We start from the raw sequence: 82,736 nt of genomic DNA on the forward strand, positions 1-82,736 counted from the left end.
ACATCTTAATGTCAATTGATATTATTTATTTTTTGATCAATTGGTTAAGGTTTGATCTCCCCCTGAATTTAACGTAGGATATGAATAGCCCACATAACAACAATTTGAAGTTAAGAATAAAACATGCAGAACAGGTAAAACAGTGGTTGGCATCTTAGTTAATAATCTGTTTTGCCTTAACGCATTTCTTAAAGGAACAGTCAATTTTTTGCAAAAAGGACTAAGATTTTTTCCGGCATTGGTATCAGGTACTTCCACTCTTAAATCACCAGCTCTTTCAACCATTCCAGTAAACATTCCAACAATAGGAGTTACTCTATCATCTGTGGGAAGATCATTAATTACAACTGAACCATGAAAACATTGTCTTGCGAAGATGAGGTCTTTAACTGAAATTTCAAAAATAAGGCGCGCTGCATCAGCTGATTCATAGCACTCAAAAATTACAAATGCACTGTTTTCTATCACGCGAGCAAAACCATAAATTTCTAATGCTAGGGCTTTTTCAGTAATTTCTGCAGCACACTCTTTTTCAAATCCAGCACGACAGTATAAAATAATATTTTTCATGAATTTCCAATAAGTAATGAATAGTAACGGCATCTATCCAAAATCTAAAAAAATGAGGTAATGGACCTTGACCAATAATTGCATAATGCTAGGACATTAAATGCATAAAAGTACCCTCTATATAGGAGAGGTTATTTTGTGATATTAACATAATTTTAATGTTAACTCACATTATTATATAAGTTTAGTTGGCAAATTTTTACGAGCGTAACTCAGAATAATGAGTGAAAATAATTATATATTCTATTTGTAGTCTTCATGTAAACTTTATATTATTCTCTGCATTAAAAAGGATTATTTCCTTCATATAAAGTTACGACAATTTACGGAAAATAGTAAAAAAATATTTTTTCAGCAGGTTGCTAATCTGCTACGTAAGTATATAATCCTAAAAAATGATTCTAAATAAGGATGTTTCAATGAAAAGATTATCTCAAGCCTCCCTTGCTCGGCTTAAACAAACAGATCGTCTAGCAGACACACTTATGTTCTATGTGCTTATTGTTTATGCCACAGTCACTATTGCCATTTCTTTGGTTATAACACACCACAATATGCAGATAGTAGAAGCCTCAATAGCAACCTTAATGGTACTTTTATTCGGTTTTTATGGATATTTTGCCTATAGAGGAAGAGCTCCATGTAGGTATTTTATGGCTGTTAGTCTTATGCTTATGGTTGCATTACATATTCATTTTGCAATGGGTATGTTGGAGTTTCATTTTGGGGTATTTTTAACACTTGCTTTGTTATTAATGTATAGGGATTGGAAACCCATAGTTGTTGCGGCAATTGTAATTGCACTACATCATGTCGTTGTTGATAGGTTACAAGCTGCTGGCTTTGATGTATTTTGTTTAGAAGAAGCTAATTTTGGCCAGATAATGATCCATGCAGCTTATGTAGTCGTGCAAACAGGCTTTCAAATAAAAATAGCAACGATGTTAAGACAAACGGAATTTAGATCTTATTTATTGACTGACAAATTAAGTATAGCAATGGAAAATCTGTCAGAGGCAGTAAATGAGGTGGAAACAAGAAGTATAAATGTACTCAATTCTGCTAATACTATAGCCCAAACAGGAGATTCTTTGAGTGAAAAAAGTAACTCAGCAGCAAGTCGCTTGATACAAACCTCAGCCGCAGTTAACCAACTGAATGTTTCGATTAAGAGTAATGCAGAGATGAGTTCTCAAGCCGATAGCCTCATTACTGAAGCATCAAGGGAAGCAACAGAAGGAAAAGAAATTGTGGCTGAAATAGTGGGTGTGATGCAAGGGATAGAAACCTCGGCAACAAAAATTTCCGCGATTACTGAAGTTATAAACGGTATCTCTTTTCAAACGAACATTCTTGCATTAAATGCTGCAGTAGAAGCCGCTAGAGCAGGGGAGCATGGGCGTGGGTTTGCTGTTGTTGCCTCTGAAGTGAGAACACTTGCTCAAAGGGCTGGACAAGCCGCTAAAGAAATTGGAGAGTTAATTGATAATAGTGTTACCCAAATGAAAAAAGGCGTTACTTTTGTTGATAGCGCGAATACTAAGATAACTGGAATGGCTCATTCAGTATCCGAAGTGACGGGGCTAGTAAATCATATTTCAAGTAACACTGATGAACAAACTAGACAGATATCTGAAGTCAGTAGTTCAATTAATATTCTTGAAGATGTTGTTATGCAAAATATAAGCGCCGCAGAACAAAGCGTTACAATTGCCCAAATTTTACAAAATAATGCTAATGCACTCGATGTTACGGTGGCTAAAATGTCGCAAATAAACCAAACTGATGTGGAAAATATAGAAGATATTGAGTCTAAGTCTAATCTGAGTAAGTAAATAGATTAGCATCTCTTATCTTACATGGCCTTTATATTAACGTGCTACATCTTATTTATTTAAAATTATGAAATTTAGAAAAATGACAAATCAAAATTTAGTCTTTGGTCTTCATAAAGCATTTTATTAATTAGTCTTAATCACTTTTAATTTGAAAGATTTATGAACAAAAATATTTGTTGTATTAAGGGAAAAAGAATGCGCCAATTATTTGTGTTGTGTTTTAAAAGTTTGTTATTTTTCAATATTTTTACTATTTTTATTGCAAGCCAGCAATTAATAGCCAAAGAACCCGAAACGAACAAAAAAAAACTGGTTATCTCTACCACGTTCACAATATTGCAAGACATTGCTCAGAATATAGTTGGCGATAAAGGAACAGTTGTTTCCATTACTAAGCCTGGTGCTGAAATACATGATTATGAACCTACCCCAAAAGACATCCAAAAAATTCAAAATTCAGATCTCATTATTTATAACGGTATGAATCTCGAGGCTTGGTTTGATAAGTTTTATCAAGACATCGCTACTACGCCTAAATTAATAGCGACTGACTCCATAAAACCAATCTACGTAAAGGATGAAAAAGGAAATTTAACCCAAATCCCTAATCCTCATGCGTGGATGTCACCTAAGAATGCGCTCATTTATGTAACTAATATTAAAAATGCTTTAATTACGATAGATCCCTCTAATAAAGAGTACTATGAGTCTAATGCTGCTGCTTATGCAAATCAAATCGTTGAATTATCTCAGCGATTCGAAAAACGGCTTGCCCGTGTATCAAACGATTCGCAATCAAAATGGCTTGTTACTTCAGAGGGCGCGTTTAGCTATCTTGCAAGCGATTATAATCTAAACGAAGCCTATATTTATCCCATTAATACTGAGGGGCAAGTTAAGCCTAAACAATTAAGTGCATTGATTGATTTAGTAAACGCCTATAAAATCCCAGTCATATTTTCTGAAACTACAACATCAGATAGACCTGCAAAAACGATTGTTGAGGAAACAAATGCTCATTATGGAGGTCAACTTTATGTCGATTCCTTATCAGAGAGTGATGGTGAAGTACCTACCTATTTAAGTTTATTAGAAACTACACTTAGCCGTATTGCTTTGGGCTATGAAACAATCAGAGATGAAGATTAAATGCTGGAACAAATAAATTTATGACAAAGAGAACTATAGAGATATTAGTCGATTCTATTAATTATAAATACAGTAATGGAAATCAGGCAATCGTTGATGCCTCTTTTAAATTAAAAGAAGGAATTATTTGTGCGCTTGTTGGACCTAATGGAGGAGGTAAATCAACCCTATTTAAAAGTCTTATGGGGTTTGTCACTCCTTATTCTGGAAATATATCTTTTAATGGATTGTCAGTCCAGCAAGCTTTGAAACAAAATTACATCGCCTATGTTCCGCAAACAGAAGAAGTTGATTGGGATTTTCCTATTTTGGTAAAAGATGTCGTGATGATGGGTCGATATTGCAAAATGAATTTTTTGAGAATTCCTTCAAAACATGATATTGAAATTGTTGAGCAAGCATTAGATCTTGTTGGATTATCCCAATATAAAACACGTCAAATCGGTGAATTATCTGGTGGCCAAAAAAAACGAGTTTTCTTAGCAAGGGCATTAGCCCAAGAAGGCCAGGTTTTGATGCTTGATGAACCTTTTACTGGAGTTGATGTACAAACTGAAAACGCAATAATTGAGCTCTTGCAACAGTTAAAAAAACAAGGGGCATTGATCCTTATAGCGACACATAATTTGGGTAGTGTACCTGAATTTTGTGATGAGGTTGTACTTTTTAATCGAACAGTCATTTCTTTTGGCACAATTGGAACTACATTTACTGAAGAAAATCTTAAAAAAACGTTTGGTGGAGTATTACGGCATATTCGACTTGGGCAAGAACACTTGCATGATGATGACGATCCTAGGGTAGTTACAGTGCTCACAGATGATGAAAGACCTGCCGTTTTTTACGGTAATACTGAGCAAGATCCTCCTACCTCAAATCATATTAAGGGGGAGTGATGCTAGACGTATTAATGGTTCCATTTGATTATCAATTTATGCAAAAAGCCATTATAGTGTGTACGCTTATAGGTATTATTTGTGCATTATTATCCTCTTTTCTTATTTTGAACCATTGGTCATTAATAGGTGATGCGCTTTCTCATTCGGTGGTTCCTGGTGTTGTTATTGCTTATTGGTTAAGTTTACCATTTGTTTTAGGTGCTTTTTTCAGTGGACTCATCGCAGCGTTTGCTATGCTATTTATTAATAAGATATCCAAATTTAAACAAGATGTTGTTATTGGATTTGTTTTCTCCGGTTTTTTTGCCTTAGGCTTGTTGATGATTTCAATAAAACCAATCGCTATAAGTGTACAGACAATCATTATGGGAACAATCTATTCAATTTCACATGCTGAATTTTGGCAAATTATCATTGTTTTTGTTGCTGCTGCACTAATAATATATCTTATTTTCCCTACGCTCGTTTTGATTTTATTTGACAAAAAATTCGCGCAATCGCTCGGTATTAAAGAATTTATTTATAAATCACTATTTTTCTCGGTGTTGAGTGGCGTTATAGTCATCTCTTTACAAGCGGTTGGTTCAATATTAGTAATTGCATTATTAATTATCCCTGGCGCTTGCGGGTTTTTAATAACGAAGCAAATCAATAGATTGGTTATCTATTCGATGTTGGTAGGAGGAATTACTGCTTTTGTTGGCGCATATTTGAGCTATTTTATGAATATACCCGCAGGACCCTTAATTGTTCTGCTTCAGGGGGCGATGTTCTTTATAATATTTATTTGCAAAAATGGACTCTATAGAGATAAATTAAAATCAAAGTTAGCCAATCAATAGCAAAAAAAAATTGTAATAAAATAAAAATAAAGATAAACGTTTAGTCGATTATTCTATTGGCATTGCGACTCATTAAACGCGTTGATATCCTCCCTTTAAAAATAGAAGGGGGTTTACGACCTACCGGATAAAATTTACTATGTACGATTTCATTATTTATTTAATAGAACCCTTTTACTTGCCTTTTATTCAAAGGGCACTCTTATTAGGCATAACAATAGGAATTGTCTGTGCTGTTTTATCCTGTTATTTAGTATTAAAAGGGTGGGCTCTCATAGGAGATGCGCTTTCTCACTCTTTATTACCAGGAGTTTTGCTTAGTCATATGTTTGGACTTTCAATTTTTATAGGTGCATTATGTGCAGCGATATTAAGTACCACCTTGATGGGGGTGATTAAGCGAAAGACTAAATTAAAAGAAGATACGATTGTTGGAATTGTTTTCTCCGTTATGTTTGCGATGGGATTATTTTTATTTAGTGTTATAGATACAGAATTACATATTACACATTTATTATTTGGTAATATACTCGGAATAGATAGAAACTCACTGCTTACCCATTTGATCATATTAGTATGCATTCTTGCCATAATTTGTTTAAAAGCTAGGGATTTAATGTTGTTTTGCTTTGATGAAAAACAACTTACCATGCAAGGAATGTCTATAAAATTTCATCATTATTTATTACTGTTTTTATTATCTGTAGTACTTGTTGTTTCCATACAAGCGATAGGGGTTTTATTTGTGATTGGCTTATTAATTATTCCGGGAATGTTTGGCTATTCAATGACTAAGCAATTTCACTTTATGATGATGTATGCTTCTTTTTTTTCAGCACTCACTATCTTTATCGGTATATTAGTTAGCTTTTACTTAGATGTCGCTAGTGCACCATTAATTATTGTGATTCAAACACTGTTTTTGCTTCTAACCTTTGCCTTAACTTCTAGAATAACAAAAAATAAGCAAATTTGACAGAGAAGCTGCCTTGAGTACATCTTAGTGATTTCAAGAAAATAGTTTGATATAATTGCTGTTTAGCTCTTTAAAAGAGTTCATTAAAAACAATCTAAAGCTCAATCCAATGTATTTTAAGCTAATAGAGTTACTTTAAATTATTGCTTGTAAGATTGGTTAAGTTAAGACTTGTTTCCAAGTTACAACAAATTAAAACTTATTAAATTAGAAGATAAACAATGACGACACACTCTGTACACACAAAGAAAAAAATTCTCCGTACTCAATGCCCGGATGCAACGGGCTTGATTTCCAAAATAACTAATATTTGTTATAAGCATCAATTAAATATTCTGCAGAATAATGAATTTGTGGATCATCGTTCGGGGCATTTTTTCATGCGTACTGAACTTGAAGGTATTTTTAATGATGAAATGCTTCTAGCTGATTTAAACTATGCTTTGCCAGAAGGATCTTTTTATGAGCTAAAATCAATAGAAAAACAAAAAATAGTGATTTTAGTTACTAAAGAAGCACATTGTTTGGGTGATTTACTGATGAAACAAGCTTATGGTGATATGGATGTAGAAATTACAGCGGTAATTGGTAATCATGAATTACTTAAGCCTCTTGTAGAACGTTTTGATATTCCCTTCCACTTAGTGTCTCATGAAGGTTTATCACGAGAAGAACATGATAAATTGATGTCTGAAAAAATAAAAGAATTTTCTCCTGATTATGTTGTCTTAGCTAAGTACATGAGAATTTTAACGCCACAGTTTGTAAGTCAATTTGATAAAAAGATTATTAATATACATCACTCTTTCCTACCTGCATTTATTGGGGCTAAACCATATCATCAAGCCTATGAAAGGGGAGTAAAAATAATTGGTGCAACGGCGCATTTTGTGAATAACGATCTTGATGAAGGTCCGATTATCATGCAGGATGTAATCCATGTAGATCATACTTATACTGCTGAAGCAATGATGAAAGCTGGTCGTGATGTTGAAAAAAATGTTTTAAGTCGTTCCCTAGAAAAGGTATTAGCACAAAGAGTATTTGTTCAAGGTAACCATACAATCATACTGTAAAGCTTTTGCTTTTTGTTTGGCTATGGTATTGAAAGTTTCACTTTCGCAGTGTAGTGCATCTAATGTAATTAGACACTCCTTTAAATTCAGCGTATTTAAAACATTTCTCACCACTTAAATTTCTTGGCCTTTCCCAAGCCCCATCTCAGTCCCAATTGTGATGCCAAGGCCAAGATTATATACTAATACAACATTAAGAACTTCACCCGAGTCAGCTTGTAAACCTCTCACAACTTTACCATCAATGACTATAATTTTTCTCAACTTAACGAAAGCATTTTCTGGTGACTGATTTTCCTCTTCTTTATTATCAATTGATTACAGCTGATTTTTCATTGATTCAGATTGATAACTTCTAGTCCAATTAATTAATAACTCGTTCAGTAATTTAGGCTTTATCAGCCTGATGATTCTAGCAATGTTATGCCGGGTAGGCAGTCCATTAGTATAGGGGAAAAAATTTCTAAGCCAGTCTATATTTGCTTCACAAAAACGCGCTATTGCATGCCAATTGCTATAGCCACATATAAATGAGGCAACTACTAAAAAATTAATTTCTGCCACAGGGTATTTTTGGTTAATAGTAGACCTTGTTTCTTCTATACCATTAAAAATATGTGTGATTTTCAGATCAAATAAGTAAAATAGATTTACTTATTTGATCTGAAAAATATCATGATGGCAATTGATATTAATTAATTTTTGATAAATTGGTCAAGGTTTGCCCCCATGTCTAAAAGCTCTTTAAATGCTTGGCTTAGAAGTCATAGAGAACAATTAAATCAACTCTCTTTTGATAGTAAACACAGATCAGCTCAAGAAAAATTATTAGTCATAGCAGAATCCCATGCTTTAACTTGCGAAGAACTCAGTCAATGGTGTCGTATGAAAGGTATTTTTGAACATCAATTAAAGTCTTGGAAAAGAGAGTTTATTAAGGGTTCTGAAAAGAAAACAAATCGTACCAAGACTCATGGATGATAAAGGTATTTATATTGCTTCTGAATCTACATTCTATCGCTTTATGAGATTAACTGGACAAAATACTCATCGTGGTAGCACGAGAAAGCCAAGAGCGTCAGATAAACCCAATGAGCTTGTGGCAACAGCGAGTAATCAAGTCTATTGTTGGGGTATTACTTATTTGAGTTCCAATGTGAAAGGAGACTACTTTTAACTCTATGTGTACATTGATATATTTGATAAATATATTACGGGTTGGTAAGTCTTTGATTCAGGAAGTGCAGAGAATGCTTCTTTATTAATACAAGATATTTATGAAAAAGAAAATATCCAACCTAAGCAGTTAGTTATTCATTCGGATAATGCCTCTCCTATGAAAGGAAAGAGTATGAAGGTGATGCTAGCTCAACTCGGCGTCTCAAGTTCACATAGTAGACCTAGGTTAAGTAATGATAATCCCATGTCAGAATCGTTATTTAAAACCTTAAAATATAACGCATTATTGCCATTAAAACCCATTGGCAATTTACAAGAAGCTAGATTGCAGGTGTATCAGTTTGTTCAGTGGTATAACCATGAACACTTGCACAGCAGTAATCAATTTATCACCCCTTCAGATAAACGCACAGGTAAGGATGTGGCTAAATTACAGAAGAGACAAGAGGTAATAAATCGCAAGAAAGAAAGTCATCCTAACAGATGGGCTAAAGGGCGTATACGTGATTGGAGTCCAATAACTAAATTTATATTGAGTATAATTAAAAACCTAGTGTTTTTTGACGAAAAAGATTTAATGAATAGTAACCAGTAACAATTAATTTGCTATAGAATGCTTTTAATTATATTAAAAAAAAATTTTTTTATGTTTAATTTTCAAAGGGGTAATTAAAAAAAATCGGTAACGTAACTTAGCCTTTTTCAGGTAAAAAAGAGATATCTACATAATATTTTTTCGGGTTATTTCTCATTATATAAATAGTAATTTCATTATTTTCAATATAGGGTGAAGGATCGTACCAAATAAATTCGCTATCAAAGATATGAACGGTATTATTTAATTTATCTAACCATTGCGCAGTGATTCTATATGGGGTTCTGTGATTGATTGATATTAAGGTATAAGGACCAATTTCAGTTATTAGGGCTTTAACAGGAAAACCTTCCCGTTTAAATTTATCTGCATTAGGCTTTTTAAAAATAACAAAAAATATTGCTACAAAGAATAAAAAACCAACGCCAATAATACACAGAATAATAACCCCAATCCACATTTGTGAAATATTATTAATAATGGCTTCATTAGGTGAGTTCTGATCATAGTAAATTTCAACAGTACTGCCTATAGGATCGAGCAAAGTCTTAGTAAGAGTGCTACCGATCACATTATGTTCTTTACCAGAGCTATCTATAAAAGTAATAACTGGTGCATAAAGTATTTCACCGGATGAACTTTTTTGGGGTATCGAGCTGCTTACAATCCCTGTTGTTAATTGGCTAGTTTGAATAAAATCATAGTTCTTTTTAGCCAAGATTGCTGCGCTGATTAAAAGTATCATTGCAACAGAAAAGAAAATAATTTTAAATAGAAGAATAACTCCACGCATAGGGTATGATCTTAACTTAATTTGTTAACAGAAAAATTATGTAAAAAAATATTTGTAATTAGTTAATTATAAAGAACATGTCATGTGAAAACAATGCTAACTAATTGTTGAAATAACTACCTAAATCAATTTAAAACTCCCTTTTGAACATTGTAAAAATGTGATTTTAAAAAAAATGAGACCAGTTTGATTGTAAAAAAGATTTAATAAAATTAAATATGATTTATTTAAATTTTCTGGGAAAACCTACTTAAATACTTTGATTGAGCAAATTTAGTGCGGTTTCTGATTGTCACTAAACGTGATTTAAGCACGTAAGTCTTACTTAATTCAAAAGGACTAAGTTATAACGCAAAATACATACTCTTTAAAAGAAAAAGAGCGTGCTTTTGTTCTCGAAAAATGTCTCAGAAAAGAAATCACTTAAGTCACATCTGCTAGACAATTTGGAGTTACTTACAGGCATTTTAAAAGACTTTTCATCAAGTATAAAGAAAATGGAATTGATGGTATTGTATCACAAAGACGAGGCAAACCATCTACTAAAAAAACTCCTGCTGATATAGACGTAGAGGAGCTAGTAGCACTAAAAGTAATACTGTGTTCACGGGTTTCTTGCCAGCGGTAGGGGATAAAAAGAAGGTAGTAATCAAACAGAAAATAAAATCTTTCAATTGGCAAGCGATGCTTCCAAAAGGTTTAAACATAGTGGCTAAAATGATTAATCCTTATTTACATGGGATAATAAATTATTATAGCAAGTTCTATCCATCAGAATTAAGAGGCATATGGCAGACACTTGATACACGTCTTGTAGTCTGGCTGATGAAAAAGAGCAAGAAACTCAAAGGCAAGAAGATGAAAACATACCAATTACTTTCTGAGATAAAATCACATCTTGCACGAAGAAGACTTTTTGCCCTTTGGTCATTAGAATTAATGATAAAAGCACAAAAGGAAACATAGCACAAGTGAGGTTGAGCTAGACGAGCCACATGACGCGAGAGTGTCACGTGTGGTTCTGTGAGAGGGGGCAGGGGCAGTTCCTGTGCTCTACTCGATTAATGATAAAAAAGTTTGCTCGCCCCCTGACTCATTAAATACAATAAATTTTAGGATCTTAATCATTAAACATCTATAGCATCTATGCAAATTCTATCTTATTAAAAATTTTTAGAAAGATGGCTAATCCCTATTAATTCAATAAATATAAAATGATTTAGTGGGTGCAATGCATCATTCTATTTAGTATGCTGGTGATACTTTTACGTTAAACTTCCATCTTTAAGGTGAGATACCCCATTGAATCAATATGATATGTATATACCACTAGGAATTTTAACAAGCCAATTAGAATTTTAGGGGGTTTATAGTATTATCTATTTATGAAAACTCATGACTATAGGAACTAACTAAAACTAGCCCCCCAAATTGGGGGAATGTTTTTTAATAAATGATTTCTAACAGATGATTTTTAACAAAAGGATTTTAAAAAATTATCTACATGAGCATAAATGAATCACGTAACGAGAAACAAACACATGCTGACTTATGAACGCTTCGCTAAAACATTCAATATAACACATGAACGCCATCTGCTTTTAAAAGATAAAAACGTTTCTATTCCTAAGCACTATCTTAATTTTTTTATTTTTTTAGCTGACGTATCCCTTGATGAATTTTTAGCTTGGGAGAAAACGCATGCAATTGATGACACTTACTTGATTAATTTTAGTGACAATATTTCTGATGATGGTTGGTTTAACGCTGATATCTTACAAGAATTGTTTGATTTACTTATTAACCATACACAGCTATCTGAGTGTCTTGCCTTAGCAGTAATTAACAGTCAACATCAATTTGCCAGCAAACCATTGTTGTGTAAAAGAAATACAACTTCTAGATATCAGTTTTTTCGTCAAGCTTGGGTGCTAAAAAATTTAATTGATAATATAGCTCAGTATTCAGCATGGAATGATGTAGCTCAAAGGGAATTACAGAGTATTCATCTAAGTGCTTATTTGGCAAAGTCAGTCAGTTATGTCAGTAGAATGCCGGAACATTGGTTTTGGCATACATGGCTATCCTTAGATAAAAAAAATTTAAAACACTTTTTAAATAATCTTAAGTCGAAGGACTCAAAGCCAGATATACTTTGCCGAGCAACTCTATTTCTTTTATTAGGTGCGGATGATAAACAAGCTGAAGAAAATTTGAAATGCACTTTAGAACAAAACAAACAAAACATGACTCTATTGCAAAATTTTGTTAGTGCGTTTGAGAGTTGTGCCCCCCATACTCTATCTTTTTTTCTCTCTCAATGTGTCTCATTAAATTTAGTCAAAAAAAGCCACTGTAGGCGTTCAATACAAACATTTTTAGGACTGACTCCATTTTCTGAAGAAACACTGAACATTAAATTGAAAGAAATTATTTATCTTTTAAGCCAATACGCGGATGGTATCGTATTTGAGGAGGCATTTTTTGCTAAAACTGCTGATGAATTATATCTCAATTTAATTGTATTTGGCCTAATCAACTTAGATGAGATGTGTCACTTATTGATTAAAAATATCGATAGATTTTCATTAGATAGGCTTGAAATCATAGTGATTTACCTTTTTAATACAGGGATGTTTGAACACTTCAATCAATTTAGTATTGAAATATTTAAACGTCATTTTAAAGTGTGTATCCAGCCATTGAACCCCGGCGCACTTAAACTCTTAGCTTTAATAAGTTCACTACAAATCTCTTGTCTCTCTGAACCCAAAAATCTAATCAAAAATGACGTGATGTTTTGGCAAATAACTACTTATTTTTCTGAATTAGAGCCAATTTTAATAAACTACCCTAATCTAAAAACAATAGATTTTGATCATCAGTTAATAGATAGAAAAATTGATTTAGATAACCGTTACTCAATCCTATTAAGTCTATTTGATCATTCAGAAAAAATGACAGTTTATTTTATGGATAATTTAGCGCTTTTACCGGCTCAGTTAAAAAAAATATTATTACATACTGTCTTTAGTCCATGTTCAATGCATAGCCATAGTATTAAAGTCGATAACACAAAAATGTTCACGGTGAATTCTGCTAACCTTGGGTTATTATCAAAATTCCTTTTAGATAAAGATACTAATATCAATATGAAATCTATTGCACTTTGCCACGTCATTAAAGAAGAGTTGCCCATAGAAATACTAGAACAACTGTTCCTTTATTTAAAAAGAAATAAACGAATATTGAATCAAATGATTATCGATCTACTTTCAAGTCTTAGTGATAATCAATTTGCAAAGCTCATTAATAGCCAATATAAAACAAAAATCTATGCACTTCAAAAAGCGCTTATTAATCTGCTTGTGATCAGAAAATCGATTAACACTAGTTTAATTAACGAAGATTGGTATCCCTATTTATCAACGATGAATAAGTTAAAACCGCAAGACGTCAGTCAATTAAACATAATATTTGAAAAATCCGATGAGCATATCGATTTACTATTAAAACATTTGCCTCATTCTTAGGACAACACTGTCCTACGAATTGTTCTAAAAGGATCTATCATAATTATATGAGAGGCGACTAGAATCAATTCAAAAAACACTCGCATACCTTATGGATTAAATCAATCGGAATAAACTACCCTATTGGCATTTTTGATTCCGCAAATTTTAGCTTTGATTCACTGGGAGTGGCAAATAGATAAATAAATGTTAAAGGTCCAACCCTAACTCAGGGGGCGATCAAACTTTGATCAAACAGATTGAATTTATTGAAACTTATCAGTAATTAAAAAATACAGTCGGTGAAGAACCGATTCTATTTATTGATGCATTACACCCAACTCAAGCCACTAAGTTGGGATATGGGTGGATTAAGAAAGGAACTGATAAAGTCGTCAATACAACAGGCAGTCGTACACGAATCAATTTAATTGGTGCTTTGAATATTAATGCCATTGAGAAAACTGTTGTACAAGAGTTTGAAACGATTAACGGTTAAAGTATTATCGAATTTTTTACTAAGCTGAGAGAAAATTACCCTCTTACAGAAAATAAACACATTCATATCATACTTGATGGTGCAGGTTACCATAGGTCGGAGGTTGTGGTTGAAAAAGCGTTAGAAATGAGCATCGTACTACATTATTTGCCTCCATATAGCCCAAATCTAAATCCAATTGATCGGTTATGGAAGGTAATGAATGAAAAATGTAGAAATAATCAATATTTTCCGTCGAAAGATAAATTTCGGGAAGCTGTGTTGGGACTTTTCGAGAATATTTTGCCCACGATCATTCCAGAACTACGAACAAGGCTTACTGATAATTTTTAGGTGCTAAAACCTGCATCTTGATTTCCATTGAGTATAAAGCACGTACAGGTGAAATTCTAAATGCTGTGACAGCATTTGATGTCGATAATGGCATTTCATTCAGTACAGAGATAGGGGCTGGTAAAGGCCAAGAAATCCAGATGGTACTGAACGTCCTTAAAATACTCAATCTTAAAGAGTGTATTGTGACGCTTGATGCGCTTCATTGTCAAACTGAAACCGTTAATGAAATTTTTAAAGGCAAAGGGATTGCACTTATCCAAGTTAAAGGCAATCAACGTAAATTGTTTGAAGCAATAGATCGAGAATTTCAAACATTGTGGAATACTGATGAATCAGAGAAACATGCTTTAATTCAGAATGACCGTGGTCATGGAAGAATAGAACAAAGGACTGCGTATGTTATTGATGCAAAGATAAATAAAAATTTAAAAGAAAAATTGACTGCAAGTGAAGCCATACAATATACAAGGGAGCATTGCGTGTTGAACATTCACTTCATTGGCGTTTAGATGTGGTAATGAAAGAGGACTCATCAGAGGTGCATGATAGAATAAGTGCAAAAAATTTATCGATAATTAGGCGCTTTTCCCTAAATTTACTAAGTACTGCAGAATACAAAAGAGAAAAAAAGGAAGCTTCAATTCCTAGCAAAATGAGAATGTGTATAAATGATTTAAATTTAAGGGATAAAATCATATTCACGATGAGATTGATTTAATAATGAAAAAGCTTGCTCGCCCCCTGATTCCATAGAGCGCTTAAAACATTAGGTATCGGCATAATTTGTGTCAATACTCCTCAAGCTAATGAGCGAATAGAAAGAGCCAATCTGACCACTATAAAGATAGATTGGTAAAGGCAATCCGTTTAGTTTGCATGAGTAGAATTGAAGAAGCCAATCAATTTGCTAAAACTTGTCAAGCATTTGTTAAAACTTACATTCAAGAGTTCAACGAAAAATTTGCTAAGGCGCCTATCGAACCGATTGATGCCCACAGTTCATTGCAATTTAATGAGGCGGAATTGAATCATATCTTAAGTCATCAGGTTCCCCGTAAAATAAGCAAGAATTTAACATTCCAATTTAACAACGCTGAATATCAACTTGAAGGCTATGGAAAAAGGTTATCGATTGCAAAATAAAACGGTTCAAGTGTGCCTACAATTAGATGGTAAAATGAGTGTGTTACTAGTCGATAAGTCGTTAAATTTTAATAAAATAAGCATCAAGAAAACAGCAGTGAAAGTGGTAGATAGTAAGTATATTAATGATGTGGTGAATGATATTAAACAGAAAGAGTCGGATAAAAGCGTTCAAGAAGAAAGTATTCATAATGATATACCACAAGCCAAGGTGACAATAGGTTGATTGCTTATACTTAATCCTGAATAAACAATCTGTTATTACCGTGTAATGATGCGTATTAAAATGATTGATATCTTAAATTTGAGGTAGGGATAGCTATGCGTAGCATATAAGCGCACAGCGCTAAACTAATCGGAATACAGAAAAAAATGGCATGAGCGACGATATTATCTTATTCAAATAGACATATGAACCTACTACGATGACCAGAACAAATAAATATTGATTGAAACCCATCAGTGTTTAGAGTAAAAAACCATCAAAACACCAAGTAGAGCTGTATTTTTTTAAATTAAAATGGGATATTTTAGCTAATGCTTTACACACACAAGAAAAAGCTTTACTTTAAATAATAAAGTTTTTATAATAGTTTGGTTATCAGGTGGGGTTCCCGAGCGGTCAAAGGGAGCAGACTGTAAATCTGCCGTCATCGACTTCGAAGGTTCGAATCCTTCTCCCACCACCATTCAAATTCTGATAACTTCTCTCGATTAATTCTTCCTATTTCCTTATACTTATAACTACTTTCTTATACCTTCTAATTTACTTGTTCGCTTGATGAACAACTCGATGTTTATATATTCCATTGCTTTTAATATAGTCATATACGGGGCTAGGCAATAATCTATCGCATGATTTTCCCGATTTTAGTAAATTTCGTATAAGAGTAGCCGAAACATCAAAGTAAGGTGTAGGAGCAAGAAAAATTTTTCCATTCGCTAATTCAAGTAAATGTTCCTTATTAGGTTCTAAATGTGACTCAATCCATAAATTAAGGTTTGAGTCAGGTATTGGCTGAATTTCATGGTTTCTTTTGCACACGATCAAATGACAATAATTTAAAAGATTTTCCCATTGGTGCCACTTATTTAATGAATAAAGAGAATCTTCACCAATAATGAAAAGAATAGGGCGTTTACTTCCAAATTCATGCCGCATCTCAATTAAAGTGTCTATCGTATAAGAGTATGTATCTCTCAATAGCTCACGTGTATCAAGCGTAAATAACGGCTCATTTTTAATTGCTAGCTCAATCATTGCGATTCGCTGATGTACGTTAGCAACAGGTTGTTGTCTATGAGGCGGAATATGATTAGGTAATATATTGATTGTTTGAAAATTAAAATAATAGGCGATGGATTTACAAATATTGAGATGACCAATGTGTATAGGATCGAATGTACCGCCATAATAAACAATCGGTTGTAATATTTCTTTATCCATTGAATCTATTTCCCTCTGCTTAAACTGGGTTATATTTATGTATTTGTATAGTTTATGAATTCATGAGTATCAAAAATCTTGGCGTTTTCCTGTTACACAATCAGGAGAAATACATATTTTTGCCTTGATTACACAATAAAAAAGTTAAAAAAAAGCCCTCCATGTTACTCACTAAAAAGATTTAGGTAAATGAGGTTTATTGGAAAGTAAAATAACTATATCTAATAAGTCTTTCCACAATGAATCAGAAACAATGGTTTTGGCCTTTATCTCTATTTCACTAAGCATCTCAATTGCTTTAGCTATATCAACGAAGTTTAATCTTTGAAGTGTTTGTGTGTATAGAGGACGTCTATTTTTCCAGATATTTAAATTATCAAATATGACTCTAAGATCAGCAGGAGGATGCTGTGATTTGATTTTGATAAGCTGCATTAATTCAGACTGAAGCTGTCTTAGTAAAATAATGATTTCAAACTCTTCATCTTGTAGCTGTTTAGCTATATGAAAAGCTCTTTTTAAAGATCCAGATAATGCAGCATCAACAAAATGAGTCGATGTAAAATGAGCAGCATCAAAAAGAATGTTCTCTAATTGCATTTTGCTTACGGGCTTTTCACCAAACAGAAGCTGTATTTGTTGTAATATTTGATTCAAGGCCAACAAATTACCTTCATAGTGATAACATAAGGACAATATGGCTTCGTGCTCTAATTTTAAACCTAGCCTGTTTTGTCTTTGTGTAACCCATTGCGGAAGTTGCTCTCGTGTAGGAGGCTGACAATTTATTATTAGACTATTATCTGCAAAAAAGTCTTTGAACCATTTTAATTTTTCAAGTGGATACGCAGAACGTGGATAAGTAAAAATTAATATAATATCTTCATGGATAAGAGTGTCTAAAATGCTTAATTTTTCTGTAATAGATGTGCCTAGTGCACTGTCAGGTAAATTTAAATAAATTATCAGTTTTTGAGAAAACAGACTCATTCCCTCACATAAAGAGAATATCTCATTCCAATCAGTTTTAGCTTCTATTGTAAATAAATGGTACTCAGTAAATTCTAATGATTTTGCTAAGGCAGTAATTTTTTGTGAACTCTCAAATATTAATAGGGGCTCATTACCATTAATTAAATATTTCTGTTTAATGATATGAGCATTATTATTTTGTGTATACTGAGTATTTAGAAACTTATCTGCATCAATCTTAATCATTTTCCGTTATCATCTCTGGTCTAAAAGAACTTAATCTTCTGACGAGTTCTTGTGCCGCTTGTACCCTGAGTTCTTCTCTAATGATTTCTTGCTCACTATTTTTTTGCATTGCGGCTAGCGGGTTATCAAAAAAGGATCGTTGCACTTTTACATTTATTGGGTAAATACCGCTGTTGGGTATAATTAAATGTGCTGTTACTTCTAAAGATAATTGGTACTCAGCACTTTTACCATTTGCAAAAATCGATACGGTATCCCTAAATTCATTTGAACTTACAACACCAAACCTTGGGTGAGCCAATGAGTTTTGCATTGTTTTATCTGCAAGTAAATTTTGCGAAGCGGTTATTACCTTAACATTATTTAATCTGAGCTCATTTCTTAGTGCTCTATTTAGCGGTCCGTTAGGATCTGAGGAAAACAATTCAATTGTTTTTAACTGAGAAGGAATAGTATAGGTTGTACCTCTCAAACTAAATCCGCAAGCACTTAATAGTAGAGTGATAGAAATTAAAAAACAGAGGGCTGAGAAGCGGTTTAATAAACTGCGTGAGTTGAATCGATGCATAGATTTTTCCAAATAAACGCCTTAGGCCAAGATAATCAGCCTAAGGGATAAGATTTAATTAGCGACAAAATTAAAAAGCTTTCCTTTTACATAGATCGCTTTTCTTAATGTTAATCCATCGAGGTGTTTAGAAACATTAGGTTCATTTAATGCAATCTCCTTGATTTCATTTTCTGACATGTCAGCTGCTACGTTAATCTTAGCTCTAACTTTGCCATTGACTTGTAGGACAATTTCTTTGGTTGTCTCGACTAAAGCCGATTCGTCAACTTTTGGCCACGCTGCGTTATCAATTGCATTAGTATGACCTAATTTTTGCCATAGTATAAAAGCAGCATGTGGCATAAATGGATTAAGCATCAAAATCATTATTGATAACGCTTCTTGCATTAATGCTCTATCTTGTAAAGACTCTTGAGGTGCTTTATACAGATGATTTAAAAGCTCCATTATAGCAGCTATTGCGGTATTAAATGCTTGTCTTCTATTAATGTCATCGGTGACTTTAGCTAACGTTTTATGAATTTCCCTTCTTAAGTTTTGCTGTTCAACTGTTAATGCAGAAACATCAAGTGGATTACAAGCGCCTTTGTTGGTATGTTCATAAACAAGCCTCCACACACGCTTTAGGAATCTATTAGCACCTTCAACCCCTGATTCTTGCCATTCAAGGGTCATTTCTGGTGGTGCTGCAAACATTACAAAGAGTCTGACTGTATCTGCGCCATATTTTTCTACCATCTCTTGTGGATCTATGCCGTTATTTTTTGATTTAGACATTTTACTCATGCCAGCATAAACTAACTCTTTACCTGATTTATCTTTAGCAGAAACAATTCGGCCTTTTTCATCTTTTGTCACTGAAACGTCTAAAGGCGATACCCATACTCTTTGACCTGAATCACCAACGTAATAAAACGCGTCAGCTAGAACCATACCCTGGCAAAGTAATTTTTTCGCCGGCTCATCTGAGCTAACAAGGCCTGCATCGCGGAGTAACTTATGGAAAAATCTAAAATAGAGTAGGTGCATTATGGCATGTTCAATACCACCAATATATTGATCAACAGGTAACCAATAGTTTGCAGCTTTCGGATCTAACATGCCTTTATCATATTGCGCTGAAGTATATCTCGCATAATACCATGAAGATTCCATGAAAGTATCAAAGGTGTCTGTTTCTTTTAAAGCCGGCATACCATTAATTGTAGTTTTAGCCCAATTAGGATCTGCTTTTATTGGGCTAACAATCCCATCCATAACAACATCTTCAGGTAAAATTACAGGGAGCATGTCTTCAGGCATCGGTACTTGAGTACCATCTTCTAAAGTAGCAATAGGAATTGGAGCGCCCCAATAACGTTGTCTAGAAACACCCCAATCACGAAGTCGGTAATTTACTTGTTTTTCTCCTTTACCTAGTTCTATTAAGCGAGTGGCAATCGCATCAAATGCTTCTTTTGAACTTAACCCATCAAAATCACCAGAGTTAAAGAGTACACCTTTATCAGTCATTGCTTTTTCACAAAGATCTGGTGGGTTATTTTCAGCATCTAAAATGACTGGGTTAATATCGAGGTTATATTTTTTTGCAAATTCAAAATCGCGCTCATCATGAGCGGGAACAGCCATTACAGCACCAGTACCATATTCCATGAGAACGAAATTTGCTACCCAAATTGGAATTTTTTTACCTGTTATTGGATGAATTACAAAAAGACCTGTCGCCATGCCCAATTTTTCCATAGTTGCCATGTCCGCTTCAGCAACTTTGGTTGTTTTACATTCATCTAAAAATTTTGCTAAAACAGGAGCAGATGCCGCGGCATATTTTGCTAATGGATGTCCTGCAGCTACAGCAACGTAAGTCACACCCATAAAGGTATCAGGTCTAGTTGTATAAACAGTTAATTGATTTAATTGTTTGTCGGTAATTCCATCAACATCGAATGTAATATTCACACCCTCTGAGCGGCCAATCCAATTTCTTTGCATTGTTTTAACTTGTTCAGGCCAATCATCAAGCTTATCAAGATCATTGAGTAATTCATCTGCATAATCAGTGATTTTAATAAACCATTGAGGAATTTCTTTTCTTTCAACCTGCGTATCACAACGCCAGCAATGACCTTCAATAACCTGTTCATTTGCTAAAACAGTTTGATCATGTGGGCACCAGTTAACAGCAGATGTCTTCTTATAGACTAAACCTTTTTCAAATAGTTTGGTAAAAAACCATTGCTCCCAACGGTAATAATCAGGATCGCAAGTGGCAAATTCTCTACTCCAATCATATCCAAAACCGAGTGCTTGAAGTTGATTTTTCATATACTCAATATTTTCATATGTCCATGGAGCTGGGGCTGTATTGTTTTTAACTGCAGCACCTTCTGCCGGTAATCCAAATGCATCCCAACCAATAGGTTGGAGTACGTTTTTTCCTTGCATCCTTTGAAATCTAGAAACTACATCACCAATGGTGTAGTTACGTACGTGCCCCATGTGCAAGCGACCTGAGGGGTAGGGTAACATTGAAAGACAATAGTATTTTTCTTTTGACTCATCTTCAACGACATTAAATGTTTTATTGTTAAGCCAATATTGCTGTATATCTTTTTCTAGATAGCGATGATGGTACTCATCATTAAGAGTTTGTGTTAAGCGGTTAAAAAGCTCATTGTGAGCAAAAGCTGAACTCGAGTTTTGAGATGATGTTTGCGTAACTGTCACAGAAAAATCCTTCTAAATAAAATATTGAGGAAACACTGAGTAAGAGTGTGTTATCGAAATAATGATAAAACAATTATACCTTATAAGATGAATTGAATCAGCTAATAATTTCGACTATTAGTTAGTAAAGATACACATTGAAAAACGTGAAATATAGGTGCATGTGGAAATTTTGAACTCGAAAATAACACCTAAAAATCGAATTAACCTATATCTGCCTTTGCGCGCTATATTTTATAATTATTTCTTAGGTTAAAAAGGGTCATTTTTGAACCTCGCTATTCCATATTACGCATTAAGAAATCTTTTGTTTTAGGTTGAAAAATCAACTTTTAGCTATTTTTTGTCATGCATACTTGAATGTTTAATTTAAAATCAATTGCCTACTGGTAGAATAGTGTAATTTGGTTCTATTATCGCAGTAAGCGATAGTGTGCTGTGAAGTTAGTTATTAGGTTGCTAGGATGCTTTACCTAAGATGGTGGTAGGCCAAACTACATCGGCTAGCAAGAGTTGGTGTTAAATCGGCTCCAACTGCGTTATGTAAGAGATATCGTTGTGAGCGTGGAGTTAAAAGGCAATGATAAATTGTCAGATGCGGAGTAATAAGCTGAATGAAAATAAACCACTGATGAAGTGTCGTTAGACATAACTGTGATGTCAAAACTGCGTTCTCTACTACAACACACTAACAAAACTAGGCGTGACTTGCAATAACGGCTTAGTTGGCTCACCGGCATAGAAGTGGCAGGAGATTAGTACAGGCTTAGGTAAGGAACTCAGGAAGATGTTGCCCCTGATGCTAAATGAACGGCTATAAAGGTGAACCCTGAAGGCTAAATAATGATGCAGGGCGCATTGGCAGATTGTCTTATAGTAGCGTTGAAGTCTCTGTAATGGGGATGGAGCGAAGGGGGCAACTAATCCGTTTTGATTAATTAAGCAACTTGAATTATAAGGATGATGTAGTTGAACAAATCAAAACCCTTTTCAATTAGTAAATGGAAAGTACTAGAGGCTTGGCAACGTGTAAAAGCGAATAGAGGGTCTGCAGGCATCGATAAAGTGAGCATTGATGCCTTTGAACTAAATCTGGGGTAGAATCTATATGAAATTGGGAATCGAAGGAGCTCTGGCAACTATTTTCCACCACCTGTAAAGCGTGTTGAAATTCCAAAATCGGATGGCAAGATGCGCCCATTTGGTATTCCGGCTTATATGGACTTATTCCAATTGGTCAGAAAAATAAAAGATTTTTAACTAAAATTGAATGCTTCCAGATATCCGGCTTCTTTGTAGGCTATTTTAGCCTGATCACAGGATGAAATTCGTACATGAGATCTTATCAGTTAGATGGCTTTATTGCTAGGGAGTCTTAGTGTAAAACAGATTTTTCTCATGTCGGTTCGATCAGTTAATCACTTTATCTTTATTATGCGCAATCTGTTGGATTGTCTTTAATATTTACCTCTTTTCTATAGCAAAAAAATCCCTTCTTTTAATTTTATCTTAGTCGCTGAAGCCTTAGCGTGTTTTGCTTGCTAGGACTAAGGCCCCTGCAAGAGTATCTGCTTTATCGCGCGTCATTTAGGCGGCCTCCTTAATCGTCATCGCACAGTAATACTCAGTGTTTTTATGCAAAACAGCCCACACCATCCTCGCCGTTTTTTTAGCCAAAGCGACCGCTACTACATTCATCTGCACTACCTTGGCACTACCTTGGCACTACCTTGGCACTACCATGCTGATTGATTAAAATTTCTAGTTTTTTAATGTTTTCATCTAGTTGTTCTAGTAATGCCTTTAGAACAGAAATTGCTTCTTTTAAACTGCCTGGTATTTGCGAATCTTGGGCTAATGCTTCGCTTTTGAGTTTATATACATGGGCTCTTCCTCGATTAGCATGGTATATAAATTCACTTAATAATCCTCTGGTGACATAAATACAGGCAGTACGTGCTTTTACGTAATTTTGTCGCATTTTATGGATAGCAAGATAGCCTTGCTGTGTCTCATTTTTCATCCTAACAAATTTCATATGGGAACTACCAACTGCTTTAGAGATAGCATCGCCTTTACGCATAAAATTTTTAGAATTAATCACATAGGTATTTATTTTTTGTGGTGCTATCAATGTTAGTCGGCATGAGTTAAATCATAATCATACATTCGCTGCTACCGAGTATTACAAAAACTTACTATATTGACGATAAAAATGATGTCAATTTAAAAAAAATTCTATCAATGTAATTTTGTGATGATTAATTGAATTAAATGCGGTAAAATAGCCTAGTAGTAAAACTAACGTTAAATTAAACATCGATTGACTAAAATGCAGCCTTTTATGGGTGTTTTTTTATTTACATTGGACTCTTATGTATCATCCCATCTCATTATTTGTCGCTATTCGATATATAAAAGGTCGACCTACTGACCGGTTTGCTCGTTTCGTATCATTTTTTTCAACGATTGGCATAACTCTTGGCGTAATGGCTCTTATCGCTGTGACTAGTGTAATGAATGGGTTTGAAAAAATGCAAGAAGAAGCCCTATTACGTTTTCAGCCACATGCATTACTTTCTTCCGTTGACGGTTCTCTCCAACTAGATAAAAATTCTCTTTCCGCAACTCCAGAATTGGATGAATTTCTCAATATCAACATCAATAAAAAACTCATCAACCATACAGAATCAATTGTTCAATCTCAAGTTATACTTCAAAGTTCTAAGGGGATATCATCATCTTTGATGCTAGGAGTCTTACCTCAAGATTTTGAACCACTTTTTGATTATTTTGAAGGAATAGATTCAAATGTTCTTGAAGAAGGTAAATTTAATGCGGTATTAGGATACGCACTGGCACAACAATTAAATGTTACAATAGGTGATGAAATACGAATCTTAGTCCCTAGTGTAAGTCAAATAACTCCTTTAGGTAGAATCCCTAGCCAAAGAAAATTTACTGTTGCAGGTGTCTTTTCTTCAAATAACCAGGTTGATAGTCAACAGCTCTTTGTTAATAAAGCTGATGGTGCAAAATTAATGCGTTATAAAGAAGGGCGAATAACGGGATTAAGACTCTTTTTAAATAGTCCGCTTGAAATTGCTAAGCTAGATTCCTCTATGCTCAATGATAAATGGATTCTTTCCGACTGGAGAGAGCGTCAAGGGGAATTGTTTCAAGCAATTAAAATGGAAAAAAATATGATGGGTTTGCTCTTAAGCCTGATTATTGCGGTGGCTATATTTAATATTTTCACCTCACTATGTCTTATTGTTTTAGAAAAGCAAAATGAAATAGCAATCTTGCAAACCTTAGGAATAAAACAAAGACAGCTACTAAGCATTTTTGTCATTCAAGGAGCTATGAGTGGTATTTTAGGTGCACTTATTGGTGGTTTGCTCGGCATTTTACTTTGTCTTTTTATCAATGATATCCCATTAATCGCTCAATCTATAGGAAGGGAGCTCCCCATGGCATTCGATATAAAGCAGTTTATTTCTATTATACTGAGCGCTATTATATTAGCACTTTTATCCGCATTGTATCCCGCAATTAAAGCATCCAAAATTTTACCAGCGCAAGCACTCAGATATGAATAATTTAAAGTAGGAACATATGTCTTCATCAAAAAATAGTGAACTTTTTAGCTGTAAAAAAATAGTTAAAACATATCATGATGGTGCACATGAAACAAAAGTGCTAAATGAAATTGATTTTTCTATGCCCCATTGTCAAATGTTGGCTATCGTTGGTAGTTCAGGCTCAGGAAAAAGTACCCTTTTACATATTTTAGGTGGACTAGATACAGTAACATCAGGTCAAATTTTATTTGATGGAGAAGATATTTCTGCTTTTAGTAATGATAAAAGGGCAAATTTAAGAAATAAACACATTGGATTTATTTATCAATTTCATCATCTGCTCCCTGATTTTTCAGCGATTGAAAATATTGCTATGCCACTACTTATCAGTGGTGTTTCTCCAACTATTGCACAAGAAAAAGCAAAAAAATTGCTAGACCAAGTGGGTTTAAGTCATAGAATAAAACATAGGCCAAGTGAATTATCCGGTGGAGAGCGCCAAAGAATTGCTATCGCAAGGGCGTTAATTAATGATCCTTTAGTTGTTTTAGCAGATGAACCTACGGGTAATCTAGATAGAACTAATGCGGACGAAATATTAAAGCTAATTAAACATATAAATGAAGAACGCAAAACAGCTTTCTTAATTGTAACTCATGACCTAGAACTAGCCGAAAAAATGGAACGTCAATTAGAAATGCGTGATGGTGTTTTGACAAAAGAGGCCTCGTTATTGAAAAAATTCTCAACTAAGGATCCATTCTAATGTTGTCATTGCCTTTTTCTTTGGTTACTGCACTAAGGTTTAGCCGAGCAAAAAAAAGAGGTCAAATGATCTCATTAATTTCTTTTTTTTCAACTCTGGGGATTACTTTAGGTGTGGCAGTTTTAGTGATTGGTTTAAGTGCCATGAATGGATTTGAGCGAGAATTGAATAATAGAGTGCTTGCAGTAATCCCTCATGGAGAGATCAAATTAATTCAACCAGCGCAAATCTCTTTAGAAACTCTTGCAAAAAGAGTGGAAAATAACGCAGGTATAGTGGCAACAGCACCTTTTAGTTTAATGACAGGTTTAATTGAAAATGGGACAAAAATAGAAGCCATTCAAATAAAAGGGATAGAACCAACCAAAGAATTTCAAATTAGTGCATTACCAGAATATGTCACCGAAGGAGGTTGGAATCAATTATCCTTGACACCTAATAGTTTAATATTAGGATCAGCAATTGCAAATAAAATTAATGCCTCAGTGGGGGATATGGTAACTATAGTCATCCCTTCAATCAGCCCTGATAATAAATTACAACAACCAAAAAGAATTCGATTAGAAATTGTGGGTCTTATGACTTTAGGTGGCACAATTGATCAAAATTTGGCTTTAATTAATTTCCAAGATGCACTTACTTACCAAGAAGAAGGAAATTTAAATGTTGGTGTAGGAATTAAGGTCGATGACCCTTTTAAAGCTGGAACTGTAATTAAAGATGCAGCTTATAGCATTGGTACCCCTTTGCAATATGACTCTTGGGTAAGACAATACGGATACATGTATGATGATATACAGTTAATTCGAACCATTATGTATTTTGCAATGATTCTTGTGATGTCAGTAGCTTGCTTTAATATTGTTTCTACACTTGTTGTGGCCGTAAAAGAAAAAAGTAAAGACATTGCAGTATTAAAAACGCTAGGCGCTACAGATAAGTATATTTTAACCATTTTTCTGTGGTATGGCCTGTTATCTGGTTTTATTGGGAGCGTTTTAGGTATAGTTTTCGGTGCTATTTGTGCTCTGTATTTAACTGATCTTATAAAATTACTAGAAAATATTTCTGGTGTTGATTTTTTATCCGGGGATATCTATTTTGTGGATTTTTTACCTTCTGAATTACACTATTTAGATTTAGTTATAGTATTTACAACTTCAATTGTATTGAGTCTTTTAGCTAGTATATATCCAGCAAAACGCGCAATAAAAATTGAACCTGCTCGAATTTTAAGTGGTATGTAGATTTTTTAATTAACATGAATTAACCATTGGTGAGATAACTTATATGAAAATAAAAAGACGTCCTAGCATAAAAAATCATGGTGTATTGAAGAATAGAAAAAAGAGACTATTGCAGCAGCAAAGATATCGTTCTGTTGTCTATTTAAAATCTTCTGATTTAAGGTTTGATTCAATTGATTGGCAATTAGTAGAAAATATCAACTAATAACGCTTTGCTATATCTAAAGAGTATGGAAATATTCATTGTCATTCGAATTATTTATTCTTTATTTCAATGAATAATGATACTTTATTATTGTTTATTTATGCAAATATGATGTAATAAAAAAATTGGCTTTTAAGTTAATACCTTTTTAGAACCATCAAATTACATAATCAGGTAGTATAGAGTTTACTGAGGGTTTTTGGGTTTTGATATTCTTAGCAATTCCCAAAGAAAATATTTCGAAGATAAAAGACCTTTTTGGAGTTTTTAAGGTACTGATTAGTCCAAACAGAAAGAAAATTTCTTGAGATATATTATTTGATCCTTGAATTCACTAGTTAAAATCATTTTGTAATTACGAACAGAAAACATAGCGCTTGTTTTATTTAGAGCGTGAGATTTTGACATGCATCGGCGACCACATCATAATAAAAGCAATTTCAATCGTGCTTCTAAATATAAAAGCGCTATTTCTCTTATCCACTACTTTTCACTTAAAGCACTTATTTATTAAAATCTTACGTGTATATAATTTTTGTTCGCTTAATATCAATAGCTCTTAGTGATTTACAGTTAACTAAACAACAAAAAAATTAAATGACTGAAATAATATAGTAGGAGTAAATGAGCGTTGTATTTAAATCAACCCTATCTTTGCAATGATTTTATTTCTTAAAGCCATTATATTTATATATCTTATCCAGAGCAAACGGGATAATTTTATACATTTTTAATCTCATGTTTGGATTAATGTTAAGTTGATATTTATTATGGAATCCATCATGAATGAATCATCAACTTAATATACAACATAGATAAGCTTGGTATTCAGTCACTTAAAAGCCCCTAGAAGCTATAGCGAAGCATGCCGATGCTTGCAAAGTTTTTTTCTCACTTTTTTAAATCTCTCTTCTGGTATCCCTAGTGCTGATCCTTTCCTCAATGTTCTAAATAGAATTAACCCAGTCGAATTTATTGAGTGTTTTAATTGACGGATTAAAACAATTAAGTATCACTGTAAAGATATCATTGCCATTGAGTGGAAAACTCTCTGAGATACTGTTGACAAAATGAATGGCGCTAAAGCTATACATGTTGTTAATGCTTAGTTAACCCAAAATCAACTTGGTTTAGACAAATACGTGTCAATTGACAGTCAATGATAAATTAAATGAAATCACTACAATTCCTTAACTATTAAAAATATTAGATTTTAAAGGCGCAACGGTTATAGTAGCTGCAATAGGATGCCAACATGCTATTGTAGATCTCATTGTTTCATCAAAAGCTGACTACGTCGTGTTTCTTAATGAAAATTAAGGAAGTCAGAATTAATGTGTTCGATTATTTTTAGAAACTGAATTGTCCCAGAAAATTTCTTCCACAAGCCATGAATATTATTACAAAGTAAATAGTGAGTACGGAAGAATAGAAGAAAGGCATGTATGGATGATCGATAGTATTGAGTGGCTAAAAGAGAGACATTCAGTAGGGAAAGGAATTAATAGCATTATCATTGTCCAATCAATTCGTGAAATGAAAAATCAGCCTGAAACTAAATCTGAAGAGTTACGTTTTTACATTTTAAGCCATAAAAAAAGATGCTAGATGGATAGTTAATGCTAACAGAAAGCAATGCCTGGTAAAAAATAATCTTCATTGGCAATTAGATGTTAGCTTTAGAGAGGATGAGCTCCGTTTACGTAGTGGTCATCTAGCTGAAAACTTTTCTTTTATGAAAAAACTCACTACAAGCTTATTGAAAAATAAAAAACACTGAAAGCGAGTATTAAAATTAAAAGAATGTTTGCTTGTGCTAGGAACGAATTTTTATTAAAAGTTTTAAGTGCAAGCAATTTTACTGATTAAAACTCACCCTTTTGCCCTGATATCTTATGATTTGAGTAGTAATTGAATGATTGCGTTTTCACTTTAGTTTTCTACCAAGTCCTGGAAATTTATAATAGATAACTCCAAGCAATTGATAAATAGTAGCATTTTGAGTGCTTGTCGGTTGGTTAGGTTTTTGATGTAAATTATCTTATTGTTGAATATTTAAAAATAAATAGTAAAATATTGTAAGTGCAATATTTATTTGTGACGATTGATTACTCATTTAAATTGCATTTACTTATAATTACTTCAATAAACATAAATAGGAAATATTATGAAATTTTTTAAGCTGTCTTTAATTAGCGTTATTCTATGTAATGCATTGCTACTAGTTGGGTGTGATAATGACAAAACTAATAACACTAACGAAGATAAAAATTCGAGCCAAGCAGAGACATCGACGACGGAAGTAAAAGCGACAGGTTACCCAACAGCTAAATATAACGCTTATATTGAATATATTGACTTTTACAGACGTAGTTCTATGTCAAGACCTAGCATAGGAGGGCTTTCAAGTGCTGAAATGTTGAGAAATGGAGATTTTAAGGAGATGCATAATGGTACTGCAGATCATTACAAAAATAAGGCCTCATACCTCCAAGATAGAATATTAAATAAATTTCAGGGAAGTATACAAGAACTTGATTCTGCAGCACAATCGATTGTTTCGAGCATCAATGCTGCTCAGGCTGATTTTTTAGAACTCGAAACTTATGTTACCTCGCGTAAATATGAAGATGATAATGGAGCTTTAGGTAAAACGCTAATGGAAAAAGTACTACCCCATTTAAAAGCGATAGATGCAGCTGAATTAGCCTTTGAAATAGCACTAGACAAAGAAGGTAGAAGATTAGAAGAACAAGATTTAGCAGATCTTAAAGCGTCAGGTAATATCCTCGGATATAATGCACTTGCTTCAATTTCCCAAGGTGGAAAATTGACAGAAATGATTGCAGAAGATCCAGAAACTGTATTAGCCAATCCTAGCAATTTAGAAATGATGAATAATCAAATAGTTGAGATTGAAGGTTATTTGTCTGAGATTAAAAAAGTAGCTAACGCTGAAACACCAGATAGTTTTAGACAAAAGAAAATTAATGATTTTTATGATGATACTCAAAATTTTATAGGGGCATATAGAAATACTCGTTCAAATCCAAAAGGATTTAATGCTGGCAATGAAGTATTAGATGCTTATAACCAGATGATATATAGTTATAATGATCTTATGAAATACAATCTCTAAGAGGCAATGTAACTCTAACATGATCTACATATAGTCGCGCGCCCCTGATTACTTGTGTAAGTTAATAGGGGCCAAGGTCGCTAAATTAAGGTTTGAATTTGTTCCCTTGATAAAACCTGTATTCATACGTTAAAAAAATTATATTAACCCCCACTGACTATCTGAAAAATCTATCTTGGCGTAATATTTACTCTGTCATAATATGTTTTCATAAACCAATTATAAATGGATGATAGCACTTAACCAATGTTTTTCACTTTAAAGGCTTGTTTATTAGCCACTTTATTTACACTTAAATTTTTTCGCTAAATGTCAACAGCTACTAAAAAATGAACAGTAAATTGTAAGTTAAATCTAATTGTATTTAATTCATAATATTAGGTGTGTAGTGGTCAACTAATTTAGGACACTTTCTTAGAGGTTTCAAGATAGTTAAGCGTGGATTTAATTATTTAATATGATATATGGAACCATCTATATGAAGAGTTATTAGAAGTCTGGTGCTTTGTGGTTGATCTATACGTTATGACTGTTGATTTATTTGCGAATTTTATTGCATTTTTTAAAATAAAGCTATAAATATTGTGTTTGATCTATGCCTTATCTATCCTCTCATTCAATGATAACTGGCTATGAAATTCTTAACGACCATCCCAGTTAATAAAGCTTATATTACAATTTGATATTTATAATTAATTTTTATCTGTTTTCTTTTCTTTATAACCATTGTGTTTAAATGTTTAACCAAAAAGCACTATTTCACATTTAAACTTTACCTTATTTAGATTGTAAAGCAGGACTAAGACTTCATAAAGTTCAGTATATTTTCTGCAAGTTCTAAAGAAATACCTGGTACTTTAGCTAACTCTTCTGGTGTGGAATTCTTTATCCCTTGTAATCCTCCCATATATTTTAATAAATTTTGTCTCCGTTTAGGTCCTACCCCCGGAATTAATTCAAGTGAACTTGTGCCTTTATCCTTACTTCTCTTTTTCCTATGACCACTTATTGCATGGTTATGTGATTCATCCCTTATATGCTGAATTAAATGAAGAGCAAGGGAGTCACTTGGCAAAGAAAAACCATCACCCTCAGGCTCTAAAAATAATGTTTCTAATCCTGCTCTTCGCTCAGCTCCTTTAGCAACACCTAAGAGAATAGGTTTTGATATATCCCAAGTAACCTTTAATTCTGAGAATAGACGTTTAGCTTGACCTAGCTGACCTTTACCCCCATCTATCAGTATGACATCAGGAATATTTTCATCATCAATGGTTTTATCGTAGCGTTTAGTCAAAACTTGATGCATAGCCGCATAATCATCACCAGGAGTTATTCCTTCAATATTATATCGGCGGTAAGATGATTTTAACGGGCCGTTTCTATCAAAAACTACGCATGAAGCTATGGTTTGCTCCCCTTGAAGATGGCTTATATCAAAACACTCCATACGATTTATTTCACTCAGACCTAATACCTGAGCTAGGGATGCAAAGCGTTGTGCTATCGTAGATTTTTGTACAAGCTTTGCACTTAATGCTGTTTTAGCATTAGTGGATGCAAGCTCAAGATAACGCTTTCTATCACCACGAACCTTGTTAAGTAGTTCAATTTTTCGACCAGCTAGAGTAGATAGTGACTCTGAAATTAATTGTGTTTCACCAAGGGAAAAATCAATTAAAATCAAGCTTGGGATGTCCCTATTATCGTTTCTTTGTAAATAAAATTGACCTATAAAGGTTTGAACAACTTCTTTTAATTCAGTGTCTTTGGGTATATTGGGAAAATAACTACGACTGCCTAGTACCTTCCCTTGTCTAATGAATAATACGTGCAGACAAGCAACTCCTGATTGAAAATCATAACCAATTGCATCAATGTCATTATCTTGATTGGAAACAAATTGCTGTTCAGTGACATTTCTTACGGCTTGAATTTGATCACGGTAATACGCTGCTGACTCAAAATCTAGCGCATCACTTGCTTGCTGCATATTATTAACTAAAGTATCTAAAACTTGGTTATTTTTGCCAGATAAGAAAAGTTTAATTAAATTAACTTGCGTATGATAAGATTCATCGCTTATATAGCCTGCAACGCAAGGTGCTAGACATCTACCAATTTGATATTGTAAGCAGGGTCTAGAACGGTTTCGATAGACTTGATTTTCACATTGTCTTATGGGAAATAATTTTTGAATGATGGCCAAACTTTCACGAACAGCATATGCATTAGGATAAGGTCCAAAATATGAACCTTTCGCTTTTTGTGCACCACGATACATTGTGATTCTAGGGTGTTTTTCATCACTTAAAAAAAGATAAGGGTAAGATTTATCATCTCTTAATAAAACATTATATCTTGGCTGGTAGCGTTTAATATAGTTATGTTCTAATAGAAGCGCTTCTGTTTCACTATGGGTAATCGTAACATCTATATAGCAAATCTGTTTTACTAAAGATTCTGTTTTGATACTATTAAGTTGTTTTCTAAAATAGCTACTTAAGCGTTTTTTTAAATCTTTCGCTTTACCAACATAAATAACGGTGCGTTTATCATCGTACATACGATAAACGCCTGGTTGAGAAGTCAAGTTTTTTAAAAAAGAGATAGGATTGAAAGGGGTTTGGCTTTCTTCACTTTCTATAATTAAAGCATCATCAATTTTAATGTGTTGTTCGGGCATGACTGCACCTGCTTTTTTACAATGTCTTGGTTTATTTAATTTATATTTTTCTATGTGTTCAGGTAATTCTTTTTTTCTAAACATAATATTGGGAAATTAAAGTTATTCAGCAATTTCAGGACGGAATTGTTTAGATTGTTTCTTAAAAGGATTTTTCATTTCACTGATAAGTACAGCTACCAGTATTAAAAATCCACCAAACATCCCTATCAGTCCCATTTTTTCACCTGCTAAACGACCAAATATACCAGCCCAAACAGGTTCACCTGCATAAATTAAAGTAGCTTTAGTGGCGGAAACCGATTTTTGTGCCCAGTTCATGACAAACTGAATAAGCCCGCTCATAAGCCCAAGCCCTAAGGCGCTATAGAGAAGATTAGAGGAAAGAACGGGTGGCGCTTCATGGGTTGGGATCATGAAAAAAAAGGCAAAGCAAGATGCAGCAAATAATTGGACAACAGTAACACGTCTGCTATCTACTTTATTTGAATATACACTGATTAATATTATTTCAAGAGCAATAGCCAATGCACTGAATACGGTCAATAATTCTCCAATCGAAAATGAAAACAAAGACAAAGAAGGATTTTCAGGTAATGTTAATAGAAATAATCCTATGAATGCAGTGATAATGCCAACGACAGACATAATACCAGGTCTTTTCCTTAATATAAGCCACTGTAAGATAGGTACAAAAGGCACGTACAAAGCAGTAATGAAAGCAGATGTGCTACTTGGAATAGTCATTAAACCAATGGTTTGCAAACCATAACCCAATGAAATTGCAAATCCAATAAAAAAACCGGCTCTTAGTTCATACCATGTCAAGTTCTTAAGGTGTCTGAAAGTGAATGGAAGAAGGGCTAACCCTGCAATACAAAACCTCAACCCTACAAAGAAAAAAGGACTTCCGTCAGCAGTTGCATTTTTGACAATCAAAAAAGTCCCACCCCATAAAATGGTTATCGCAATTAAACAAAGTTCTTGTTTATTAAACATAAGAAAACGGTTTGAAGTGGTCATAATGTTCACTTTTAGAATATAAGGAGAAAATGTTGAAATCGAATAGAGTTATATACAAATTTTACTATTGTTTATATATTTTAAATACACGCTATCTTGAGTTTGTGAAAATCTAATTTCATACCAAAGATGGCAAAGATAATCATACCATAATTGCCATTCATCAATATCAGCTAATTTTTGCTTGATCGAATGTTCAGTAAATGCATCAGGATGCATAGCATGGTGATGATAGGCAGTTAAATAGAATAATTTTTGCTTTTGGCTTAATTGCAGACTATTAAATAAAGAGCAAAAAGCAAAGTTTTGTTCTACATTTGCGCTATATTCCCAATCAATTAAAACAAGATCATTTTTGCTTTGTATAATATTACCTAAGTGCATATCCATATGATCAAATACCCAGCGAGATTTTTTGGGGTAAGGTGATCCCAACATTTTTTTATGAATTTTTATTAATGAATAAGTTCTCCTAGAGTGCATTACTGAACTCAAAAGAGATTCAAATAAAGGCTTTAATAAAATATCACGTTTGGATAAAGGACTAGAGTGAATTTTGCTTTGTATTAATGCAATTTTAAGCAAAAAAATATCATCACATTTGAAATCCAATAATTGATCCAGAGATTTGCCATCAACCCAGTTAAACATGGCATAATATTGATTGTGATAGATCAGAGTAGGAGCAAACGTATCACTTGATACTCTTTGAATAGCTCTGATTTGATGTTTTAAATTAACCCCTAATTTCTGCTTTTCTTGATCGGTTATTAAGGGCACAATCAAATATTGTTTATCACCTAAGGTTAATTGAAAGTTTTGACTTGATAATCCAGACACTTCATTGAATTTAGGTATATGTTTTTGATGATTTAATAAGTTTAGCTTTGAGCAGGGTAATGCTGAACTTAATTGTTCAACTATCAATTGCTTAATTGAGGAAAACTTATTCATTGCATCATCAAATCATTATTCTGATTATTGTTAGTAAGTTGCTGATGACTCACCTTGAGCTAAAATTTCAGCACTAGAGGTGTCTATCAATTGAACGGTTAGTTTTGTCGCTTCATTTTCACCCGAAATCGAAGAAAATAAGATATAAGGTGCTTGCATTGCTTGGGCAATAGCAAGAGATTTGCTTATCGTAACTAATGTATCGTTCGCTGGAATGTTTAAGGTATTCTTAGCTTCATTTATTTTTGATTGAGAAACAACTGAAAAGGGCGAGTATTCCTGAGTCGCTTGGATCAGTAATTGATCAATAACATATACTGGCAAGGTTGTATTTGACTGATTGCTCACAGTATTTACATACAATCCACCTGTCATACTTTTTGTTGAAGGTTCCGATTGGATCATTGAATTTATGGCGTTTACAGACATTTTTTGCCAATTAGGCTCTCCTTGCGCAGCGATATAATTTATTTTAGGTGTGTTCACAATAATCGTGCTATTCGAGGCTATGCCTTTGGTCTTGTTTTCAGAAAATTTATTTGGGTCTACTGCGTCTGAACTCATCGGTGCATTAATTGTGGAATTCAATTGACCTAGGTGATTTTGGGAATTAGACGTCAGAGTTATTTCGCTATCAGGATTCACAATTAATTCATCCATTATTTGATTGGATGAAAGTGGTGAAGATACTGTATAACTAGATGTAGTGTGAATTACTGGCGGCTCTGGAAGTGGATAACTTGAGGATGTCCCTATAGAAGGATTAACAGATTCATTTTTTTTTGAGGGCAATTTTTCATCTGTGATTTGAGTAATAGGTGCAGGTTTATCATTTTTAATATTGCAGGCAGATAATAAAAATAGACAGATAAGACTGATCAAAAATAGCGAAAACTTTTTAAAGTAATTAGTAAAACTAAATTTTAAGTCATAAGCAAAGAGATGGGTCAAAAAAAGGCTTTTCATAAATTAATCCATTGAGTAGTTACTGTGTTTCTGCTATTGAGCCATTAGCTGTATTATTTGCTGGGGTCATTGCGATAACCTGATAAACTGTTTCTACAGTGGCTATTATTGTTTCATTAAATTCTACATTAACCATCTGGTGTAGCTTTTTATTGGCAACAAGGCAAACAGACATAAGGTGCTTAGGTATATGTATGCAAAATTGGTTTTGTTTTAGTTCAGAAATACCTACAGAGTAGCCATCAACGCCTATTGCGATTTTGGCAAAAAGGTATTTTGAAAATTCTTCTCTATCTAATTTTAACCAAATTTGGTGGTTAGTTTCAGAGGTGTAAATTTTTTTTATAATTGCTTGGCAAGCGATCTGACCCTTAAGAATAAGAGGGCTGATTTCGTCACCATGTTTTAAAGGTTTTTCTATACCAACGAGGTCATTGACTTTTAAGTGACTTAAATTTGTCCGTAAATTTTCCTTTAATAATTCCACTGTCAGGGAATCATCACTAAGAGCAGTAACCGGTAGAGCGGAACCGTTAATATTCAATATCGAACCAAGTGTTAAAAAACTTAAATCAACATTAGTAACATCTAATATGATGCTATTGCCTAAGTAACTGTCTGAAATTTCAAGTACTTTTGCGAGTATTTGGTTTTTCCCACTGAACAAAATAATATCCTCAATGATTTCAAAAGTAATGACTTAATTTGGATGCAAAAAAATGCCAGTATTTCCCTAACAGTTTTTAGTATTTTCAATTAAATCAAAAGAGATAAAACTCCGATAATACTCCATAGAAGCACCGAAATAAAAGAAAAGGCGCTGATTTTTAAAATTTGTCTTTATCAGACAAACTCCCGTTGAAATAGTTACAATGATTATACAGTTCAGTTCTTAAAATGAAAAGACCTAGAAATAAGTTGTAGTTATATAAGTAATGTAATCATTTAATATTTAAGTAGTTAACTTGGATTATACTGACGATGCTAGGGGTTCTAGGAGCAGATGTTACACTAATTACTACTCAAAAAAGGATTAATAATGTTTAACTTATATGTAGATTTCCATTGAGTCTAGACATTCTTCAACAAGTAGAAAGTAATTAGTGCGATTTTTAGAGTAGTTATGATAAAATAGTATTTTATTATAATCAGGCTAAAATTTGCTAGTGAGTAAAAAGCTGGTTTTTTGGCGTGAAGGCATAGTATAACAATCTAGCATATCCGCTTTTTTTAAATTAATATAACCACAGTACAGAAGAAAAATTATCATATGAATCATATTAGAAACTTCTCAATTATAGCACATATAGATCATGGGAAATCTACTTTATCCGATCGTATCATCCAAATTTGTGGTGGTTTGAGTGATAGAGAGATGGCAGCTCAAGTTCTCGATTCAATGGATATTGAACGTGAAAGAGGCATCACAATTAAAGCACAAAGTGTGACGTTAGATTTTAATTCAAAAGATGGCAATACTTATCAGCTCAATTTTATTGATACTCCAGGTCACGTCGATTTTTCTTATGAAGTATCAAGATCTTTAGCTGCTTGTGAAGGTGCTCTTTTAGTTGTAGACGCAGGTCAAGGAGTTGAAGCCCAGACACTTGCAAACTGCTACACTGCAATTGAAATGGATCTTGAGGTGGTTCCTGTACTGAATAAAATTGATTTACCTGCAGCTGAGCCTGAAAGGGTAGCTGCTGAAATAGAAGATATTGTAGGTATTGATGCATCTGATGCAGTTAGGTGCTCAGCTAAGACAGGTGTTGGTGTTGAAGATGTTATTGAACGATTAGTTCAGTGTATTCCGCCTCCTGAAGGTGATCCTGATGCACCTTTACAAGCACTGATAATTGATTCATGGTTTGATAATTACCTCGGTGTCGTGTCTCTTATTCGTATTAAAAATGGTAAATTAGAAAAAGGCGATAAAATCAAAGTGATGTCAACAGGTCAAGATTATCATGCTGATAGTTTAGGTATTTTTACCCCTAAACGCGTAGAAAAAAACTCTCTTAGTTGTGGTGAAGTTGGCTGGCTTGTATGTGGTATTAAAGATATCAAAGGCGCACCAGTAGGAGACACTTTGACTTTAGCTAAGAACCCAGCTAAAGAGCGTTTACCTGGTTTTCAGAAAGTAAAACCCCAAGTCTATGCAGGATTATTCCCTGTAAGTAGTGATGATTATGAGACATTCAGAGATGCCTTAGGAAAACTGAGCCTTAATGATGCATCCTTAATCTATGAACCTGAAAGTTCAACGGCTTTAGGTTTCGGATTTAGAATAGGATTTTTGGGTTTATTACACATGGAAATTATTCAAGAACGACTTGAAAGAGAATATGATCTTGATTTAATTACGACCGCACCAACGGTTGTTTATGAAGTATTAACAACAGCAAATGAAATTGTTTACGTGGATAGTCCTTCTAAACTCCCTCCTGTGACTAATATTCAAGAATTAAGAGAACCTATTGCTGAATGTCACATGCTCGTTCCGCAACAGTATCTTGGCAATGTAATCACTCTTTGTGTTGAAAAAAGAGGGGTGCAAACCAATATGATTTATCATGGAAATCAGGTTTCTTTGACTTATGAAATCCCGATGGCCGAAGTTGTCTTAGACTTTTTTGACAGATTAAAATCTACTTCTAGAGGATATGCTTCCTTAGATTATGGATTTAAACGTTTCCAAGCCTCTAGCATGGTCAGAGTAGATGTGATGATAAATGGTGATAAAGTTGATGCACTTGCTTTAATTACTCACAAAGAAAACTCCCAATCTAAAGGTCGTGATTTGGTTGAGAAGATGAAAGATTTTATTCCTAGACAGCAATTTGATATTGCAATTCAAGCAGCAATTGGTAATCAAATTATAGCTCGCTCGACTGTGAAACAACTGAGAAAAAATGTTATCGCTAAATGCTATGGTGGTGATGTGAGCCGTAAGAAGAAATTGTTACAAAAACAAAAAGACGGTAAAAAGAGGATGAAACAAGTTGGTAATGTTGAATTACCTCAAGAAGCCTTTTTAGCTATTTTACATGTTGGTAAGGATTAAATAAATTTTGTGAAAGTAGGAATTTACTGGAACAAAAAAGGAAATTAAAATGATAATAAACAAATTCGCACTGGCTTTAGTTTTAGGTGCATTCTTTACCGGCATTTTTTTGCTTATCTATAAAATTAAATTTAGAAAAGCGCACAAAAAAGCCATCGAAAATAATCAATTACCCGAGAAAAAGCATGTCTTTTTTGAATCGGTAGGTGGTTTTTTTCCAGTGATTGCATTTGTTCTCATCTTTCGTTCATTTATTTTTGAACCTTTTCAAATCCCGTCTGGATCAATGATGAGAACACTTTTAGTAGGTGATTTTTTACTTGTTAATAAATTTAATTATGGCATAAAGAATCCAGTAACTAATGGCTCTTGGATTGAACTTAATTCACCTAAACGTGGTGATGTAGTCGTGTTTAAAGCGCCAGGAAGAGATAATGTTGATTATATAAAAAGGGTTATCGGTTTACCTGGGGAAAGGGTTATCTACGATAAAACAACTAAAGAAGTACAAATTTATCCTGCTTGCTATGTTACAACAGAAACATGTAAACCTCTTGAAGTAACGTATAGTGCACCTATTAAAAGTGATTTTTTTGATGTATCAAATAGAAACGATCTTATTTTACCACTAGAAAAAGGTGCTTCTGATCCTGCAGGCATTGCAGGAAATCGTCTCCTTGAAAGAACTGAAACTATTGATGGTCATAGTCATACCATTTTAATCAATCCTGTAAAATCTGATAAAGTCTTAGGGTATGCCTCTAATTCCAGACTTGTCAATAATAACAAAGCAGAATTTATTATCCCTGAAGATAGCTATTTTGTCATGGGAGATAATAGGGATAATAGTGAAGATGGGCGTTTTTTTGGCCCTGTACATAAAGATCTTTTAGTCGGTAATGCTGTCTTTATTTGGATAAGCTTTGAGAGATTGCCTGGAGAATGGCCAACAGGTATTAGATTTAGTCGTATTGGCACCATTGAATAATATAACCTTATGTTAATTTCCGACTTCATAGAGGTCGGTTTTTTTGTTATAAATAACTAGAGAAGAAATTTAATTCAGTGAATAAAATAAAAATAGAAAAATTGCAGCGTACTATAGGCTATCAATTTAATGATACAGAGTTGCTCTTAAAGGCCTTAACTCATCGTAGTGCTAACAGTCAACATAATGAACGTTTAGAATTTTTAGGCGATTCAATTTTAAGTTATGTGATTGCTGATATCCTTTATATTAAGTTTCCTAAATGTCAAGAAGGCGACTTAACACGCATGCGTTCTGTTTTAGTTAAAGAAAAAACTTTAGCTGAAATTGCCAGAGATTTTGATTTAGGTGATGTACTTCTTCTTGGCCCTGGAGAATTAAAAAGTGGCGGCTTTAGACGTGACTCTATTTTGGCTGATGCTGTAGAAGCCATCATAGGGGCCATTTTCATAGATAGTGACATTAATGTTATAAAAAAAACTATTCTCGCTTGGTATGAAACAAAACTTGAGGAAATAAGTCCTGGGGATAAGCAAAAAGATCCTAAAACGCGCCTGCAGGAGTATTTACAATCTCATCAAAAATCACTTCCTATATATAATGTCATACAAGTTAAAGGTGATGCACATAATCAGGAATTTACTATTGCTTGTGCAATAGCTAATCATGAAACCCCTTTTATCGGGGTAGGCACCAGTAGAAGAAAAGCTGAACAAAATGCCGCAGAAAAAGTTCTGTCTTCATTAGGGCTTTAATCAATAATATAATTACTAAACAATTAAATACAGAGAATATAAATGAATTCACTTCAAACAGAAACTCAAAGTGACGATTCCTATTGTGGTTTCGTTGCGATTGTAGGGCGCCCCAATGTGGGTAAATCTACTTTGCTTAATAATATACTAGGGCAAAAAGTATCTATAACTTCTAGAAAAGCTCAAACTACTCGCCATCGCATTATTGGTATTGATACTGAAGGAAATTATCAAATAATTTATGTTGATACGCCAGGATTGCATATAGAAGAAAAAAGGGCCATAAATAGATTAATGAATAAAGCTGCTAGTTCTTCCATTGGGGATGTTGAAATAATTATTTTTGTTGTTGAAGGTACTCATTTTACGCCTGATGATGAAATGGTGATCTCTAAATTAAAACACGCTAAGGCACCAATTATCCTTGCTATTAATAAAATAGATAATGTCGAAGATAAGACGCTTTTATTACCACATATTGAATTTTTATCCTCTCAACTCCCTTTTGCCGATGTTATTCCAATTTCTGCTGAAAAAGACATTAATGTTGATACTCTTAGAAAAATTGTTAAAGGGCATTTGCCTAAAGGTCAGTTTCATTTTCCAGAAGACTACATAACTGACAGATCGCAGCGCTTTATGGTGGCTGAGATTATTCGTGAAAAGCTGATGCGTTTTTTAGGCGAGGAACTTCCTTATTCAGTTACAGTAGAAATAGAGCGTTTTACTGCAAATGAAAGAGGTGGCTTTGATATTAATGGATTGATTTTGGTAGAGAGAGATAGCCAGAAGAGGATGGTTATTGGTGCAAAGGGTACTAAAATAAAACAGATAGGTATTGAAGCCAGGAAAGATATAGAGGCCTTACTTGAATGCCGAGTTCACCTGGAATTATGGGTCAAAGTTAAATCAGGCTGGGCAGATGATGAAAGAGCATTACAAAGCTTAGGCTATCAGGAGGATTAATTGAAAAAGCTACTATGTCTGGTTCTTGTTTCCGCGTTATTTATTGCTGGGTGTAAAACTACGATAGATCCTGTTCCTATTGATTTGCAGGCAAGGGACAGAGGGAATTATTTAACCGATAGACCTCAACCTAAAATTTCTAAAGGTAATAAAAGATTCTTAGTTCTCCATTACACTGCTCTAAATGATGAAAAATCTTTAAGAGTGCTCACGGGGGGGGAAGTCAGTGTTCATTATCTTGTTCCGAGTATTCCGAGAAAAGAGCGTGGGCGTCCAGTTGTTATACATCTTGTTCCAGAGAACCAAGAGGCATGGCATGCAGGAGTTAGTTTCTGGAGAGGTGCTGAAAAGTTAAATCAATCGTCAGTCGGAATTGAGATTGTAAATACAGGTTACACTGATGAAGCTGATGGTACAAGGAAATGGTACAAATATAATGATGCACAAATTGAACTATTAATTCCCCTTATTAAAGATATTGTCAAGAGGCATAATATTTCCCCATATAATGTAGTTGGACATAGTGATATAGCAACTCAAAGAAAGGTAGATCCTGGTCCTTTATTCCCATGGGCTAAATTAGCACAACACGGTATAGGCGCATGGCCTAATACCAGTGATGTAAAAAAATATCTTAATGGGCGTTATATGAAGATGCCAGTTGATGTATTAAGCGTGCAAAAATTATTAAAACAGTATGGATATCAAGTACCGCTTTCAGGTGAACTAGACAGTGAAACTAAAAATGTAGTCAAAGCTTTTCAAATGCACTTTAGGCCAAGGGACTTTAGTGGTGTACCCGATGCGGAAACTGAAGCTATCCTTAGAGCTCTGATTTCTAAGTACAAGTTGTGATTTTTTGGCGATGGTCATTGAAAAATTATTTGTCTATCAGATGTTTAAATTAAATTTTAGAAAAAGATTTAAAGCCTAATTTTGTCATTAGACTTTAAATCTTATCTCTTGTTTTTATTTCTTTGTTTTCATTTCCTTTTTTTATTTCTTTTTGTGCTTTTACTTTTTGCCGTTTCCTTACGGATTTTTTTCACTTTCTTAGACGGTTTGCCGCCATTTTTAATGTTAGGTTCTTTGGTTTTAGGTCGTAATTCGCTTATGACGCGATAACTTATCTCTTCACCTATGTAACGCTCTACCTTTTTTAATAATAAAAAATCATGTGCTTCGACAAGAGAAATCGCTGATCCTTTTTTGCCCGCTCTAGCTGTTCTTCCAATACGATGTAAAAAAACATCCGCAGTTCTTGGCATATCAAAGTTAATGACATGTGAAATATTTGGAATATCTATACCTCTTGCTGCAACATCTGTTGCTACTAAAACTGATGAACGACCATCGTTTAATCTTTTGATTGCTTCTTCTCGCTTCACTTGTGCAAGCTCACCTTCAAGATAACAATTCGTGATTCCCGCACTGGTAAGAGCTTGTGACAATGAATGTACACGTTCCCTTGTTTTAACAAATACAATCGTTTTACTTATTTCATCACTTTTAAGTAAGTACACTAATAAATTTAATTTATGTGAATAATCATCCGCTCGATAGTAATATTGGATGATTTTTTTCTTCTCTTTTCTAGAAGGCATTGCTTCAATGAAAACGGGATCGGTAAGTACACGCTCAGCAAATTTTTCTACATCATTCCCTTCCAATGTAGCAGAAAATAACATAGTTTGCTTACGCCAACGTGTTTCAGCGCAAATCACTTCAACATCCTGACCAAAACCCATGTCTAATAATCTATCCGCTTCATCGAGTATTAATATTTCCACGGCACGGCAATCAAAATTCTCTTCTTTAATGTATTGAAGCAAACGGCCTGGTGTCGCAATGACAATGTCTTGATTGGTTGAAAATATTTCTGCATGGTTAACGTATGAAACGCCCCCAGTAATGGTCGTGACATCAAGGTGATTTGTTTGTGTTAATGTGCTAGCTTCTTTGGCAATTTGATTTGCAAGTTCTCTTGTAGGCGCCAATATCAACACTCTAGGTGGACCACCATGCTTCCTAGGGAAATCTACGAGATGCTGAATTGCAGGAATTAAAAAAGCTAATGATTTACCTGTTCCTGTAGGAGCAGAACCTAAAATATCTTTTCCAGCAAGTCCCTCAGGTATCGCTTTGGCTTGGATTGTCGTTGGCTTGGTAAATTTCTTTTTTTCTAATGCTAAAATGATGGATTCATCTAGAAAAAATGCAGAGAAATCTTTTGTTTCATTCTCTTCGGATGAATTTTGGACTATTGGTAATACTTCTGTGGTTAAATGGTCAATCACGTTTTCTTGAGCATCTATGCGTTTATCTATTTTAATTAGCGTATTTTTTGTTGCGCTTGATTTGGCAGTGGGCGTACGATTTTTTTTAGTGGCTGTTTTTTTGGTGTTGATTTGTTTTGTCATGTTTACCTAGCAGAATATTAAAAGAATCGATAAAATATACACTAGTTTAGCGTTTTATCATCTTTAATTATACCCCTAAGGACAAAGAATTTTCATGAGTAGCGGATTTAGTTTTAAACAATTTCATGTTAATCATGACCAATGTGCGATGAAAGTAGGTACTGATGCTGTATTATTAGGTGCTGTCGCCCCAGTTTATGGGATGAAAAAAGCACTTGATTTAGGTACTGGCACTGGAGTGATAGCTTTAATGCTCGCACAAAGGAACATACACATTTATGTCAAGGGACTAGAAATAGATAAAAATGCGGCAGTTCAAGCACAGCAAAATTTTAATAACTCAAATTTTGCTGCGAGACTAGAGGTCCTAGTTACTAGCCATGAAGATTATTGTAACCAAAAAGATTTATCATACGATCTTGTGGTTGCAAATCCTCCTTTTTTCTTTAATGCAAAGGGATTTGAAGACAAAAGCCGGGCGCTAGCCCGAAGCTTAAATACGACATCTCATTATGCATGGTTTGCAAGTGCCTTTAACGCTTTAAGATTAGAGGGGGTATTTTACCTAATCCTACCGTATAATGAGTTTATTGAGGGCATACAAACTATATTTGAATTCATTAGTGTAGAGAAAGAGGATGTCACTCCAAGTTGTTATCTTTTTGACAACACACTCTCAAAATCAAGAATTTCAGATTGTAATGTTAAAGACAAGGCGACTGATTTATTCAAGACTTGGGAAGTAAATGAACTTATATATATTTATCCTGATGCTAACAAAAAATGTCATCGCATAATTCTAGGTTTAAAAAAAGTACAAATTTCTTATTCTGTCATGAATAAGTTTAGGAGGAATATTTTTTGTGAAAATGATGTAGTAGATTTTTTTTCAAATCAGGCTAAACATTTTTATATCAGAAACACGCCTACAGATTATAGTGATGAAATGAAAAAGTTGATAAGCCCCTTTTATTTAAAATACTAATGAGTGAGCATGCTTTAATTAAAGCAATTATTATCTTGAATTATTAACTGATAGTCGTAATTTTGTAATTTGCCCATAACATCTGTTAGCTATCCTATTGAGAATTAGTAAAAAATAAATTGATTATCCATATTAATAGGCTCGCGTATTTCCTTTTAGACTCTGAAATGATAAATTGAGCAATCTAAGAGAGAAAAATTAAGCATAAAAAGGAAATTTTTTGGAATACACAAGTTTAAATTACCAAGATTGGTTAACTCATCAAAGCAAACACAATGGATATAATGAATACAATAGTGTACTGAGGCTAAGAGAATATGAATTGTTTCAAGCAACTAAACCCTTTAGAGCTAGGGGTTTTAAACTGAAAAGATGTCACCGCTGTTTAATTGCTATATCCCTTTGTGTCTGTAATAAAGCTATCTGTGTAGAGCAATCTCACCGATTCATCTTAGTGATGTATCGAGGTGAAGCCATTAAACCTAGTAACACTGGAAGACTAATTGCTGAGATTTTACCTAATACACTCGCTTTTCAATGGGGAAGAACTTCTGTAGACCAAGAGTTACTTCTCGCGATTAGCGATGATCAATATGATACTTATATCGTATTTCCAGAACGTTATGCCTATCCTGCGCAAGAAGTTCTCAACCGAGAGGCTTTTAGCAAGAGATATAACAGCAATCGACTTCGCAAGATGCAATTTATCATATTAGATGGTACTTGGAGTGAAGCGAAAAAAATGTTTAGAAAAAGCGAATATTTAAAAGGTTTACCCTTACTCTCTATCAATGAAACTGATGCGCATGAATATATGCTAAGAGAAGCGTCAAGAGAAGAACAATTAGGCACAGTTTCGGTTGCTTTATCTATTCTGAAAATGATTAATGAAACAAAAGCTTTTACTAATTTATTAAGTTATACTGATGAATTCATTCGAAGATATCTTTCAAGTAAAGCACGTAATCCTAAACATTTGGTTGATAATTTAAATTAGCACAACAATAGCAACACTTAAGAGATGTTTTTGCTCTTTTTCTCGTGTCCGGTTGCTGTTAGAATAAGCAATATAAAATACAATTGAAAAATAATACAGTTGAAAAATCTAATGACCTTAAATACTTTGATATTTTATTAAACTTAATTATTTAAGCTTAATGCATATATTTTAATACACTGTATGTACCTAAATGGGTAGCGGTGAAACTAGGAATACTATTACAATGTTCTCAAACAATTCACAAGATGAATCTTATCAATTTATTAGCAAGTTGCCTAAAATAACTATTGATAAAAGTTCCATTAATTTCTTAGGGGATCCTAAGCGATACAAAGAATTTTTACTTAATGAAATTCAAAATGCAAAAGTACGCATTGCTATTGTAGCCTTATATTTCGAAAACGATGAAGCAGGTAACGAGATTTTCACTGCGCTTTATTCTGCTAAGCAAAAGAACCCAGCACTTGATATTGTTATATGTGTCGACTGGCATCGAGCACAAAGAGGCAGAATCGGGATTAATAACCTCAATAAAACCAATGCTGATTGGTATTTAGAATTAACAGAAAAACATACCCCAAATGAGATACCTGTCTATGGGATTCCTATAAACACTCGAGAAACGCTTGGGGTTTTACACTTTAAAGGGGCTATAATTGACGATACTACTTTATTTACTGGAGCAAGTATCAATAATGTCTATTTACACCAGGAAGAAAAATATCGTTTAGATAGATACCACGCTATATATAATAAGCCTCTAGCTAATAGTTTTTATCAGTTTATCTTTGAAAAAATGATAAATTCTAAAGCTGCGCAACGATTGGACTCAGCACAAAGACCTAAAACATCAAGTATCAAAAAGTACATCAAGCAGCTACGACGTGATTTATCTCAATCTCATTTAACGGTAATTGAAGATCATAGTCATCATGTTAAGCTTGATTTTCCAGTAGAAGCCACGCCAATTGTTGGCGTTGGCGCTAAAAATACATTTAACCAACTTATAGAATCACTCGTTGCGATTAGTAAAAAGAAAATTATCATATGCACACCATATTTTAATTTACCTCCTGCTTTACTAAAAAAAATGCGCAAAAAATTAAAAGAAGGTATAGAAATTGAGATCATCGTCGGTGATAAAACAGCAAATGATTTCTATATTCCTGTCACAGAACCATTTAAAGCCATAGGTTCATTACCCTATTTTTATGAATTAAACCTCAAGAAATTCATGAAAAAATATCAAAAATTTTGTGATAAAGGGCTATTACATATTCACCTTTGGAAAGATAATGATCATACTTTTCATTTGAAAGGCCTTTGGATAGACGATAATTGGATGTTATTAACTGGAAATAATTTGAATCCCAGGGCATGGAGTCTTGATTTAGAAAACGGTATATTACTGCATGATGAGAATCAATATCTTGCTGTATCTAAAGCCGCAGAACTTGAATACATACATCAACATACCAATAGATTGGAACATTTTTCTCATTTAGATGAAATAGATGATTATCCTTATAAAGTGAAAAAATTTATCAGAAGACTAAAGCGAGTGAAAATGGATAAGCTCATCAATCGATTACTCTAGGGATATTGTCATGACTACAACCATCAAAACTGCAGACTTACAGCCAGGCGTAAAATATAGAGATGCCGCAAAGATGGCTCTTATACCAATCAAGGAAATCAATGCACCTGTACTGCCAAAGCCTAGTTGGCTTAAAATAAAATTACCTGCTCAAAGCGATAAGATAGAAGCAATAAAGCAAGCCCTTAGAAATAATAACCTTCATTCTGTGTGTGAAGAAGCTGCGTGTCCTAATTTATCTGAGTGCTTTCATCATGGAACAGCTACATTTATGATTTTGGGATCAATTTGTACAAGACGCTGCCCCTTTTGTGATGTTGGTCATGGAAAACCACTTCCCCCTGATGAGAATGAACCGCAAAAATTAGCCAAAACAGTTAAAGATATGGGACTTAAGTACGTAGTGATAACTTCCGTTGATAGGGATGATTTACGTGATGGTGGTGCTTATCATTTTGCTAAAACGGTTTCTTTAATTCGCGAGGCGAATAAAAATATAAAAATAGAAATACTCGTACCAGACTTTAGAGGCAGAATGGATGTGGCTTTAGATGCACTATCATCTGGTATTCCAGATGTCTTTAATCACAATCTTGAAAATGTACCTAGACTTTATAAGGAAGTCCGTCCGGGGGCAAATTATCAGTGGTCGCTGACCTTATTAAAAAAATTCAAAGAACGACATCCCCATGTAAAAACAAAATCAGGGCTAATGTTAGGTCTTGGGGAAAGTGACGAAGAAATCTTAGCCGTCATGGCCGACTTGAGAGCTCATGGTGTTACAATGTTGACTTTGGGTCAATATCTACAACCTAGTAGAGATCACTATCCTGTTAAACGATACGTATCTCCACAAGAGTTTGAAGTGTTTAAAGAAAAAGCTCTAGAAATGGGATTTGAGCATGCTGCATGTGGTCCATTAGTTCGCTCATCTTATCATGCTGATTTACAAGCAAAAGGTGAAGAGGTTAAATAGGGAGGCTAATGAGTCTATTGTATCACCCAGTGATAGCCGTTTTTATTGGCGGAGGATTAGGCAGTGTATTGAGATACTTTTTGAGTATTAGCCTCCCTACGTATTCAAAATGGCCGTTCCCCATTGCAACACTCAGTGCAAATTTGTTAGGTGCATTCATTATAGGCACTGTTTTTGCCTATGTTTCTGCTTCCACACAATTTCCTAGCCATGTCAAATTATTTTTAATGACGGGTTTATGCGGCGGACTTACAACATTTTCTACTTTCTCTTTAGATTTGTTCCTATTTTTTCAAAAATCTCAATGGAGTTTATTAATTACCACATTGTTAAGTAATGTCGTTTTAACAGTAATAGTGGTATCATGTAGCTTTTATTTAACAACAAAGCTATTTTTAAATACACAATAATCTAATCAAACGAGATGTTATACTGCCAATCAGTAAATTAAATTTTGAAGTGTTTGATAAAAATTACCTTTAAGCCAATATATAAGTTATATCGAGAGAATCACATGCAAGGCACAATAACCGCATTTTTTGAAGACAAAGGCTATGGTTTCATCCTTGATGAAAATGAAGAAGTACGCTTTTTCCATCTTAGAAAAGTCATTAATCCTTCTGCAATTAAAATAGATGCTGAAGTGACATTTAGGCCTATTACTAGAGAGCAGGGTCCTGCTGCAATTGATGTAAGGGTAGAGTTTAAAGGCGAACATATTTTCATTGCTGATGAAAAAATTAAAATAACCGCTATCAAGCACTATAGTGTTTATACCAAAAAAGTCCCCTTGGCACGTGATATAGAAAACAATACTATAGTTTCTATTGGGCTATTGATGAATAGAATTAAACCTCAAACAGCTAAAGCCTCTAAAGATACACTTGAAGAGTTAACCTATCTAGAAATCGAGCTTTTTCATGCACCAAGCATTCTATTTACTTCACATGAAATTGATATTGACGAAGCTCTGAGTCACCTCGCATTTTTACCAATTACTTTTACAGATAAACGCCAGCATAACCCTGCTGATTAAAAATCAGCTTCTTAATCGCGAGCCATAGATGCTATATACTGATTATTTACTATGAATTTAAACAAACGCAACATTAAAAAAATCACTCTGATCTTATTTTGTCTCTTGATAGTTTTTTCAAGTTTTATTGTATATAGAAGTTTGTCTCAAGGAAAACAATTAAGCGAACGTTTAATGTCCTATGCTGAACAATTCAATCAGCAACATAAAGTTCAAATCATAAATGTAGAAATAACCCCTCATCTATTTTCAAAAGATATAAAATTTGATTTAGTTGAAAAAAACACCAATACAAAAAGTGACGTGAAATTACTTTCAGCAAAATATCAGCTTTCCTACAATCCTATCAGTAGATTATTTAATAGATACACTGCCACTTTATCTGGTGATGCGCATGTATATGGCTTGACGCCGATCCGACAATTGGCATGGAATAATTTTTTTTCTTTTTCTGCGTTAAATACCTATACTATTAACTCTTTGATTAGTGAAAATGCAAAAGAAACGCAATTTAAAACTAACATCAATTTTTATTCAGATGATTCTATCGATGCTGAATTTGACTTTGAAAATCTTGCTGATGTACTAAATAAAAACAGAATAAAAGCGGATAGAGTGTATGTAAACTATCAAACCGAATCTGAACAAAATAGCTCAAAAATTACTATCACTATACCTGAGTTTATCGTTAATCATGGCAATAAGGAGATATCAAATCTTCTAGATAATGAGATTGATAAATCAAAATCAGATTTATCGACTACTTCAGAAAATTTTAATACTTCAGTCGCTAAAGTGATTAAGCCAATTACTCCAAAATTGAAGGAAATGTTGAAAATTGAAGAGGGGACTTTTACGCTTAACTTTGACAATTCTGTACTGAAAACAATTGCATTTAATGCTAAATCAATAGTTAGTCACAATTTAATGCTTAGCGGCTTTACTTCTAAAATAGAACAAATTGAGTCAATAGATGCAAAAAATAAAGTACTGGCTAACCAATCTGCTATTGAGACCCGTGAGAACGTTTCAAGCTTACCTAAAATTGATGCTCCTAAGCATATTGGGGTAAAAAATAACATCCATACACAAAACAAATTGGCAAATCATCAATATAAAATTCACATGAAGAGTGACACTGTCACTTATATGGAGGGTTTATTAGGTAAATTTATTGCTGATTTCGAATTAATCAATATCAATTCAAAAAATTTATTTGAAATGGCGAATAGGGCACATATACGATATCAAGAAGATGAAGTTGCCAATAGAAATACATATGGACTGCCGGTCTATTATTTTGCTCAATGGCTAAATTTATCTGAAGCGGTATTAACAACATCCCCCCAGTTAAAAATACATTCTCTTATGCTTGAGAAAAATGATGATGCATATCTTAAACTGACTAAAAGTTGGCGTTTTAATTCGAAAAAAGTTGATTTTAATAGTATAAACGGTCGTGTTTTCTTATTGCCTTTTCTATACACTGATGAATTTACACTAAACATTGAAATTACTCAGCCCCAATTAGAAAATTTATTAGAACTCCTTTTAACTTTAGAAGAAGTAGATGAGAAGATTAATAAAAAAGAACTGTTTTTTGCACTTAACCAGATGAATCAAATTTTTCCTTTTGTGACCCAAAAAAACATTACGGCTGAAAAAAATAAGGTCAATCAAATCGATAATAGCAATAACCGCAAGCGTAATGATCACATTAGTAAAAGTGATAGAGTAAATTTTATGGACAAAGAGAGTATATTTTCAATAGCCGTATCTTATGATCATAAGAAAGGTTCCCTAAAATTTAACGGAAAAAGCTATACGCAAGAAGAGTTTAACGCTTTTATCAAAGATATCTTATAAACTGAAATTTGAAAAAAGAGTGCAGTTCATTTAAATATCATTAATATATTATGAGTTATTTGAAAAATTAGTTGAATTTTAATTAACAAAAAATGATTGAGTCTTCATAAATCCAAAGGAACTATATGAATAAAACATTAAAAAAACAAGCATTAGATGCATTGAATGAAAAGTGGTCTTTTTTGTTCTTATGTAGTTTACTCGCCAGAATTATAACCTTTGGATTACCTATCATTATCATTTACCATTTTTTTGACCTTAATTTAGTCAGTATGTTGATTAATTCAGACCTAGAAAATAATGAACATTCAATTTCAATAGAAATGAAGTACTCCTTCTATGAATACATTTGGACTATTACAAAATTGATGTTGACTTTTGCTTTTTGTATAGTGCTTCTAAGTCCTTTTTGGACTTGTTATAAATGGTTATTATTAGACACAGTGAGAAATAATAGGGTCACTTTTGCAGATTTGTTTATTCAAGTAAAAAAGAATTATTTTAGATTAGTAAGATTTTATTTTCTTTATTGGTTCTATATCCTTTGTTGGTCTTGCTTATTTATAATACCTGGATATATAAAAATGCATTCATATGCACTTGCACCATTTTTGTTACGTGACAATAAGCAAATAAGCGCAAATGAAGCAATCAGCAAATCAAGAGAGTTAATGGACGGAAAAAAAGTTAATTTGTTGAGTTTAGCTGTTTCTTTTTTTGGATGGTATTTATTGATGAGGATATTAATCAAATTGAACAATATGCACTTGTTCCCTATGCTTATGCCTTCAATATTATTGGCTATTATTGTTACTTGTTTTTTAGTTTTCTGCGCAACCTCACTATTTTATCTATATTTTTTCGCTGTTATTGCAAAATATTATGACGAAATAATAAATTCGACAGATATCAATAGCAGTCCGTTAAATAAAAATAAATTACCTGATATTCAAAATAATATCATAATTTAACTTATAAAATACTAAGATAAAGAGAGACTTTAACGTTATAAAAATATAATAACATATAAATTGTTTGTTTTTTATAATGTGTTTCTCTAAATTCAAATGATAGCTATTATAAACAATCGTTTATGATATAATTCGGAAGGTAAAAATCTAATCATCAGTCATATAAAAGGAAAAAAATGAACGCTGAAATAAGACAACAGGCCAGAATGGCTTTAGCAGGTAGTTGGAAAATTTTGATTCTTATTGGGATCTTGTCAGCAATTATTGCTGACGGCATACCACAACTTATCTTCAAATCGATTCTCCCTGAAGCTACAATTAAAATTTTATTAGATTTAACACTATTGGAATCATTGCCCCATAGTGAAATAGAGATATTATCTAGCAATATTCAAAAGCCAATGTTATTATTTTTTGTGCTATCTTTCCTTTTAAGCCCGTTTAATACCAGTTTTACATGGATTACTCTCGACAATGTTCGCAAGAAGCCAATAGAACAAAAGCATTTAATTCAAAATATTAAGCCTTACTTTAGTAAACTTGTTTTTTATAATATTTTATACGTTATATATATCACTCTCTGGTCTTCACTGTTAGTAATACCTGGTATTATTAAACTGCATTCATATGCATTAGCACCTTTCATTTTAAGAGATAACCCTCAAATTACAGCTAATCAAGCTATCACAGAATCTAGGAGGTTAATGCATGGGCGTAAGCTTAAATTATTTTCTTTGGTAATTTCTTTTATAGGTTGGTTTATATTAGCTCAAATAATCTTAGCTATGGGAGGGAATATAATCAAACCATTATTATTGCAAAATCTTAATTTATATTTGTTCCTTTCAGCTTTGTGGTCAATTTTTGCTTATATTGTATTTTGGGTTTACTTTAAATCAGCTCTCGCAATTTTTTATCAAAACGTGATTAATGAAATCAAACCTACTGATGGTTTAGAGCAGGTAAAGGATAATGATAAACAACCAACCAACATAATTATCTAATTGGTTAGATGAAGATTACTTTGAAAAGAAATTGTTGATTAATGTTAAGTAATACCATAAAAAAGTAGATACTGATTCATTAGTGGTTAAAGAGTTAGGATTCATAAATATTTTACACATTAATAAAATATTAACTGTAATTATTCTTCTAATGAATTGGTATGAAATTCCTATCAAATAAGATCTTTAATAATATAAAGTGATCTATATTTCAATCTCGGTCGTGAGTTATTCTTTCGACTGAGCAACTCCGAAAATCAATTTATTAATAAAATAGAAATAACTCTTCAATGCAAACATTTTTATAGGAGTATTTTCTAGTATTTACTCATAGTAAAATTAATAATATGCTTGAAATGATCTGTTATAATCTTTATCTTTTGAAAAAGCATCCGAGTAACGCATCTATTATAAGCCTATAAATTCACACAAATTATAATATTTCAAAAAGTACACTTTACAAATGGAAAGCTAAGCTTAAAGAAAGTTCAAATAATATCCTTATAAATAAAAAAAGCTAATATAAATTAAAGCTGCACAAAATAAATCAACAATCCTTGTATATATGCTTGCAAAAGCGAAAAAAATACTAAATATCATCATTTCGACATCGGCATTAAATAGAGTAAAATCAGAAAGATACAACATAAAAAATGATTATGACATTACTATGGTTAAGCCCTCCTTGAATGAATGTGTAGAAGCATTTGGTATTAAGGAAATTAATGCCATAGATATGTGTGCAATACATTAGCTGAAAAAAATTAAAATCAGTCACTTTAAGAAAGAGCTTGACCGCCATCGGATGGACATGGAATGGTAGAATGTCTATAGGTTCTTCAGTATATATGGAGTGTATAGATTAATTTAAGTTATAAGGAATAGGGATGAAAAAAGTAATTTTAACTATTACATTAATAGGTGGACTTTTTTTTGTATTTTATGTTTTGTTTTTATTATCTTTTATTTATAAACCATTCAAATATGATGTTAATAAATTGAATGATTTGACCGTTAGTGAAATCTATAAAATCCATGGCAATCCAATCCATGATGTTCAAGTAAAGGGATTTCAAACTTGGGAATTTGCAAATAGTAATTTAATACAAACTCTCAGGATTAATACAAATTCTGAAAATATTAATTATTTACAGCAGAAACCAACAATGATCGTAATTAAGAAATTATATGACTTAAATGGAACGACATATGTGTCATTATCTCAAATATTAGTTGATCAACAAATTAAATGCACACTGAAAATCTGGCCATTTAAAGAATTAGTCCTATCTAGCAAGGTATTTAACTCAAACGGATCAAATAAATGTAAATTTTGACTGAAAAATCATATGTAAGTTGAGTAGACAGAAGAATTGATTAAAATAAGAGTAGATTAAAACCCTAGATTATTAGGGACTATTGACATTCAAAGAGCGTTTTTAAATAAAAAAACAATTAAAATCGTTCTTCTAAAGCAAATTTTTAATGTAGTGTAGCCTCTTTTAATCGCTCTTTAATGTCCTATCCTAGCAAAAGCATTTGTACTAAGTGTTATATACGTGTGTTAAAGTATTTTGTATAAGTGTTTATAACTTGATCCTGGATAACAGTTCTTGCGATAACTCCTACACCAAGATAGGATCTATACTCTAAATCGAAGATGCGATTGGGTAAAAAGATATGGAATAGTCGAAAAAAGTCAGTTAGTGCCTTTTAATGCTATTCTAATTGATTGCTCTACCAGCCTGTCGAATGTTGGTGTGATGCTGGCTTTACTTTCAAATAAACTGTGCCTGTGGCCTAATAACAGCTTTGTTGTGACGACTGTGCTTTTAATGTTATGCCTACACTCGATAATTTCATAGAGTAAATCAGCTTGTCTATTTCAGATATTCCTGAGGGATCCGAGACCATCTAAGATGAGAAGATCATAACTAGATAATTTATTCAATGCGTTGCGTAATGACTTGATTTGGTCGAGTTGATTCAGCTTTTCTAATCGATGTAAAATAGATGGAAAATAGATGCATAGTACACAGTTAATCCTTGTGCTAGGACAATTACCCCAAGTCCACTAACAAGCATGGTTTTGCCTAAACCCGGTTCTCCGATTAAGATTGGATTTAGTCTTTCATCTATAAACTCTATGAGCAGTAATGATTTAAGTGCATCTATATTACCTTTAGGCCAAGCCTAATCAAACTGTGGTACGTGCTTAACGATGTAAAGTTTAGATTGTGTTAAACGCTTATGTAGACTCGTTTAGTTTTTATGCATTAATTCTAGTTAGCAATACTCAAGCAATCGTTACATTTCATCTGCCGATGTCATTAATTGCCGACGTTGCCGTAACTTGTCTCTTAGCGTATGACTCACGTTTATGTCTTTGATCACAAGGGTGGCAAAGATGATTACTCCTAACGCAGTTTGTGCAGATTTCAAATGAGGTATTGAAGTCGGTCCATTGAGTATACCGACCTTGTTTAGTAGCACGTACTTGGCAGATAGATTCTATAGAAAGTAGTAGCGAGGAAAAGTTTTTTTCTGCGGCAAACGCTAAGGTTGACTTGATACTTTTGGCATTGAGCTCAGATAGCGAAGAAAGTACAAATGAATCGGAGTGAGAGGCTTCTGGGTAGGATATTTGAGCGATGTTCCTCAACTTTATGATAAGGAGCTAGTCAATTAGATAAAGGCATCTCATAATTATCACGGTGCCATGTAAGTGTGGTCGTCCTCTGAGTACATTAGGCTTGTCGCGTAAAGAAAAGTGATTATTGTACTCGCTCCAAATTGGTTGAGTATTCCCCTACATATTACCATCAGAAACTATCGAATCCAAAGCCCCTTATCGAAAGCATAAACTACATCACATTTTTGACTAAACTCTAGGTATAATTATCGTTATTATTAAAATTAGAAAAATGCGGAGAAAAAAATTTGCGCACTTTTTAACAACCATTGACACTAATGTAAAGGGCCTAAAGCATAAGTAAATTATAACTTATCAAAAAAACAAAGCAACAAATTGCGCTGCTACTGCAACTACGATTGTCAATTTCTTATGAATTTTTTTACCCACTCATCAGCCGGTTTATTTTGTATTTCCTCAACAGAAGACCACTGAAGCAGTTGCTTGTTACTAATTACTCCAACTAAATCTGCCATTAAAAAAGCTTCCTGTTGATTATGTGTCACAAGAATAGCCGTTTGGTCTCTTTTTTTAAGGATATTAACCAGTTCAGGGAGTAGTCGCTCCCTCGTTTCTATGTCTAGATTGGAAAATGGTTCATCTAAAAGCAAAAGTTTAGGCTCTGTCGCAAGGGCTCTAGCTAAAGCCACTCGTTGCTGTTGACCACCCGAAAGTGCATGGGGATAGCGAAGTGCAAAATCCGATAGTCCTACTAACTCGAGGAGCTCTGACACTTTATCAAACCTGGCCTTTTTAGATAGTGATTTTAAACCAAATCCGATGTTATCAGAAATATTTAGATGAGGGAAAAGAGCATAATCCTGAAATACCATTCCCACATTTCTCTTTTCAGGTAAAGCTAGTGAATTAGGAGTGGAGATGATTTGTGAATCAAGAATAATTCTCCCATCACATAAAGGCTCAAAACCTGCGATAGCTCTAAGTAAAGTGGTTTTTCCACACCCTGACTCTCCTAAAAAACAACCTATTTGGCCCTTCGGTAGTTGAAGTGAAAGAGATTCAATGATTGAATCTTCTGAATAGCACACAGTAATTTGTTCTAATTTTAAAAAATCTTGCATATGTAGCCTTACATTTTTCTATAAATATTTTGTGATGCTTTAGCCAAAAAGATAACAGGAAGTAATCCAACAAGTACAATCAATACAGCCGCAATTGCACCTTCTTCATAACTTCCTCTTGCAGCTTCAGCATAAAGTAATGTAGCTAACGTTTCAAAATTCAATGGACGCAGCAAAAGTGTTGCTGGTAATTCTTTCATTGTATCGACAAATATGAGTAAAGCCGCTGTCAGCAATGAAGGTTTAAGCAATGGCAAATGTATATGAAAAAGTGTTTGCCAACTGTGTTTACCTAATAAACGAGAAGATTGTTCAAGTGAGGGAGGGATCCTTGATAATCCAGAAGATAAACTACCAATTGAAATGGCCAAGAAGCGAATCACGTAAGCTAATAATAAACCTAAAATCGAACCTAGCATAATTTGTTTGCTGAAACCGAATTGTTGAAACAAACCATCAGTCCAACCAAGAGGCGTTAATAACCCTATAGCTAAAACAGTCCCAGGTATAGCATAACCCAATGAAGTAATTTGTTTCAGTAACGCAGGGATAGGGGCTTTTTTAGAGTCACTCATTCTTCTCGCCCCCCACGCTATACACAAACCCAAAAAAAGTGTAATTATTACTGCCAAAAAAGCAATGAGATAGGTGTTTACTGCGCTCTTAATAAGAAGAGGTGATATACCATTACCTCTAATCAGTTGTATTATGCATTGTTTAATAAGGTAACTAGTTGGGATTAAAAATCCTATCAAGATAGGAAACCAGCACAAAATTGCAAGAAAAATACCATTAATTCCGTTTATTTTTCTTGGGACAATCAGTTTTGAACGACTACTATTGGTATATTGTGACGCTTTTCTTGCTTTTTTTTCTAAGTAAAGTATGAAAATAATAATCAAGAGCATCGTTAATGCGATTTGTGCAGCGCCACCAAAATTTGAACGATTTGCCCAAGTGGAATAAATAGAAGTAGTAAGTGTTTGTACACCTAGAAATTCAGAAGCACCAATATCATTTAATGTTTCTAAAAGTGCTAAGCTAAGCCCGACAATAATAGCTGGCCTTGCCAATGGAAGCACTACACGTTTTAAAATATCATAGCGTGATGATCCTAAAGATTTAGAAACCTCAATAAGATTGGCAGATTGTGTCATCAACATAGCGCGAGTGGATAAATATACATAAGGATACAGAACAAATCCAAGCAATAACACTGCACTGAAGATTGGATAACTTCTTAAATTTGGCAATCTAAGATCTCTAGGAGAACTGTAGCCTAAGAACTCTCTAATGAGGGATTGTACTGGGCCTAAAGGATGTAGAATATCGATATATGCATAAGCAATAATATATGTAGGAACTGCAAGAGGGAGAAGAAGCGCCCAATTTAAAATCGATTTGGACGGGAATTGATAAAATGTCATCAAAATAGCTGCCCCTGTGCCTAAAAGCGCTACAACAATACCGACCCCAATAAGTAATACTAAGGTAGAAGTCGTGACATTAGGCAGTACATAATCAATTAAATGCTGCCAATGAAATAAATCACTACTCAAAGCCCAAAATACTAATGATATAACAGGGGAGAGAACAATCAGTGCTAGGAGAAATGAGATGTTCAAACTTAACCAACCACGTTGCTTCTGCAATTGCAAGGCATGTTTAATAGACAGTTTTAGATTAGATGTATGAGACAAAAGTTAAGTTCCATGCCGATTAAGTGAACAAAATGGTTTTCTAAATGCTAATAATTCTTATTTTAATATAAATTAACAGAAATAGAAACCATTCTCATTCACATTTTCAATTGGAAATAGTTAAGGTTTTAACTAACACTAAAAATTTATTTTTGCCGTTATCAAATCATATCAGAGTTTAAATTTATAAACGTCTATTTATAGTTCAATTTCTTGGTATACGCATATATTTACAACACGTTAAAAGAATTAATTTTAAGAAAAATTGTACTACACTTTGATGTCGTTATGAATGAAGCATTCATAATCGTCCCACATGCTGTTAGTAATTAGACTGCACTTACAACAGCACCTTATAATCATTAGGGCTAATTCAGAAAATTTTTAATTTAATTTTAAATTGTTGTTTAATCGTTATTAAAATTTATCTATAAGAATAAAATTTATAATTAAGTGAAGAGTTAAAATATGCTAAAATTAAAATATTACAACAGAACACCATTTTAATGATAAGCAAACAAAATCATTTATAGAATTATATTTTCAGGTAAGGATTTTATGAAAGAGACTGTAGGGCATGATGTTAGAGATATCATTGAGTTATTTAATCACTGCTTTTTAGAAAATTACTCAACTATTCTCGTTAAAGGAGATGATGAACCTATTTATCTTCCCTCTTCTACAGAGTGTAAATATAATCAAATAATATTTGCTCACGGATACTATGCAAGTGCTTTACATGAAATTTCCCACTGGCTAGTTGCTGGAAGTGAGAGAAGGCTATTGGAAGATTATGGATATTGGTACTGCCCAGACGGACGTGATAAAGAGACGCAGAGTCAATTTGAAGCAATGGAAGTCGCCCCACAATCCTATGAATGGATGCTTTCAGTTGCTGCAAATTTCCCCTTTCAGGTAAGTTGCGATAATCTGAACGGTTTATTTGAACCAGATCACCGCGCTTTTAGGCAAAGAGTATATAATAAGGTGATAGATAGATTAAAAGAGCCTTTTTCCGAGAGATTTTCAATTCTCATAAATGCATTACACGCATTTTATAAAACCCCCGCTCTTAAGCCTGAGCAGTTTATTTTATAATTTATAGAACGCTTATGTTCAGCCAAATTTGTAATATATGCATGTTTTATTAGCTTTATAATTAATATGATTTATTTTAAGTCCTTTTTTACATATTGACATTAAAACCCATTACTTATTAAGGTAATCTATGAAAATCCAGAAAAAAAATAAAAAATTAGTGATTGTATTTACAGTATTGGCCATTTTAATGTTGGCATGGGGCGCAACAACTTGGGTAATAGGTAATAGTGCGAAAAATAGAATAAATGACTATGTAGGCGAAATAAATAAAAAAATTCAAGCAGATGATAGATTCTTTATTAAACCTCGATTTGTTTTAAAAAATTTTAAACACTCTTTCTTTTCTGCAGATTTTATACTTTCAGTTGAAATTGAAAATATTTCAAAATTAAGAGAACTCCATGACATTAGCTCTTTTAAGTCTTCTGGAACAAGTTATATGAGTAAGGAGGAATTAGATGATTATGAAAAACAAGTGAATGAGCAGGCTGATTTTATTCATCTAATCGATATCAATAATACCGTAAAGTTTGGACCTTTCCCCAAAATTGGGCAGGGAAATCTATTACCAGGTCTTATGGATATTAAATCTGTAAGTACCTTAAACAACTTAAATCCCGAAGTTAAAAAATTCTTATCTTTAATAGGTATTGAAGAGATTAAGCAAGATCTATTCAGTCATCCACTTTTATTAGCTCAAACAACACTTTTCTTTGATTCAAGTATTGATACTCATATGCAATCGGCTCCATTTGATTTGAATGCTAAAACGTTTGCTGTTAGATTTGATGGATTAGAATTAACATTTAATAATTCCTCCGATCATAAATTGGAAACACATATCGGATCATTTACAGTATATACCCCCTTTGTTGTTAACGACGATATAAATCAAGAAATGGCCTCTAAATTTAATACTTATGCCAAGGATCTTTCCCCTATGTTTTCCATTGGAAAAATTGATTTAGAAAATAACTATGAAAATAAAGCTGGAGAACAATTCAGCGGTCAAACAAAATTGAGTGTTGGCCCAATAGCAATACTAGATCCTTACTATTCTATTCCTTCATTTTTTGAAAATATAAAGGTGATACGATTTAAAATCGATGGATTTGAACTAGTTTATGATAGGCAAATAGCAAATGATCAAATCTATAACGAACAGTATCATATTACTTTTAGGCCAATAAATGCTTTGTATTTGATGTTTTTTGACGAAATTAAATACGGGAAATTAAATATAACTCCTATAAAAATTAATGGAGAAACTCATAATACAAGCATGGATTTACTCTTAAAACAATCCGAAATCACTAGTAATAGATTTAAAAATATAAGGCAATCAATAATAACTGGAGACTTTGACCACTTATTAAATCGCCAAGCATATTTACAGCAAGAGTTTTCTCAGTTTCTCTCCTTGCTTACAAAATTTTCGGGTATTTCAAACTATGTCATCAATCCTGTAGAATTAAATTTATTTTTTGAAAATAAATCAGCAAATGTAAATATCAAATCAGGGGAATTTTCTTCAAAATGGGAAAAAAAAGGGACGGATTTAAATTCTCCACTATTGATAAATTCAAAACTAACCTCTTTTGATTTTAATCAGCCACACGCGAATAAACACTTTTCTTTAAAAGAGTATGAATCATCTTCTGCTTTTTCTTTAGATAGTTTTTTTCCATTAACACTCGATTATTCAGTTGGTGAAATAAATTTAGCTAACCAAGACGATGTAAGCTATGCAGGTAAAAAATTCAATATTGCATTCGATATCAATAATAAAGCTGAAAGTCTTGAGCTTAAGCAAACACTGAAAGGAGAAGATATTACTGTTAATCAAGTCGACTTAGGCAGTTTCAATATTGAGCACGATGCACAAAATTTGGATAAATCGGCATTTACTGCACTAATCAAAATGTTTGTTGAATCACAATTCAATAATATAGATGAAGAACATAGCTATTTTGTCGATGAAGATACTTTAGAAGATGAAACAGAAGATAAATTAATGTCACTTTATACTGATGTATTAGCTAATGGACCTACAATAAGTGCTAATTATACTTTAAGTGATAATAAGCGTTTAGAGGCAAATTCTACAGTATCACTAAATGTTGATCTTAAACCTGCGGCCAATAACTCGAGGAATAATCACACAGGGTACCTAGCTAAGAATCTTGAACTTATCGATAAGCTTACCCTTAATTTTGATGCGAATATCAATTCATTTGCGGATTTCTATGCTAAAACAAAAGCGCTTTCTACGATGAACTGGGCAGGAACACCTTCAGCTGAAAATATTCAAACTAATCTTGATTATTTTGATCGTATTTTGTTGAAACCTTCTTCACAATCAGCACTTTCACAATTAATTTCTATCAACAATGAAACTATTTCAAGTAGGATAAAAATCGATAGAGAAAAAGTTACTATAAATGGTCAGAGCAGGACTTTGGAAGATATTTTAACTTTATGGTCATCTCAATAAGAGATATGTTTTATCAATGGTATACAGCATGTTTTGACCACTAAATTAATAGCAAAATATATTAAAGCCCAAGATCAGTAAAAGGGCTTTATCATATTCATTAGCCTTAATTCTGCTTTGCACTATTTTTTGGGCACTAAAGGGGGAGCTGATTACTATAAAAACATTTGAACCATATTTACTCCTAAACGAATTATGTTGCATTACTAACAGATCTGAATTCAAAATTGAATTAACTAATCAAGTTTTGATGGTTAAATTAGTACTAGTGATAAATTGATAATTTTGTTAAAATGTCAAACTGTGTAAAAAGAAATGTTATTTATAAGAAAGGTATAGAAAGGTTTTATTTCTGTTTTTTAATTTTAATACTATAATTTGGCGTTTATCCTCGTTAAATACTCCTTAGATTCATATAACCCTCATGTTAGGGCTATAATCTCATTTAATGACGTGAGTGACTTCCATCTATTTCTCAGCTAGGTGCTGTTATGAGTTTTTTATCGCTTGAGTTCATACTCGTATTTACTTTTTTTCTTATAATTTATTGGTTACTAGCCAATAAGCCAAAAATACAAAATGGACTGATCCTCTTAGGCAGCTATGCCTTTATCTCATCATTCTCGCTATATGCAACTTTAGTATTATTTGCATATAGTACTTTGATTTATATTTTATCCTTGCTGAGTCATAAAATAAGAAAAAAACATTTTCCAGTATATTTGTTGTTGTTATTGATTTGTATTATGTTTTTCTTATTTAAGTATTATGATGCCATTCGTGAATTTGTTCTTTTTATAGGCCAATTTTTCGGCTTTAATCTAGGCCTTCCATTAATTAATTTAGCCCTACCAATAGGTTTATCTTTTTATCTATTTCATTCAGTTAGCCTGATTGTTGAACAGCAAAAAAATACACGTTTAAAATATACTTTTTTTCAAACTCTCACTTATTTGAGTTTTTTTCCAAGCTTAGTTGCAGGTCCTATTAATCGTGTAAATGATACTAAGCATCAACCTGGATTAATGTCCCAGTTACTGTCATCTGAATATAGGAAAATGATTGAGCCTAAAAGGGCTTTTATTTATATTCTTATGGCGACTTTTAAACTTTGGGTTTTGAGTAGCTATCTAGATGAATGGTTTGTTAATGATCTTTTTTCTACGCCTGCAAACTCCTCCACATTAACTGTTCTAATCGGGCTCTACGCCTATGCTTTTCAAATTTACTTTAACTTTTCAGGCTATAGCGAATTAGTTTTAGGGTTAGGCATGCTTTTGGGATTTAGGTTACCACTGAATTTTAAAAACCCTTACATAGCTGAAAATTTAAAACAATTTTGGGATAGATGGCACATCTCGCTGTCCTTGTTTATCAGAGATTTCATTTATATCCCCTTAGGTGGAAGCAGAAGTGGTTTTCTCATAACTCAGCTAAATGTCCTGATTGCTATGACAATCTCAGGGATTTGGCATGGCGCTGGCTTAACATTTTTGTTTTGGGGTATTTTACACGGAGTGGGGCAAATAATTACTAACTGTTACTCACGGCTTATACAATACCGTATTGAAAAAAAAGCAAATATTGCAAAAGCATTAGCTACATTTGAAATTAGTAAGGAACTTCCTGTTAATAGCTCAAGCATAAAAGAAAATTTTTTTGCTGTTTTTGTTACTAAAAATTTTTATAGGCTTTTAACTTTTCACTTCATTTGTGTTACGTGGATATTTTTTAGAGCAAATAGCTTTAGTGATGCTATTGCGATAGTTGAACATTTATTTATATGGGATCAGAGTGCTCTTGCTGATTTTAATTTTTTAACTATATGTATAATTATCGCAACTATTCTTTTTTATCCATCTATAGTAAAAATGATCAATGCATGGATTGAAAAATTAGTTTTTTTAAATTGGAAATATTTTGTTTTGATTCTTATTTTATTAATGCAATTTGTGATTTATATCGCCCCGTCAGGCGTACCAGGATTTATTTATGCCTCGTTCTAATAATGTGTATGATGAGTTACGTGAAATGCTCGAATCTAATCAATCACTATTAAGTGACATTGATAAACTTACTACTCGTGATTCAGCGTCGATAACTGCTACTGAAAAACAAGGTGAAGGTGAATATCAAATTTCTTTGGATAATAGAAACAGCAATAATAAAAAAGATGAAGATACTGAAATCTTAATGGACAAACCTGATTTAACTCAGGCAATAGCAATATCTCAGCTCCAAGAATCTTACAATGCAAAGAAAAAAGAGATAGAACAAGCAGTGAATAACAGTGAAATTAAAGTGGATAATGAACTGAATGATTTAACTGTGTATACATCTTCTAATACCTCCTCTTTTCTAGAAGAAAAATTGAATTCTTCTTTAGAAACCAAAAGGGTTGATTATCTTTACCCTGAAATAGAAATACCTTCAGATGAAGAGGTTGTATTAGGAGATTTCGATGAAGTTAATTTTATAGATTTTGATGAACCTATTACAACGGAATCAAAAGGGGCAAAAGAAGCTGATGAATTACTAAAAGAGTCTGCAGTAAATACACAGTCGGACGTTATAATAGTCGAAAAATCGTATGATAAAACTGATGGAGCTTCTGATGATTTTAGCTCAGCTACATTTCCTGAATCAATCAATCAAACAGAAGCAACCAATAAAAATGTATCTACGACACTCAATTCTGATGAGAATTTCTCAGATTTAAGTCTGTTGTCAATTGATAAAATTGCGGTAGCTAAAGAAGACAATCTTCAAGTTATTGCACATAATGAGTACAAAAATAGCATGGGTGTTACTGGCAACCAGGTTAAAAAAATGACAGGGCAAAAAGCTCCCAAGCTATTAAGCGATATTCATCAACCGAGCTATCTTTTTTTGTCTAACACTCTAAATAGTACGATATCTTCAGTTGAAACGATAAATCACAGTGAATCAAATGAAAACACAGAGGTGAAATATCCTGAAAAAACCAATTTAATTTCATCTAATGAAGCGATTGACAAATCACAGAATGAAAAAGTAAGTAGAGTAATAACTGAAGTAAATGTCGAAATAAAAGAAGAAACAAAAGTTGAAACAAAAGAAGAAATAAAAGTTGAAACGCTAAATGAAGCAAAAGATGAAATACAACTGTCTAATGTTCCAGTCATAAAGTTAGACTCTATTCATTTACCTAATGGACTGCAGATCTATTCTATTATTCGCAAAATTGATTCTGACTCTGATGATTTTGATGGTGTAAGCTATGAATTGAGCGAATTTAACGACAAGTTTCCAATAAAAGACCTCGAAATAGATACGTGGATAGCTATTTCATCCATCATGCTTTTGCTATGGTTTTTCATTTGGTTTAATCAAAATTCAATCAATATCTATTTTCAACAGAAATATCATAAGCAGAGCCCGATAGAAATTCTAGATGGTTTTCAAGTGTGGCATTTCGGACAAAATATTCATGAAGCTATTGAAAATAGCTTTGTTAGTTTGTTTTTTGGCCCTAATAGCGTGGTATATGAATCTAAGAAATTAAATCAGCTAGAATCTGATTCTACACTATTAGGAAATTTACAGGGTAGTGACGAAAAAAAATATAATCAGATTTCTCATGATAAACTTGATGAGATGAAATCTAATGATACGCAACTGGCAAATGAATTCCAGGATAAGATAATAGCCTCTTCGCCAAGCCAAAAAAATTCACTGAGTAGCTCATCAAATAAAGCCAACAATTTTCATAGAACTTATGCGGATTTTCTAGTTAGAAATATTCAAAATACATCTTCGTCCCTCAGAAAAATTGAAGTCTTAGGAGTTGTTTCTCTTTCTTCCACTTTGGCCCATAATAGTGGCTATAATGAGAATAATTCCTCAGCCAATATGTCGTCTAATGATCTATCTAAGGAAGGTCTAAAATCAGAATTAACTCCTCAATATGGGTATGTTTTAGAGGATAAAGAGAAGGTATTTTTTATCGGTGATTCATTGATGCAAGGAGTGGCCCCTTATGTGATGAATCGATTAAAAAGTAATTTTGATGTGGATAGCATAAATCTTAGTAAGCAAAGCACTGGCTTAACATATAATCGTTCTTTTAATTGGTTAACTACTATTGAAAAAACACTGTCTGAAAATCCAGATATAGGGCTATTAGTTGTCATGCTAGGGGCAAACGATCCCTGGTCTATGCGCGTTGGTAAAGGAGAGCCTTATCTTAAATTTAATACGCCAGCATGGGATGATGTCTATTTAAATAGAATTCAAACTATTTATCAATTAGCGGCTCAAAGAAATATTGGTGTTGTTTGGGTTGGTGCGCCTTTAATGAAGGAGCAAGAATTAAGCCAAGGCGTAACGCATTTAAATACCCTTTATAAGCAAATCAGCCAAAAATTTGGCGGGATCTATCTAGACAGTAATGTTATGTTCAGTTATCAGGGAGAAAACTACGATGCGTACGCTCCTTGGCAAGGTAATGCCGTTAAAGTAAGAGCTAATGATGGCGTACATTTCACTCCAAGAGGGCAAAAAATTATTGCTGAATATATACTTTCTTTAATTGGTGTTAAAAAAACTGTTGATGAAGCTACTAATAACAACAGTTTAGTTGACAGCAATAAAACTGAACAAAATGAGCGTCAGATATTAAATGCTAAACACTCAGTTGAAAGTATAAGAGACCCATTGACGCCCCAAAAACCAACTCAATCAAAAATTACAGAAAATGTAACGAATCAAGATTTTGGGAATGTACGCTCAGATTCGGCTATTTCAAATACTAAATTAAGAAATACCCCATCAGTTGAACAAAACTATCGAAAACAAGATCAGGGGAGAACTTATAATAAGAGTTTACAAGACAGCGGTAGACCAAAAATGTCGACTCCAGTTCCTTCACAGTTTAAACCAAAAGAAGAACCGATTGAAATCTTTTAAAAAGGAAAATGATTTGAAACTTTATAAGCATTATATTATTTTTGGTATAAAACCTATCAGTTCAACTTTTGCTAAAAAGAATAAATTGATGACTGTGCTCACATTTATGTTTAGCTGCTTATTATTAGGTTGCAGTAGTAGCAATGCGTCTGAAACTAATACACCTAAGTTACCTACAAATGCAACACCAGTTAAAATAGGTCATCTATATATCCCCAACAATCAAGTTTTTGAGGGGATCAAAGGGGTATTAAATTCCTCTAATAGCAAACGTACCCATTTTATCCAATTAGGTGATTCTCACACTGCAGCCGATGTATTTACAGGTGAAATTCGTCAACTTTTACAAAGAGAATTTGGGAATGGGGGAATAGGGTTTATACAACCCACAGAGGTTACTGGTATTCGCTCTAATCTTGTGACTATTAGCTCTGAGCAAGGTAAATTCAGTTTATTAAGTAGCAGAAGTGATCAAAGCCCTATCTTTCCGCTTGGGGGGTATTTGCTTGATACTAAAGGTAATTCTGGTAGTATCAAATTATCACCTAGAAAGACAGTTTCTTCAGACAATGCCCTTCAGGCTAGAGCACTCTATTTTACAAATTCAGCAGCTAGTATGAGTATAAATGGAAATTCTCTCAATTTGCCACCAACTAATAACCTCTGGAAATGGTCCGATGCAGTGAAAAACGTTCATTTACCTGTTACTATAACTTTCTCTAAGAATAGGTCACTAAAAATTGGTGGATATTATTTAGAGAATATGAGCGATAAAGGAATTGTTTTTTCTGCGCTAGGTATTAATGGTGCTCAAATTAACTACTGGGATAGGTGGCATCATAGCTGGAAGCAAAGTTTAAAAACTTTGACGCCTGATGTAATGTTAATCGCATATGGCACAAATGAAGCGTTTGGCAATAACCTTGATATTTCTGCTTATGCATCAGATTTAAATAATCGTATGCGAACGTTAAAAAGTACCTATCCAAATACTTTATTTATTGTAATTGGCCCACCTGATTCTCAAAAAATCAACAAAAAAAATAGTCAAACATGTAACCAAAGCTATTCTGATCAGTTAGCAAGGGTAATAGAAATTCAAAAAGATTCTGCCCTTAAGAATGGTTTTGCATTTTGGAATTGGCAAGAGAGTATGGGAGGCAGTTGTTCAATTACTCGTTGGCTAGCACAAGATATGGCTAAACCTGATCTAGTTCATTTAACAACTAGTGGATATACTCAAAGTGCGAATCAATTTGTTAAAGATTTAAAACGTGTACTAAATTAGTTGATCTTTACACCTGTTATGCCAGCAACTTAAAAAAATTGGAAATTACCAGGTTTGGGGCGTATAAAAATATAAAAGAGCTCACTGCAGGAAAAATGAACAAAGCAAGAGACACAAACATTGTCTCCCTAAAAATAGCAGTATAAATAACTACCGTTTATCATCAATAACAAGAGATAAATGGTAGTTATTAGGGTTATAAGCATTTAAATCGCAGGCAATTTAAGAGACAATAGACTCCATAATCATATACAGAGCAAAGGGTTATATCTTAAGCAAGATCATTGTGTTGTTCACTATAATTCGTGCAGCAAACGTTAACCGATAGGATTAACTGAAACTATGCAGTGACTAAATAGAAGGCTTGAGAATGAACCAGTAGCGATTAAGTAATATCGCAGCAGTCGCTTGATTCTAACTGCGATCGTATCGCTTAGTTTTAGAGCTGACGTGTTCAATTAAGTCCAGATACTTAACCTATTAGGTAAAACCATAAATCCTTAAATTCTTAAATCCATCAATAAATGTGTGAATTTATCAATTTTTGAACAGTAAATGGCAGTTAAATCATTGAATATTGAATAAACCATTGGTTGACAGCCCCATCACAAGAAAACTCTGCCATGACAGCAAATGAATATTTTTGCTATCAATATTATCACTTAACACATCAGTTCATTTATAAGTATCTAGCCGATAGTTTGGCAAGTTAAGGTAGACAAAGTATTACATTTTTTGCAAGTGTAAAGAGCTTTGCAGTAAGTGCGTTGCAAATTAATGCATTAAAGCTAATTTTTGAATCGTTTGATAACATTCTCCACTAGCTAAAATATTAAGCACTTTTTGCGCATTTGCTTTTAAGTCATCTTCTCCAAAGAGTCTCATTAGCATGCTAACATTCAAAGCTACCGCTGTATTATGTGATTTTTCACCGTGACCCTGTAATAACTGAGTGATGAGTCTTTTATTTTCAAGTGGGCAACCACCGACTAGCGACTCAATCGGATATCGTGACAGTCCAAAATCTTCAGGAGCTACTGTGTATTCAACAATTTTTCCATCTTTGAGTTCCGCTATTTCTGTTTCACCATCAACAGTAATTTCATCAAGCCCATTTCCGTGTACGACTATTGCTTTTTGATAATGCAAAGCATGTAATGTTTCAGCTATCGGTCTTATAAGAGATTTATTATAAACACCAATAAGTGCAAAAGGTGGCCTAGCAGGATTAATTAAGGGGCCAAGAACGTTGAATATTGTTCTTGTCTTTAACGATTGTCTGACTTCAACTGCATGCTTAAAACCCGTGTGGTAGTGAGGTGCAAATAAAAAACACAGATTTAAATTATCTAATGCTTGCTTTGAAGTTTCAGGGGGTAAATTAAGAGAAATCCCAAAAGCATTAAGTAAATCTGATGAGCCTGATTTACTTGATACACTCTTATTACCGTGTTTTGCAATTTTATACCCAAGAGTTGCAGCAACTACGGCACTTGCAGTGGATACATTGATTGTATTTGCACCATCTCCACCGGTACCTACAATATCAGCAAAAGGGTAGTCAGGGCGAGGAAAGGGTTTAGCATCCAATAAAAGTGCGTTAGCTGCACCAGCAATTTCTTGAGGTTTTTCACCTCTAATTTTCATTGCAACTAATGCCCCAGCTAGCTGAGCTGACTCAAGTTTGCCGGCAATAATGGATTGAAACAGTGTCTGACTTTCAAATTGCTCAAGGACTTCACCTTCAAACAATTTTTGCAAAAGAGAATGCATAAAAAAATCCTTATTAATATTTCAGTTTATTCATTTAAATTATAATCAAGAATGGCTTCATCCCCAGATATGCCCCGAAAAGCAAAATTTTCCTTAGGAATTTCTTGAAGTATTATTTCTATATCTGTTTTGTTTATATGCAAAATCTCTTCAAAGGATTTAAATAGTTCAGAAATGAGAAATTTGCGTGTTTGCTTGCATAAAAATGATAATTTTCTATATTGGGTTTTATTACTTAAGTAAGTTAATTTTCTATTAGACACCACTCTAATGTTCGATTTAACAATTTCTCACCTTGAGGTGTCAGTATTGATTCTGGATGAAATTGATATCCCACAATTTTTAATTCACGATGCCTAACAGACATAACGATTTTATCTTTAGGAGCAGATCCTGTGAGATAATCATAATAACTATTAACAATTAACTCATCAGGGATATTAGTACCAACTAAAGAGTGATAGCGTGCAACGCTCATAGGGTTTGGCAAAAGAGAGAACATCTCCTGTTCATCGTGAAAAATTAGTGACGAGGAACCATGCACAATTTCTGGAGCTCTAGTAACTTTTCCTCCTAAAGCTTGTATTATTGCTTGATGACCAAGGCAGATACCAATTATTGGATAATTCTGTTTTGCATATTTAATTAAGTCCATCAAGCAACCTGCATCTTCAGGACGTCCTGGGCCAGGAGAAAGCATTATGATAGGAGATTCTAACTCACTTAATTTTTTTATTATTATTTCTAAAGGAGTTGAATTTCTGTAAACGGTAACTTGATGCTTTTGATAACGCAACTGATCGACTAAATTGTATGTGAATGAATCAAAATTATCTAAAAGTAAAATATTTGCCATGTTATGCCCCTTGACTATGTGCTTTAATAATCGCATTAATTACTGCGCTGGCTTTAGCTCTTGATTCATCGGCTTCGAGTTGGGGAACTGAATTTAAAACAACCCCTGCACCAGCTTGTACATGTGCAATATCATTTTCAACATAAGCGGAACGAATAACGATGCAGGTGTCAAAGCACCCTTGATGATTAAGATAACCAATCGCCCCACCATAGCTGCCTCTCTTTGTTTTTTCTGTTTGAGCGATTAAAGACATTGCTTTAACCTTAGGTGCTCCAGTCAATGTTCCCATATTCATACAGGCAAAATAAGCATGGAGCACATCTAAATCTTTGCGAAGTGTTCCAACCACTCTTGAAACTAAATGCATGACGACAGAGTATCTATCTACTTTAGTTAAATCGGCAACATAACGACTACCAGGTTCGCAAACTCGAGATAAATCATTTCTGGCTAAATCTACTAGCATGGTATGTTCAGCCAATTCTTTTTTATCATTTCTTACTTCGTATTCCAATCTAGAATCTAAATCAAAATTAATTGAGCCATCAGGATTTTTCCCCCTTGGCCTTGTTCCTGCAATAGGATAAATTTCAATTTGTCTACTTTTTGAATCGTACTTAAGCGCGCTTTCTGGCGATGCCCCAAAGAGTGTAAATGTTTCATCTTGCATATAAAACATGTAAGGACTAGGATTTTGTTTCTTTAACACCTGATAAGCACTTAAAGGTTTAGGGCAAGCTAAAGAAAACCGACGAGAAGGAACAACTTGGAAAATATCACCAGCAAGAATATTATTTTTAAGCGAAGATACTTGATCGCAGTAGGTACTATCATCAAAGTTAACATTGACATTATTGATGTTAAGCTTATGAAAATCCTCAATTATTACTTTATTTTTTAAAAAGATAGGAATTTTTTGGTCTAATTGTGAGTGTAAAATATTCAGTCTATTTAACAGAGAATTACGCTCGGCAGGCGAATCAGAAAACAAAGTTGCTTGTAGATGTGACTGCTGGGTTTGATGATCGATAAACATCATTGTTTCAGCTAAATAAAAACAGAGATCTGGACAATTTGTTTCGTTGACAACTTCCGGAAGTGACTCATATTGATAAATTAAATCATAGGCAAATAACCCACCTAAAAAAATCGCATTGGGATTGTTTATATCCACTTTATCAAAGGTTTGGATCAACCTAAATATATCAAACACACTGACTGATTTTATCCTAGTGTCTTCGTCTAAATGCTGATCTTGCAAGGGGATCTCAAAATTTAATTTATTTTCTGATGATGAAAGCAAATTTAGTTCTTTAGGATAATTTTTTCTTATAAAATCAAGCATGACAAGTGCATTTTTAGATTTTGCTTCTATACAAAGATTTTTGCTTATCAGAGTTATTTTGAGGGCTGAATCAATGATCATTATGCTTTTTAGATTATCTTTACTGTCGATTTCAGCTGATTCAAGTAACAAACTATCCTGTTTATCTAGGCACAATAGTTCAAAAACCTGTGTCGGATCTTTATGGTAAGGAATAGCCATTTTTAATGTGGATATTCTTGCTGCAGATGGGTTTGTCATTATTTCTCCTAATATTGTACTAGTAAACTAGTTCATTAGTATACTATTTTGTAAGTTAAAGTCAAATTATTTAATCTAAAAGTCACAATTATTATACTATAAACAACAGTGAAGACTGAAAATAGCCTATAATTGAAGTCGTTGAAAAACTTTAAAATAGTGACTAATTGTAATAAAATGATTATAGGTGAACCATTGAATGGTTAACTACATCCGAGAATTTTTTCTTATTCTAATTACTTGTCTTTATCACTTATCTCCATTATTTATACATTTACGTATAGTTTCATAAAAAACTTTCCAACACTTACATCCAAAATCATTTCTCATCGTAGTTTAGAGTTTTATAAATAGTTAATGCTAAAAATATAAAATCATGTTCTTAATATATGATTGATGGAAGACAGAACAATGGGCTTATTGACTGCTTTTTAATGAAATAAGTTCAGGTTTAACTTTCCTAAAATCTTATGGTTAAATAACTATCGGCATGTCGATTGATATTTGTAAAATGCAAAAACCCTCATACTCTAATGAAATCTATTGGTAATATTGTTAAAATAGTCATTTTAAATAGGTAATTAACTTTTCTATCAATGAATTACTTAACATTGCAGCTTGTATCCTGATGGCCTTACAGTGGACATTAAACATTAATTAAACCTGCATCTTAATTTCTTTAAGGTATAGAATAAAAATATGTAAGCGTTAAAGTGTCTATATCAATAAGCAAAATATCAATGCGAACTCTCATACGTTTTTAGTACTTCAATAAAATTATCTAAATCAAAAAACAAGTGTTAACTTCGATTAAGCTGTACCTTAAATTCAAGATATGGTTACACATCATGTGAATGTTAGAATGCTAATATGTCTGTGCTATTCAAAAACCAGTTACAAGAAGGAAAACACTTAAAGATATGCCCTTAAAACCATATCGTTACCCACAAGATCACGAGTTTCTATTTTATGGGTAAGATTCTGTTTTTAAATGACTTAAAACACTGAAAATGGTATTCAGGCATTTAAATAAAGCAAAAGATAGGTTAGTAATGCAATATAAAAAGACTTTTTTAGTAAAAAATTAACCTCATATCCATAAAAAATGTTAAATCTATCAGCACAATAACACTTGCGGGTAAGGATATGCATTAAAATCTGTATAATATTTGGCGTCAAAATTTATCGCATATTAAGAGTGCGGAAAATAGCCAAATATCTATACATTTAGATAGCCATTAAAAAGTGATTCTGAAGTGATAAATAAACAGCAGGATTGGCTGTAAATTAAATGCTATAGCGATATTTATAAACCCTCTCGATTGAAATTGCGAAAATAACCATTGGCAAACTATCTGGGGGTGTCCGTAGATAGATGCTAACGAATAATATAACATCCGTTTCTGGTCTTAGACACTGTTTTAAAGCCTTTCATTAAAACAGTTAACCGCAAATCTAGCAAGTTCCGTTATTGCTGATAAAATTGAAACATCCAAATGATTATTATTAACGATAGTTAAACAGCTTGAAGTCTCTATCTCGTCACTTTAAATAAATATTTGAATTGACCTATTTAGATGTATAAAATACATTATCTGCATCCAAGCAGCTGATTTACATATATTGTATTTACTTAAGTAACAAAGGATAACTCTCTTTCATTATGACTAAAAAATAACCTTATTATGCATATTAAGGTTGGCGATTGAGTGAATCGCAGCGTTATTCATTAACCGCACATCAATCACTTAATAAGAGAGGTGTGAGTACTTTTCAACTAACCGTGCAAGACTTAGGATTCATTAACGTACTCTCTAAGTGATGAGGCTTTTCCTTGCATAATATATCACGATATCTAAATACCCTGCTATTTTTGAAGCTACTGATCATGCAACATTATGGACGGGTAATGGTGTTATAAGAGATTATCACTGTATCCGTGATAATACACATACAGTCTATCTTTGGGAGTTAAAATAATGAAAAATATACTTATCGTTTTGTTGTTTGGATTTTACTCATTGGCTATAAGTGCAAATTTTGATGAAAAACTCACTATTGATAATTTGGTTGATGAATATAAAACTTATTCTCTCGCTTATTGTATTGAAGAAAACTATAAAAAAATGGGCATAGATTTTAAGCAACTGCCATACAAAGATATTACATTAGGATTTATTGATACTGATATGGGGGTAGGTTTTGGTTTTAATACTCAACCCACCAATGTACTAGATGAGTATATTGAGATGAAGACAGGGCACTTTTATCAACCTGCTCATAAAGAGGGGGATATGTCATCAGTGAATTTAGTTATCTATCATTGTGCACATTTTTATGAGTCTCAGGAACTCAAGGACTTTCTTAAAAAACAGATTCCACTGCGTATGCAGAAGAACTGAGAAGATGATGGGCATTGAAAGGTAAGGGGATTATAACCGCCCCCTGTAAATACATAATTTACAGCCCAACAACGCACAAATTCAAAGCCTCTGCATAACAATCATCATATGCGTGGTTGTATCTACTATCCATTGCATTTTTGTTTTTTGTTGGCTAAAGGTGGTTGGTTTAATAGAACAATGTTTAAATTATAGCTCATTTATGAAACAATCGTATTGGGACATATCAAAGATAATCATGAAAAATAAATACTAAAACTAAAATTAGTCAATGCTGATAGTTAATGGCTGTAGATGGTTGCTCATTAATGTGTTTTTTTTTGCTTTTTCCAACACTTTCATCTTTTTTATGATGTCGTTTTTTATGGACTTGTTATTTTGGGTTGGTGTCCTGGTGGCTGTTATATAGCCTTACGGCTATATAACAGGTTTTGGTTTTTTATACGTGATCTATTTTGGTATCACTCTGTGCATTGCCGCTAACATGAGGGGGCTACACTAGCAGCCGTTTTTTTACTTTGCAGTTGGTAGAATTTACTTTTTGTTTGATAACTTCACACTCCTCATTCTAAGTAAGACAATAAAAAATTAACAGCATAGATTATAAAATTTTGTGACAATTGGCTTGACATCTACCGGTAGTTTATTTTTATTTATGACACTTTATTTTTGTTCAGAGAAATATATATTCTTTTATCTTTTTGAATGGTCAAAAAGAGGATAATCATTCAGAATTTCAGGTTAGATAGAAGTTTTATACTTGATGAAAGAGAGTTTCTTCATAGATATAAAATTTCAAAGACTTAAAAAAACATTCTGCTGTTATCAATAAATTGCAGAAATTTCATGAAAATTATAATGTTTTATCATATTCAAAGGTTCCATCCCATTTTGGTAATTCATTTGGTGGTAAAGGCACTATTTTATTTATGTCTGGAAATTTAAAATTTGCATCGCTATTAAGTTTATTTTTAATCGATTTATATCGATTCAACCTTTCAACATCTATTGTGTCTTGACCTAAATAGAATGCGTCTTTAGGATCCGTAATACTGAATCCATAAATTAAAGCTCTTATCGAAGCTTCATCTCCATGACGAGCACCAATTTGGTATGCTTTTATGGATTCATCATAATTTTTATCTTCTGAATAGAGATATCCAAGTCTTCCTGCCGCTTCCTGATGACCCTGAACAGCTGCACACTCAAGCATGGATTTACCAATTTCAGGTCTATAAGCAGGGTTTTGTATTCCTTGTAAGTCATAAGTTATAAGTCTAAGAGAACTAAAAATATCTCCTAGCATAGCTTGTGCTTCTTTATTACCTAAATCAGCTGCCCGTCTGTAAAATTTTAATCCTTTGATTTCATCTTGTTCAACCATAAAACCAGTACTTAAAAAATAGCCCATCTGATAGTAGCCACTACCAATATCTAATTTTATTAGTTGTTCTACCCAATATAACGCTTCTTCACTGTGTGTCATGCCTGCATTTGGCGTACCTAAACCATCAACTAGCATGTTTTGTAAATTGATCATTGCTTTAACGTGACCTAGTTTTGCTGCTTTACGATAACCAGCTACAAGAGTTTCGTCTGCTTTTGATGAATATTGATGTTCTATTTGTAAAGCTCGCATTTCTTTAAATATCGTTTCAGATTCTGAGGTAAAAGAAGGCAAACTATCTACTTCATATGTGCAGCTAAATTGAAGATTATTTTCATCAGTAGCTAAGATACTTTCGATTGCTTGTTTAGCATCACCAAAAGATTTTTTTGAACAAATTATTGTGAATATTAATAATAATGAAAAAAAAATGTTATTTTTAAATTGTTTCATAGTGCTAGCTTATCCACTTACCCAAGTTTTATTCTCACCTAAAATATAATTATCCGTAATAGGTCGATTTATTGATTTTGAATGTATCGTTATTTTTTATATAGCTATGTCAAAGATAATTGATAATATCTTTTGTTAGATCAGTCTGTGAAATTTATTGTACAACATTTGCAGAGTAAGCAAAAAATACCACACTAGCACACTACCAAACTACCACACTACCACCCACACACTAAAAGTGAATATTGCTAAAAAATTAATTCAGCATAACATGTTATGTATGTAAAGCAACCAGCTAACCAGCAGGTTAAAGCCATATCCTTACTCAGAAGTTCACTTGTTTTTACATTTAACTTAAGTCATTGTTTTTAAATGTCTAGTGATAACAAAATGGTATTAAGGCAATTAAATTAAGAAAAAAGTCTGGTCAGTAATACTATGTAGGAAGGCTATTTTAGTGCAAAAATTAATCATGCATTCATAATAAATCTTCAATATATTTCGAAAATGATGCTTATGGGTGAGGGTTAAAGCTGATTAAGGTAAAAATAGGAATTGTTATGTTTTTTTATTTATCCTGCACAACAAAGCCATTTCAGCCAACATGACTATTTGTTAATTTTTTGTATTTCCTCTTCTGTTAATTCTGATTATAAGAAAAACTCTTTATTTTTCAATGTTAATAGTATTTTAATCTTCTAATCGCAATCTATTGATAAAAGAAAGCCTTATGCTGAGATAACTTCAATTTTTAGAAACAAAAATTATCCTGATCTATATTCAGTAGGAGAGTACTAATTAAGAAATCTGGGTATTAAAATCTATTAAGTAAAACTCAAAAAACTTAAAATTACTTTCAAAAGAAGTTAATCAAAAAATATAAACTTATATGCTTTAGTAGCAATAATACTTCTTTTGTACCCTTTTAACGCAGTGCTTAAAAAAAAGTTTTATTTAGTGTAAACTGGCAATCAAACTTAATTAAATAAATGAAATGGGCTAAATATTTTTGCTAAATCTACTGATTTAAAATAGTCTATAAGATATGAATTCATATTTTAAAACCCAAGGCCCCAAGGAGGGATAAATGGTTGCAATACGCAAAATACATTTGAGTGCTAGTGGCGATTTAGATATTCAAAGTTGGTTTGATTCTTTATCTCTTTCAAATAAGGACGCTTCTTTACATCTATCAGAAATTTGGTTTTTTCTATTATCTCTAGTACAACCAAAATTTAAGTTGAACTTTGCTCCGGAAGCATTATCGGATACTTCAATTTTGTATGATCAATCCCCATCTAAGCATCTTCTCCATCAATTGCTAATACTTAGAGGCTTAGAAATGGTTGAAATCCTTGCATCTTTAAATATGGACAAGGAAACTCTTGGGGCATCATTACTTTTCCCTTGGTTACAAGAAAAAGAGATATCTCCAGAGGCCATCGAAGAAAAATTTGGTCACAAAACTTTGCAACTCATCAATGGCGTGATTCAGATGAACAATATAAGGTTGCTTAAATCTGCTGAAATAGATCGAATGAAAAGTGCTCAAATTGATAATATGCGAAAAATGCTGCTATCGATGGTGGAAGATTTTAGATGTGTCGTAATTGCTTTAGCAGATAGAATTGTTCATTTGCGTGAGGTAAAAGATGCCCCTGAAGATGAGAGGGTACTGGCTGCTAAAGAGTGTAGTTCTATTTATGCACCTTTAGCCAATAGACTTGGTATTGGACAGTTAAAATGGGAATTAGAAGACTATTGCTTTCGATACTTACAACCTGCTAAATATAAACAGATAGCATCTTTGCTCCATGAAAGACGATTAGATAGAGAAGAGTACATAAAAGAATTTGTACTAAAACTTCATGCAGCAATGGTAAGTGAAAATATTAAAGCTGAAATTTATGGCCGTCCTAAGCACATCTATAGTATATGGAGAAAAATGCAGAAAAAACATGTGGATTTTGATGAGCTGTATGATGTTAGAGCGATTAGAATAGTTGTTGAGAGATTACAAGATTGTTATGCGGCATTAGGGGTAGTGCATACTCAATTTAAGCATTTACCTAAAGAATTTGATGACTATATTGCTAATCCAAAGCCTAATGGTTACCAATCAATTCATACAGTGGTACTAGGACCTGGCGGAAAAACATTAGAAATCCAAATAAGAACACGCCAGATGCATGAGGATGCTGAATTAGGTGTCGCAGCGCATTGGAAATATAAAGAGGGAGGCGGTTCAGCCCCAAAATCATCATTAGAAGAAAGAATCGATTGGTTACGCAAATTGCTTAACTGGCAAGAAGAGATGGTTGATACAGGGGATATGCTAGAAGAAGTAAGAAGCCAAGTTTTCGATGACAGAGTTTATGTTTTTACCCCTAAGGGTGATGTTATCGATTTGCCAGCAGGTTCGACCCCTTTGGATTTTGCTTATCATATACATAGTGATATAGGCCATCGCTGTATAGGTGCTAAAGTTGCCGGTCGAATTGTTCCTTTTACTTATCAATTACAGATGGGCGATCAAATTGATATCATTACTCAAAAAAATCCTAACCCAAGTAGAGATTGGTTAAATCCACATTTAGGATATATTACAACCTCTAGAGGCAGATCAAAAGTACAAAACTGGTTTAGAAAACAAGAAAAAGATAAAAATATTTTGTTGGGCAAACAAATTTTAGAGAATGAGTTACAACATTTGTCCTTAACGTTACGTGAGGTTGAAAAATCACTACTTAAAAAGTATAACTCCCCAAGTATGGATGAGTTTCTGGCGAGCCTTGGTGCTGGCGATGTTCGTTTGCAGCAAATGATAAATTTTATACAAAATCAATTTATAAAAGTTACAGCAAAAGAAGAGGATGAAGCAGCACTTAAAATTATTAACGAAACGGTTAACCAGAATAAGGCAAAATCAGAACCCAACAATGCAAAAAATAGTGGTTTGAATTCTGGTAGAGTAGTTATCGAAAATGTGGGTAATTTGCTTCACCATCTCGCAGGGTGTTGCCAACCTATCATCGGTGACTCTATCAGTGGGTTTATTACTCAGGGAAGAGGAATTTCAATTCATCGAACCGATTGTAATCAATTAGCTGAACTGCAATCTGTTCATCCTGAAAGGATTGTTGAAGCCAAATGGGGGGAAAGCTACTCCAGCGGACATAAATTAACCCTAAGAATATCCGCCTATGATAGGAGTGGTCTATTAAGAGACATAACAACTATTTTAGCGAATGAAAAAATAAATGTATTTAATTTTAAAAGCCATAGTGACTTAAAAACTCAAACTGCAACGATTGATATGCAAATTGAAATTTATAACTTAGATGTGTTATCAAGGGCAACAAATAAAATTAAACAAATTAATGATGTAATTGAAGTTAAAAGGCTATAGTACACTGAGCTTAAAACTACACAGAAGAGTATCATCACATTTAAAATTCAGCGCATGATATAAGTGATTTATTCATGCGCAGGATAATAACTAAAGAACGTCAGGAATATCAGCAAGTAATTCTTGCAACTCACCTTTTTGATACATTTCCACAAGAATATCACAGCCACCAACTAATTCGCCTTTTACCCATAATTGAGGGAAAGTTGGCCAGTTAGCATATTTTGGTAATTCCGACCTGATATCTGGGTGCTGTAAAATATCAACGTAAGCGAAAGGCTTTTTACAAGCACTTAAGACTTGTACTGCATGGGCTGAAAACCCACAACTGGGGAATTGAGGAGAACCTTTCATGTAAAGAATAACTTGGTTTTCGGTGATTTGTTGTTTAATTTTTTCAATGATTTCAGACATGTATTTTCCTGTTGTTGCTTTATGGTTTAAGAATGTAAAGAAAGATAATTACTAACATTTTAGCCGTTTTATAATGGCAGTAATTAAAATTGTAACTTAAATATCTGTTAAACAAAAGGGATAATTAGCTATTATTATGAATAGGCTTAAAACAAATAAAGTATATTAATTTTTTGAGTAAATATTTTTAGATGTTAAATAATCAAATCTTAAGGTAAATTTAAAAATATCTTGAAATTTAGAACTAATTTATTAATAATGTCTCATTGAAAGTAATTTAAAATATTCATTAGAGTTAACTATAACTTTTAAATTTAAAAGTTATAGTTAAGTTAAAAGTAAAGTTAAATTTAAAAGTGAGATGATGATGAGTGAAACATTAAAAAGTTTAAATAATATTCGTAGTCTCAGAGCGCAAGCAAGAGAATGTTCCTTAGAAACCTTAGAAGAAATTCTAGAAAAATTTCAAGTTATTGTGGAAGAAAAAAGAGAATATGAGGCTTTGATTAAAGCTGTGGAAATTGAAAGAGAGAATAAGAAGAGAAAACTTCTAGATATTATTACGAAAGAAGGATTTGACCCCGCAGATTTATTAGATTTGACTATTGATAATCCAAAGCAAGCACGTAAATCATCTAAAAGAGAGCCGAGACCTGCAAAGTATCAATATGAATTAGTATCAGGTAAAATCAAAACTTGGACAGGTCAAGGTCGAATGCCTAGCCCAATTAAAGATGCTATTGAAAATGAAGGTAAGAAATTAAGTGATTTCTTAATTTAAAAGTGTGATCAGTATAATTAAATTTTTGTAATTTAAGTTTTAATAATTGCATGGTTCTATTAATTTAAATATGTGTTAAATTTCCGTCTTTTATTTCTACATTAATCCCAATTGATTAATGTAGAAATACGTCAAGTATATTTAATATTTACTCCATAAATGTTTTAATTTTGTACATATTATCAAATAAAAAAGTCATCTATTACTCTAATTTAAAGTTATAGTTAATTATCTTGGTTAGTACATAGATTTTATATTACCAGTTATGCGTGTTTCAAGTAACTTGCAAATGGATTGAATATAATAAAGTTTTATATTTTGATAATTTACGATAAAAGCAACTGAGTAAATTAAGTAAGCTAAAAAAAAGATTTAAGAATATAAATTAAATATACTAAAATAGAATTATAAAAAACATTAGTGCAACATTTAGTAATAGAAATTAAATTATGATTGTTTTGCCGATTAATTTGTGTTTTTTTTATTTACCCCTCGAATAAAATTAGAACTGTACAAGCCCGGATGGCTTTAAAATTTCAGTTTTATAAACAAAGTCCCCTGATTCACCTAACTGTTACTAGATTTATTCATAGTGTAAGGCTGAGTCACATATCGTACCAATAAACACAGTTAAACCAAATTTTCCTTCTGGGTCCAATTCTTTTTGTATTTTTCTCAATATGATTAATACCAATTGGCATATCGGTATCATTGATAAAATATTCTACCGTTGGGTCATTTGTAAGTACTTAAGGTCATAAATTAATCAATTTGGGTTTATTTAGCTGTACAACCATATAA

At 33.1% G+C, this 82,736-nt stretch carries 68 protein-coding genes, 1 tRNA gene and 2 pseudogenes; 47 read left to right on the forward strand and 24 right to left on the reverse strand.

Features of this window, described 5'->3' with window-relative positions; translation table 11 throughout:
- Positions 1 to 36: 36 nt before the first annotated feature.
- A complete protein-coding gene (gene rlmM / locus ACFFIT_RS07170) occupies positions 37 to 570 on the reverse strand; it encodes a 23S rRNA (cytidine(2498)-2'-O)-methyltransferase RlmM (protein WP_385876976.1) in 534 nt (177 codons plus the stop codon).
- 419 nt (positions 571 to 989) lie between these two features.
- Between rlmM and ACFFIT_RS07175 the strand changes: the two genes are divergently transcribed.
- From ACFFIT_RS07175 to purU, 6 genes are all read left to right on the forward strand, one after another.
- Positions 990 to 2,405, forward strand: coding sequence for a methyl-accepting chemotaxis protein (locus tag ACFFIT_RS07175; protein WP_385876977.1), 1,416 nt, complete (start codon positions 990 to 992; stop codon positions 2,403 to 2,405).
- Between the two features lie 198 nt (positions 2,406 to 2,603).
- The gene (locus ACFFIT_RS07180; RefSeq protein ID WP_385876978.1) at positions 2,604 to 3,557 is read left to right on the forward strand and encodes a metal ABC transporter solute-binding protein, Zn/Mn family; all 954 of its coding nucleotides are present in this window, start codon (positions 2,604 to 2,606) and stop codon (positions 3,555 to 3,557) included.
- Positions 3,558 to 3,577: 20 nt separating this feature from the next.
- A complete protein-coding gene (locus ACFFIT_RS07185; RefSeq protein ID WP_385876979.1) occupies positions 3,578 to 4,453 on the forward strand; it encodes an ATP-binding cassette domain-containing protein in 876 nt (291 codons plus the stop codon).
- On the forward strand, positions 4,453 to 5,298 hold the full coding sequence (locus tag ACFFIT_RS07190) for a metal ABC transporter permease (RefSeq protein ID WP_385876980.1): 846 nt from the start codon (positions 4,453 to 4,455) through the stop codon (positions 5,296 to 5,298). Before ACFFIT_RS07185 ends, ACFFIT_RS07190 begins: the two co-directional genes overlap by 1 nt.
- Before the next feature lie 139 nt (positions 5,299 to 5,437).
- Positions 5,438 to 6,274, forward strand: a complete 837-nt coding sequence (locus ACFFIT_RS07195; RefSeq protein ID WP_385876981.1) for a metal ABC transporter permease — start codon at positions 5,438 to 5,440, stop codon at positions 6,272 to 6,274.
- Positions 6,275 to 6,495: 221 nt separating this feature from the next.
- Positions 6,496 to 7,350 (forward strand): formyltetrahydrofolate deformylase, encoded by an 855-nt coding sequence (purU, locus tag ACFFIT_RS07200; protein WP_385876982.1) that lies wholly within the window; start codon positions 6,496 to 6,498, stop codon positions 7,348 to 7,350.
- Between the two features lie 318 nt (positions 7,351 to 7,668).
- Here the strand turns inward: purU and ACFFIT_RS07205 are convergent, their stop codons facing one another.
- Positions 7,669 to 7,980: a transposase family protein gene (locus ACFFIT_RS07205; RefSeq protein WP_385877046.1), complete on the reverse strand. Its 312-nt coding sequence runs from the start codon at positions 7,978 to 7,980 to the stop codon at positions 7,669 to 7,671.
- Positions 7,981 to 8,079: 99 nt separating this feature from the next.
- On the opposite strand from ACFFIT_RS07205, the gene ACFFIT_RS07210 reads away from it, so the two are divergent.
- The 3 genes from ACFFIT_RS07210 to ACFFIT_RS07220 all read left to right on the forward strand — a co-directional run bounded on the left by ACFFIT_RS07210 (position 8,080) and on the right by ACFFIT_RS07220 (position 9,124).
- Complete coding sequence (locus ACFFIT_RS07210) at positions 8,080 to 8,331, forward strand: hypothetical protein (RefSeq protein ID WP_385876983.1); 252 nt, start codon at positions 8,080 to 8,082, stop codon at positions 8,329 to 8,331.
- Entirely contained in the window at positions 8,324 to 8,527 is a 204-nt protein-coding gene (locus ACFFIT_RS07215; protein ID WP_385876984.1) for a hypothetical protein, read from the forward strand. The genes ACFFIT_RS07210 and ACFFIT_RS07215 overlap by 8 nt, the downstream gene beginning before the upstream one ends.
- Positions 8,528 to 8,701: 174 nt before the next feature.
- On the forward strand, positions 8,702 to 9,124 hold the full coding sequence (locus tag ACFFIT_RS07220) for an integrase core domain-containing protein (protein WP_385876985.1): 423 nt from the start codon (positions 8,702 to 8,704) through the stop codon (positions 9,122 to 9,124).
- A gap of 97 nt (positions 9,125 to 9,221) precedes the next feature.
- Here ACFFIT_RS07220 and ACFFIT_RS07225 read toward each other — a convergent pair whose 3' ends face one another.
- Positions 9,222 to 9,917 (reverse strand): DUF3592 domain-containing protein, encoded by a 696-nt coding sequence (locus tag ACFFIT_RS07225; RefSeq protein ID WP_385876986.1) that lies wholly within the window; start codon positions 9,915 to 9,917, stop codon positions 9,222 to 9,224.
- A gap of 600 nt (positions 9,918 to 10,517) precedes the next feature.
- Here ACFFIT_RS07225 and ACFFIT_RS07230 point away from each other — a divergent pair.
- From ACFFIT_RS07230 to ACFFIT_RS07260, 7 genes and pseudogenes are all read left to right on the forward strand, one after another.
- Positions 10,518 to 10,883: a group II intron maturase-specific domain-containing protein gene (locus ACFFIT_RS07230; RefSeq protein WP_385876987.1), complete on the forward strand. Its 366-nt coding sequence runs from the start codon at positions 10,518 to 10,520 to the stop codon at positions 10,881 to 10,883.
- 548 nt (positions 10,884 to 11,431) lie between these two features.
- Entirely contained in the window at positions 11,432 to 13,450 is a 2,019-nt protein-coding gene (locus ACFFIT_RS07235) for a hypothetical protein (RefSeq protein ID WP_385876988.1), read from the forward strand.
- 301 nt (positions 13,451 to 13,751) lie between these two features.
- Positions 13,752 to 14,261 (forward strand): annotated as a pseudogene (locus tag ACFFIT_RS07240) (IS630 family transposase).
- Between the two features lie 17 nt (positions 14,262 to 14,278).
- Positions 14,279 to 14,773: an ISAs1 family transposase gene (locus ACFFIT_RS07245; protein ID WP_385876989.1), complete on the forward strand. Its 495-nt coding sequence runs from the start codon at positions 14,279 to 14,281 to the stop codon at positions 14,771 to 14,773.
- Positions 14,774 to 15,140: 367 nt separating this feature from the next.
- The gene (locus ACFFIT_RS07250) at positions 15,141 to 15,407 is read left to right on the forward strand and encodes a hypothetical protein (RefSeq protein ID WP_385876990.1); all 267 of its coding nucleotides are present in this window, start codon (positions 15,141 to 15,143) and stop codon (positions 15,405 to 15,407) included.
- A 34-nt stretch (positions 15,408 to 15,441) separates the two neighbouring features.
- Positions 15,442 to 15,633, forward strand: coding sequence for a hypothetical protein (locus ACFFIT_RS07255; RefSeq protein WP_385876991.1), 192 nt, complete (start codon positions 15,442 to 15,444; stop codon positions 15,631 to 15,633).
- Between the two features lie 378 nt (positions 15,634 to 16,011).
- Positions 16,012 to 16,096 (forward strand) — tRNA-Tyr (locus tag ACFFIT_RS07260).
- A gap of 77 nt (positions 16,097 to 16,173) precedes the next feature.
- On the opposite strand, the gene nadD is transcribed toward ACFFIT_RS07260, so the two are convergent.
- The 4 genes from nadD to leuS all read right to left on the reverse strand — a co-directional run bounded on the left by nadD (position 16,174) and on the right by leuS (position 21,370).
- The gene (gene nadD, locus ACFFIT_RS07265; protein WP_385876992.1) at positions 16,174 to 16,854 is read right to left on the reverse strand and encodes a nicotinate-nucleotide adenylyltransferase; all 681 of its coding nucleotides are present in this window, start codon (positions 16,852 to 16,854) and stop codon (positions 16,174 to 16,176) included.
- A gap of 171 nt (positions 16,855 to 17,025) precedes the next feature.
- Entirely contained in the window at positions 17,026 to 18,072 is a 1,047-nt protein-coding gene (gene holA, locus ACFFIT_RS07270) for a DNA polymerase III subunit delta (protein ID WP_385876994.1), read from the reverse strand.
- Positions 18,065 to 18,652, reverse strand: a complete 588-nt coding sequence (gene lptE, locus ACFFIT_RS07275) for an LPS assembly lipoprotein LptE (protein WP_385876995.1) — start codon at positions 18,650 to 18,652, stop codon at positions 18,065 to 18,067. Before lptE ends, holA begins: the two co-directional genes overlap by 8 nt.
- A 42-nt stretch (positions 18,653 to 18,694) precedes the next feature.
- Entirely contained in the window at positions 18,695 to 21,370 is a 2,676-nt protein-coding gene (gene leuS, locus ACFFIT_RS07280; RefSeq protein WP_385876996.1) for a leucine--tRNA ligase, read from the reverse strand.
- A gap of 969 nt (positions 21,371 to 22,339) precedes the next feature.
- Here leuS and ACFFIT_RS07285 point away from each other — a divergent pair.
- Positions 22,340 to 22,471 (forward strand): hypothetical protein, encoded by a 132-nt coding sequence (locus tag ACFFIT_RS07285; protein WP_385876997.1) that lies wholly within the window; start codon positions 22,340 to 22,342, stop codon positions 22,469 to 22,471.
- A 613-nt stretch (positions 22,472 to 23,084) separates the two neighbouring features.
- On the opposite strand, the gene ACFFIT_RS07290 is transcribed toward ACFFIT_RS07285, so the two are convergent.
- On the reverse strand, positions 23,085 to 23,504 hold the full coding sequence (locus ACFFIT_RS07290) for a hypothetical protein (RefSeq protein ID WP_385876998.1): 420 nt from the start codon (positions 23,502 to 23,504) through the stop codon (positions 23,085 to 23,087).
- 241 nt (positions 23,505 to 23,745) lie between these two features.
- Here ACFFIT_RS07290 and lolC point away from each other — a divergent pair, with 241 nt between their 5' ends.
- The 6 genes from lolC (at position 23,746) to ACFFIT_RS07320 (ending at position 30,311) form a co-directional block, all read left to right on the forward strand.
- Positions 23,746 to 24,972, forward strand: coding sequence for a lipoprotein-releasing ABC transporter permease subunit LolC (lolC, locus tag ACFFIT_RS07295; protein WP_385876999.1), 1,227 nt, complete (start codon positions 23,746 to 23,748; stop codon positions 24,970 to 24,972).
- Between the two features lie 16 nt (positions 24,973 to 24,988).
- A complete protein-coding gene (gene lolD, locus ACFFIT_RS07300) occupies positions 24,989 to 25,720 on the forward strand; it encodes a lipoprotein-releasing ABC transporter ATP-binding protein LolD (RefSeq protein ID WP_385877000.1) in 732 nt (243 codons plus the stop codon).
- Positions 25,720 to 26,967, forward strand: coding sequence for a lipoprotein-releasing ABC transporter permease subunit LolE (gene lolE / locus ACFFIT_RS07305; protein WP_385877001.1), 1,248 nt, complete (start codon positions 25,720 to 25,722; stop codon positions 26,965 to 26,967). Before lolD ends, lolE begins: the two co-directional genes overlap by 1 nt.
- 43 nt (positions 26,968 to 27,010) lie before the next feature.
- Positions 27,011 to 27,172: a hypothetical protein gene (locus ACFFIT_RS07310; RefSeq protein ID WP_385877002.1), complete on the forward strand. Its 162-nt coding sequence runs from the start codon at positions 27,011 to 27,013 to the stop codon at positions 27,170 to 27,172.
- Positions 27,173 to 28,534: 1,362 nt separating this feature from the next.
- Complete coding sequence (locus ACFFIT_RS07315; RefSeq protein ID WP_385877003.1) at positions 28,535 to 28,780, forward strand: hypothetical protein; 246 nt, start codon at positions 28,535 to 28,537, stop codon at positions 28,778 to 28,780.
- Positions 28,781 to 29,339: 559 nt separating this feature from the next.
- The gene (locus tag ACFFIT_RS07320; RefSeq protein ID WP_385877004.1) at positions 29,340 to 30,311 is read left to right on the forward strand and encodes a DUF3829 domain-containing protein; all 972 of its coding nucleotides are present in this window, start codon (positions 29,340 to 29,342) and stop codon (positions 30,309 to 30,311) included.
- A gap of 799 nt (positions 30,312 to 31,110) precedes the next feature.
- On the opposite strand, the gene uvrC is transcribed toward ACFFIT_RS07320, so the two are convergent.
- The 5 genes from uvrC to ACFFIT_RS07345 form a co-directional block, all read right to left on the reverse strand.
- Complete coding sequence (gene uvrC, locus ACFFIT_RS07325; RefSeq protein WP_385877005.1) at positions 31,111 to 32,997, reverse strand: excinuclease ABC subunit UvrC; 1,887 nt, start codon at positions 32,995 to 32,997, stop codon at positions 31,111 to 31,113.
- A gap of 102 nt (positions 32,998 to 33,099) precedes the next feature.
- Positions 33,100 to 34,020 carry a DMT family transporter gene (locus ACFFIT_RS07330; protein ID WP_385877006.1) on the reverse strand — a complete coding sequence of 307 codons (921 nt, stop codon included), beginning with the start codon at positions 34,018 to 34,020 and terminating at the stop codon, positions 33,100 to 33,102.
- Positions 34,021 to 34,068: 48 nt separating this feature from the next.
- A complete protein-coding gene (locus ACFFIT_RS07335; RefSeq protein WP_385877007.1) occupies positions 34,069 to 34,974 on the reverse strand; it encodes a protein kinase family protein in 906 nt (301 codons plus the stop codon).
- Positions 34,975 to 35,004: 30 nt separating this feature from the next.
- Positions 35,005 to 35,940, reverse strand: coding sequence for a hypothetical protein (locus tag ACFFIT_RS07340; protein WP_385877008.1), 936 nt, complete (start codon positions 35,938 to 35,940; stop codon positions 35,005 to 35,007).
- Positions 35,941 to 35,959: 19 nt separating this feature from the next.
- Positions 35,960 to 36,607 (reverse strand): riboflavin synthase, encoded by a 648-nt coding sequence (locus ACFFIT_RS07345; protein ID WP_385877009.1) that lies wholly within the window; start codon positions 36,605 to 36,607, stop codon positions 35,960 to 35,962.
- A 603-nt stretch (positions 36,608 to 37,210) separates the two neighbouring features.
- Between ACFFIT_RS07345 and lepA the strand changes: the two genes are divergently transcribed.
- The 5 genes from lepA (at position 37,211) to ACFFIT_RS07370 (ending at position 42,568) form a co-directional block, all read left to right on the forward strand.
- On the forward strand, positions 37,211 to 39,004 hold the full coding sequence (gene lepA, locus ACFFIT_RS07350; RefSeq protein WP_385877010.1) for a translation elongation factor 4: 1,794 nt from the start codon (positions 37,211 to 37,213) through the stop codon (positions 39,002 to 39,004).
- A gap of 49 nt (positions 39,005 to 39,053) precedes the next feature.
- Positions 39,054 to 39,992, forward strand: coding sequence for a signal peptidase I (lepB, locus tag ACFFIT_RS07355; protein ID WP_385877011.1), 939 nt, complete (start codon positions 39,054 to 39,056; stop codon positions 39,990 to 39,992).
- 77 nt (positions 39,993 to 40,069) lie between these two features.
- Positions 40,070 to 40,747, forward strand: a complete 678-nt coding sequence (gene rnc, locus ACFFIT_RS07360; RefSeq protein WP_385877012.1) for a ribonuclease III — start codon at positions 40,070 to 40,072, stop codon at positions 40,745 to 40,747.
- Between the two features lie 42 nt (positions 40,748 to 40,789).
- Positions 40,790 to 41,713 carry a GTPase Era gene (era, locus tag ACFFIT_RS07365; RefSeq protein WP_385877013.1) on the forward strand — a complete coding sequence of 308 codons (924 nt, stop codon included), beginning with the start codon at positions 40,790 to 40,792 and terminating at the stop codon, positions 41,711 to 41,713.
- The gene (locus ACFFIT_RS07370; protein ID WP_385877014.1) at positions 41,714 to 42,568 is read left to right on the forward strand and encodes an N-acetylmuramoyl-L-alanine amidase; all 855 of its coding nucleotides are present in this window, start codon (positions 41,714 to 41,716) and stop codon (positions 42,566 to 42,568) included.
- Positions 42,569 to 42,696: 128 nt separating this feature from the next.
- On the opposite strand, the gene srmB is transcribed toward ACFFIT_RS07370, so the two are convergent.
- Positions 42,697 to 44,133 (reverse strand): ATP-dependent RNA helicase SrmB, encoded by a 1,437-nt coding sequence (gene srmB / locus ACFFIT_RS07375; protein WP_385877015.1) that lies wholly within the window; start codon positions 44,131 to 44,133, stop codon positions 42,697 to 42,699.
- Positions 44,134 to 44,227: 94 nt separating this feature from the next.
- Between srmB and ACFFIT_RS07380 the strand changes: the two genes are divergently transcribed.
- The 11 genes from ACFFIT_RS07380 (at position 44,228) to ACFFIT_RS07430 (ending at position 54,905) form a co-directional block, all read left to right on the forward strand.
- Positions 44,228 to 45,118: a tRNA1(Val) (adenine(37)-N6)-methyltransferase gene (locus ACFFIT_RS07380; RefSeq protein WP_385877016.1), complete on the forward strand. Its 891-nt coding sequence runs from the start codon at positions 44,228 to 44,230 to the stop codon at positions 45,116 to 45,118.
- A 220-nt stretch (positions 45,119 to 45,338) separates the two neighbouring features.
- Entirely contained in the window at positions 45,339 to 46,115 is a 777-nt protein-coding gene (locus ACFFIT_RS07385; RefSeq protein WP_385877017.1) for a tRNA-uridine aminocarboxypropyltransferase, read from the forward strand.
- 226 nt (positions 46,116 to 46,341) lie between these two features.
- Entirely contained in the window at positions 46,342 to 47,715 is a 1,374-nt protein-coding gene (gene pssA / locus ACFFIT_RS07390) for a CDP-diacylglycerol--serine O-phosphatidyltransferase (RefSeq protein ID WP_385877018.1), read from the forward strand.
- Between the two features lie 10 nt (positions 47,716 to 47,725).
- Positions 47,726 to 48,691 carry a lipoyl synthase gene (gene lipA / locus ACFFIT_RS07395; RefSeq protein ID WP_385877019.1) on the forward strand — a complete coding sequence of 322 codons (966 nt, stop codon included), beginning with the start codon at positions 47,726 to 47,728 and terminating at the stop codon, positions 48,689 to 48,691.
- A gap of 8 nt (positions 48,692 to 48,699) precedes the next feature.
- Positions 48,700 to 49,101, forward strand: a complete 402-nt coding sequence (crcB, locus tag ACFFIT_RS07400; RefSeq protein WP_385877020.1) for a fluoride efflux transporter CrcB — start codon at positions 48,700 to 48,702, stop codon at positions 49,099 to 49,101.
- A gap of 104 nt (positions 49,102 to 49,205) precedes the next feature.
- On the forward strand, positions 49,206 to 49,727 hold the full coding sequence (locus ACFFIT_RS07405; RefSeq protein ID WP_385877021.1) for a cold-shock protein: 522 nt from the start codon (positions 49,206 to 49,208) through the stop codon (positions 49,725 to 49,727).
- A 174-nt stretch (positions 49,728 to 49,901) separates the two neighbouring features.
- Positions 49,902 to 51,593 (forward strand): hypothetical protein, encoded by a 1,692-nt coding sequence (locus ACFFIT_RS07410; RefSeq protein ID WP_385877022.1) that lies wholly within the window; start codon positions 49,902 to 49,904, stop codon positions 51,591 to 51,593.
- A 125-nt stretch (positions 51,594 to 51,718) separates the two neighbouring features.
- The gene (locus ACFFIT_RS07415) at positions 51,719 to 52,564 is read left to right on the forward strand and encodes a DUF975 family protein (RefSeq protein WP_385877024.1); all 846 of its coding nucleotides are present in this window, start codon (positions 51,719 to 51,721) and stop codon (positions 52,562 to 52,564) included.
- A gap of 206 nt (positions 52,565 to 52,770) precedes the next feature.
- Entirely contained in the window at positions 52,771 to 53,568 is a 798-nt protein-coding gene (locus ACFFIT_RS07420; RefSeq protein ID WP_385877025.1) for a DUF975 family protein, read from the forward strand.
- A gap of 565 nt (positions 53,569 to 54,133) precedes the next feature.
- Positions 54,134 to 54,322, forward strand: coding sequence for a hypothetical protein (locus ACFFIT_RS07425; protein WP_385877027.1), 189 nt, complete (start codon positions 54,134 to 54,136; stop codon positions 54,320 to 54,322).
- Positions 54,323 to 54,455: 133 nt separating this feature from the next.
- Positions 54,456 to 54,905 carry a hypothetical protein gene (locus ACFFIT_RS07430; protein ID WP_385877028.1) on the forward strand — a complete coding sequence of 150 codons (450 nt, stop codon included), beginning with the start codon at positions 54,456 to 54,458 and terminating at the stop codon, positions 54,903 to 54,905.
- 362 nt (positions 54,906 to 55,267) lie between these two features.
- Here the strand turns inward: ACFFIT_RS07430 and ACFFIT_RS07435 are convergent.
- The 5 genes and pseudogenes from ACFFIT_RS07435 to ACFFIT_RS07455 all read right to left on the reverse strand — a co-directional run.
- Positions 55,268 to 55,435 (reverse strand): annotated as a pseudogene (locus ACFFIT_RS07435) (hypothetical protein); the annotation flags it as partial.
- Between the two features lie 128 nt (positions 55,436 to 55,563).
- Positions 55,564 to 55,743 (reverse strand): ATP-binding protein, encoded by a 180-nt coding sequence (locus ACFFIT_RS07440; protein WP_385877047.1) that lies wholly within the window; start codon positions 55,741 to 55,743, stop codon positions 55,564 to 55,566.
- Between the two features lie 132 nt (positions 55,744 to 55,875).
- Positions 55,876 to 56,061 carry a hypothetical protein gene (locus ACFFIT_RS07445; protein WP_385877029.1) on the reverse strand — a complete coding sequence of 62 codons (186 nt, stop codon included), beginning with the start codon at positions 56,059 to 56,061 and terminating at the stop codon, positions 55,876 to 55,878.
- Positions 56,062 to 56,622: 561 nt separating this feature from the next.
- Positions 56,623 to 57,342, reverse strand: a complete 720-nt coding sequence (locus ACFFIT_RS07450; RefSeq protein WP_385877030.1) for an ABC transporter ATP-binding protein — start codon at positions 57,340 to 57,342, stop codon at positions 56,623 to 56,625.
- Between the two features lie 8 nt (positions 57,343 to 57,350).
- Positions 57,351 to 59,042 carry an ABC transporter permease gene (locus ACFFIT_RS07455; protein ID WP_385877031.1) on the reverse strand — a complete coding sequence of 564 codons (1,692 nt, stop codon included), beginning with the start codon at positions 59,040 to 59,042 and terminating at the stop codon, positions 57,351 to 57,353.
- Positions 59,043 to 59,600: 558 nt separating this feature from the next.
- Between ACFFIT_RS07455 and ACFFIT_RS07460 the strand changes: the two genes are divergently transcribed.
- The 5 genes from ACFFIT_RS07460 (at position 59,601) to ACFFIT_RS07480 (ending at position 68,872) form a co-directional block, all read left to right on the forward strand.
- A complete protein-coding gene (locus ACFFIT_RS07460) occupies positions 59,601 to 60,140 on the forward strand; it encodes an elongation factor P hydroxylase (protein WP_385877032.1) in 540 nt (179 codons plus the stop codon).
- A 130-nt stretch (positions 60,141 to 60,270) separates the two neighbouring features.
- Positions 60,271 to 62,637, forward strand: a complete 2,367-nt coding sequence (locus ACFFIT_RS07465) for a DUF945 family protein (protein WP_385877033.1) — start codon at positions 60,271 to 60,273, stop codon at positions 62,635 to 62,637.
- A 491-nt stretch (positions 62,638 to 63,128) separates the two neighbouring features.
- Positions 63,129 to 64,643 (forward strand): MBOAT family O-acyltransferase, encoded by a 1,515-nt coding sequence (locus ACFFIT_RS07470; RefSeq protein WP_385877034.1) that lies wholly within the window; start codon positions 63,129 to 63,131, stop codon positions 64,641 to 64,643.
- Positions 64,630 to 67,584, forward strand: a complete 2,955-nt coding sequence (locus ACFFIT_RS07475; RefSeq protein ID WP_385877035.1) for an SGNH/GDSL hydrolase family protein — start codon at positions 64,630 to 64,632, stop codon at positions 67,582 to 67,584. The genes ACFFIT_RS07470 and ACFFIT_RS07475 overlap by 14 nt, the downstream gene beginning before the upstream one ends.
- A 13-nt stretch (positions 67,585 to 67,597) precedes the next feature.
- Positions 67,598 to 68,872, forward strand: a complete 1,275-nt coding sequence (locus tag ACFFIT_RS07480) for a GDSL-type esterase/lipase family protein (protein WP_385877036.1) — start codon at positions 67,598 to 67,600, stop codon at positions 68,870 to 68,872.
- A 774-nt stretch (positions 68,873 to 69,646) separates the two neighbouring features.
- Here the strand turns inward: ACFFIT_RS07480 and trpD are convergent.
- The 3 genes from trpD to ACFFIT_RS07495 all read right to left on the reverse strand — a co-directional run bounded on the left by trpD (position 69,647) and on the right by ACFFIT_RS07495 (position 73,089).
- Entirely contained in the window at positions 69,647 to 70,645 is a 999-nt protein-coding gene (gene trpD / locus ACFFIT_RS07485) for an anthranilate phosphoribosyltransferase (RefSeq protein ID WP_385877037.1), read from the reverse strand.
- 244 nt (positions 70,646 to 70,889) lie between these two features.
- The gene (locus tag ACFFIT_RS07490) at positions 70,890 to 71,501 is read right to left on the reverse strand and encodes an aminodeoxychorismate/anthranilate synthase component II (RefSeq protein WP_385877038.1); all 612 of its coding nucleotides are present in this window, start codon (positions 71,499 to 71,501) and stop codon (positions 70,890 to 70,892) included.
- A gap of 1 nt (position 71,502) precedes the next feature.
- The gene (locus ACFFIT_RS07495; protein WP_385877039.1) at positions 71,503 to 73,089 is read right to left on the reverse strand and encodes an anthranilate synthase component 1; all 1,587 of its coding nucleotides are present in this window, start codon (positions 73,087 to 73,089) and stop codon (positions 71,503 to 71,505) included.
- Positions 73,090 to 75,068: 1,979 nt separating this feature from the next.
- Between ACFFIT_RS07495 and ACFFIT_RS07500 the strand changes: the two genes are divergently transcribed.
- A complete protein-coding gene (locus tag ACFFIT_RS07500) occupies positions 75,069 to 75,491 on the forward strand; it encodes a hypothetical protein (RefSeq protein ID WP_385877040.1) in 423 nt (140 codons plus the stop codon).
- 853 nt (positions 75,492 to 76,344) lie between these two features.
- Here the strand turns inward: ACFFIT_RS07500 and ACFFIT_RS07505 are convergent.
- Positions 76,345 to 77,331: an SEL1-like repeat protein gene (locus ACFFIT_RS07505; RefSeq protein ID WP_385877041.1), complete on the reverse strand. Its 987-nt coding sequence runs from the start codon at positions 77,329 to 77,331 to the stop codon at positions 76,345 to 76,347.
- 1,087 nt (positions 77,332 to 78,418) lie between these two features.
- Here ACFFIT_RS07505 and relA point away from each other — a divergent pair.
- Complete coding sequence (gene relA / locus ACFFIT_RS07510; protein ID WP_385877042.1) at positions 78,419 to 80,740, forward strand: GTP diphosphokinase; 2,322 nt, start codon at positions 78,419 to 78,421, stop codon at positions 80,738 to 80,740.
- A 90-nt stretch (positions 80,741 to 80,830) separates the two neighbouring features.
- On the opposite strand, the gene grxD is transcribed toward relA, so the two are convergent.
- Complete coding sequence (gene grxD, locus ACFFIT_RS07515; protein ID WP_385877044.1) at positions 80,831 to 81,154, reverse strand: Grx4 family monothiol glutaredoxin; 324 nt, start codon at positions 81,152 to 81,154, stop codon at positions 80,831 to 80,833.
- A gap of 367 nt (positions 81,155 to 81,521) precedes the next feature.
- On the opposite strand from grxD, the gene ACFFIT_RS07520 reads away from it, so the two are divergent.
- The gene (locus tag ACFFIT_RS07520) at positions 81,522 to 81,935 is read left to right on the forward strand and encodes an H-NS family histone-like protein (RefSeq protein ID WP_385877045.1); all 414 of its coding nucleotides are present in this window, start codon (positions 81,522 to 81,524) and stop codon (positions 81,933 to 81,935) included.
- The last annotated feature ends 801 nt before the right edge of the window (positions 81,936 to 82,736 follow it).

Origin of the sequence: Thorsellia kenyensis (genome assembly GCF_042432445.1) — a bacterium.
Taxonomy (GTDB): Bacteria; Pseudomonadota; Gammaproteobacteria; order Enterobacterales; family Thorselliaceae; genus Thorsellia; species Thorsellia kenyensis.

Coding starts and splice junctions, on each gene's coding strand:
- rlmM (WP_385876976.1), bottom strand. CDS start 570: ATGAAAAATATTATTTTATACTGTCGTGCTGGATTTGAAAAAGAGTGT.
- ACFFIT_RS07175 (WP_385876977.1), top strand. CDS start 990: ATGAAAAGATTATCTCAAGCCTCCCTTGCTCGGCTTAAACAAACAGAT.
- ACFFIT_RS07180 (WP_385876978.1), top strand. CDS start 2,604: ATGCGCCAATTATTTGTGTTGTGTTTTAAAAGTTTGTTATTTTTCAAT.
- ACFFIT_RS07185 (WP_385876979.1), top strand. CDS start 3,578: ATGACAAAGAGAACTATAGAGATATTAGTCGATTCTATTAATTATAAA.
- ACFFIT_RS07190 (WP_385876980.1), top strand. CDS start 4,453: ATGCTAGACGTATTAATGGTTCCATTTGATTATCAATTTATGCAAAAA.
- ACFFIT_RS07195 (WP_385876981.1), top strand. CDS start 5,438: ATGTACGATTTCATTATTTATTTAATAGAACCCTTTTACTTGCCTTTT.
- purU (WP_385876982.1), top strand. CDS start 6,496: ATGACGACACACTCTGTACACACAAAGAAAAAAATTCTCCGTACTCAA.
- ACFFIT_RS07210 (WP_385876983.1), top strand. CDS start 8,080: ATGTCTAAAAGCTCTTTAAATGCTTGGCTTAGAAGTCATAGAGAACAA.
- ACFFIT_RS07215 (WP_385876984.1), top strand. CDS start 8,324: ATGGATGATAAAGGTATTTATATTGCTTCTGAATCTACATTCTATCGC.
- ACFFIT_RS07220 (WP_385876985.1), top strand. CDS start 8,702: ATGAAGGTGATGCTAGCTCAACTCGGCGTCTCAAGTTCACATAGTAGA.
- ACFFIT_RS07225 (WP_385876986.1), bottom strand. CDS start 9,917: ATGCGTGGAGTTATTCTTCTATTTAAAATTATTTTCTTTTCTGTTGCA.
- ACFFIT_RS07235 (WP_385876988.1), top strand. CDS start 11,432: ATGAATCACGTAACGAGAAACAAACACATGCTGACTTATGAACGCTTC.
- ACFFIT_RS07250 (WP_385876990.1), top strand. CDS start 15,141: ATGAGTAGAATTGAAGAAGCCAATCAATTTGCTAAAACTTGTCAAGCA.
- ACFFIT_RS07255 (WP_385876991.1), top strand. CDS start 15,442: ATGAGTGTGTTACTAGTCGATAAGTCGTTAAATTTTAATAAAATAAGC.
- nadD (WP_385876992.1), bottom strand. CDS start 16,854: ATGGATAAAGAAATATTACAACCGATTGTTTATTATGGCGGTACATTC.
- holA (WP_385876994.1), bottom strand. CDS start 18,072: ATGATTAAGATTGATGCAGATAAGTTTCTAAATACTCAGTATACACAA.
- lolC (WP_385876999.1), top strand. CDS start 23,746: ATGTATCATCCCATCTCATTATTTGTCGCTATTCGATATATAAAAGGT.
- lolD (WP_385877000.1), top strand. CDS start 24,989: ATGTCTTCATCAAAAAATAGTGAACTTTTTAGCTGTAAAAAAATAGTT.
- lolE (WP_385877001.1), top strand. CDS start 25,720: ATGTTGTCATTGCCTTTTTCTTTGGTTACTGCACTAAGGTTTAGCCGA.
- ACFFIT_RS07310 (WP_385877002.1), top strand. CDS start 27,011: ATGAAAATAAAAAGACGTCCTAGCATAAAAAATCATGGTGTATTGAAG.
- ACFFIT_RS07320 (WP_385877004.1), top strand. CDS start 29,340: ATGAAATTTTTTAAGCTGTCTTTAATTAGCGTTATTCTATGTAATGCA.
- uvrC (WP_385877005.1), bottom strand. CDS start 32,997: ATGCCCGAACAACACATTAAAATTGATGATGCTTTAATTATAGAAAGT.
- ACFFIT_RS07330 (WP_385877006.1), bottom strand. CDS start 34,020: ATGACCACTTCAAACCGTTTTCTTATGTTTAATAAACAAGAACTTTGT.
- ACFFIT_RS07335 (WP_385877007.1), bottom strand. CDS start 34,974: ATGAATAAGTTTTCCTCAATTAAGCAATTGATAGTTGAACAATTAAGT.
- ACFFIT_RS07340 (WP_385877008.1), bottom strand. CDS start 35,940: ATGAAAAGCCTTTTTTTGACCCATCTCTTTGCTTATGACTTAAAATTT.
- lepA (WP_385877010.1), top strand. CDS start 37,211: ATGAATCATATTAGAAACTTCTCAATTATAGCACATATAGATCATGGG.
- lepB (WP_385877011.1), top strand. CDS start 39,054: ATGATAATAAACAAATTCGCACTGGCTTTAGTTTTAGGTGCATTCTTT.
- era (WP_385877013.1), top strand. CDS start 40,790: ATGAATTCACTTCAAACAGAAACTCAAAGTGACGATTCCTATTGTGGT.
- srmB (WP_385877015.1), bottom strand. CDS start 44,133: ATGACAAAACAAATCAACACCAAAAAAACAGCCACTAAAAAAAATCGT.
- ACFFIT_RS07380 (WP_385877016.1), top strand. CDS start 44,228: ATGAGTAGCGGATTTAGTTTTAAACAATTTCATGTTAATCATGACCAA.
- pssA (WP_385877018.1), top strand. CDS start 46,342: ATGTTCTCAAACAATTCACAAGATGAATCTTATCAATTTATTAGCAAG.
- lipA (WP_385877019.1), top strand. CDS start 47,726: ATGACTACAACCATCAAAACTGCAGACTTACAGCCAGGCGTAAAATAT.
- crcB (WP_385877020.1), top strand. CDS start 48,700: ATGAGTCTATTGTATCACCCAGTGATAGCCGTTTTTATTGGCGGAGGA.
- ACFFIT_RS07405 (WP_385877021.1), top strand. CDS start 49,206: ATGCAAGGCACAATAACCGCATTTTTTGAAGACAAAGGCTATGGTTTC.
- ACFFIT_RS07410 (WP_385877022.1), top strand. CDS start 49,902: ATGTCCTATGCTGAACAATTCAATCAGCAACATAAAGTTCAAATCATA.
- ACFFIT_RS07415 (WP_385877024.1), top strand. CDS start 51,719: ATGAATAAAACATTAAAAAAACAAGCATTAGATGCATTGAATGAAAAG.
- ACFFIT_RS07420 (WP_385877025.1), top strand. CDS start 52,771: ATGGCTTTAGCAGGTAGTTGGAAAATTTTGATTCTTATTGGGATCTTG.
- ACFFIT_RS07425 (WP_385877027.1), top strand. CDS start 54,134: ATGCTTGCAAAAGCGAAAAAAATACTAAATATCATCATTTCGACATCG.
- ACFFIT_RS07430 (WP_385877028.1), top strand. CDS start 54,456: ATGAAAAAAGTAATTTTAACTATTACATTAATAGGTGGACTTTTTTTT.
- ACFFIT_RS07450 (WP_385877030.1), bottom strand. CDS start 57,342: ATGCAAGATTTTTTAAAATTAGAACAAATTACTGTGTGCTATTCAGAA.
- ACFFIT_RS07460 (WP_385877032.1), top strand. CDS start 59,601: ATGAAAGAGACTGTAGGGCATGATGTTAGAGATATCATTGAGTTATTT.
- ACFFIT_RS07465 (WP_385877033.1), top strand. CDS start 60,271: ATGAAAATCCAGAAAAAAAATAAAAAATTAGTGATTGTATTTACAGTA.
- ACFFIT_RS07470 (WP_385877034.1), top strand. CDS start 63,129: ATGAGTTTTTTATCGCTTGAGTTCATACTCGTATTTACTTTTTTTCTT.
- ACFFIT_RS07475 (WP_385877035.1), top strand. CDS start 64,630: ATGCCTCGTTCTAATAATGTGTATGATGAGTTACGTGAAATGCTCGAA.
- trpD (WP_385877037.1), bottom strand. CDS start 70,645: ATGCATTCTCTTTTGCAAAAATTGTTTGAAGGTGAAGTCCTTGAGCAA.
- ACFFIT_RS07490 (WP_385877038.1), bottom strand. CDS start 71,501: ATGGCAAATATTTTACTTTTAGATAATTTTGATTCATTCACATACAAT.
- ACFFIT_RS07495 (WP_385877039.1), bottom strand. CDS start 73,089: ATGACAAACCCATCTGCAGCAAGAATATCCACATTAAAAATGGCTATT.
- ACFFIT_RS07500 (WP_385877040.1), top strand. CDS start 75,069: ATGAAAAATATACTTATCGTTTTGTTGTTTGGATTTTACTCATTGGCT.
- ACFFIT_RS07505 (WP_385877041.1), bottom strand. CDS start 77,331: ATGAAACAATTTAAAAATAACATTTTTTTTTCATTATTATTAATATTC.
- relA (WP_385877042.1), top strand. CDS start 78,419: ATGGTTGCAATACGCAAAATACATTTGAGTGCTAGTGGCGATTTAGAT.
- grxD (WP_385877044.1), bottom strand. CDS start 81,154: ATGTCTGAAATCATTGAAAAAATTAAACAACAAATCACCGAAAACCAA.
- ACFFIT_RS07520 (WP_385877045.1), top strand. CDS start 81,522: ATGAGTGAAACATTAAAAAGTTTAAATAATATTCGTAGTCTCAGAGCG.